This window comes from Streptomyces sp. SN-593 (assembly GCF_016756395.1).
Classification (GTDB): Bacteria; Actinomycetota; Actinomycetes; order Streptomycetales; family Streptomycetaceae; genus Actinacidiphila; species Actinacidiphila reveromycinica.
The window spans coordinates 4105489-4220831 of the sequence record NZ_AP018365.1; the positions used below are offsets into that span (position 1 = coordinate 4105489).

The window sequence follows — 115343 nt, forward strand, 5'->3', positions numbered from 1 at the left end:
GCAGACCTTCACCCGCGAACCCCTGCTGTCCCCGCACAACATGTACCTGCTCGCGCTGTCCGAGCAGGGGCTGGTCGGCTGCGGCCTGCTCGCCGGCTCCTGGGCGGCCCTCCTCGCCGTCGGCGCCGCACGGCTGCACCGCGCCCGCCGCGCCGCCCTCGGGCAGCGCGTACCGGCCCCGCGCGACGGCGCCGCCGCGGACATGAGCGGCAGCGCGGGACTGCCCGGCGGCGCGGGTGCCCGCACCGCCGGGGCGGGTGGAGACCTCGGCGGCCGATCCGCCGCCACCGGCGGCCCCCAGGCGCGCGCCACGGAACCTGCCGCCCGCGCCACGGAACCCGCCGCCCGCGCCACGAAGCCCGCCACCGGCTCCGCCGTCCTCGCCGCCCGCACCGCCGTCGCCCCCGGTCTCGCCGCCGTCGGGCTCCTGGTGTGGCAGGCCGTCGACTTCCTCTACGCCGACATCGGCGGCCCCTCGACCCCGCTCACCGCGGTCCTCCTCGGCCTGACCGGCTGGTGGGCCCTGAACTCCACCGACGAGCCCGCCCGATGACCGGGCAGCCCCCCGGCGCGGAGCCGACCGCCTCCTGGCGCGCGCGGCCGCGCGGGACGGCCGGGGGCCTGCCGCGGGAGGTCTGGACCCATCCGGCCGACGACCCCCGAACCGACGCGCGCCCGGCGCCGCCGCCGCCGGCCGCCCCCGAGCCCCCGGACGTGTGGGCGCCGCACCCCGACCCGATCGACCTGCCGCCGCCCCGCCCGCACACCCCGGCCCGGGGCCCGGCCCCCGCCTCGGCCCCGGTGTCCCGCGAGCCCTCCTCCCGGATGGCCCACGCCGCCGCGGCCACCGCCGGGCTCAGCATCGCGGGCTCCGTCCTCGGCCTCGTCCGCGACCAGGGCATCGCCCACTTCTTCGGCGCGGGCGCGGAGTCCGACGCCTTCCTCGTCGCGTGGACGATCCCCGAGATCGCGGCGACCGTGCTGATCGAGGACGCGATGGCGCTGCTGATGGTGCCGGCCTTCAGCGCGGCGCTGGCCCGGGGCGAGGGCCCGCGCGCCCTGGTCCGCGGCACCCTGCCGCGGCTGCTGGCCGCCCTGGCGCTGCTGACCGCGGCGCTGGCCGCGGGCGCCGGCGGGGTCGTCCGCGTCCTCGCCCCCGGCATCGCCGATCCGGCCACCGCGGCGGCCTGCACCCGGCTGACCGCGCTGACCGTCCTCACCTTCGGCGTCGCCGGCTACCTCAGCGCCGGACTGCGCGCGCACCGCCGCTTCGCCGCTCCCGCCGCGATCTACGCGGCGTACAACACCGGCATCGTGGCGGTGCTGTTCACCCTGCACGGCAGGTTCGGTGTCCGGGCGGCCGCCGCCGGCGTCGCGGTCGGCGGGGTGCTGATGATCACGACCCAACTCCCGTCCTTCCGGCGGGTTTTGAAATCCTCGCCGGCCCGGTCCGCCGGCCCGCGCCGGGGCAACCCGCTGCGCCTGGCGCTGCTCGCGCCGGTCGTCGTGTTCACCCTGGGCCGGCAGGCGCAGGTGCTGGTCGAGCGGTTCTTCGCCGCCCCGCTGCCCGCGGGCGCCATCTCGCACCTCAACTACGCGGAGAAGGTCGCCCAGTTGCCGATGGCGCTGTCGGTGATGATCGTGACGGTCACCTTCCCGGTGCTGTCGCGGGCGCTGGCCGACGGCGACCGCGAGCAGGCCAGGCGCCGGGTCGAGCGCGACCTCGCGCTCGCCTGCCTGGTGGTACTGCTCGGCACCTCCTACGTCATCGCGTGCGCCCCGCAGATCATCGAAGTCCTCTTCCAACGGGGCGAGTTCACCGCCGTGGACACCGCGGACACCGCGACCGTGATGCGGGTCTACGCACTCGGCCTGCTCGGCCAGAGCCTGGTCGGCGCCTTGGTCCGGCCCTACTTCTCGGCGGCGGGGCCGACCTGGTACCCGGCCGCCGCGATGGGGTGCGGCCTGGTGGTCACCGCCGTCGCGGACGCGGCCGCCGTCGGCCCGTGGGGCGCGTACGGCATCGCGGCGGGCAACGCGCTCGGCATCACCGTGACCGCCGCGCTGCTGCTGCGCGGCCTGGGCGCGCACACCGTCGCCGTCCGGGTCGCCGCGGTGGCACCCCGGATCGGGCGGATCGCGCTGGCCGCGCTGTGCGCCACCGCCGCCGGCTGGGTGCTCGCGCACCGCCTCGCGGACCCGGCGGTGGCCGCCGGTGCCTGCGCGGTCGCGGTGCCCGCGGTGTTCGCCGGGGCCGCGCTCGCCGTCCGGGTGCCCGAAGTCCCCTACCTGCTCGCCACCGTCACACGGAAGGGCCGCCCATGACCAGACCGATGACCACGGCAAGGACCTCCGACCTCCTTGCCCCCGCCGCGGACGTGGCCGCCGCGGACGTCCACGCCCGGGACCTCCACGCCCCGGACCTCCACGCCCCGGACGTCCACGCCGGCCGCCGGGCTCCCTGGACGCTGATGTACCACTCGGTGGGCGACCGCCGCGCCGGCGACCCGTACCAGGTCACGGTGACCCCCCAGCGACTGGCCGGGCAGTTGCGCTGGCTGCGTCGGCGCGGCCTGACCGGTGTCAGCATGCGGGAGTTGCTCGCCGCGCGCGCCCACGGCCGGGCCGCCCGGCTGGTCGGGCTGACCTTCGACGACGGGTACGCCGACTTCCTCACCGAGGCGGTGCCGCTGCTGCGCGCGCACGGCCACACCGCCACCGTGTTCGTACTGCCCGGCCGGCTCGGCGGTACCAACGCCTGGGACCCGGAGGGCCCGCGCCGGCCGCTGCTCACCGCCGACGGCATCCGCGCCGCACACGCCGCGGGCATGGAGATCGGCTCGCACGGCCTGCTGCACCGCGACCTGACCACCCTCGACGACGCCGCGCTGGACGCCGAACTGACCGGCAGCAGGGGCCTGCTGGCGGACATCACCGGCACCGTCCCGGCCGGCTTCTGCCACCCCTACGGCGCGGTCGACCCGCGCACCGCGCTCGCCGCCCGGCGGGCCGGATACGCCTACGCCTGCGCGGTCGACCCCGGGCCGGTCGCCTGCGGCCACGCCCTGCCGCGCACCTACGTCGGCCAGGCCGACAACTCCCCCCGGCTGCACGCCAAACGGCTGCGGCACCGGCTGCGGCGGACCGGACTCGCCGCCCTGCCCACCCTGTCCCAAGGAGGCGACGCATGAAGGTCCTGCACGTCATCACCGGCCTCAACGTGGGCGGTGCCGAGCAGCAACTCCACCTGCTGCTGCGGCATCTGGACGCCCGGTGCGAGGTGGCCACGCTCACCGACCCCGGCCCCGTGGCCGACGCGATCCGCTCCGACGGCGTCCGCGTGCACGACCTGCGGATGGCCGGCAACCGCGACGTCGGCGTGCTCCCCCGGCTGACGGGCCTCATCCGGGCCGGCCGCTACGACGTGGTGCACACCCACCTCTACCGGGCCTGCGTCTACGGGCGGATCGCCGCGCGGCTGGCCGGGGTGCGCACCGTCGTGGCCACCGAGCACTCGCTGGGCGCCACCCAGATCGAGGGCCGCCCGCTGCGCCTGGGCACGCGCGCCCTGTACCGGAGCACCGAGCGGCTCGGCCACGGCACCCTCGCGGTGTCCGCGACCGTCGCCGAACGGCTGGTGTACTGGGGGGTGCCGGAGGCGCGGGTGCACCTCGCGCCCAACGGCATCGAGCCCGAACGCTTCCGCTTCGACCCCGAGGTGCGCGCCGAGGTGCGGACCCGGCTGCGCATCCCCGCGGGCGCGTACGTGGTCGGCGGGGTGGGGCGGCAGGTGCCCGGCAAGCGGTTCGACGCGCTGATCCGGGCGATCGCCGAGATCCCCGACGTGCACCTGCTGCTCGCCGGCGACGGGCCCGAACGGGTGCCGCTGCTGCGGCTCGTGCACCACCTGAACCTCCAGCACCGGGTGCACGTCACCGACTCCGCCGGCGCGGACGTGCCCGGGCTGCTCGCCGCGATGGACCTGTTCGTCTCGGTCTCCGCCGAGGAGGCGTTCGGGCTCGCGGTGGTCGAGGCGCTGGCCGCCGGGCTGCCCGCGCTCTACACGGCCTGCCCCGCGGTGGAGGACGTGCCGGCCGAGGACGCGCCCGGCGCCTGCCGGATCGACCTGGGCGAGCTGCCCGCCGCGCTGGCCGCGGAGCACCGCGCGGGGCCGCGCCGGCTGCCCGCCCCCGCGGCCGTCGAGTACTACCACATCGCGCGGACCGCGCAGCGCGTCATGGCCCTGTACACCCAGGCGTCCGAGCGGGAGAGCCTGCGGGAGAACCTCCGGGAGGGCCTGCGGCGCCGCCGCCGGTCCGCGGCCACCGCGATCGTGCCCCGACCGGCGCGCGCCGCCGCGCCCCGCCCGGCGTCGGCGGCCCCGCCCGCGGCCCCGCCCGCGCAGGCGGCCGCGCCGTCGTCCCGGCAGGGGGCCGTCCAGCCGCCCGCGCCGCCGGCGTCCCGGCAGGAGTCCGGGACCGTCCCCGGCGCCGCCGCCGAACCCACCACCCCGACACCCGCCCAGAAGTGAGACGCACCGTGAAGCACCCCGACGACATCAGCGACCCGCAGGACCGCGGGCGCCGCGCCCCGCGACGGCCGCTGCCGCGCTGGCTGCCGCTGCCGCTCGGCATCGGCATCGGCCTGCTCGGCGGTGTCGGGTACGGCCTGACGGCCACCCCGCAGTACACCGCGACCAGTTACGTGATGGTCGTACCGCGGCAGGGCACCGACGCGCAGACCGCGCTCGGCTTCGCCCAGGCGTACGGCCGGATCGTCACCGGCTCTGCGGTGCTGGCCGGGGCGCAGGCCGCCACCCACTCCGCCGCCGCCGACCTGAAGGGCCACGTCCAAGCGGCGACGTCGCCCGACGCCCCGATGATCTCGGTCACCGGCAGTTCGTCGGAGGCCGGCACCGCCGCCGCCGTCGCCAACGGCGTGGCCCGCTCGCTCGCCGCCGTCGGCAACCGCGACGCGGACAGCACCGGCGTACGGCTGCTGGTCTTCGCTCCCGCGGCCGCCCCCGCCGCGCCGTCCTCCCCGTCGGCGGCGCTGTCCGGTGCGGTCGGCGCGAGCGCGGGCGGGCTGCTCGGCGCGCTCACCCTGCTGGTCCGCCCCCGCCGGCAGGACGGCGCCGGGCGGCCGGACCGCGCCCAGGTCCCCGCTCCCGCCGCCTCCCCGCCGGCGTCCGAGCCGGCCGCGCCGTCGCCGGAGTCCTCGCAGGCGTCCGAGCCGGCCGCGTCCCGGCCGGAGAGGACGGCGGTGTGACGGTGGAGGGCCCGAAGACCGCGGTCCCGGCCGCCGCCGGCAGCCCGCCGCGCCCCAGGACCGCACCGCGCCGCCCGTCCGGGGCCGCTTCCCCGGCCCCGGCGGGCGCGCCCGCGGCCGCGCTCGACGTGCGGATCTGCCGCGACCCCGAGGAGTTCGCCGCGCTCGCCCCCGAGTGGACCCGGCTGCACCGCAGTTGCCCGCAGGCCACGCCGTTCCAGAGCCACGCGTGGCTGCACTCGTGGTGGCTGTCGTACGGTCGCCCTGGGCGGCTGCGGGTGGTGCTGGTCAGGCGCGGCGGGGACGGCACGCAGGGCGGCGACGGGACCGGCACGCTGGTGGGCGCGGTCGCCCTGATGCGCGTCCACCGCCCGCTGCCCGCCCTCGTGCCGCTCGGCGGTGCCGTCACGGACTACTCGGACGTGCTCATCGACCCCGCGGCCGACGCGTACCCCGACGCCGACGCGCCCGCCCGGTCGCACAGCGCTTCCGACGGAAGGGACGAGTCGGGCGAGGGCCCTGCGGCCGACCCCGTGGGCCCGGGGAACGCGGGGAGCCGGAGGGACGCCGGGAACACGGGGAACGCGGGGAGCGCAGGGAGCGCGGGGAGCGCGTGCGGCGGACCGGTGGCGGCCGCCCTCGTCCGCGGGATGCGCCGCGCCGCCCGGGGCGGGGTCGTCGACCTGCGCGAGGTGCCCGCGGACGCCGCCGCCGAGCGGGTGTTCGCGCTGTGGCCCGGCCCCAGGCGGCGGCTGGCGGACTCGGAGTGCCTGGAACTGCCCGGCGGCCCCATGGCCGGGCTGATCGCCCGGGTCGGCAGCTCACGCGGCCAGCGCATCCGCGGCCACCTGCGCAAGATCGACGCCTCGGGCGTCGAGGAGCGTGACGTCCCCGCCGCCGAGGTACCCGACGCGATCCGCACGATACTGCGGCTGCACACCGCCCAGTGGGCGGGCCGGGGCGTCACCCCCGAGCACGTGCGCCCCCGGTTCGCCGAGCACCTCGGCCGTGCCGGGGCCGCGATGACCGCCTCCGGCGAGGCCCTGCTCACCGAGTTCCGGATCGGCGGCGAGGTGGTCGCCGCGAACCTCACCGTCCTGTCGCCGACCCTGGCCGGCGGCTACCTCTACGGCGCCGACTTCGCCGCGCTGCGCGCCGCGAAGGTGGACCTCAACACCCTCCTGATGCGGCACGGCGCCCGCCTCACCACGGCCGCCGACCGCCCGGTCCTGAGCATGCTGCGGGGCGCCGAGCCGCACAAAGCCCACTGGCGCCCGGTCCCCACGACCAACGCCCGCCTCCTGCTGGGCACCCGCCGCGCCCTGCCCTCCCTGCTGTGCCGCCAGGTCCTGGCCGCCGCCCGGTCCCGGCTGCGGGAGGTCCGCCGCCGCGCGCGGGCCGCGACCTGACCGCCCCCGCCGCGCGCCCGCCTCACAAGGCGCTGGTCGGCCCCGGGGTCGGCGTCACCGTGGGCGCGGCGGAGGGCCTGGCGGACGGCGTCGCGGAAGGCCCGGCGGAGGGCGTGGCGGAAGGCGTGGCCGGGGCCGCGGGTGTGGCCGGGGCGGCGGCCCGCGGTTCGAGCCGCATGCACACCTGCCCGCTGGTGTACGACTTCTTCAGCACCTCGCTGAGCGGCATCGGCACGCAGGTCTCGACCGGGGAGGACGTCGTCGACGTGCCGGTCCCGGGGCCGCCGGCGCCGTCGGTGCCGGTACCCGGGGCCGGTGCGGCGGGCGCGGTGCCGACGGGCCCGGCGGTCGCCGTCCGGCGGCCGAAGAGCAGCGCCCGGTACACCTTCGACGCCTCGGGGTTCTGCGCGCACTGCAGGACGCCGTGCGGGCAGTAGTCGGTGATCGTCTGGTACAGCGGGTGGTGGGTGATGATCCAGGTGAGCATCAGGCTCATGTAGTCGGCGTCGTCGCCGTTCCTGAACAGGCCCCACTCCGGGTAGGAGATCTCCTTGCCGTGCGCGGCGGCGAAGTCCACCTGGGCCTGGAGTCCGTACGGCTCGGTGACCTGCTGGTGGAAGGTCTCGCCGGACGGCTGGTCGTAGGAGTCCATGCCGATGACGTCGACGGTGGCGTCACCGGGGTAGCACTGCGTCCAGGCGACCGCGTCCCGCCCGCGGTCGGGGGCGAAGTCGAACCGGAAGTGCTGGCCGGGGACCGCGCGCATAGCGGTGACCACCCGGTTCCAGTACGCCTTCCAGCCTTCGGGGTCGGGGCCGCAGCGGTGGGTGTAGGTGGTGCCGTTCATCTCCCAGCCGAGCACGATCACCGTGTCGGGCACGCCGAGCCGGACCAACCGCTGGGCGAGCGCGGTGAAGTGCGCGTCGAAGGCGCCGCTCGCGCCCTGCGCGATGAGGTCGCGCACCTGGGAGTCGGGGAGTCCGCCCTCGTTGTCGGCCTGCATGGGCACGTTGAGCACGAAGAGCCGGCCCGGTTCGGCGCGGGTCCAGTCGGCCCACGGCTGGAGCAGGTCGCCGTCGCCCTCGATGCTGCCCCAGTCGTCGCCCGGCAGGTAGGTGTGGCCGACGCTCACCTGGGTGCCGCCGAGCCACGTCTGGAGCGCGGCGAGGTTCCGCACGCCTTCGGCGCCGGAATCGGTGAAGGCGCCCATCGGCGGCAGCCCGCCGTTCGCCTGCGTCACCGTGCCCGGCGTGGCGGAGGGCGCGGCCGACGCCGCGCCCCGGCCGGACCCGGTGGCGGTGTCCGTGCCCGCCGGGGAGGGCAGCGGGGCCGCGACGGGGCTCCCGTACGCCGGCAGGTCGAGCAGCCGGCCGGCGGAGTCGTCGCCGAGGCCGGTCGCGCTCGCCCCGGACAGCAGCGCCGCGGCCGTGGCCAGCGCGATGCCCGCCCTCACCCACCAGTGGTGTCGCTCGGCCATGGCCCCTCCTCGTTCGACGGCGAAGGCGCGCCGGAAGCGCCACCTGACCATCAGTCATAACGTACGAATAAACGGCGGCTGCGGATTCGGCGCGCCGGGCGCCACCGCGCCACATACGGATCGCATGGTCATACGATCGGGTTCTCCTCCGCGAAATTCCCTGCCGTCAAAGGGATTTCCCCTCCGCCACCACCGGCCGAAGTTTTCCGGTCACATCACCCGGTCGGATGAATTTCCAGACCGCTGTTGCCGATCGCCGCCGGTAATCCCGGGAATCCGGGCCCCGGCGGGCAAGATGAGCCGCGCCGAGAGCCGAGGAGAGGAGCCGGGCATGGCGTCACGCAGGAGGGTGCTCAGGACCGGGCTGATCAGCGCGGCCGCCGTCACGGGCACCGCGGCCGGGCTGGGCCCGATGCTCGCGGCGGACCGGTCGTCCCCGCGGGCCGCGACCGGGCCGGGCGCCGGCGGGCAGGACGCGAAGGCCGTGGCGGGCGCCGACCTGGAGGACGTGAGCCTCCCGCTGTTCGACGAGGTCTACCGGGGCCGGCACATCCAGGGCTTCACCTCGGACGACCCCAGCGGTCTGCTGCTCATGGTCGACGGGCGGCCGCTGGGCGCCATGCGGCGGTTCGACGGCAGCTACGTCAGCATGGCCAACCACTTCCAGCCGTACCCGACGCCGCTGTCCACCGCCCGGGGCGCGGTCGACGTCATCGGGAACGCCGAACTGGGCGACGCCGCCGCCGTGCACCACCACTGACCGACCGAGCGTCGAGGGGCCGCACCTGTGTACACCCGGAAGAACCAGCGGAATCTGACCAGCGACCAGCGCTCACGCTTCGTGCAGGCCGTACTCCAGCTCAAGCGCCGCGGCGGGTACGACAAGTACGTCAAGCTGCACACCCAGTACTTCTCCGCCGACGGCGAGACGGGACTGCGGGTGGCGCACATGGCGCCCACCTTCTTCCCCTGGCACCGCCAGTTCCTGCTGGTCTTCGAGCACGAACTGCGGATGATCGACCCCGACGTCAGCATCCCGTACTGGGACTGGACCGCCGACCGGTCAACGACGTCGGCGCTGTGGGACGACGACTTCATGGGCGGCAACGGCCGCTCCAGCGACGGCCAGGTGATGACCGGCCCCTTCGCCTACGGGTCGGGCGACTGGCCGATCACCTACGGCGTCACGCGCGAGAGGTACCTGACCCGCAACATGGGCCGCCCGGACCGGCCGATCGTGCTGCCCACCGCCGCGGAGCTGAACGACGCGCTCAAGATCCCGACCTACGACACCGCGCCGTGGAACTCCGCGCCCGGCACCCAGGGGCTGCGCAACAAGATGGAGGGGTGGGTGGTCAGCGACACCAAGGGCGGCTACCTCCACAACCGGGTGCACCAGTGGGTCGGCGGCCACATGATCGGCGGGTCCTCGCCGAACGACCCGGTCTTCTGGCTGCACCACGCCTTCATCGACCTGATCTGGACCCGCTGGCAGCGGCTGCACCCGAAGTCCGGCTTCCTGCCGGCCAAGCCGCTCAGCGCGAAGGACCCCGAGCACGGCCGTGTGATCAGCCTCGACGAGCCGATGCCGCCCTTCCACGTGAAGCCCTCGGCGGTGCTGGACGCCCGCGGGTACTACACGTACGAGGAGGGCTGACGCGGGCCGTCCCGCGACCGGCACGGCACGCGTACGGCCCCCGCCCGTAGTTCTTCTCGGGCGAGGGCCGTACGCGTGGTGCGGGGGACTCAGTACTGGGCGCCGGCGCCGTTGCCGTCCCAGCCGTGCGAGGAGCTGTTCTCGCACTGGTTGCCGAACACCGGGTTGAGCAGACCGACGACGTCGACGGTGTTGCCGCACACGTTCACCGGAACGTGCACGGGCACCTGGACGACGTTGCCGGACACGACACCCGGCGAACCGACCGCAGCGGCCCCGGCACCGGCGTCGGCCGAAGCCACACCCGCACCCGCGGCCAGCGCGGCACCTGCGGCGGCGGTGAGGGCCGCGGCCTTCGCGATACGCGACATCAAGATCTCCCTGAGACGTCATACGAGATGGGAATCGCCGCAATGCTGCGGCTTTTGACGCCTTGGGCAACGGCCGGGACCGGGAATGGTCACGCAGGTTGGGCCGAATCGGTGAGGAATTTCCACGGACGCGCGGAATCGGGGGCGGGCGGTTCGGAAACCGCGCCCGACGTCCGGGCGGACCCGCGGCCCGCGGCCCGTTCCGCACGGGGAGGAGGCCGCGGGCCGGGGCGCGGTCAGCCCGGCGGGAGGGCCGGGCTCGGGGTCACAGCCCCGGAGTGGTGGGCAGCGTGGGGGTGGACGGCAGCGAGGGGAGCGTCGGCAGGCCCGGCAGGTCGGGCTGGGGCAGCCCGCCACCGAGCACCGTGGCGACCGCGACATTGACCAGGCCGGTGACGACCGCGGTGCCGGCGGTGACGGCCCCCGCCGCGTCGCCCGCGGCGACGGCCTTGCTCAGCGAGTCGATGGCGGTCTGGAGCGCGGCCAGGGCGTCCGCCTGCACGTCGGCCGCGGCGCGCGGCCGCACCGCCCCGGTGGCGGCCGCCGAACCGCTCGGCGCGGCGGGGGCGTTGGACGCGGCCGAACCGTTCGGCGCGCTCGGCGCGGTCGGGGTCGCCGGGGTCGCGGGCAGGTCCTTCTTCGCCGCGGCGATGGCCGCCGTCGCGGCGGTCGCGTCCGAGGCCACCTTGTCCTTGGAGACGGGCGTGGCCAGCGCGTCGTGGACCAGCGTCGTGACCGGGGTGAGGACGCTCCCGAGGCCGCCGAGCGTCTTGGCCTGGGCGAGCACCGTGGCCGCGTCCGCCCGCGCCGCGGGCTGGGCGGCGGGAGTCGCGGGCTGGGCGGCGGCGGAGTGCTGGTGCGGGGCGTCGGCGGACGCGGTGCCGACGACGCCGCCGGCCAGGGCGGCGACGAGCGCGGCGGAGACGGCCACGCCGGTGGTGCGGTGGCTGAGCATGGAACGGTTTCCCTTCGTGGAAGCGGGACTGCTGCCTCGACCACGGTGGGAAGGGGTCCGCGGGCCCGCAACCGAGAGGGCCGGGCGGACCCGGCGGACCCTGCCCGCGTCCCCGGCAAGTCGGCTGTGCGCGGGCGGGGTTCGGCGGTCACCCGACCGCCGGGCCGGGATACTCCGTCGGGGTGCGAACGCCGTGCCGACAGCTCCACGAACGGGCGAATCCTGTGCCCGGGTGTCGCCCGCTGAGGTGACATCGGCGCGGTACCGGGCCGGTAGCCCGTTAGGGTCCGGCGCATGAGCCAGACCAACACCGCCTCCGCGTCGTCCCTCCAGAGCCGCCTGGGCACCCTCGTGGTGATCCCCTGGGCCGGCAGCCACGAGGACGGCGGGGACACCCCGTTCCTGCTCGCCTACTCCCTCGGTGACGGGGTGGACGGCCCCGAGGCCGGACAGGAGGCGGTGCTCCAGGCGGCCAAGGAGATCGGGCTGCCGGTGGGCGGCGCGATCCTGGACGTGGCGCAGTCCCCGAAGGCGGACGTGCGGGTGCTGGTCGAGGGCGGCAAGGCGGTGCTGACGATGCCTTACCTGAAGGTGACCTGCCCGGTGCCGGACCAGTGGACGGCCGCGGCCCGCGCCCGCGAGTCGGTCTACGTCATCCTGGCCAGCCGCCCCTGGCCCGAGGCGGCCCCGGGCACCGCGGTCACCGAGGAGTCGCTGCGCGCCTTCGCCGCCGACGCGGAGGTGCTCGGCACCGCGGCCCACTTCACGGTCCCGGTCGGCACCCTGCGGGTCTGAGCCGGACCGGACCGCGGACAGCACTGAGGGGCGCCCCCGGAAAGGGGCGCCCCTTGTGCGTGCGGACGGGAGGAGTCAGCCGTTGACGAGTTCGTTGCCCGCGGTCACCGCGTCGGACCCGGCCTTGACGGCCTTCTGGACGGCGTCGACCTTCGAGCCGACCCCGGACTGCTGGACCACGCCGGACGCGACGCTGCCGGCCTGCGCTCCGGTGTCGGCGGCGGTCACCGCGGTGCTCGCGAGGGTGGAGCTGAGGTCGGCGGCCTGCACGGCGGGCGCGGCGGCGGCGAGCACGAAGGAACCGGCCGCGGCGGTGGTGAGGATGCGGAATACGTTCATGGTCCGTACAACGCCCGAGCCCGCTCCCAGGGCACGCCCCCGGCGCCGGGCGTCAGCCCCGGTCCACGGCGTTCACCCGTGCAGGTGGAACGGCGCACCCGTCCGGCGCAGCCCCGCCGACGAGGTGACCGCACGTACCGCGGTGTTGCCCGGCTGTGACAACCACCGCACGCCGCGGGGACGTTGGCTTGCCAGGCTTCCCCCAGCGGCTCGTACCGCCACCGCCGCACCGTCTTCGTTCATGGGGGAACCGAGATGCACGCGACCACCTCCCGCCGTACCCGCGGCCGCAGACGCAGCACCGCCGCCGCCATCGCGCTGACCGCGGGGATCACCGCCAGCGCCGCGCTGCTGCTGACGGGGTGCGGCCCCGACGACCCGACCGCCGACGGCACCGCGCCGCCGTCGGCCTCCGGCGGCCCGACGGGCGGGTCCGGCGGCACGACCGTCCCCGCGGACCCCGGCGGCACCCGGCTCAACGGCACCGCGCACAACGGCCTCACCCTCAGCGACGGCAGCCGCTACGTCGTCATGAACGGCACCCGCGTGGACTTCGGCACCCTGGTGCGCGACCTCGCCTGGTCCCCGGACGGCGGCCGGGCCGCGTTCGTCGACGGCGACGGCGACCTCGCGGTGAGCGGCGCCGACGGCTCCGGCCGGGTGGTCGTGGCCAGGAACCCCGGCGGCCAGACCTGGTCGCACCCGACCTGGCAGACCCGCACGGCTGACCCGGCCAACGGCATGACCGCCCTGGACAACCTCGTCTTCGCCGTGCGCAGCGGCGGCACCACCACGCTGGAGAGCGTCCCCTCCGCCGGAGGAACCCCGCAGCCGATCACCCTCAACCCGATGGCGGTGGAGCACCCGGACCCGTTGCCGACCACCGGCAACACCTGGCCGAACGCCGGCCGGGAGGGCACCGCGGTCTACGCCAACACCGACAGCGGCCAGGTCTACTTGCGCGACGACAACCTGCGGCAGCAGGGCTCGGCGCTGACCGCGGGCTCCGAGCCGGCGATGTCCCCGGGCGACGACGAGGACGTCGTCTTCGTCCGCTCGGTCGACGGCCACGACCACCTGTTCCTGGAGGACTCCACGGACGGCGGCCCGACGTACAAGGACCTCACCCCGGACGCCACCACGGACTACACCGAGCCGGCGTTCTCGCCCGACGGCACGCTGATCGCCGCGCGCACCCGCAGCGGCACGGTGGAGCTCCGCGCCGACGGCTCCGGCACGCCGGTGAAGATCTCCGACTACACGGGGCTGCCGGCCTTCCGGTCGTCGTAGGGCGGCCGCGTCTCAGCGGCGGTCGCCGAGTTCGGCCCGCAGGGCGGCCAGGTGGGTGTCGGCGTTCTCGTGCGGCAGGAACTCCACCACGTCCAGGAAGCGGAAGAGGGTCCGGTCCGCGGTGACCGCGAACTCGTACTCCGCGAAGCCGACCACCGCCCCCAGCACCCCGCGCGCGGCGCCCCGTACGACATGGGCGGTCAGCGCGTCGGGGTGCTCGGCGTCGGTGCCGCGGCGGCCGCCCGGGCGGGCCAGGTACGGGCAGACCATCGACGCGTAGAGCATGCACGCCCGGTGCCCGGGTCCCTCGGTGGTCGGCGCGAGGTTGCGGTACGGGCGGCCCGCCGCGCGCGCGTCGGCGATCGCCCCGGCCTCGGTCGCGCCCACCACGCGCCAGACGGTGCCGCGCGGCATCCGGGTGCCGCACACCGAACACAGCCGCTGCCGGGCGCAGTCCGCGCTGCGCCCGTGGTCGGTGAGCGCGAACTGCGGGCGCTCCCCCTGCCACGGGGTGATCGCGGGCACGGGGTAGCCGCGCTCGTCACGGGGCCTGGCCTCGACGGGTGGCGGCTTGGGAACCGCGTCGAATCGCACGGGCCATGCCTACCAGGGCCGCACGGGCGGCCGGAACACCTCTGCCGGGCCGCCTCGGTCCGCGGGCCCCAGGGCGGCCGCCGGCCCGGGGGGAGCCGGTGCCGCCGCCGTCAGCTCCGCCGTCGACGCCGCCCCCGGCGCCGTCCGCGCGGCGCGCACGCCAGTCCGCGACGGCCTGCTCGACGTCGAACGGCCGCACGTTCAGCGGCGGGCCGGGCGGCGGGCGGCGGATCGCGGCCTCGATCTTCTCGTTGACCGCCGTGAGGATCCGCCGCACCTGCCGCTCGGAGCGCGCCTCGGCGACGGCCGCGGCGGCGTCCTCAGCCTCCTTGCGCAGCACCAGCGACGGCGGCAGGAAGGACAGCCCCTCGCGCCGCATCTTGCCCTTGACCCACCACAGCTCGTCGTAGGGGGCGTCGAGCGAGGCCAGCGGTCTGCCGCGGCCGGGCAGGTCGGCGAAGGCGCCGCGCTCCTCCGCCTCGCGGATCTGCCGGTCCGCCCACGTCTCGAAGGACACACCGGGCGGCTTGCGTTCGGTCATGGGTCACTCCTCGGTACGCCTCGACTCGGGGTCGCCGGGCAGCGGCGGCGCGCACCTTCGAGGCTAGGGCCTGTCCGGCGGATCGTGCCGGTCGAGCTCGCGGGGTCCGGTGCCGTGCATCGCAAGGCGGAGAATCATCCGCGTACCGGGTCGTACGTGGGTGATTCGACAACGCAGGGAGGTGCGGTGCCGGGCGCCGCGAGCCCGGCAGGATCCGCCGGACAGGCGGCCGGTAAGGGTCACGCCCCCAGGAGTTCGGGGCTTACCCCGTGCTCAGGTCCACCGCGGCAGCGCTTCAGGTCCATCACGGCACGGCGCGGGAGTTCGCCCCGGCACCGCGGGGGGAGTCGCCCGGCAGCCGCGCCGCCCGGCCCCGAATCGCGGCGCCCCCTGACCTCAGCGGCGGGGTCCGGGCTCGGGGACGGCCCGGGCGGCCAGCAGGGCCACGTCGTCCTCGGCCGCGTCCGGCGCGAGCCGGTGCACCACCCGGGCCAGCAGCGCGTCGAGCGACCCTCCTCCCGCGCGCGCCGGCACGGCCCCCTCCGCCGACGGGGCGCCCTCGGGCGGGAGCCGCAGCCCGGCCAGCCGTGCCAGCGACGTGTCGATGTCCTCGCCCCGCCGCTCCACCAGCCCGTCGGTGTACAGCAGCAGGGTGTGCCCGGGCGGCCAGGGCTGGTACACCGTCTCGTACCGTCCGCCGAGGTCCGCGCCCAGCGGCGGGCCGGGCGGCACGTCGAGCAGCGACACGCGGCCGTCGGGGGCGACCAGGGCGGGCGGCAGGTGGCCGGCGCTGGAGAACCAGGCGGCGCCGCGCAGCGGGTCGGCGATGCCCAGCAGGCAGGTCGCGGGCCGCTCCACGCCGCCGGCCGCGAGCAGCCGGTCGATCCGGCGCAGCACCCGGTCCGGCGCGTCGCCCTCACCGGCGCCGACCCGCAGCATGGAGCGGTAGTGGCTCATCTCGACCGCGGCGCCGACGCCGTGGCCCATCACGTCCCCCATCGCCAGCAGCGTCAGCCCGCCGGGCAGCGCGAGCGTGTCGAACCAGTCGCCGCCGACCAAATCGTCGGCGCCGGCCGGCAGGTAGCGGGTGGCGGTGTCGACCCGCGGGTTCGGGGCGCCGGGCACGGCCAGCAGCGCACGCTGCAACTCCACCGCGATGCCGTGCTCGCGGGTGTAGCGGCGGGCGTTGTCCAGGCTGATCGCGGCCCGCTCGGCCAGCGCGCGGGCGACGGCGACGTCCTCCTCGTCGAAGGCGGGCGACGCCCCCGCCCTGACCATCGAGACCGTGCCGATCTGCTCGCCGCGCGCGGCCAGCGGCACGATCAGGCCGGAGTGGATGCCGGCCGAGCGGTAGAACGGCACGTGTCCGGTGCTCGGCGCGGACCGGCTCATCTCGTCGTCGGACAGCAGGTTCAGCACGATCGGCCGGCCCGTGCGGAGGCAGCGCGGGATCGCCGAGCCGGGCTGGCAGTCGAGGTACTCGCCCGGCTCGCCCAGGCCCGCCGCGACCGCGCGCAGCGACGGGCCGGCGCTGAGGGCGGAGCGGCGCAGCCGGACGGTGCCGTCGGGCGGCGGGCGGTGGCCGTCCTGCTCGCCGCTGGAGAGCACCTCCACCATCGCGGCGTCCGCCAGCACCTCGACCAGCAGGTCCGCCAACTCCTGGCAGGTCGGCTCCATCTCCAGGGTGGAGCCGATCCGCATCGCCGCCGCGTCCAGGACGAGCAGCCGCTCCCTGGTCCGTTCCAGTTCCCGCCGCGTCTCCTGGTCCTCGCTCACCTCCAGCAGCACCAGGCCGACGCCCAGGACCCGGCCGCCGGTGTCCGTGACCCGGTGGCAGCAGCCGCGCCAGTGCCGCCGGGCGTGGGCGGAACCCGCCCGGGTCTGCCCGCTGGAGGTCAGCTCGCGCGGCCGGCCGTCGGCCAGCACCTGCCGGAACAGCTCCTCGTCGATGTCGACCCCGGGCACGATGTCCGCGATCCGCCGCCCGGCGTGCGCCTCGACCTCGACGCCGTTCATCCGGGCCAGCGCCGGGTTCACGTACAGGTACCGCAGGTCGGGGCCGAGCAGCGCGACCCCGGCCTGCGTGCCCTCCAGCAGCGCCTGCCACACGGGGCTGCCGGGCGCCGGACCGTCGGGCTGCATGGCTGGTCCCTCCTGCGGGTCGTACGTCCACCCTGCCCGCAGGTCGGCCGATCGGCGATTCGGGCGCGGGGCGGGGCGGACGGGGCCACGGATCAGGCGGGGAGTGGAAAGCGGGCCCGGTCGGGGGGCGGGGCGGCGGGGCGGGTCAGGCGCGGGGCAGCCCGAGCCGTCCTTCGAGCTGGACCAGCAGTTCGGCGAGGAGGGTCGCGACCTGCCGCCGGTCGCCGTCCGGCAGGCCGGAGAGCGCGGCGGTCTCGTACCGCAACTGCTCGGGCATGACCGTGTCGATCAGCTCCCGGCCGCCGCGGGTGAGCCGCACCCGGGCGACCCTGCGGTCCCGGGTGTCGCTGCGGCGGTCCACCCAGCCGCGCTCCACCAGCAGCTTCAGCCGCTTGGTCACGGCCGCGCCCGAGGAGAAGGTCTCCCGGGCCAGCTCGCCGGGGGTCAGCTCGTGACCGGTCCGCCGCAGGGCGCTGAGCAGGTCGAACTCGGCACGGGTCAGGCCGGCCCGGCGCAGCGGGGCGTCCTCCGCGTGCTGGAGCAGGGCCGCGCAGCGGTTGATCCGGCCGATGACCTCGATCGGGCCGGTGTCCAGGTCGGGCCGGACGGCCCGCCACTGGCGGACCACCCCGGCCACCGTGTCCCCCGCCACCGCGTCCCCGGCCGCTCCGCCGTCGCCCGCTGCCGTCATGCCGCCGCGCCCCCTCCGGTGTCCGCCGCGGTGCCGCCGTTCCCGAGCCCCTGGGCGCGCACCGTCTCGGCGAGCGTACGGTGTCCGCCGCGCTGGACGGCCAGCACGTCCTGCTCGGGCAGCGGGGCCTGCCACCACTCGCCGGCCGCGATGTCCCGTACCTCGCGCAGTTCGACCAGCGCGAAGGTCAGCCGCCGCCTGGCGGCCTCCAGCCTGGCCGGGTCGGGCTGCGGGTCGGCGAGCACGCGCCGCGCGTCCTGCTGGGCGGCGCGGGCACCGCTCAGCGCCACCGCCAGGATCCGGCCGGGGCGGCGGGTGACCACCGCCATCGCGGCCAGCATCCCGACGACGGCGCCGACCAGGGTGTCCACCACCCGGTCGGTGAGCAGCACACCGGCCGACTGGGGCCGGGCGAACTCCACGATCAGCAGGGCCATCGGGGTCACGCAGATGCTGCCCAGCCAGTAGTTGCGGGGCATGAACGCCTCGGCCGCGAAGTTGAACGCCAGGGCGACCAGCACCAGGGCGGTGCTGCCGGTGTCGGTCAGCGGGGTGACCGCCACGAAGACCAGCACGCCGACCACGTTGCCGACCACCCGCTGGATGCTGCGCCGCCAGGACTGGCTGACGTTGGCCTGGGAGACGGCGGCCGCGGTGACGATGGCCCAGTAGGGACGCCCGACGCCGAGGCCGAACGAGACGTAGCCGGCCAGCGCGCAGCCGGCGAAGGTGCGGACGGCGACCGGCAGGAGCAGGCCGCCCGGGCGCATCCGGCGCAGCAGGGACGGCCCGGGGAAGGCGTGCTCCACCTCGACGCCGAGCAGGTCGGTGTCGCCGCCCGGGTCGGCCGGCCGCGGGACCGGTCCGGTGCCGCGCAGCCGGTCGGCCCATCCGGCGAGCAGGCCGGCGTCGGGCGCGGTCGGGCTGGCGAGGACGATCTCGGCCCGGATCAGCAGGCGCTCCAGGGCCCGCCGGTCCTCGGTGCGCCGCCCGCTGAGCAGCAGGTTCTGCCAGCCGATCTGGATGGCGGCGGCCGCGGCGTCGCGGGCGGGCCCGGTCTCGGGGTCCCCGGCCGGCAGCCCGGCGTAGCGGGCGGTGGCCCGCAGCGCGCCGCGGACCGCGCGCCGCTCGGGGCCCTGCGGGCGGAACAGCCCGGGCGCCATGCTCACCAGGTAGGCGAGGGCCGCCGCGCCCAGGGTGAGGGCGAGGTGACCCGGCACCTGGCCGATCCGCTGGGGCACGAACAGGGCCGCCGAGCTGATGAACGTGAAGATCACGTGTGCGGGCGGGCCGATCCTGGTGGCGTCGCAGAGCAGTTTCTGCACCGCGGCGAGCAGCGCGCCGACGGTGATCAGCGCCATGGTGCCGTCCACGAGGGAGGACGTGACGAGGGCCGTGGCGAGCCCCGCGACCATGCCGATGATGACGCCGACCATGGTCCTGGCCCGGTTGGCGTACGGCCGGTTGTGCGCGTAGGTCGCGCAGAGCGAGCCGGCCATGGTGTACACCGCCAGGTCAAGCCGGTCCAGGCAGAGCAGGATCACGTTGGGGACGGCCGAGGCGACGACCGCGCTGACCGCCGGCTTGAACCAGATGTCCGACGTCCGACCCAGCCGCAGCACCCCGGCGGTGGGCAGCCGGCGCGGCCCGTGCGGAGGGAGGACGGTTTTGCTCATACGACAAACTTACCAAGTGTTTTACCTGGAAAACAAAAACTCATGCCGCGGCCGGACGCCATCCCTGCGTCGAGGCTGCGCCCGGACGAGCGGGGCCGGTAGGCTTTCCGTGTGATCTTCAAGCGCATCGGAAACGGGCGGCCGTACCCGGACCACGGCCGGGTCAGCACGCGTGAGTGGGCGGACGTCGCCCCCCGTCCCGTGCGGCTGGACCAGTTGGTGACCACCAAGGGACAGCTCGACCTGGAGACGCTCCTGGCGGAGGACTCCACCTTCTACGGCGACCTCTTCGCCCACGTCGTGAAGTGGCAGGGCGACCTCTACCTGGAGGACGGCCTGCACCGGGCGGTGCGCGCGGCGCTGCAACAGCGCCAAGTGCTCCACGCCCGGGTCCTGGAGATGGACTGACAATCCGCTTACGCTGCGCTCATGAGCATGCTGACCCCCTCCGGGATGGGCGGGAAGTACCGGGTCACGGGAAACGCCTATCCGCGAATGCGCCCGCCCAAGCGGCGCGGCCGGTTCGTGGCCGTCCTGGTCGCCGCGGTGGTCGTCCTCGGCCTCTTCGGCTGGGGGGCCGTGCAGCTCTTCCACGTCTTCGGCGGTGACGGCGGCAAGAGCACCGCACGGGCCGCGCCGAGCCGTCCGTCCTGCTCGCCCTCGGCCAGTCCGGTGGCCTCCAAGCCACTGGCCCTGCCGCAGCCGGCGCACGTCACGATGAACGTCCTCAACGCGACCACCCGCGGCGGGCTCGCGAAGACCACCGCCGACCAGCTCGCCGCGCGCGGCTTCAAGGTGGCGAAGTTCGGGAACGCGCCCGACCCGTACAACGCGAAGGTCGCGCAGTCCGCGCTGATCATCTCCGGGCCCGGCGGGGAGGCGGCCGCCCGCGAGGCGGGCACCCAGGTGGTCGGCTCCACCGTCACGATCGACCCCAAGCGCAAGGGCAGTACGGTCGACGTGCTCATCGGCAACGCCTTCGCGAAGCTGGCGACTCCGACCCAGGCGGCGGAGGCCCGGGTCACCGCGGCCAACCCCCCGGCTCCCAAGCAGAGCTGCGCGCCCCAGGACTGAGCCGCCCCTCCCGGCGGCTGGGGCCGGTCCGGCGGATCCTGCCGGACCGGCCCTAGCCGACCGTGCCGTAGAGGCGGTCGCCGGCGTCGCCGAGGCCGGGGACGATGAAGCCCTGCTCGTTCAGCCGCTCGTCGACCGCGGCGGTCACGACGGTGACGGGCTTGCCCGCGAGTTCACGCTCCATCACCTCGACGCCCTCGGGGGCGGCGAGCAGGCAGAGGGCGGTGACGTCGTCGGCCCCGCGGGCGATGAGCAGCCGTATCGCCGCGACCAGGGTGCCGCCGGTGGCCAGCATGGGGTCCACCACGTACACCTGGCGGCCGGAGAGGTCCTCGGGCATGCGGGTGGCGTACGTCCTGGCCTGGAGCGTGTCCTCGTCGCGGACCATGCCGAGGAAGCCGACCTCGGCGGTGGGCAGCAGCCGGACCATGCCGTCGAGCATGCCCAGCCCGGCGCGCAGGATCGGCACCACGAGCGGCCGGGGGTAGGACAGCCGCACGCCCGTGGTCCGCGCGACCGGTGTCACGATGTCGACCTGCTCGGTGCGCACGTCACGGGTCGCCTCGTAGGCGAGCAGCGTGACGAGTTCGTCGGCGAGCCGGCGGAAGGTGGGCGAGTCGGTGCGCTGGTCGCGCAGGGCGGTGAGCTTGTGCGCGACCAGCGGGTGGTCGACAACGTGGAGACGCATGGGAGGACTGTATCCGGCGGCCCCGCCGTGCACCCCGCCTCCGTCACCCGCGCCCTCTGCGGGCGGGGACGGGTAAACCGCACCTTCGGGGGAAGGTTCCGGAGGAATCGCGACACAGACGCGGGGACGGTGGCACATGCCGGACACGACGGGCCGCGGCAGCGGCGGCGGACGCGGCGAGCGGACTACGGCCTCGGCTACGGCTTCGGCCTCGGCCTCGGCCTCGACCCAGCGCGACCGGGAGCAGGAACGGCGGCACAAACGGGCCGCGTTCCTGCGCGAGCTGGACGAGGCGAGGGAACTGCGCGACCGGGTCCGGCCCCGGCGGGCGCGGGCCGCCCGGATGCGCCAGCAGATGCGGATGCGCACCTTCCGCTGGTGACCCGTTGGGCGCTCGCGGGCGCCGGCCGGGAGAGGCCCCCGCGATGTGCGCAACGTCACCACGGCGAGCGGTCGGGTGGCCGTGGGGCCGGTCGGGGGTCCGCCAACATCGCGGTTTTCCGGAGAAGTGACCAAGTCCTGGCACGTCGCGGTGGCGAAGACCTCTCGCAACGGCCGTGTTTCTGCCACGATGCCGAGTGGGTGGGACCGTCATGAAACCCTCATGAACCGCAAGGTGGGCCCACCCGTTCCGGACGGCCCGAGACCTGTGGGAGAGTCACGGTGTACTTCGCCGCACTGCTCGCGCGCACCGAGGACGGTTGGCAAGCGAGCGAACCCGATCTCGACGATGTGGAAACCCTCGCCGATCTGAGCGAACTGGCTCGTACGGCAGGCGAGGAGGAGGAGACGGTCCTGGTCTTCATCGAGCAGGAGGACGCCTGGTTCGGCGTCATCCGCGTCGACGGTGAGGACGACCCAAGGATCTACGTGTCGGACGCGGCCGCCGCCGCCCGCAGCTCGTACGGGGAGATCCTGCTCACCGACGAGGTGCTGGGCCGCGACCCGGGGAACGCGGACGACCTCGACGACCTCGTCGACCTCGACGGCACCGAGGACGGCGACACCGACGACACCGACGAGGAGGCCGTGGCCGGCCTCGCGGAGGACCATGTGCCGACCGGCCCGCTCGGCGAGACCGGCCTGCTGGCCGACCTGGGCATGAGCGCCGCCGACCTGCTCGCGCTGAGCGGCGACGGCGCCCTGACCGGTGAGGCACTGGGCGAGATCGCCGACGCCCTGGGCGCGGCCGACGTGCTGGAGGCCGTCCGCTGACCGACCCCGATCCCGGTGCCGGCGCCGGACCCGACGTCCTGCGCGACCCGTGGGTGCCCGCGATGCGGATCGCCCTGGCGGAGGCCGAGCACGCCCCGCTCACCGGTGACGTACCGGTGGGCGCGGTCGTGCTGGCCCCCGACGGGTCGGTGCTCTCCCGTGCCCGCAACGAGCGCGAGGCGACCGGCGATCCGACCGCCCACGCGGAGGTGCTGGCCATCCGGCGCGCCGCCGCCGCGCTGGGCGGCTGGCGGCTGACCGGCTGCACCCTGGCGGTGACGCTGGAGCCGTGCACCATGTGCGCCGGCGCCATCGTGCTGTCCCGGCTGGCGCGGGTGGTCTACGGCGCGGCCGATCCGAAGGCGGGCGCGGCCGGCTCCCTGTGGGACCTGGTCCGCGACCGCCGCCTCAACCACCGCCCCGAGGTGATCGCCGAGGTGCTGCCCGCACCGAGCGCGACCCTCCTCTCCCGCTTCTTCCGCCCCCGGGATTTCTGACCACGGCCCCCGGTGGGCTAAGCTCTCTCTCGGTAGCGTGTCCGAGCGGCCTAAGGAGCACGCCTCGAAAGCGTGTGAGGGGGCAACTCCTCCGTGGGTTCAAATCCCACCGCTACCGCCATGAGCTGCAAGGACGAGGGGCCCGACCGTTGTTCGGTCGGGCCCCTCGCCGTGCCCGTCCCGGTTCCCGTCCCCCGCGGCCGCCACCGGGCGCGCCGACCGCCCCGCCGCCCACCGCCGGGAAAGCCTCGCAATCATCATCGTTTTTACGGATGATGATGCTGTCCGATCGTCTGGTTACTCCGTTCGACGGATAGAATCCGGCGGTTGCACAGGTGCGACCGCCGGGCCGAGTCGCTGCCGGGGAGGCCAAAGAGCATGGCGCAGGCGAGGAGGATCGCCACCATCGTGCTGGTGATCTTCGTGCTCTACACGATCATCGACCAGCCGGCTCGGGCGGCCGATCTCGTACAGGTGGGGTTCGTCGGGATCTCGAACGCCGCCAAGAGCTTGGGGCAGTTCATGCACGACCTGGCCAACTGAGGCCGCGGGCAAGACGAGGAGTGGCGATGATCCGGCACCTGGTGCTGTTCAAGCTGAACGAGGGCGTCGAACGCGACGACGCGCGCGTGGTCGAGGGCGGCCGGGTGTTCGCCGAACTCGGCGCGCTCATCCCGGAGGTGGCGGACTGGGAGTGCGGCTGGAACGTGACGGACCGGCCGATCGCCTACGACTTCGCCATCAACTCCTCCGTCGCGGACGCCGACGCGCTGACGCGCTACCTCGAACACCCCGCGCACCAGGCCGCGGTCGCGCTGTGGTCGCAGTTCGCCACCTGGGTCATCGCCGACTACCCGGTCTGATCGCACGCCCGTTCGCCACGGCCCCCCGGCCGCCGGCCCGGAGCCCCTCGCCGTCCGCGGCGGGGGGCTTCGTCGTGCCGGCGCGCGCCCGGCCCGTTCGTACAACACGGCAATATGCGGTGCTTGCACAAAGCACACATGAATTGTGATGCTATGACCGCTTTGCCCGACGTTTCGACGGACGTTCGCCGGATGGTGCCGTCGCAAGCGAACCGGAGTGGACCGACAAGGGGTGTGGTGTGCCGGTATCGGCCCGTACGGCGTCAACGCCGGCGACGACGTATCCGCGTGCGAGGACGCGGACGCCGAACAGCAACGCGGCCGACGCACGCGCGCTGACCCAGGTGCTCTTCGAGGAGATCGCGCGGCTGGAGCCGGGCACACCCGAGCACGCCCGGGTGCGGGCCGCGCTGATCGAGGTGAACCTGCCGCTGGTGCGGTACGCCGCGGCGCGCTTCCGCAGCCGCAACGAGCCGATGGAGGACGTGGTCCAGGTCGGCACGATCGGCCTGATCAACGCGATCGACCGCTTCGACCCGGAGCGGGGGGTGCAGTTCCCGACCTTCGCGATGCCCACGGTGGTCGGCGAGATCAAGCGCTACTTCCGCGACAACGTGCGCACCGTGCACGTGCCGCGCCGGCTGCACGAGCTGTGGGTGCAGGTCAGCGGCGCCATCGAGGACCTGACGGTGCTGCACGGCCGCTCGCCGACGACCGCGGAGATCGCCGAGCGGCTGCGGCTGTCCGAGGACGAGGTGCTGGCCTGCCTGGAGGCCGGCCGCGCCTACCACGCCACCTCGCTGGAGGCCGCCCAGGAGGGCGACGGCGCCCCCGGGCTGCTGGACCGGCTCGGCTACGAGGACCCGGCGCTCAACGGCGTCGAGCACCGCGATCTGGTCCGCCACCTCCTGGTGCAACTGCCGGAGCGCGAGCGGCGCATCCTGCTGCTGCGCTACTTCGGCAACCTGACGCAGTCCCAGATCAGCGCCGAGCTGGGCGTTTCCCAGATGCACGTGTCCCGGTTGCTGTCGCGCAGCTTCGCCCGACTCAGATCCGCAAACCAGCTCGAAGCGTAACCCAACGGGATCAAGCCACCTGCACAGATAAGTCGACATGACGCTACAGCGTGTTGCCGACATGTGACATTCTGCGGATAGCGCGTTTGTGACGGCCGGTCCTCCGGTATTCCAGTGGAGGAACAACCGTCGCTCGCGACGCCCGTCCGCGACCTCAAGGGGGTGGCATGTCCGTACAGTTGGGCAGTCCCAAGGTGCTTCGTACCGACGCAACCGACGCTGACGCACCGCATGACGCTGTGCACAGCGATGCCATCGACACCCGCACGCTGTCCCGTTCGCTCTTCCTGCGGCTGGCGGAGCTTCCCGTCGACAGCCCGGACCGCACCTACGTCCGCGACACGCTCATCGAGCTGAACCTCCCGCTGGTGCGGTACGCCGCCGCCCGTTTCCGCAGCCGCAACGAGCCGATGGAGGACATCGTCCAGGTCGGCACGATCGGCCTGATCAAGGCGATCGACCGGTTCGACTGCGAGCGCGGCGTGGAGTTCCCGACCTTCGCGATGCCGACCATCGTCGGCGAGGTGAAGCGCTTCTTCCGCGACACCTCGTGGTCGGTGCGGGTGCCGCGGCGGCTCCAGGAGCTGCGGCTGGCGCTGACCAAGGCGAGCGACGAGCTGTCCCAGAAGCTGGACCGCTCTCCGACCGTCGCCGAACTGGCCGGCTGCCTCGGCGTCTCCGAGGAGGACGTGGTCGACGGCCTGGCGGTGGGCAACGCCTACACCGCCAGCTCGCTGGACTCCCCGCCGCCCGAGGACGACGGCGGCGAGGGCACCCTGGCCGACCGGCTGGGATACGAGGACAGCGCCCTCGAAGGCGTGGAGTACCGCGAGTCGCTGAAGCCCCTGCTGGCCCAACTGCCCCCGCGGGAGCGCCAGATCATCATGCTGCGGTTCTTCGCGAACATGACGCAGTCGCAGATCGGCGAGGAGGTCGGCATCTCCCAGATGCACGTCTCCCGGTTGCTCACCCGGACCCTGGCCCAGCTCCGCATCGGGCTGACCTCTGAGGCGTGACGAGCGAGCTCCCGGAGTGGCCGGCCGAGGAACGAGGCCGTCCGCGCAGGGAGCGAGGAGGAAGGCCGACCAGGGGGCCGGAGGCGGAGAAGGGGAGTGGTCGCCGTTACTTCATCGCGAGCGCGACCACTCCCACGATCACCACCAGCACCACGACGACACCGATGATCAGGCCCGCCCGGCTGCGGCTCTGGGCCTGCTGCACCTGCGCGGGCGGCGGCTGCTCGTCGACGAAGGCGCGGAACATCTGGGTGCTGCCGGCCGGGTCGTAGTTGTTCTCAGGGTTCGGCGAGGAGTTCGACATGCCGCCAGACCCTAGCGTGTCCGTGGAATAACCCGCACCCCCCGGTTGTTCTGGTGCCACATGGCACGCATCGGCAACTCAGCGCTCGACGTCTTCCCCCTCTCCCTCGGCGGCAATGTCTTCGGCTGGACGGCCGACGAGGCACAGTCCTTCGCCGTGCTCGACGCCTTCACCGGGCACGGGGGCGACTTCATCGACACCGCGGACGTGTACTCGGCCTGGGTGCCGGGCAACTCCGGCGGCGAGTCGGAGACCATCCTCGGCGCCTGGCTGGCCCGCCGCGGCCGCCGCGACGACGTGGTGATCGCCACGAAGGTCGGCATGCACCCCGACCACAAGGGGCTGCGGGCCGACACGATCAAGAAGGGCGCCGAGGCGTCGCTGCGCCGGCTCGGCGTGGACCACATCGACCTGTACTACACGCACCGCAACGACACCGACGTGCCCGTCGAGGAGATCATCACCGCGCTGGACGCCCTGGTGCAGGAGGGCAAGGTCCGGGCGATCGGCGCCTCCAACATCTCCACCGAGCGGCTGGCCGCCTCCCTGGACTTCTCCGAGCGCGAGGGCCTGGCGCGGTACGAGATCATCCAGCCCAAGTACAACCTGGTCGAGCGCGAGGAGTTCGAGGGGCCGCTCGCGGACCTCGTGGCGGCCCGCGGCGTGTCCACCGCGCCCTACTACGGCCTCGCCTCCGGCTTCCTCACCGGCAAGTACCGCCCCGGCACCCAGGTGGACAGCCCGCGGGCCGCGCGGGCCGCCGGCTTCCTCGACACGCCCTCCGGTCCGAAGGTCCTCGCGGCGCTCGACGAGGTGGCCGCCTCCCACGGCGCCGAGGTCGCCACGGTCGCGCTGGCCTGGCTGGCCGCGCAGCCGACGGTGGTGGCGCCGATCGCCAGCGCGCGGACGGTGGAGCAGGTGCCCTCGCTGACCGCGGTGGCCGAACTGGAGCTGACCGAGCAGGAGGTGGCGGCGCTGACCGCCGCCGCGTCCTGAGCCGACGGCAGGGGGCGGGCGGCGCCGCGCCGCGCGCCCCTGTGCTCCCCCTCACCGGCCCCAGCACTTGCGCAGTGCAACCATCTGTCCCTACGGTTGCTCCAGGCAATCACCTGCGCGGGCGCGAGGTCGCGTGGGAGCGTGCGACTCCCGGTCGGACGGCACGTACCCGCAGCGGAGAGGTCGGGTCGTCCGGCACGGGTCACGGGTCCTGGCGGCGGCCGGAGCAGGGGACGGCCGAGGCCGCCCGCCGGGACCCCCACACCGGCCGCGGGTCCGCCCCGCGGCCGAGGCGGCATCCGCGGCGGGCACGGCCCCGCGCGCGGTGCGCCCCGGCGCTCGTCAGTCCCCGGCGCTCGCAGGGCCCCTGGCACCCGTACGGCCTCCAGCTCGGGCCCGGCGCTCCGGCGTAGGGTGCGGGCATGGCTCCCAACATCGCCACCAACACCCATGTCGGCCTGGACGAACTGCTGGAGTTCATCCGGCCGCGCCACCACGCGATCCTGCTCACCACCCGCGCGGACGGCCGCCCGCAGGGCTCGCCGCTCACCTGCGGGGTGGACGACTCGGGGCGGATCGTGGTGTCGACCTACCCCGAGCGGGCGAAGACCCGCAACGCCAGGCGCGACCCCCGGGTCAGCGTGATCGTGCTGTCCGACTCCTTCAACGACGCGTGGGTGCAGGTCGACGGCCGCGCCGAGGTGCTGGACGCGCCGGAGTCCGTCGAACCCCTCGTGGAGTACTTCCGGAACATCTCCGGCGAGCACCCGGACTGGGCGGAGTACCGCGAGGCGATGCTCCGGCAGGGCAAGTCCCTGATCCGGATCACCCCGGAGCGCTGGGGCCCGATCGCCACCGGAGGCTTCCCCGCGCGCCTCGCCTGAGTACCGCCGCACCCTGGGCACCGCCTCACCCGTACCGCCTTTCCGGGTACCGCCACGCCTGGGCGCCGCCGCCTCCCGCCCCCTCGCCCCCGTGCGGCTCCCGGACATGCGGCGGCCCGCGGACCGGCAGGACCGGTCCGCGGGCCGCGGACGGCGGGCTCGCTCCCGCGGCCCGACCGGACGGGGGTTACGACGACTTCGGCGCCGTGAGGTCGTAGACGGTGGTGCCGCCCACGGTCTTCGCGGTGAAGTGCGACGTGACCCAGGAGCTGATCTCGGTGGGCGTGCTGCTGCCGCCCATCGAACCGCCGCCGAACCCGCCGCCGCCGATGAAGTAGTGGATCCGGCCCTCGGACACGTACTTCTCGAACTGCGCCAGCGTCGGTGACGGGTCGCTGCCGTTGAAGCCGCCGACCGACATCACCGGCTGCTGGGTCGCCAACTGGTAGCTCGCCTGGTTCTGCGAGCCGATCGCGGCCGCCACCCAGGTGTAGTCGCCGGCGTCCTTCAGCAGCAGGGCCTTCATCGCGGAGCTGACCTGGGCGCCGTCGAGCAGGCCGCCCATGCCACCCGCTCCGCCCTCGCCGCCGGCGCCGCCGGGGAAGCCGTTCCCGCCCTGGGCCTGGCCCTGTCCGCCCTGTCCGCCCTGTCCGGGCGTCTGCCCCTGCCCCTGGGCCTGGCCCTGTCCGGGCATCTGCCCGAACCCGCCGCCGAATCCGCCGGTGCCGGTGCCGTTCCCCGTACCGTTGCCGCCGCCGTTCCCGTTGCCGGGGAAGGTGCCGGTCGGCGGGGTGCCGCCGGTCCGGCCCTGGCCACCGCCCGGGAAGCCGCCCCGGCCGCCGCCACCGCCGCCGGGGAACCCGCCGCCGCCCTGCACCGCGGGCCCGGCGGTCACGATGGACCCCTCGTGCGGGGTGCTTACGGTGTCGAGGGTGTAGGCCACCGGTCCGCCCAGGACCGCGGCGAGGCCGACCACCGCGGTCACCACGGTCAGCCGGGCGCCGGCGCGAGCGGCCGCCATCCCCGGCAGCGCGCCCGCGAGCAGCGCCAGCGCGGCCACCGCTCCGGCGACGACGATCGCGACGCGCAGCCACGGATGCCAGTCGGGGCTGCGGTGCAGCAGGGTGTACGCCCACACGGCCGTGCCGGCGACGGTGAGCGCCATGACCGATGCGGCCGCGATGTGGGTGCGGCGCTGCCACAGCAGGGAGGCGCCCATGCCGACCAGCGCCGCGATGTAGGGCGCGAGGGCGATGTTGTAGTACTGGTGGAAGATGCCGGACATGTAGCTGAACGTCACGAACGTCATCAGCAGCGCGCCGCCCCAGAGCAGAAACGCCGCCCGGGTCGCCGAGGTGCGGCGGGCCCTGCGGGTGATCCACAGGCCCGCGACCAGCGCCACGAAGGCGGCCGGCAGCAGCCAGGCGATCTGCCCGCCCATCTCCGAGTTGAAGAGCCGGCCGATGCCGGTGGCGCCCCACATGCCGCCGCTGTTGCCGCCCGGTCCCCCGCCGCCGCCGACGCTGCCGGTCTCGTTGCCGGTGATCCGGCCGAAGCCGTTGTAGCCGAAGGTCAGCGACAGGAAGCTGTTGTCCTGGGAGCCGCCGATGTACGGGCGCGAGGACTTCGGCCACAGCTCGACGATCGTGACCCACCAGCCGCCCGCGACCACCATCGCGACGGCGGCGTACAGGATCTGGAGCAGCCGGCGGCGCAGCGGGGTCGGCGCGCAGACCGCGTAGACCACGGCGAGCGGCGGCAGGATCAGCCACGCCTGGAGGGTCTTGGTCAGGAACGCGAGGCCGAAGACCGCTCCGGCGATCAGCAGCCACTTGGTGCGGGCGTCCTCGACGGCGCGCAGCACGCAGTAGACCGCGGTGACCATGAGCAGCGCGAGCAGCGCGTCGGGGTTGTTGAAGCGGAACATCAGCGCCGCGACCGGGGTCACGGCGAGCACCGCGCCCGCGGTCAGACCCGCGCCGGGTCCGAAGCGGCGCCGTACGGCCGCGTACAGCACGCCGACGGTGCCGACGCCCATCAGCGCCTCGGGCACGAGGATCTGCCAGGAGCCGAGGCCGAACAGCCGCACCGACAGGGCCATCGGCCACAGCGCGGCCGGCGGCTTGTCGACGGTGATCGAGTTCGCGGCGTCGGAGGACCCGAAGAAGAACGCCTTCCAGCTCTGGCTGCCGGCCTGGACGGCGGCGGAGTAGAAGGAGTTGGCGTACCCGGAGGCGCCCAGGTCGTACAGGTAGAGCACCAGCGTGGCCACGAGCAGGCCGAGGAACGCGGGGCGGACCCACGTCGGGTCCTCCGGGCGGCCGCGCCAGACGCGGTGCGGCAGGCTCCGCCCGCCGCCGGCCGGCGGCTCGGTGGCGGGGCCCCCGGTGTCCGGCTGCCGGTCGCCGCGCGATACCGCGACGGCGGACGTCTGGGCGGCCGGTCCTTCGACGGCGCGGGTCGCGCCGCCGTCGGCGGCGACCGGGCCGGGTGCGGGACCGGGCGGGCCGGTCACGCCGTCCAGCGCGTGTGCGTCGCTCGGGGAGGTCATCGGGCACTCCTCAGATCGTGGTCGTCGCGGTCGTCATGGTCGTCGCGGCCCTGGAAGGCCGCGAGGGCGGGTCCGTCGGGGGCGGGGACGGTCCCGGCGTCGTCGGCGCGGAACCCTGCGCGGAGGCCGGCGCCGGCCTCCGCACGGGAGCCGGCCCGGGAATCGGCGCCGCAGTCGGCGCCGCAGTCGGCCCCGGAATCGGCGCGGTCGGGGAAGAGCCAGGCGCGGAAGAGCAGGAAGCGCAGCACCGTGGCGGCGAGGTTCGCCGCGACCAGGACCGCGAGTTCGGTCCGGTGGGCGGGGTGCGGCGCCGCGGTGTGCAGCGCCGCCAGCGAGCCGCTGGTCAGCGCGAGGCCGATGGCGAACACCACGAGCCCCTGGGCCTGGTGGCGGACCGCCCGGGCCGAGCCGCGCACCCCGAAGGTGAGCCGCCGGTTGGCGGCGGTGTTGCCGAGCGCGGACAGCAGCAGGGCCAGCGCGTTGGCGAGTTGGGAGTCCAGCCCGTGGCGGAAGAGGAAGTACAGCACCAGGTAGACGGCGGTGCTCAGCACGCCGACCGCGCAGAACCCGACCAGTTGGCGGGCCAGCCCGGCGGGTACGCCCGGCAGTTCGCGGTCGCGCGGGTCCTCCCCGAACGGCCGGCGCAGCCGGTCGAGCGCGAGCCGCCCGGTGGCCAGTGCCCGGCCGACCCGCCACACGCCGCGCAGGTCGGCGGTGGCGGTCCGCACGATGTCCACGCTGCTGTTCGGGTCGTCGACCCAGTCGACCGGCACCTCGTGGATGCGCAGGCCCGCGCGTTCGGCGAGCACCAGCATCTCCGTGTCGAAGAACCAGCTGCTGTCCTCGACCATCGGCAGCAGCCGCTGCGCGACGTCGGAGCGGATCGCCTTGAAGCCGCACTGCGCGTCGGAGAAGTGCGCGGCGAGCGAGCCGCGCAGGATCAGGTTGTAGGCGCGGGAGATGAACTCCCGCTTGGCGCCGCGCACCACCCGCGAGGACTGCGCGAGCCGCGAGCCGATCGCCAGGTCGGAGTGGCCGGAGATCAGCGGGGCGACCAGCGGCAGCAGGGCGTTGAGGTCGGTGGACAGGTCCACGTCCATGTACGCGAGCACCGGCGCGTCCGAGGCGGTCCACACGGTGCGCAGCGCCCGCCCCCGCCCCTTCTCCTCCAGCCGGACCGAGACGACGCCGGGCAGTTCCTCGGCGAGCCGCGCCGCGATCGCCGGGGTCCGGTCGGTGCTGGCGTTGTCCGCGACGGTGATCCGGAACGGGTACGGGAAGGTGTCGGTGAGGTGCGCGTGCAGCCGGCGCACGCCGGGCCCGAGGCCGTCCTCCTCGTTGTAGACGGGGACGACGACGTCGAGCACGGGGGCGACGGGCGCGGAGGGCCCTGGGGTACCGGGGGTCGGGCGGGTCGCGGCGTCGGAGGGGTGTACTGCGGCCGCGACCGGCAGGTGCCGACGGGCGGGCAGGTTGCCGAGGTTGGTTCGCATGCCATGAGCCTCGGCAACCGGCCTGTCACGGCGATGTGCTGAGGCTGAGGGAGACCTATGAGTCCGATGGTGCCGGTGGGACCGGGAGGGCGTGCACGGCCCCGGCCGCGGGCGCGGTCGGCAGCGTGACGGTGAAGACCGTACGGCCGGGCACCGAGGCCACGTCGACGGTGCCGCCGTGCGCCGCGACCACCGAGTGCACGATGGCCAGGCCCAGGCCGGTGCTGCCCGCCGCGCGGGAGCGGGAGGCGTCGCCGCGGGCGAACCGCTCGAAGACGTGCCGGCGCAGCTTCTCGGGGATGCCGGGGCCGTCGTCCTCGACCTGGAGCACCACGTCCGCGGGCCGGCGCAGCGGCACGTCGGCCGGCCGGCGCCGGACCCGGGCGGTGACGGTCGTGCCGGGCGGGGTGTGCGCGCGGGCGTTGGCGAGGAGGTTGGCGAGCACCTGCCGCAACCGCGGCTCGTCGCCGTACACGGTGGCGGGCTCGTCCGGCAGCTCCAGCCGCCAGTCGTGGTCGCGGCCGGCCGCGCGGGCGTCGCTGACCGCGTCCACCACCAGCGGGGACAGGTCGGTCTCGGTGCGGTCGACCGGGCGGCCCGCGTCGAGGCGGGCGAGCAGCAGCAGGTCCTCGACCAGCGTGGTCATCCGGGCCGCCTCGGACTCGATCCGGCCGAGCGCGTGCCGGGTGTCGGGGCCGACCGGCTCCTGGCCGCGGCGGGTCAGCTCGGCGTAGCCGCGGATGGAGGCGAGCGGGGTGCGCAGTTCGTGGCTGGCGTCGGCGACGAACCGCCGGACCCGGGTCTCGCTCTCCTGCCGGGCGTGCAGCGCCGAACCGACGTGCCCGAGCATCCGGTTGAGCGCGGCGCCGACCTGGCCGAACTCGGTGCGCGGGTCGGTGTCGGACTCCGGGACCCGGCTCAGCGGGGCCACCTCGCCGCGGTGCAGGGGCAGTTCGGCGACCCGGGTGGCGGTGGCCGCGACCCGGCGCAGCGGTTCCAGGGCGATCCGCATCAGCGCGGCGCCCGCGAGCCCGGCGGCGACCAGTCCGGCGGCGGCGACCGAGACCTCGACCCACAGCAGGGTGGACAAAGTGTCCTCGGTGCTCTCGCTGCTCAGGCCGACCAGCACGGTGCCGCCGTCCTGGACGGAGGCGGCCGACTCGACCCGGTAGTCCCCGAGGCCGGGGATGGTGACGCTGTGCGGTTTGCCGTCGCGGGGGACGCCGGAGAAGACCGCGGCCTGCTTGGCGGTGAGGTCGTCGGCGACGAGCTGGCCGGTGCTGGGGCTGTTGGCGCTGACCGCGGCCTCGGTGACGGTGCCGGCGGAGCTGACGGTCGCGGCGACCGTCTCGCCGGGCTGGCCGCCGCCGGAGAGGAAGACGAAGGACAGGCCGTGCGGCATGTCGGCGGCGCCGCCGGTGGGGCCGAGCCCGTTGCGGCCGCCGGGGACGTTCTGGCCGAGCCCGGACTGGTCGGGGCGCGGGCCTCCGGCGCGGACCGCCGTGTCGTGCACCTTGGAGTCGAGCTGTCCGTAGAGGAAGTCGTGCAGCGCGAAGATCGTCACCGCGCCGATCACCGCGCAGACGACGGCGACCAGGGCGACGCAGGAGGCGACCAGGCGGCGGCGCAGGGACCAGCGGCGCGGCGCCCAGCGGCGGGCGCGGCGCGAGGTGTGCGGGGTGCGCGGGGGCGAGGTGTGCGGGGGCGGGGAGGAGGGCGGCGGCGGGGGCGGGGCGCCACCGGGGGTGGCGTGGCCGGCAGCGGTGCGGCCGGGGGTGGCGTGGCCGCGGTGGCCGCCGTCGTACCGGCTGGAGCCGGAACCGGGGCTGTGGCCGGAGCCGTGGCCGGGGTCCGCGGCGGCCGCGCCGGGCCCCGGTCCGGCCTGCGGGGCCGGGCCGTGCGGGTGCGCCGCGGTCGGGGCGGGCCGGGTCACACCGGTTCGCCGGGCTTGATCAGGTAGCCGGCGCCGCGCCGGGTGTGGATCATCGGCGAGCGTCCGGCGTCGATCTTGCGGCGCAGGTAGGAGATGTACAGCTCGACCACGTTGGCCTGGCCCCCGAAGTCGTACGACCAGACCCGGTCCAGGATCTGGGCCTTGCTCAGCACCCGGCGCGGGTTGCGCATGAGGTAGCGCAGCAGCTCGAACTCGGTCGCGGTGAGGTGGATGTTGTCGCCGCCCCGGCTGACCTCGTGGCTGTCCTCGTTCAGGACGAGGTCGCCGACGGCGAGCACGGACTCGTTGCGTACGGCGGCGGCGCCGGAACGGCGCAGCAGCCCGCGCAGGCGGGCGACGACCTCCTCCAGGCTGAACGGCTTGGTCACGTAGTCGTCGCCACCGGCGGTGAGCCCGGCGATCCGGTCCTCGACCGCGTCCTTCGCGGTGAGGAAGAGCACCGGCACGTCGGGGGTCTGGCGGCGCAGCCGGGCGAGCACCTCCAGGCCGTCCATGTCGGGAAGCATCACGTCGAGCACCACCGCGTCGGGGCGGTTCTCGCGGGCCGAACGCAGCGCGCCGGCTCCGTCGCCCTCGGTGCACACCTGCCAGCCCTCGTAGCGCAGGGCCATGGAGAGCAGGTCGGCGAGCGGGGCCTCGTCGTCCACGACGAGGACGCGGACCGGGGAGCCGTCGGGGCGGGCGAGGTCGCCGGCGGGGGCCGGGGCGGCAGTGGTGTGGGCGGTGTGGGTCGGGGAGGCGGCGTGGGTGGACCGGGTGGTCGCCGAAGAGGTGGAAGGCATACGGGACACCCTGTGCACGGGCTATGAGAGGAGCCTTAATCCGTTTCTGTGAAAACTCTGAGAATCCGGGGGGCTGGATGAGGACGGATGAAGCCCGGATGAAAAGGGAGCGGGAGTCGGGGGCGGCTCAGGGGGAGGTCGACGGTGGCTCGGGGCGGCGGCGGATCGGGTGACGGCGGGGGACGATGGCGGGTCGGGGGACGATGGCGGGTCGGGGGACGGTGGCGGGCCGGGTGACGGTGGCGGGCGGCGGCGGGTCAGGGGGCGGCGGGCCGGCGCGTCGAACCGCGGGGTCGGGAGGCTGCTGGGGCTCCCGCACCGGCGCCCCGGGGCCGCTCGGAGCCGGTCGCTCAGTCGAAGCGGACGTGCCGCAGGCCGACGCCCGCCCGGCGCAGCCGGCCCCGCAGCGCCCCGTCCGTGTCGGGGGCGATGTCCAGCCCCGCGGAAGCGGCCAGCCGCTCGGCGACCTGGGGCACGGTGATCCGGTCGGTCCACACCTGCTCGGCGAAGTCCGGGCCGGCCAACCGCTCCAGGCACAGGTCCAGCCGGCGTACCGCGAAGGTCTCCCGGCGCGGCGGCGCGTCCTTGCCGGCCGCGCGCCGCAGCACCCGCCCGAGGCCGCGCTCGCGCAGCCGGCGCATGACGGTGGCGCGCTCGGCGAGCAGCGCGAAGTGGTGCACCTCGTGGCCGTCCGCCCGCAGCCGCCCGACCGTCTCGCGGAAGTACGCCGGCTCGACCACGGTCATCGGCACGATCACCGGGCCGGGCCGTTCGGCCAGTGTCCGCGCCAGCACCTGGTGGACGGCGGTGCGCCACACCGGCAGGTCCTGGAAGTCGCCACGCAGCTCGGGCGGCAGCATCCGGTGCAGCCCGAAGCCGACGTGCTCCGGGTCGCAGACCACGCTCCCCGGCACCCGCCGGAGCAACTCGTACGCGGTCTGCGTCTTGCCCCCGCCGAACGGGCCGTTGATCCAGATCAGCATGCCGCGAGCGTAGGACGGGCGGGGCGCCGCGGACCACAGGACGCGGCCCGCCGCTCTCCGCCGCGGACCGCGGACCGCGGCCGGCGGACGGCGGACCGAGGAGCGCGGCCGGCGGACCGAGGACCGAGGAGCGCGGCCGGCGGACCGAGGACCGAGGCCGGCCCGGGCGGAGCGGCCGCGGCGGACCCGGCGGCCGGCCGCGCCCTTGCGTCCGCCCCACCCGGCGGTGGTACGAAGGAGCGAAGTCGGCTGCTGGGCAAGCAGGATGACGCAGCGTCGAGCACGTCACGATCGGGGGCAGGTCACAGGATGCACGGTGGAGTCGGACTGACGGCGTATCTCGTCAACGAGTCGAGGGCCCGGCGTCCCGACCTCGCCGAGGACGGGCTGGCCACCGCGTGGATCCCGGAGGCGGAGCGGCCGGGCGTCAAGGCGCTGTGGCAGGAGTTCGCCGACGCCGTCTACCCGCACGACGACCTGGTGGTCTCGTTGCGCGGCCGGTTCATCGCCGACACCCTCGCGCGGGCGCTGCGCGCCGACCCGGCCACGGTGCTGGTGGTGTGCGGCGCGGGCTTCTCGTCGTACCCCTGGCTGCTGGACTTCCCCGTCGCCGTCGAGGTGGACCTGCCGCACATGGCCGAGGCGAAGCGGCTGCGGGCGGCGGAGCTGACCGCCGAGGGGACCGTGCCGGTGCGCGACGTGCGGCACGTCGGCGCCGACCTGGCCGTGGCCGCGGACCGCGACGCCGTGGTCGAGCAGGTGCGGGCGGTCGCGGCCGGACGGCCGGTGGCCTACGTCGTCGAGGGTGTCGTCTTCTACCTGCCGCCGGAGGACGCGCGCGCGGTGCTGACGCTGGGTGCCCGCTTCGGCACGACCGCCGTGACCGCGGTGAGCTACTGGCCCGCGGCGGCGGCGGGCAGCGTGGTGCTGGCCGAGCAGCGCGCGTGGTTCCGCAGCCGGTCCGTCCCGGAGGAGGCGAGCCACCACACGCACGCCGAACTGGCCGCGCTGCTGGGCGCCCCGCTGGACGACCAGGGTCCCGAGGACCTGCAACGCCGCTACCTGGAGGAGGTGGTGGTCCCCGAGGCCGCCCTCATCCCGGAGTACGTCGCCGTGTCCTGGGGCAATCCGGGTACGCAGGGTGCCCCGGGCACGCACGGCACCCCGGGAGCCCCGGGAACGCTCGGCGCCGCCGGCCCGGGCGGAGCGGCCGCGTGAGCACCGGGGTGCTGCACCTCCAGTGCCGCGCCTACCCGTTGCACCACCGCACCCCGGCCACCGCGCTCGCACCCTTCACGGTGCCCGGCCACGGCGAACTCCGGCCGGTGCTCGGCAGCCTGGACTCCCTCGCCTACAACCCCGACACCACCGTCGAGTTGGACCTGACCGACATCGTCCGCCCCGCCGTCGCGCTGCCCGGCGTGGAGGTCGTCGCCTGCCGCGCCCGCATCCTGACCGCCGGCACCGTCCTGGTGGTCTACGCGCTGCGCCACGAGCAGGACCTGCGGCTGCTGAGCCTGCTCGACCTCGACGCCCTGGACGCGGGCGTCAACCGCGTCCTCCGCGAGAGCGACGGCCCGATCCTCAGCGCCGTGCTGGCCGCCGCGGTCGGCAGCGGCCTGGTCCGGAGCATCGCGCTGCGCCCCGACCTGGCCGTGGCCGGCTCCCGCTCGCCGATCGACCGCCGCTCCGCCCGCTACAACGCGCACTTCGTGTGCCAGGACCCGCCCTGGCAGCAGGACTCCCGCGTGCCCGGGGTCTCCTCCGGCCCGGGCTGCCGCATCCTGCTGCCGTACACCTACGCCTGGGACCGCGACCCGACCGCGCCGTTCGCCGACCTGCTGACGATGACCGAGCCGACCGACATCGCGGTCGCGCAGCAGTCGCTGCTCGCCGGCGCGCTCATCGCCGGCCGCTGGGTGCTCGGCGACCTGGCGCACGCGCACCCCGCGAGCACCGACGTGCACGCCTTCCGCCGGTTCCTCGACGGGCTGTGGGCCGACTTCCACCACCTCGACAGCTACCGCGTGGAGTCCTCCCAGGCGCACCGCGCGAGCTACCTGGCCGCGCGCCGGACGATCGGCCTCGACGACACGCAGGAGCGCGCCGACAAGCTCCTCGGCTACGTGAGCAGTTCGCTGCTGGCCGCGGCCTCCGAGCGGGCCGAGGCCCTGGACGCGCGGCTCAACCGGGTCGCCGCCGCGCTCACCGTGGTCAGCGCGGCCTCCTTCGGCCTGGACATCGCGGTGTTCGTCCTGCCGCAGGTGTCGCTGGGGACGAAGATCGCCGTCGTGGTGGGGCTGCTGGGGATGGCGGCGTCGGGGCTGGTGGCGGCGATGCTGCCGGGGGCGCTGCGCAGGTCCCTCCAGCGGCGGGGGCCGGGGGTGGCCGGGGCCGAGCTCGTGGGACCGGTGCCGGTGCGGGTGCCGGCGGCGGCGGGTACGGCCGGGCCGGCCGGGGACACGGCAGGCGCGGCGGGCACGGCGGGCACGGCGGCTACGGCAAGCGCGGCGGGCACGGCCGAGGGGGCCGTCTCCGGTACGGCCGCCACCGTGTCGACCGCGGGGATGGCCGCGGCCGGGGCCACGGGGGTGATCGGCGCGGTCGAGGCGAACGGTGCGCTCGGCACGGTCGGGGAGGGCGGTGGCGCGACCGGCGCGGTCGAGGCGAACGGCCCGGCGGGTTCGGCAGGTTCGGCGGGTTCGACCGGGCGGCCCGGACCGGTCGGCGCCGCGGAAGGGGGCGCCCCGCGCGAGGCGGACGAGGCGGACGAGGCGGACGGGAGCGCGCCGCCGGACCCGCCGGGGGTGCCCCCGCAGCGGGGCCGGTCCCTCGGGTCGTAGGACCCGCCTTCGCGTGGAAGCAGGCCGTCCACGCGGCGAGTTCGCAACGTGCACGTGTCCGGCCCGGGCCGTGCACGGGGCGGGCCGGCCGACCCTCTACCGTGGGAACCGTAACGAGAGGACGGCCGCCCATGAAGACCCCGACCGTACGGATCGGCACCCGCAGCTCACCGATGGCCCTCGCGCAGGCCCACCTCGTGGCGGACCTGCTGCGCAAGGAACGCCCCGGCCTCCAGGTCGAGTTGGTGCCCGTCACCACCGAAGCGGACCGGTGGCACGGCGACCTGTCCGCGCTCGGCGGGAAGGGCCTGTTCGTCAAGCAGATCGACGTCATGCTCCAGCGCGGCGAGGTCGACCTGGCCGTCCACTGCGTCAAGGACGTTCCCGGCGACACCCCGCTGCCCGAGGGCCTGGCCGTCGCCGCCCACCTGCCGCGCGACGACGTCCGCGACGTCCTCCTGTTCCCCGAGGACTCGGCGCGGCGCACCCTCGACGACCTGCCGCACGGCGCCGTCGTGGCGACCTCGGCCGTGCGCCGCAGGGCCCAGCTCCAGCGGCTGCGCCCCGACCTGGAGATCGTCCGGGTCCGCGGTGCCGTCGGCAGCCGCATCGACAAGCTCGACGGCCGGAAGCCGGTCGACACCGCCCGCCCGGACGCCATGGTCCTGGCCTCCTCCGGGCTGGCCCGGCTGGAACTGACCGGCCGGGCGTGCCAGGTCTTCACGGTCGGGCAGATCCTGCCGGCCGTCGGCGCCGGTGCGCTCGCGCTGGAGTGCCGCGCCGACGACGCCGACACCGCGGGCCTGGTCGCCCGGCTCGACCACGCGCGGACCACGGCGGAGGTCACCGCCGAACGCGCGATGCTCCACGACCTGCGCGGCCACTGCAACAGCCCGATCGCGGGCCACTGCACCACGACCGCCGACGGCCGGCTCGCCCTGCGCGGCATGGTCTTCTCCGCCGACGGCTCCACCGTGCTGGACGCCGAGGCCACCGGGGGAACGGCCGACACCCCCGCCGCTCTCGGCTCCCGCGTGGCCGCGGCACTCCTCGGGCGGGGCGCCCGCGAGATCATCGAGGCGATCCCGCACTGAACCCGTTCCGGCCCGCACCGGTCGGCGCCGCCCCGCACGAAGGGGGCGGAGCCGCCCCGCGTGAAGGGGGTGGGACCGGCCCGCGTGAAGGGCGCGGGACCGGCCCCGCGTGAAGGAGGCCGGCGCCGGCCGGCACGAAGGGGGCCGGCACCGGCCCGCGCGACACGGTTCGGACCGTCGGACCATCTCAGGGCAGGAGGACGATCTTGCCGTGGGTGTGGCCCTCCTCCAGTTCGCGGAAGGCGTCCTGGACCCGGGCGAGGGGATAGGTGCGGGCGATCGGCACCTCCATCTCCCCGCGCGCGGCGAGCCGGGCGAGTTCGCCGAGGACGACCGCGGACGCGGCCGCGCCCTCGCCGTAGGTCCGCGCACCGATCTCGGTCGCGGCCTGCCAGTCGCGGATGGTGTTGATGCGCTCGGGGCGCACGCCCAACTCCACGGCCAGCCGCACGTACCCGTTGCCGATCGTGTCGACGAACGCGTCGATCCCGCCGCCCGCGGCCTGCCGGACCCGTTCGGCCACGCCGTCCCCGTACGCGACGGGGAGGACGCCGTGCTCCCGCAGCCAGGCGTGGTTCGGCTCGCTCGCCAGCCCGATCACCGCGGCCCCGCGCCGCCGTGCCAGTTGCACGGCCAGCGACCCGACGCCGCCGGCCGCGCCGGAGACCACGACCGTGTCGCCCGGCCCCGGGTCCACCGCGAAGACGGTGGCGTACGCGGTCGTGCCGGCGACGTAGAGCGCCCCGGCCACCTCCCAGGGCAGCCCGTCGGGGAGGGCGACCACGTTCACGTCGTCCACGACCACGAACTGCGCGTGGCTGGCCCGTCGATGGGTGAAGCCGAGGACCGCGTCGCCCACCCGGAAGCCGCGGGCGCTCGACCCGACCTCCACCACCACGCCCGCCAGGTCGCTGCCCTGCCCGGAGGGGAAGTCGGCCGGCCAGCGGTCGTGCAGGGCGCCCGACCGGATGTGCGCCTCCCCCGGCTGGATGCCGGCCGCCCGCACCTCCACGAGCACCTGCGCGGGCCCCGGCACCGGCCGCGGCACCTCCTCCACCCGCAGCACGTCGATCCCGCCGTACGCGTGGAACCGCACCGCCCGCATCATGTGACCACCCCGTTCTCCCGTGTGAACCGCCGCGGACGCCTCCCGACGAGGCGCCCGGTCCCGCCACCGCACCCTGCCGGCGCGCCTTCCCGCGCGGACCCGCGAGGCCGTCCGGACACGGTCAGCGACCGGCCCCGTACCCTGATGCCACGTCAGGCCCGGGGGCCGGCCGCACGGCCGAGGCAAGAGCTCCCCGAACGCACACCTCCAACGCCCCACGGCGCCGATCTCTTCCGCCCCCGCGCCGGCCCTACCGACGCGGATGCGGGTGCCGATGCCCTGCCGGGAACACCCGGACACGACCACGAACGGCACCCCGGCGAAGCCGCCCCGCCAGTCCCCTGAACGCCCCACCCCCCGACCGGTCCCCCCGGGGGGGAGCCGACCGGCACCCCCGGCCGCACCACGCCGAACGCACCGAGGGCCCCGGATCACTCCGGGGCCCTCGGCTCGCTGTGCACTCGGCAGGATTCGAACCTGCAACCTTCTGATCCGTAGTCAGATGCTCTATCCGTTGAGCTACGAGTGCGGGTGGCTTCCCGGCCTTGTGGGCCGGTCGGCGTTGCGAGAACAACATTACATGAGGGGGCGCGGGAGGTGAAATCGATAGGGGGGAGGGGCAGTGAGCTGGGGAAACGGGGGCGGTGAGGGGTGCGGTGGGGGCGGACCGGCGGGGCCGGGGGAAGGGTGCCCGGGGGAGGAGGACGTCCCGGGGGACGGGGGCCCGGGAAAAGGGGCGGAGCCCCGGCCGTGGGGACGGCGGGGCTCCGGAGAGGTGGCGGAGGCGGAGGGATTTGAACCCTCGATGGGCGGTAAGACCCAAACCGCATTAGCAGTGCGGCGCCATAGACCGGACTAGGCGACGCCTCCTGATCACGTTCCCGGGTGAGCGGGCGCGTGGGGAAATGATGGCACAGCCGGGAGGGCTGCGACCAATCCGAGAGTACGGTACAAGGCCGCGGAAGGGCAGGGCAAAGGGGTTGGCCGCCCCGAGGGTCCGCGGACGCGCCCACGATGGGGTGGTTGGCCGGGGGGAAGGGCGGCCCGGCGGTAGGAAACCGGGCATGCACTCTTCGCCGCCCGCCCCCACCCCCGCCGCCGGGTCCGCGTCCCCGCTCCGCCCCGCGTCCCCGCTCCGGCCCGATCGGCCGGCCCGGCTCACCCGCCCCGCCCGATCGGGCGCCGCCGCGCTGGCCGCCGCCGCGGCCCTGGCCACCGCCCTGACCGGCGTCGCGCACGGGGCCGAATCGGCGGGCGGGCAGCACCACTCGGCACCCGCCATCTGGACGTCCCCCCAGCCCGCCGGCCGGCTGGCCGTGGCGTACGACGACGGTGCGGGCCACACCCGCACCTACCGGCTGAGCTGCACCCCGCCGGCGCAGACCGCGCAGCAGGGCACGGCCCCGGCCACCGGCTCCGACCACACCACCGGCCCCGCGACGGGCCCAGCGACCGGTTCCGCGACCGGTTCCGCGACCGGTTCGGCGACCGGTTCCGGCCCGGCGGCCGACGCAACCCCCTCCACCGGCCCGGCCCCCGCCATCGGCTCCGACCACACCACCGGCGCCGACCCTGCAACCACGCCGGCAACCGCGCCGGCAACCGTCCCGGCCCCGAACACCCCCGCCCCCGCGCCCGCTCCTCCCACGGCGGCCCCCACCCCCGCCTCCGGCCCCGACCCCTCCCCCGTCTGCTCCCACCTGGACTCCATCGGCGGCCCCCTCGCCGCCGTCCCGTCCGGCCAGCTGTGCTCGATGATCTACGGCGGCCCGCAGACCGCCCGCGTGACCGGCACCTGGCGGGGCCGGCCGGTACGGGAGACCTACCGCCGGACCAACGGCTGCGAGGTCGCCCGCTGGAACCGGATGGTCCCGGCGCTGCCCAACCCGGTGGCCGACGCGTCGCGCCGCGGCGCCACCCCCGTACGGAGTTGACCGGCACGTACGGAGTCGGCCGGCAAAGCGCCGGGAACGCCAGCGAATCCCCGCGATCCCGTTTTCGTGACGCACACCACACCTTCACGGCACAACCTCCAACCCCCCACCCCGTGACGGCACATGACCGTCCCACCCCACAGGAGCAACCCCGACCCGTACACTCGGTCTAGTGACATGGCCCGGTGGGCGGCGGCAAGATGGGCCGCCCGTGACGTCAGCCGAGGGTGCCCGTACGGCTCAGGTGAGCCCGTCCGGACGCCGCGCCCGACACTGTGCTCCACACCGGGTACTGCGCCACGCGGAACAGCACATGCGGTAACAGGGAGGACGCGTCTCGTGAGCAGCAGGCCATCCAGAGGCGCTGCTCGCCTCGCCTCGATACTGGACGCCCTTCCGGACGCCTTGCTCCTGGTCAACGCCAACGGCACGGTGGTCAACGCGAACGCCATAGCGCTGGAGACCTTCGAGGCCCCGGGCACGGCGCTGGTCGGCCGCGGACTGCTGGACCTGCTGCCGTCGTTCGACCCGAAACGCATCCCCGGGTCCATGCGCAGCCCGCAGGAGGCGGCGGACGACACCCGGACCAAGCCCACCCGGATGCAGGCGCACCGCACCGACGGCTCCCCGTTCCCGGCCCAGGTGACGAGCGCCAACCTCGACGACAGCCGCACCCCGTACGCCGACTTCGGCAACGGCATGCCGCACTACACCGGCGACGAGCTGCTGATGCTGGTGGTGCGCGACCTGTCCGGCACCGTGGACACCGAGGCCGAACTCGCCCGCCAGCAGCGGCAGACCGAGATGATCCTGCGCGCGGCGGCCGAGGGCGTGGTCGGCGTGGACACCGAGGGCAAGGTCGTGCTGGTCAACCCGTCGGCCGCGCAGATCCTCGGCCACCGGGCGACCGACCTCGGGGGCAAGGAGCTGCACCCGCTGGTGCACCACTCCCGCCCGGACGGCTCGCCGCTGGCCTACGAGGAGACCCCGCTCGCCGACACGCTCCGCTCCGGCCGCAAGCACCGGGTGCGCGGCCAGGTGCTGTGGCGCAAGGACGGCCGGGCGGTACCGGTGGACCTGACCACGGCCCCGGTCCGGGACGGCGACCAACTGGTCGGCGCGGTCATGACGTTCACCGACCGGACCCAGTACGACGCGCTCGCCGCCCGCACCGGGCAGTTGCGGGCGCTGCTCGACATCTCGCTGCGCGCGCCGCTCGCCGAGCTGCGCGCCGAGCTGACCGGCCTCGCGGCCGACCCGGCCGGGCAGTTGTGGCCGGAGGCGAACCAGACGCTGCACCACCTCGCCGCCGGCTACGCCCGGATCACCACCCTGATCGACAACGTGCTGGACTTCCAGCGGCTGGACCGCGGCCAGGACAAGCTGCACCGCGCGCCGGTCGGCCTGGACGAGGTGGTGTCCGCGGCGATCGACGGCGCGGTCGAGCTGATCGGGCCCGGCCGGGCGCAGTTCGCCGTGCACGCGGCGCCGATCGAGGCGTCGGTGGACGGCGAGCGGATGGCCCAGGCGCTCGCCCACCTCGTCGCCGACGTGGCGGGGGTGGACTCGGCGGGCAACACCGTCGCGTACGCCGGGGACTCCACCATCGTGGTCGCGGTGGCCCAGCGCGGTGACGTCGTACGCATCGACGTGCGCGGCCCGAGCGCGGGCGGCGACCCGGTGCACCTGCCGCTGGCGCGCGGCATCGTCGAACGGCACGGCGGGGTGCTCCAGACCCACGAGGTGCCCGGCCAGGGCAGCGCGTACGTCCTCGAAGTGCCCCTGGGCCTCGACCCGGAGGCGGCACGTGCCGCCGGGGAGGCGCGCACCGGCGGCACGGACGGCGAGGCGGGCGACGGCGCCGACGCGGGCACGGGCACGGACGGCGGCGCGAACGGCGGTGCTTCCGGTGGTCCGAGCGGCCGCCGGGCCAAGGCCAAGGGCAAGGGCGCTCCGGGCGCGGAGGCGGAGCAGCGCGCCGGCGCCCCCGGCGGCGGGACGGGGCGCGCCGCCCGCCGCTCGCACGCCGCGCCCGGCGGGGCGGACCAGGGGCTGGAACGGGAGCAGGAGCGGGACGGCCGGGTCGCCGGCGAACCGCAGCCGCCGCATCACCCGGCCGACGACACCGGCACGGTGGTGGCCCCGTGGGCGGTCCCGCCGGTGGCGCCCACGCCGCCGGTTCCCGAGCAGGCCGCACGCCGGGCCGGGGAGCAGGGCCCGGAGCAGGCCGCCGGCCAGGCCGACGCGCCGACCGGGCGCCGCCGCGCGCTGCGGCGCCCCATCGGCCGCCCCGAGCACCCGCAGGGGCAGAACCCGCCGCACGCGCCGCACGCGCTGCCGCCGGCCGCGCCAGGGCCGCAGTCCGGTCCGCAGTCCGACCCGCGATCCGGTGCGCAGGCGGAGTCCCAGCCGCAGGACCCTCGGGCGCCCCAGCCCCCGCAGCCCTCCCAGCCCTCCCAGCCCCAGCCGATGCCACAACTCCCGCAACTCCCGCAGCACGGAGCCGGCGGACCGGGCGGGCCGGGCGGGTCCCTCGGACCTGTCGGGCCCGAGGGCGTCGTCCCCGAGGACGGCACGCGGCCGACCGGCCGCAGGGCCCGCCGCGGGCGCCCCGCCGTCGAGGAGCAGCCCCCCGAGGAGGGCGGCGAGCTGCGCCGGCTCCCGGCACCCCGCATCCCGAACGCGCTGCCCCCCGCCGACGGTGACGGCGCCCCCGCCCGGCACCCGGGCGCCCCGCAGGACCCGGCGAACTCCCCGGCGCCGCAGGGCGGGCAGCCCGCCCTCGGCACCGGCCGCAGGGGCCGCCGTGCCCTCGAAGCCGCGCCGCAGCAGCCGCCCGTACCCGGCATGCCGTACCGGGAGGACCCGCCCGGCCCCGCGCAGCCGCCCGCCCCGAGCTGGCCGCAGCCCGTCCCGGACCCCTCCGGCGGCGACCCGGCCGCGCGGGCCGAGCAGGGCCCCGCGGCCTCCCCCGAGCCCGGTGTGCCCGGGCAGCAGCGCTCCGCCAGGGCCTGGCCGGAGCCCGGTCCGCTCGCGCCGGGGCCCGGCGACCAGCCGGCGCCCACCGCCTGGCCGCAGGCGGGCGGGCAGGGCGCGCCGCGCCAGGACCCGCGGGGCTCCGACGGCGCGCACGGCACCCACGGTGCGCCCGACCACCACGGCGGGCCCGGCACCGGTGGCGACGCGCAGCAGGACCCGTCGCACCAGACCCACGGCCGGGCCATAAGCGTCCGCACCCTCGGCCAGGGTGTGCCGTTCAGCGCCGGCGGCGACCCGAACGAGCAGACGCCCACCCAGGCCGTGCAGGCGCAGCACCCGCAGGGGCTTCCCGCGCAGGTCGCGGCCGGCGGCTCCGGCCGCCGGCGCCGCCTCGCCCCGCCCCAGCAGCCCGAACCTCCCCAGCCGCAGGGGCCGCAGGGCCTCGCGGTCCCCGGCGCGCAGCCGGCGCTGCCCGGGCAGCAGTCCGGCCCGGGCGGCGAGCACCAGGCCCGCCAGCACCCGCAGGCCGACCCCGACAGCGGCCAGGTCCCGGTGCGCCGTCCGGACGGGCGCGGCCGCGGTCAGGCCGGCGGGGACACCGCCCTGCTGCGCCCGGTCCCGCCGCTGGAGGAGCAGCAGCCCGGCCGGTCGTACGCGATCGGGGCGCCCGCGGAGGGTGCGGCCGAGGGCCCTGAGCCGCTGGACGGGCCGAACGGCGCGGTGGACGTCACCGACGTGCCCGCGGGCGAGGCGGCCGACGACCGCCACGAGGAGCCGCTGGACGAGCCGCGCCGCCTGCTGGTGTGGCCCGAGCCGGACGTCTCGACCCGGCAGGCGCTGACCGACCGGGGCTACCGCCCGGTGATCGTACGGTCCCGCGAGGAGGTGGACGCGCAGGTCGCCGAGCCGCCGGCGGCCCTGTTCGTGGACCCGCTGACCGGGCCGATCACCCGGACCGCGCTCCAGGCGCTGCGCCAGGCGGCGGCCGCCGCCGAGGTGCCGGTCCTGGTCACGGCGGGCCTGGGCCAGGCGACCCGCGAGGCCGCGTACGGCGCCGATCCGGCGGTGCTGCTGAAGGCGCTCGCGCCGCGCGACAGCGAGCAGCACCCGCCGCGGGTGCTGCTGGTGGAGGGCCACGACCCGATCGCGATGGCGTTCGCGGCCACGCTGGAGCGGCGCGGCATGCAGGTCACGCACGCGGACTCCGAGGCCGACGCGATGACCAAGGCCGCCCAGATCCACCCGAACCTGGTGGTGATGGACCTGATGCTGATCAGGCGCCGCCGCCAGGGCATCGTGGACTGGCTGCGCGGCCACTCCCGGCTCAACAGCACCCCGCTGGTCGTCTACACCTCCGCGGACATCGACCCCGACGAGCTGCCGAGGCTGGCGTCCGGGGAGACCGTGCTGTTCCTCGCGGAGCGTTCGACGAGCGCGGACGTGCAGTCCAGGATCGTGGACCTGCTCGGGAAGATCGGCACCTGACGCGGGGCCGACGGTCGGCGTGGGCGCCTGACGGGACGCCGGCGGCGGGCGGCCGGGGCCCGGGCCGGGCCGGCAGGGGTGCGCGCCGGGCAATCCGCTCGGCACCGCCCGCACCCTTTGCTAGGGTCGGCCCATGACCGCACACGCCTTCGCGATGATGCCCCGCAGGGGCCGCTGACGCGCGTGTGTGTCGCATCCGAGGCCCCGAGTCGGGGCCTCGTTCGCGTGTCGCGGGTCGGAGCCCCGCCTCCCTGATCGCAGGAGGTTCCGATGTCGCGCTTCTACGTCACGACGACCATCCCCTACGTCAACGCCCGCCCGCACCTCGGCTTCGCGCTGGAGCTGGTGCAGGCCGACGTGCTGGCCAGGCGCGCCCGCCAGGCCGGCCGTGAGGTCCGCTTCCTGACCGGAACCGACGACAACTCGCTGAAGAACGTGCTGGCCGCCGAGGCCGAGGGCGTGCCCGTACAGGACCTGGTGGACCGCAACGCCGCCGCCTTCGCCGGTCTGCGCGCACCCCTCGCGCTCTCCTTCGACGACTTCATCCGCACCAGCAGCGACCCCCGGCACCGGATCGGCGTCGAGCGGCTGTGGGAGCGGGTCGCGGCGAGCGGCGACCTGTACCGCAAGCACTACGAGGGGCTGTACTGCGTCGGCTGCGAGCAGTTCTACACGTCCGACGAGCTGACCGGCGACGGCCTGTGCGCCGAGCACCTGACCCGGCCCCGGCGCGTCGCCGAGGAGAACTGGTTCTTCCGGCTGTCCCGCTACGGCGACCGGCTGCGCGAGCTGATCGCCGGCGGAACCCTGCGGATCGAGCTGGCCGCGCGCCGCAACGAGGTGCTGGCCCTGATCGACTCCGGGCTGCACGACTTCTCCGTCTCCCGCTCGCAGCGCCGTGCCCGCGGCTGGGGCATCCCGGTGCCCGGCGACCCCGACCAGGTCGTCTACGTCTGGTGGGACGCGCTCGGCAACTACGTCACCAGCCTCGGGTACGGCACCGCCGCACCGGACGTCGAACGGTGGTGGGGCCCCGAGCGGCCCCCCGGAACAGCCGACGGCGCCAGCACCAGCACGACCACCGGCACCAGCACCGGCACCGGCACCGGCACCGGCAGGGACACAGCGGCGGGCAGGCGGCGGGTACACCTCGCCGGGAAGGGCGTCCTGCGCTTCCACGCCGTGTACTGGCCCGCGATGCTGCTGTCGGCCGGACTCCCGCTGCCGACCGACGTCCTGGTGCACGACTACCTGACCGTCGACGGCCGCAAGATCAGCAAGTCCGCGGGCACCGCGGTGGACCCGGCCGAACTGGCGGCCGAGGTCGGTACCGACGCGGTGCGGTGGTGGCTGCTGCGGGACGTTCCCCGGGTCGGGGACGCGGACTACACCCGGGAGCGCCTGGTGGCCCGGGCGGACGGCGACCTCGCGGGCGGACTGGGCAACGTGGTGCACCGGATCGTCACCATGGTGCACTCCTACCGCGGCGGCCGGGTGCCCGAGCCGGCCGGCCACCAACCTTCCCCGCTACCGGAGTTGGCCGACGCGTGCGCGGCGGCGGGCGGGCGGATCGACGCGGCGCTGGAGGCGTTCGACTTCCGGCGGGCCACCGCGGCGGTCTGGTCGATCGTGGAGGAGGCGAACCGCGCGGTCGAGGCCACCCGGCCCTGGGAGTCGGCGAGGGCCGAGCGCGGCGGCGACACGGCGGCGGGCGCGCGGCTCGACGCGGTACTGGCCGCGCTGCACCGCGGATGTGCCGAACTGGCGGTGGCGGTCGAGCCGTTCCTGCCGGGCGCCGCGGCCCGGATCGCCGCGCAGGTCACCCCGGTCGGCGGCGAACTTCCCCCGGCCGGACCGCTGTTCCCGCGCATCGGCGCGTAATGCGCGGCGGCCGCGGTTCCGCCCGGCGCCGCGGCGCGCCACCGTCAGGTCCGGGCGGGGCCGTACCGTCCAGGGGTACGGCCCCGCGGGCGGGGCGGGGCGTCACAGGCGGGTGACGTCCAACTCCCCTTCCGCGTAGGACTTCCGGATCACCTTCTTGTCGAACTTGCCGACGCTCGTCTTCGGCACGGCCGGCACGACCGCCCACCGCTCGGGCACCTGCCAGCGGGCGACCCGCTCGGCGAGGAAGGCGCGCAGTTCGGGGTAGCCGGCGGTGGCGCCCTCGCGCAGGACGACGGTGGCGAGCGGGCGTTCGCCCCACCGCTCGTCGGGCACGGCGACCACGGCCGCCTCGGCGACGTCGGGGTGCGCCATCAGGTGGTTCTCCAGATCGACCGAGGAGATCCACTCGCCGCCGGACTTGATGACGTCCTTCGCGCGGTCGGTGAGGGTGAGGAAGCCGTCCTCGGAGATCACCCCGACGTCGCCGGTGCGCAGCCAGCCGTCCGGGCTGAACTTGTCCTCCGGCCGCAGCGGCTCCTGGCCGGCCCCGCCGTAGTACGCGGCCGCGATCCACGGCCCGCGCACCTCCAACTCGCCGGCGGACCGCCCGTCCCACGGCATCTGCGAACCGTCCGGCCCGATCAGCCGCGCCTCGACGGAGGCGGGGAAGCGGCCCTGCGTGACGCGGTACTGCCACTCCTCCTCGCCGGTGGCGCCGGCCGGCGGGTGGGCGATGGTGCCGAGCGGGGAGGTCTCGGTCATGCCCCAGGCGTGCACCAGCCGCACCCCCAACTGCTCGTCGAACGCCTTCATCAGCGCCGGCGGGCAGGCCGAACCGCCGATGGTGACCTGCTTCAGCGAGCTGACGTCGCGGGGCCTGGCGGTCAGCTCGCCGAGCAGGCCCTGCCAGATGGTCGGCACGGCCGCCGCGTGCGTGGGCCGCTCGCTCGCGATCATCTCGGCGAGCGGGGCGGGCTGGAGGAAACGATCCGGCAGCAGCAGGTTGATCCCGGCCATGAAGGCGGCGTGCGGCACGCCCCAGGCGTTGACGTGGAACATCGGGACCACGGGGAGGGAGGTGTCCCGGTTGGTCAGGCCCATCGACTCGGCGGAGACGACCTGGAGGGAGTGCAGGTAGACCGAGCGGTGGGAGAAGACCACGCCCTTGGGGTCACCGGTGGTGCCGGAGGTGTAGCACATGGCCGCGGCCTCGCGCTCGTCCAGCTCCGGCCAGTCGTACCCGGTCGGGCGGTCGGCGATCAGCTCCTCGTAGGCGTGCACGGCGGGGCGGGCGCCCTCAAGGAGCGACAGGTCGCCGGGCCCGACGACGACCAGGTGCTCGACGGTCCCCAGGCGCGGCAGCAGCGGGGCGAGCAGCGGCAGCAGGGTGCCGTTGACGAGGACCACCCGGTCCGCGGCGTGGTTGACGATCCAGCAGAGCTGGTCCTCGGGCAGCCGCAGGTTCAGGGTGTGCAGCACCGCGCCCATCGAGGGGATCGCGAGGTACGCCTCCATGTGCTCGACGTTGTTCCACATGAGGGTCGCGACCCGGTCTCCGCGCTCCACGCCGAGTTCGTCGCGCAGCGCGTTGGCCAGCCGCACCGCCCGGGTACCGGTCTCCCGGAAGGTCCTGCGCAGGGGCGGCTCCCCGCCGGTCCAGGTGGTGACGGTGGACCGGCCGTGCACCTGCGTGCCGTGCACGAGGATGCGGGTGACGGTCAGCGGAACGTCCTGCATGGTGCTGAGCACGCGGGCCTCCGGGCGGCTTCCGAGGGGTTTGCCCGCGATTCTGCTTCCATACCGCGGGGTATGTCACTACCCCGGGCCGGACCGTCCCGACCCCTGATCCCGCGGGCCGGGTCCCCTGCGGGACGGCCGCCCCCGGCTCCACCCGCGGAAGGTGGGGACAGCCCCCGGCCTACGACCTGAGGGTGATTCCGTGTCGGCACCTGCGGCCGATCCGCCGACCGCGTCCCGGCTCCTACCGTGGAGCCATGACCACGCCAGTGTGCACCAGCGCCGACACGACGCAGTTCACGGCCTACGTCCGGAGCAAGGGCCCGACGCTGCTGCGCACCGCCCGCTCCCTGACGCCCAACCCGGCCGACGCGGAAGACCTGCTGCAGACGGCCCTGACCAAGACCTACCTCGCCTGGGACCGGATCGACGACCACCGCGCGGTCGACGGCTACGTCCGCCGCACCCTGGTCAACACGCGCACGTCGCAGTGGCGCAAGCGCCGGGTGGACGAGTTCAGCACCGACGAGCTGCCGGAGCCGGCCACCGCCGGACCGGACCTCGTGGAGCAGCAGGTCCAGCGGGACGCGCTGCTGCGCGCGATAGCCCGGCTCCCCCCGCGGCAGCGCGCCATGGTGGTGCTGCGCTACTACGAGGACATGAGCGAGGTGCAGACCGCGGAGGCGCTCGGCGTGTCCGTCGGCACCGTCAAGAGCGCGGTCTCCCGCGCCCTCGGCAAGCTCCGGGACGACCCCGAGCTGGAGCTGAGCGTCGCCTGACCCCGGCCCGGCCGCCGGCCGCCCGGCGGTACGCGCGGGCCGCCCCGCCGTCAGGGGCGCCGCCCGCCGGAACTGCTCAGCCCACGACGGCGACCGGGGCGTCCACCAGGTCGCGGTCGACACTGAGCTTCTTCCCGCCGTGCGACTCGGTGACGGCGCCGTGGTACTGGTGGATGCGCGCGTGCGGGGTCCAGGCGTCGGGGCCGAGCGACGGCTCGTCGGACAGCGTCGGGGCCACCCCCCAGCGGGCGTACCAGAGCACCTTGGGCAGGTCGGACACCCCCGCCAGCCGTGACGTGGCCATGTGCTTGATGCCGGAGTCGGCGCTGCTGTAGAAGCCGGAGAGGTAGCCGGACGCCGCAACGCCCTTGTCCCATGCCTGGATGTACTTCAGGGTCGACGCCGCGCACGAGGCGTTCCCGATGTCGTACGCCTCCATGTCGAGGTAGAGCGCGCTGCCCGGGCCCACCCCGAGGGCGGCCGCCTGCCGTACCGCGTCCGCGGCCTCGCTCGCCCCCTGGGAGGCGGGCCGGCTGGTGTCGATCCGGTAGGGGTTCTTGTTGGAGCCGGTCACGCAGGGGCTCTGCGAACCGACGTAGATCGGCAGCAGGCTCCATCCGTCCTTGGTGGTCTGCCGCACCCAGTCCGGGGTCAGGTGGGTCTGCGACGTGCAGGCCCGGGCCCGGCCGCCGAAGTAGATGCCCGCCGCGCGGTAGTCGGAGTGGGCGATCCACGCCTTCATGGTGTCCAGGTCGGGGGCCTGGCAGGTGTCGAACGCCTGCCCGCTGAAGTTCCGGCCCGCGTCGGACCCGGTCGCGGCCGGGCCGGCGGCGTCCGCGGGGACGGCCGGGAGCAGCAGTCCGGCCAGCGCGAGCGCACCCGCGACGACATAACGGATAAACCCACTTTTTTCGGTCATTCAGTGAGTCAACGATGATCACACCGCCGGGCCGCGCAGACACGCCGGGGGCGGACGAAAGCCGGCACGGCGTTCACGCGGGACGGTGCGGGACGGTGCGGCCGCGGGAACCGGTCGGCGCGAGCGACGGGGCCGGCCCGGCGCGCGGCGGAGCGGCTCGACGCAGGACCACCGTTGTCCACAGGCTGTGGACAACGGTTCGCGCGCCCCCTCCCGGGCTAGCCCCCGCAGCTCCCCCGCAGCACACCCGCAGGCCGACCTGCGGGCGATCCCCCTCTCACCGCCCGCCGTCGCACCCCGCCCGCCGCCCCGCTCCCCCGCCCGTCCCGCACCGGCGGCGCCCCCGACCCCGACCCCGACCCCGGCCCGTTCCCGCCCCTCGTCCGGTCCCTCCTCCCGCTCCCCGAGGCCCCGGGACGCGCGACGGCCCTCGCACCGCCGCCGCGCATCCCGTGCGACCAGGCTCCCCTCAGCGGACCGGCGCGGCGGGCGCACCCGGTCCACCGCTCACCACAGCGGCGAGAAGTGGACGGCCACCGTGTTCTGGTGGATGGAGGTGAGGCCCGAACCGGCGACACTCGCCGTGTTGTCCTGGTTCGACGCGCCCGCCCCGGTCGCGGCCTGCTGGGTCGTCGTCACGTTGCCCAGGTTGCCGCCGAGCACGTTCCCACCGGAGTTGCTCACCACCGTCGCGTTCGAGTGGCCACCCGCGACGGAACCGTCGTCCGCCGCGGCGGCGCCGGCGAACAGCACTCCCGCGACGGGCAGTGCCGCGACGGCGGCCAGGACACGGGCGGTACGGATGCTTGCCATGGTGTTCCCTCCCAGGGGGACAGACGTTCTTCGGTTCGGAGAAGCGGCCGGCCGACCGCTCCGCCGGCTTGCTCGGCGTCGCCATCAGCAGACTTGCCCACCCCCTCACCCGTAATGCCCCACCATGATCCGTTTCCCTCGCACGCGTGACGATCTGTCGATAAACCTGCCGTCCGCCCCTTTCCGGGACACGGGGCGCACGGCGGCGGCCCCGCTCACCGCCCCGCCCCGAGGTGCCGGGTCCCGCCGATCTCGACCGGGCGCAGCCCGGCCCCGTCGCGCACCCACCGGCTCACCGAGGCGTTCGGCACCTGGGACGGCGCCGCCGCGGCCGGCGCCCCGCCGATTCCCGCGAGCACCCGGCCGACCGCGAGCACCACGGAGTCGTGCGCGACCAGCAGCACCCGCCGCCCGGCCGCCGCCGGGCCAAACTCCGCGAGGAAGTCCCGCACCCGCAGCGTCACGTCCGCCAGGGACTCACCGCCCGGCGGCCGGTAGAACCACTCGCCCACCCGCCCCCGCCGGTCCGCCTCGGCCGGAGCGGACGCGCGCACCGCCGGGGGCGTCATCAGCTCCAGCACGCCCATCTCCCGGTCCCGCAGCCGCTCGTCGAACGGCGCCGGGCCGTACGACGCCCCCGCCGCGCGTGCGACCGACGCCATCACCTCCCAGGTCCGCACCGCCCGGACGTAGGGCGAGCAGACCACCAGGTGCGGCCGCTCCCGCGCCCCCAGCCCAGCCAGCCAGCGCCCCAGCGCCTCCGCCTGGCCCACCCCGGCCGCCGACAGCGGCACCTGCCGGTCGGTCTCCTCGGCCACCGCGAGCCCCGGGTCGCCGGTCCGCTCCGCCCGCGCGAACACCTCGTTCGCCGTGCTCTCCCCGTGCCGCACCACCGTCAGCCGCGCCGGGGCACAGCCGTACGGCACCGATCCGTCCACCACCGGGACCCTCCTCCGCCACGTCACCGTCCGCCACCGCGTACGCCCCAAAACCTACGGTGTGTCCGGTGCGCCGCCCCGCCGCACCACGGCCGGTCCGCCACCTGGTGCAGCGAGCGGCCGGCCGGGCGGCGGTGCCCGGCCGGCCGAGCCGAGCTGTGATGACGTGCCGTCAGTCGGTGAGGGTGGCGGGATCGTTGGTGCTCGCGGCGCCGGTCTCCACGTGGCCGGCGAAGCGGCGGACGTACACGGAGTCGGAGGCGGAGGTGACCGTGACGTCGTACCAGTGGTTCCCGGCGGCGACTCCCCACCCCGGCACGCTGCGTGAGCCGCCCGCGGCGACGGTGTAGGTGTAGTGGTCGCCGGGCGCGTAGGCGTCGGTGGCGGTGAAGGTGACCGGTGTCTTCCCGGGGTTGCTGAACACCAAGGTGACCTGGCCCGTCGAGGCGTCGTGGCGCGCGGTCACCTCGGGACCGACCGAGCCCGCCGTACCGGCCATCCGGCGCAGGAACCCGTTCGGCCCGTACACGGAGAAGTCGTAAGGCGAGGAGGCGGCGGGCATCGCCCAGGTGTCCGTGAGCGTCCTGCCCGCCTCGACCGTGTACGGCCAGGGGCCGTCCGAGCGCACCGCCGAGGTCACGAGGAACGCGGCGCCGGCCGCGCCGGAGTTGCCGAAGGTGAACTGCATCCGCCCGTCCACCGGACGGGTGTCGACGGCCAGTTCGTACGGCAGCGCGCGGGCGTGGCGCAGGCCGGCCTCCTGCCGCGGCAGCGCGCCGGTGGCCGGCGGGGTCGGGACGTAGTCGCCGGGGTTGTCGTGGTTCGGCGGGGCGTACCCGGCGGTGCCGGGCAGCACGGGCGCGGACGCGTCGCCGCGGGTGAAGTCGAACGCGGCGGTGAGGTCGCCGCAGATCGCCCGGCGCCAGGGCGAGACGTTCGGGTTGTGCACGCCGAACCGCTTCTCGACAAACTGCACGATCGAGGTGTGGTCGAACGTCTGCGAGCAGACCCAACCTCCGGTGCTCCAGGGCGAGATGACAATCATCGGCACGCGCGGCCCGAGCCCGTACGGCCCCGCGGCGTATCCGGACACGCCGCCGGTGTACAGGTCCCGACCGACGTCGACGGTGGACAGCCCGCGCGCGGCGGAGGCGGGCGGGAACGGCGGCACCACGTGGTCGAAGAACCCGTCGTTCTCGTCGTAGGTGAGGAAGACGGCGGTACGGCTCCACACGTCCGGGTCGGCGGTGAGCGCGTCCAGCACCTGGGAGACGTACCAGGCACCGTAGTTGGCGGGCCAGTTCGGGTGCTCGCAGAACGCCTCGGGCGAGGCGATCCAGGAGACCTGGGGCAGCCTGCCGCTCAGCACGTCGGACCTGAGCTGGTCGAAGAAGCCGTCGCCCCCGGCCGCGTCCGTGCCGGTGCGGGCCTTGTCGTACAGCGGGTCGCCGGGCCGGGCGTTGCGGTATTGGTCGAAGTAGAGCAGCGAGTTGTCGCCGTAGTTGCCGATGAACGCGTCGCTCGTCCAGCCCCAACCGCCGGACGCGTCAAGGCCGGTGCCGACGTCCTGGTAGACCTTCCAGGAGATCCCCGCGGCCTCCAGGACCTCCGGGAAGGTGGTCCAGCCGTACCCGGCCTCCTCGTTGCCCAGCACCGGGCCGCCGCCCTGGCCGTCGTTCCCCGCGTAACCGGTGTACATGTAGTAGCGGTTGGGGTCCGTCGAGCTGAGCATCGAGCAGTGGTAGGCGTCGCAGATCGTGAACGCGTCCGCGAGCGCGTGGTGGAAGGGGATGTCCTGCCGCGTCAGGTACGCCATCGTCGTGGTGCTCTTCGCGGGGACCCAGTTGTCGTAGTTGCCGCCGTTCCACGCCGAGTGGGTGCCGGCCCAACTGTGGTCGAGGTCCTGGATGAACTGCAGCCCGAGGTTGTCCGCGCTCGGCCGGAACGGCAGCGTCTCGTGCCCGGCGTCGTCCGCCTGGTGGAACACCGTCCTGCCGCTCGGCAGCACGGCCGGGCGCGGATCGCCGAAGCCCCGTACGCCTCTCAGCGTGCCGAAGTAGTGGTCGAACGAACGGTTCTCCTGCATCAGGACGACGACGTGCTCGACGTCCTGGAGGGTCCCGCTGCCGGCGACGGCCGGAAGCGCGGCGGCTTTGGCGATGCCCCCCGAGAGCACGGACGCGGCGGCGGTACCGCCGGCGAGTTGGAGGAACCTGCGGCGGTCGATGTCGGGCACGAGCTGTTCTCCTGACGGTCCGGTGGGGTCGGCCCCAGGCGGCGAGCACGCCTGCCTGCGCACACGTGCGCGCTGAGGAGGTCTTCGCGACATGCCCGAGCAGGCATGCCGCGCACATGATCGGACGGGGCCCAGGCGGTGTCAATGCCGCGTGGGCCCCACGACTCACTCTGCTCTCACCGGAACCGCCGTCACCGGCGGGTGTACTGCGCCAGGGCTCCCCGCGCCGCCCGGGGGGAGGGGGCGCCCGGGGAAAGGGGGCGCCCGGGGATCAGGCCCGCCCGGGCGTCTGCGCGGGCGGGCGGGTGCCCCCTCGGGTTCGGGTCAGCGCGAACGGGCGGGTGGGTGCCTGCCGGGATTCGGGTCAGCGCGGGCGGGCCGCTCGCACCACGTGGACCAGCGCCGCACAGAAGAAGACGAAGCAGGCCGTCGACAGCACGGCGATCACGTTCTGCGTGTCACCCGTGTCCGTCTCCGCCGCGCCCCACGCGAGTAGCCCGGACAGGACGAGGAACACCACCGCCCAGGTGGCCGGCCACCGCATCCGCCGGCCACGGGCCGGGTCCACTCCCACCGGCTCCTTGCCGACCCGTACCGCTCCGTGGGTGCTCATCGAGTTCATGTCGGAACCTCCAGGCAGTGCCGGCGGCGCGCTCACGGCGCCCGCCCGCCCCCGGACCGGGGGCACCCCCGCAACGCCGCGCGCGCGTCCCTCCGGCACGCACGCGCTTCCTTCTCCCTGCCCCACCCATTGTCCCCCGGGGTCCCTCCCCCCGCAGTTCGATCACCCGGGGAGCCCGGTCCGCCCTCGTCCGGTACGAGGCACGGCCCCTGCCCGGACACCCGCGACCTGACGGCGAGGCCGTACCCGAGCGCATGGAGGGACAAGGGTCAGGCGCGCGGCAGCACGCCCAGGAGGGCCGAGGTGAAGGAGATCCGCAGGGCGTCACGCAGTTCCAGGTGGAGCACGCCGAGGGCGGGCTCGTCCTCGTAGGCGGCGAGGAGGCTGGGCGGCGGGGGGACGTAGGCCGACAGGGCCCCGGCCGAGACCAGGCTCATCAGGCAGAACATCTGTGCCTCGTCGCCGAGTTCGGGCACGTGGCGGCGTACGAGCGCGGTCATGGCGGCGAGCCGCGCGAGGGAGGACCGCTTGTGCCGTTTGACGACCTCGACCGAGACGTTGTGCTCAAGGACGCCGCCCTGGGCACCGAAGAGGTCGCACAGCACCGTCCGGTCGGCCAGCGACCGGCCGAGGATCTCGGCCAACCGGCGCGCCCGCGCTTCCGGTGCCGCGTCCGCGTCGACGCCCGCGGCCAGTTCGTCCGCCAACTCGGCGAGCCAGTCCCCCAGGAAGACGTCCAGCAGTTCGAGCAGCACCGCCTCGCGCGACTCGAAGTACCGCAGGACGTTCGACTTGGCCAGGCCCACCCGGCGGCTGAGCTCGTTGAGACTCACCGCGGCCACGGGCATCTCGTCGAGCATCGCCGCCGCCGTGTCCAGGATCGCCCGGCGGCGGACCTCCCGCTGCTCCTCGCTTCGCGCCCGCTGGAATGCCACGTCCTCAGCGTAGCTTAAAGACCGCCGGTCCCTTGACAGGAGACCGCCGGTCTTTTACGTTGGCGGTGATAACAGACCGCTGGTTCGTTAGGAGTCGGACATGGGCGTCAACTGGACCGAGCAGGACATCCCCGATCAGCACGGCCGGGTGGCGATCGTGACCGGCGCCAACACCGGCCTCGGTTTCGAGACCGCCCGGATGCTCGCCGCGCACGGGGCCAGGGTGGTGCTGGCCGTCCGCGACGTCGAGAAGGGGGAGAAGGCGGCAGCCCGCATCACCGCTGGCATCACCGCCGGCGGCAGCGGTCGTGACTCCGGTGCCGGCGGCGGCAGCGGGACCGGCAGCGGCACCGGCGGCGGCACCGGCGGCGGCGGCGGCGAGGTCACCGTCCAGGCCCTCGACCTGACCTCCCTGGACTCGATCCGGTCCGCCGCGGCAGACCTGCGCGCCGCCCACCCGCGCATCGACCTGCTGATCAACAACGCGGGCGTGATGTACACCCCGAAGCGGACCACCGCCGACGGTTTTGAACTGCACTTCGGCACCAACCACCTCGGCCACTTCGCCCTGACCGGCCTGCTGCTGGACCGGCTCCTGCCCGTCCCCGGCTCCCGCGTCGTCACGGTCAGCAGCACCGGCCACCGCATCCGCGCGGCCGTCCACTTCGACGACCTCCAGTGGGAACGCTCGTACAGCCGCGTGGGCGCCTACGGCCAGTCCAAGCTCGCCAACCTGATGTTCACCTACGCGCTCCAGCGCCGGCTCGCACCGCACGGCACCACCGTCGCGCTGGCCGCCCACCCCGGCGTGTCCAACACCGAACTCATCCGCAACGCGCCGGCCGCGATGCGCGTGCCCGTCACCTGGCTCGCGCCGCTGCTCACCCAGAACGCGGAGATGGGCGCTCTCCCCACCCTGCGCGCGGCCACCGATCCCGCAGCGGCCGGCGGGCAGTACTACGGCCCCGGCGGCCGCGGGGAACTCCGCGGCCACCCGAAGCCGGTCACTTCCAGCCCCGACTCCCACGACGAGGCCGCCCAGCAGCGCCTGTGGACCGTCTCCGAGGAGCTCACGGGGGTGACGTTCCCCGCGGTGGCCTCCCAGCGGGGGAGTTCCTGAGCCGCAACCGCCTCCGGCGGGGGCCTCCCGCCGACCAGGACAACGGCCCACAGCGGCCGGGCCACAAGTCCCCGCGCACGCGGGGCTGCTCCCCCCGCGAGCCTTGGGCCGCCGGGCACGCAGCAGGGGCGCCCCGGAAACTGGGGCGCCCCTGCTGGACTGCTCGAACCACTACCTCTGCGGAGGCTGTGGGATTTGAACCCACGGTGACATCGCTGCCACGACGGTTTTCAAGACCGTTCCCTTCGGCCGCTCGGGCAAGCCTCCACGGGTGCCCCCGTGGGGCGGGGGCGCCGTGGGGACAGCGTATCGGGTCGTCGGGAGCGGGGGGCGGGGGTCAGCTGTCGCTGTCCCCGGTGCGCTGGCCCAGCGTGAGGGTCGTGGTGTGGGAGGACCCGTCACGGGTGTACGTGAGGGTGACCTTGTCGCCCGGCTCGTGCTGCCAGATCTCGCCGATCAGGGTCTCCCCGCTGTCGATGAGGGTGTCGTCGAACTTGGTGATCACGTCCCCCGGCTTGAGACCGGCCTTCTGGCCGGGGCCGTTGGCGCTGATCGCGGAGCTGGAGTCCGTGGAGATCTGGGCACCGTCACCGTCGTACTGGGTGTTGAGGGTGACCCCGATGACCGGGTAGACCGGCTGGCCGGTCTTGATGAGCTGGCTCGCGACCCGCTTCGCCTGGTTGATCGGGATGGCGAAGCCGAGGCCGACGCTGCCGCCCTGGCTCCCGGGCGACGAGGTGCCGCCGGGCTGGATCGCGGAGTTGATGCCGATCACGGCGCCGCTGGCGTTGAGCAGGGGGCCGCCGGAGTTGCCCGGGTTGATGGAGGCGTCGGTCTGGATCGCGCTCATGTACGAGGCGCTGCTGCCCTCGCCGTCGCTGGACGCGACCGGGCGGTGGACGGCGGAGACGATGCCGGTGGTGACGGTGCCGGACAGGCCGTACGGGGCGCCGACCGCGATGGTCGCGTCGCCCACCGCCGCGTTGTCGGAGTTGCCGAGCGGCAGCGGGGTGAGCTTGATGCTGCCCGGGTTCTTCAGCTTGATGACGGCGACGTCGTACCCCTGGGCGCGGCCGACGATCGAGGCGTCGTACGTCTTGCCGTTGGAGAACGTGACGGTGAGCTTGCCGCTGTCGGCGCCCGGGGCGACCACGTGGTTGTTGGTGAGGATGTGGCCCTGCTTGTCGAAGACGAAGCCGGTGCCGGTGTCGCTCTCCTGGCTGTTCTGCGCCTTGATGGTGACGACGCTGGGCAGCGTCTTGCCGGCGATGCCGGCCACCGAGGTGGGCGCGCGGTTGAGCGCCTTGCTGCTGCTCGCCGCGCTGATGGTGGTGGAGCCGGAGTCGTCGTTGTTCTTGGCGGCGTAGTAGCCGATGCCGCCGCCGACACCGCCGGCCACCAGGGCGGCGACCAGGACCGCGGCGACCACGCCGCCGAAGCGACGCCGCCCGCGTCCCTCACCGGACGGCGAGCCGGGGGGCATCGGGGTGCCCCACACCGGGCCGCCGGGCGAGCCCGGGGTGCCGCCGCCGGGCTGTGGGGTGGCGTACGAGGGGGTGGACGGCACCGCGTACGGGTCGTGCACGCCGCCGGACTCCTGCGTGCCCTGGCCCTGCTGCTCGGAACCCTGCTGGCCCTGGTGCCCCGGCTGACTGGGCTGACCCTGCTGGCCCGGCTGCTGCCCGGGGTGCCCGCCCTGCGGCGCGCCGTACGCCGCCGCGGGAGCGCCGTACGCCGGCGCCGGAGCGGCCGCCTGCTGCGGGTACTGCGGCTGGTGCGGCTGGGCCTGCGGCGGCTGGGGCACCTGCGGAGGCTGCGGCTGCTGCGGGGCGTCGTACGACGGCGCGCCCGTCTTCGGAGCGTCGTACGGCGACGGGGCGCCGTGGCCGGCCAGCGGGCCCGGCGGCGGGCCGTACGGCGACGGGGGCCGACCGGCGGCGGCGCCTGGGTCGGTACGCCGTCCGTGCGCTGCCCGTCCGGGGAGGCGGAGGCCGCGGGAGAAGCGGAGGAGAAGCCCTCGGACCCCGCGGGCCGTCCGGCGTCGGCGCCCGCGTCCTGTGCCTGCGGCGGCACCTGGTCCGCGGGGGCCGGAGCGGACGGCGGCGTGGAGGGGGCCGGCGGAACGTGCGCAGCCGGGGCACCGTCGGGCGTGCCCGCCGACTCCGCAGCCGGTACGGACGACCCGGCCTCGTTCTCGGTGCTCACAGCGTTTCTCCTCAGGGTCATGACGAACGACAGAAGACAAGGGGACCAATCACGTCGTGCACACAGCATTTCCTACGGCGTGTCGGACCGCCGTAAGGGGTACCTGTGCGCCGCGCACGCGCCCGCCGCGGGCGGCCCGTGGTCGGCGGTCCGCCGTGAGGAAGCGCACAGCGCGCCAGGCCCCCGGGCTCCCGGGACCCCGGCACCCGGTATCCGGCACGCCCGGCGGCGCGGCCGGTCGTCGAACCGCCGGTGGCCGCCGGCCGCACGGTGGCACCATGGCCCGGTGACCTTTGCGCGCGTGGCCCCGGAGCCGTACCCGGAGGGACGGCCGGTCCAGGTCGTCGCCCACCGGGGCGCCTCCGAGGACGTACCAGAACATACGCTCGCCGCGTACCGGAAGGCTATCGAGGACGGTGCGGACGCGCTGGAGTGCGACGTACGGCTGACCGCGGACGGCGAGCTGGTGTGCGTCCACGACTGGCGGGTGAACCGCACGTCGAACGGCCGCGGCGCCGTGTCGTCCATGGAGCTGGCCGACCTCGCGGCGCTCGACTTCGGCTCCTGGAAGGGCCAGAGCACCGACCCCGAGGCGCCGGAACGGTTCGCCGGGGACCGGCCCGGCAGCGGCCCGGACGGCCGGGGCGAACCGAGTGGCTCGGGCGAACCGAGTGGCTCGGGCGGACCGAGCGGCGGACCGGGCGAGCACAGCCGGGTGCTGACCCTGCGGCGGCTGCTGCGGCTGGTCGCCGAGACCGACCGCCGGGTCGAACTGGCCGTCGAGACGAAGCACCCGACCCGCTGGGCCGGACAGGTGGAGGAACGGCTGCTGGAACTGCTGGCGGAGTTCGACCTGGACCGCCCGGCACCCGGCACCCCCTCCCAGGTGCGGGTGATGAGCTTCTCCGCCCGCTCGCTGCGCCGCGTCCACCAGGCCTCGCCCGGGCTGCCGACGGTCTACCTCATGCAGTACGTCTCCCCGCGCTACCGCGACGGTCGGCTGCCCGCGGGTGTGGGAACCGCCGCGCCGAGCATGCGGATCATCCGCTCCCATCCCGACTACGTGGCGCGGCTGCACCGCGCCGGGCACCAGGTGCACGTCTGGACCGTGGACCGCCCCGAGGACGTCGAGCTGTGCGTACGGCTGGGCGTCGACGCGATCATCACCAACCGCCCGCGCCGGGTGCTGGCCCAGCTCGGCCGCTGAACGGCCCGCGGTCCCGGAGCCGGGCACGGCCAGGCGCCCGGTTCCGACCGGTCGTACGGCACCGACCCCGGCCGCGGGCGCGTGCCCCGGCTCGGACGCGTCCCCGAGCGCGGCCCCGAACAGGTCCCCGGGCACGTTCCCGGCCCTGGAAACGCCGCCGGCCGCGGTCGGCACCTCCTGCGGACGTCCCCCCGTCCTCCGTGTCACCGCCACCGCCACCGTCACCGCCTCCGCCGCGTTGCCGGCGCGCTTCCGCCGCCGTCGCACGCGAGGCGCGCGCCTCACGGGCTGAATCGATGCACCACGCGCCGGATCGTGTCGCGGGCATGAGCGTGTTCCGTATCAGCCGTCAGTGTGCCGTAAAAGATCGCGCTTGGCCTGTTTCCGCTCGAGTGCGAAAGGGCATCCACCCTGTGGCGTGGGGTGAAACAGGGAGGTCTCGGGGGTGTCGTTGATGGTGGCGCAAGAGGTGCCGACGTCCACGACCATGGCCCTGCCCCATGGTCCGACGGGTGTCGCGGACGCCCGGCGCAGGCTGCGCACCGACCTGTGTACGCGCGGGGTCCCGGACCCGGTCGTGGACGACGCGGTCCTGATCCTCTCGGAACTCATCAGCAACTCCTGCCGGCACGCCCGCCCGCTCGGCGACGGCGCGCCGGAGGAACTCGGCGGATACGGCGAATACGACGGATACGGCGGCGGGACGCGGGCACCGGAGGGCCGGGCGGGCGTGCAGACGCCCGCCCGCCGTCCGGGCCTCGCAGGCCGCACGGACCGGACCGCTCGAACGGACCGGACGGACCGGTCCGACCGGACGGACCGCGCGGACACCGCCGACCGCACCTCGGCCGCGGACCCCGTCGAGCAGCGCGCCGGCATACTCGCGGCCTGGTCGGTGGACGGCGGCGGGATGCTCGTCCTGGAGGTCACCGACGGCGGCGGCCCGACCCGGCCGCGCCCGTCGAGCCCCTCGCTGACCGCGCACGGCGGCCGCGGCCTGGGCATCGTCGGAAGCCTCGCCCTGCGCTGGGGCGTGCGCGACGCGCCCGGCGAGGTGACGGTCTGGGCGCTGCTTCCGGTACGCGGCCGCCACGCCCGCCGGGACGACACGATGGGCACGGGCATCGGCCTCCCGCTGGGAGTCCCCCTCGGCCTGCCGCTCGATCTGGCGGAGTCCCTGGACGACCTGGGGTAGACGCCGCCCGGCCCAGCGCGGACGACCCGGCACCCGAGTGGGGAGGATCCGGCGCCCGGAGCGGGGACGACTTGGCGCCCGGGGCGGGGACGGCCCCGCACCCGAGTGCCGGCGGCCCGGCGGTCGTACGGAAGCACCCGGACGGCGGGGCACGCGGGAGTGCGCCCGCGCGCGGCGCGCCACCGGTTGCGGCGAGGACGGGGTCCGGCGACCGCTAGGCTCGCTGGCCGGAAGAACGCCGTACCGGGAGAGACCGGGAGACATCCAGCATGGCCAAGAAGCGCGCGACCGCCACCAAGTCCACGAACCAGCAGGCGGCGGCAGGCGGTGCCGTCCCCGTCGTCGGCGCGCGCGAACCGTGCCCGTGCGGTTCGGGGCGGCGGTACAAGGCGTGCCACGGCCGGGAGGCGGCGCACGCCGTCACCGAGCTGGTGCGCCGCCCGTTCGAGGGGCTGCCGGGGGAGTGCGACTGGGTGGCGCTGCGCGAGCTGGTGCCCGCGGCCACGGTGCCGCTCACGCTCAAGGGCGAGCTGCCCGCGGGCGTGCCGTCCGTCACCCTCGGCACCGTACTGCCCATGGCCTGGCCGGCGCTGCGCCGCGACACCGGCGCCGTGCTGCTCGGCCTGCAGAACGACGCGTCGAGCGGCGACATCAGCCGCGACCTGGCGGACACCCTGTCCCGCGCCCTGGAGGCCGACCCGGGCAACCCGGTGGAGAGCCGGCGTCCCGCGCCGGACGGGCCCCGGCTCCAGGACCTGCTCGACCTGTCCGTGCCGTTCGCGCCGCAAGTGCACAGCGGGTTCGAGTTCTGGCTCGAGGACGCCAGTGCGGCCGGCGGCGAGGTGGCCGCGTCGCTGGAGCGGGCGAACCAGGCGGCGATCCCCACCGTCCGGCTCACCGGTGTGGACGCCGCGTACTGGTGCGAGACGCCGGAGAAGAACCACCTGCGCTGGGTGATGCCGCAGCCGGAGGACGACCTGCTCGACGCGCTCGCGCGGCTGCACGCCGCCGGCGCCTCGGGGCTCGGCGAGGGCACCCGGCTGGTCGGGTCCTTCCGGGCGCACGGCCTGATGGTGCCGGTGTGGGACCTGCCGGTGGGCATGTCCGCGGAGGAGGTGGAGAAGCCCGCCGCCGCCTTCGGGGAGCGGCTGGCCGAGACGCTGGCCCGTACCGGCCCGCTGACCGCGGAGGAGCGCAGGGCGCGCAGCGGCTTCACCAACCGCCAGATCACGCTGAGTTGACCGGCGCCGACCGCCGGACCGTGCCGAAGGGACGGGGCGTCCGCGCCCCGTACCGCAGCCGACCAAGCGGTCGTTCAGTGATTCCGATCACAACTCGCCTGGAAACACCGGGTCATGGCGCCGCTCCCCCGATCGGGGAATTTGCTAACCGCCGAAGTCTTGTTACCGTTTGAACAGCCCGGTCGCTGGTGCATCCCCCGTCGCCAGCGACCGGGCGTTTCCATGTCCCGGCCCGGCCGCACCGACGCGATCCGTCGCACCGCCGCCGCGCGGGTACCGATCCCGTCGCGGCGACGCGTCAGTCGTCGCTCGCGGACGCACCGGCGGAGCCGCCGGCCGCGGTGCCGACGGAGCCGACGGAGCCGTTCGCGGCACCGGCCGAGGAGCCGTTCCCGGAGTCGTCCGAGGAGGGACTGGCGTGGGCGGTGGTGTGGCCCGCCTTCCCCTGGTGGTCGACGCCGTGCTCGGAGCCGGCGGTGGCCACCGCGAGGGCGAGTACGGCGGCGAGCGCGGCGGCGCTCGCCATCGCGACCTTGCGCAGGCCGTCCGCCCGGGGCGGGTCCTGGTCGGGCTCCCCGCCCCGGGTGCGCCCCCGCTGGTCGGAGGCGTCCGACGGCTGTTGCGACTTCATGGGCTCACCTGCACTCGACATCCGGGGTCCGGGCGAACATAACGCTCACAGTCGGCCGGGGGTTCCGGCGACACCCGTCTTGTACCCCGTCAGAGGCCGTTCAGTAGCGCAGCCGGTCCCCGTCGGGGGCGGTGCGCCCGGCCAGGACCAGCGCGTCGACGAGCGCGTCGATCCGCGGCAGCCACGGGGTCCGCTCGGCGGTCCGCGTCGCCCGGACGGCGTCGGCCACCCGGCCGGTCCTGACGGCCTCCACCGGAACGGTCGGCACGACCGCTTCCACCGGTTGGCGCACCCACTTCAGCGGGCCCGGCAGACCGCCGGCCGGCGGCAGACCGACGTAGCCGCCCTCGCCGTGGTAGCGCAGCGAGGTGGGTACCCAGTCCTGGCTGTCGAGGAGTTCGCCCAGTTCGGCGAGCGAGTAGGGCGCGACCAGGAACACGTAGCGGGTCGGGGTGGCCACGACCGGGCCGAGCCGGCAGCCCAGCGCGTCCATCGCCTCCAGGGCGCGCGCCCCCGCGACCGCGGGCAGGCTCGCCGCCGAGACCCGGTCACCGGTGGCCAGCACCACGGGCGCGTCCGGCCGGCGGGTCCACCACCAGCGGACCATCCGCGGGTCGCGGGTCGCGGCGAGCAGGCCGGGTTCGACCGGATGGACGCCGGGCACCGGGCACTTGGGGCGCCCGCAGGCACAGGCGGAGCGCCGCGTGTCCTGCCCGCCGCGCCCGTCACGCCCCTCACGCCCGCGTCCGCCGCGACCGCGCGCGTCCTGCCCGTCGCGTCCTTCGAAGCCCGCACCGGGTACCACGCGCCACTGCCACCGCTCGGCGTAGGTCAGCGCCGCGTCGAGGAACGCGGTCCGCTCCTTCCGCCGAAGAGAGATCTTGCGTCGCCTTCCGAGGATCTCGCGCATCAGCGCTCGTTCCTTTCCGTTAACGCCCAGGGATCTGCCCACTGCACACGTAACTGTCGAGCACACCGCATATGAGGCAGCACACCGCACTGCCAGCCGAGCGTGGAACGTGGCGGAGGGTGGCACACAATCGGCGCTCTTGACTCGCGCTGAACTCACTGCGCCCTGGTCGCGGGCCATGGCGCACGGTCCGCACCGGACGCCGCACCCTTCACCACTCGGGCTTGGGTCGGCCGTCAACTGTATACGTACTACGACGCTTGAGCCGGACTTCGGGTTCCTACCCAGCGGTCGCGAAATGACGCGCTGCTGGCTGGGGCCAGTCGATCGTGCGCATACACCGGGGGTGGCTGTTTTCAGCCATCCTCCGGTCAACGGAGCCGTCCGGGGCACGCTTCCGACACCACTCCGTGTACCGGGACAATCCTGGACATGCCCACGATCGTGCGTGTAGAAGTGGGGTCTTGACAGCAGCGCAGCACACCATGGGGGTTTGCGATGCTATTCATGCAGATGCGCCGCGCATTGCGGACGAAAAGTTCTGATCGCCCCGTTCGCCGGCAACCGGCCGGAAGTCTCGGGACATGAGCCCGGGGCGCGTCGGAAAAGTGGCCGGAAGCGAGCCGTCCACTCCTGTCCGGGCGGACACTGGCGCACCTGTGCCCGGTCCGACCGCAGCGGGCGGGACGGCCGTCCCGCCAGGCGCCGCGGCCGGCTCCGCGCCCCCGGTCGCCCCTGTTCCGGTGCCCCCCGCGCAGAGCGGCGCGGGCCGGACGATGCCGCCGCGCGGCACCCCCGACCACTCCCTCGCCGTCCAGGACCGGCTCGCCGCCTGGGTGTGCGACCTGTCGCTGCTGCACGAACTGACCGAGCGGCTGTCCCGCACCGCCGCGCTGGACGACGTCCTGCACGAGGTGCTGCGGGCGGGCGCCACGCTGGTGGGCGCGCGGCGCGGCCTGATCGCCCTGGACCCCGCGGACGGCCTCGGCCCGGCGACGAGTGCGGGCCTCGGACTCGGCCGCGCCGACCTCGGCACCCTGGAGACGGTCCCGCTCGGCTCCGGGTACGCCGAGTCGGTCCTGCCCGACCTGCTGCACGGCCCGGGCCCGACCACCCGCCACCGCGAGGTGGCCGCCCAACTCGGTCTGGCCGCGAGCTACGCGGTGCCGCTGATCGCGGAGGGCGCGGCCGAGGACGCGCCGCAGCGCCCCGCCGGTCCCGCGTCCGTGCTCGCATCCGGGCCCGCGTCCGTATCCGGGCCCGTGCCGGGGCCCGCGTCCGTGTCCGTGCCGGGGTCCGCATCCGTGTCCGGGCCGGGCGCAGCCGCCGGGGGCGGCCTGCCCGATGCCTCCGCCGGACGGCCCGCCGGTCTCCTCGGCACCGCGGTCTGGTTCTACGACGAGCCCGCCTCCCCCGCCGACCGCCAGCGCCGCCTGGTCAGCCTCTACCTGGGGTTCGCGGTCGAGCACCTCTCCCGCTGCCTGGCGCTGGACCGGGCCCGTGCCGCGGCCCGCGCGCTGTCCGACGAACTGCTGCCGGCCCGGCTGCCGCGCGTGCCCGGCCTGCGGATGGCCGTACGCCACACCACCGGGCCGCGGGGCGGCGGCGACTGGTTCGACGCGCTGCCGCTGCCCGAGGGCGCGCTCGGTCTCGCCGTCGGCGGGGTGACGGGCGCGGGGCCCGGCGCGGTCGCCGCGATGGGGCGGCTGCGGGCGTCCCTGCGGGCGTACGCGGTGATGGAGGGGGAGGACCCGGTCGCGGTCCTCTCCGACCTGGAACTGCTGATGCGGCTGACCGAACCGGCCCGCTGCGCGACCGCGCTGTTCGCCTACGCCACCGCGCTGCCGGACGGCGGCCGCCGGCTGACCATGGCCGGCGCGGGCCACTGCCCGCCGCTGGTGGTCGGCGAACGCCGCTGCGAGTACGTGGAGACCTCGCTGTCGGCTCCGCTGAACATGCTGAGCTGCTGGGAGGCGCCCAGCGCGGAACTGGTCGTCCGCCCGGGCGAGAGCCTGCTGCTCTACACCGACGGCCTGCTGCACCGTACCGGGGAGCCCGCCGACCGGGCGCTGTCCCGGCTGCACTCGGCCGCACAGTTCGCGCCCAGGAGCGTACGGTCCGACCCGGAGGCGCTGGCCGACCACGTGCTGCGCACGCTGTTCCCGGACGGACGGGACCGGGCGGACCACCCGGAGGACCTGGTGCTGCTGGCCGTGCGCTTCGAGGACTGACCGTCGCTCCGCCTCCCGGCGGTCGGCGGTCGGCTCCCGGCGGTCGGCGGCCGGCCCCTGCCCCGGCCGCACCCGCCCTGCCGTCCCCCGCCCCGCTTCCCGGACCCCGCCCCGCCCTCCGGCCCGGGCGTTGTCCACAGGCCCTCCGACCGGCCGCGGGCGGCGCCCATACGATGGACGAAAGGGTTCATTCTGAGGAGGCAGGACGTGGCGAAGGCCGAGGACAGGCAGGACACGGCGGAGGGCCAGGGCGGGGAGGCCGTCGCGGCGCAGGAGCCCGCGCAGGAGACCGCGCAAGCGCTCACGGCGGACGACGCGGCCTCCGGCGAGCAGGACGGCGCGATCAAGCAGCGCAAGAACGGGCTGTATCCCGGCGTCTCCGACGAACTGGCCGCGGCCATGAAGACCGGTTGGGCCGACACCGAGCGGCGCGGCCTGGAGCCGGTGGACCAGGCGCCGTACGCGGCCGCCCGACGGGCCGCGCTGTCCGCGCGCTTCCCGGGCGAGCGGCTGGTGGTGCCCGCGGGCAACCTGCGCACTCGCGCCAATGACACGGACTACCCTTTCCGCGCCTCGACGGAGTACGTCCACCTCACCGGCGACCAGACCCAGGACGCCGTCCTGGTCCTCGAACCGCTGGCCGGCGGCGGCCACACCGCCACCGCCTACCTGCTGCCGCGCTCGGACCGGGAGAACGGCGAGTTCTGGCTGGACGGCCAGGGCGAACTGTGGGTCGGCCGGCGCAACAGCCTGGCCGAGGCCGAGCAGTTGCTCGGCCTGCCCTGCGAGGACGTCCGCACCGTCACCGACGTGCTGCGGGAGGCCACCGGCCCGGTGCGCGTCGTGCGGGGGTACGACGCGGGGGTCGAGGGCGCCCTCACCGACAAGGTCACCGCCGAGCGGGACGCCGAACTGAAGGCTTTCCTGTCGGAACTGCGACTGGTCAAGGACGAGTTCGAGATCGCCGAGCTCCAGAAGGCGTGCGACTCCACCGCCCGCGGCTTCGAGGACGTGGTGAAGGTCCTCGACCGCGCGCAGGCCACCTCCGAGCGGTACATCGAGGGCACCTTCTTCCTGCGCGCCCGCGTCGAGGGGAACGACATCGGCTACGGCTCGATCTGCGCCGCGGGCCCGCACGCCACCACCCTGCACTGGGTGCGCAACGACGGCCCGGTCCGCGCCGGCGAACTGCTGCTGCTGGACGCCGGCGTGGAGACCCACACCCTCTACACCGCCGACGTCACTCGCACCCTGCCGATCGACGGCCGCTACTCGCCGTTGCAGAAGAAGATCTACGACGCGGTGTACGACGCGCAGCAGGCCGGCATCGCGGCGGTCAAGCCCGGCGCCGCCTACCGCGACTTCCACGACGCGGCACAGCGCGTGCTCGCCGAGCGGCTGGTGGAGTGGGGCCTGGTCGAGGGACCGGTGGAGCGGGTGCTCGAACTCGCGCTCCAGCGGCGCTGGACGCTGCACGGCACCGGCCACATGCTCGGCCTCGACGTGCACGACTGCGCCCACGCCCGCACGGAGACGTACGTGGACGCCACACTGGAGCCGGGCATGGTGCTCACCGTGGAGCCCGGGCTGTACTTCCAGGCGGACGACCTGACGGTGCCGGCGGAGTACCGCGGCATAGGGGTGCGGATCGAGGACGACATCCTCGTCACCGAGAGCGGCAACCGGAACCTGTCGGCGGGGCTGCCGCGCCGCTCGGACGAGGTCGAGGAGTGGATGGCCGGGCTGAAGGGCTGAGCGCCGGGGCGAGTCGGGGCTGGCGGCCGGCGCGGCGCGGGCCGGGAGCGCGGGTCAGGACGCCTTGAGAAGGGTGTCCTCCCGCCACTTCAGCACCTTGTCGAAGGCCACGACCGTGCCGTGCCCCGGCCGGTCGTGGAACTGAACGTGGTCGACGAGGGTCTCGATCAGGAACAGTCCGCGGCCGTGCTCGGCGTACTGGCCCCGCCGGGTCAGCGGCCGGGCCGTCCGGCGGACGCGGTCGCGGGGCAGTCCCGGCCCCGAGTCGGCGACCTCGATACGGCACCGGTCGCCCTCGATCTCGGCGGTGACGACGTACCCCGTGGCCGAAGCGGCGTGTTCCACGGCGTTCGCACACGCCTCGGAGAGAGCCACCGACAGGTCGAAGGCGGTGTCGGGGTCGACCCCGGCCGTCTCCATGGTCCCCAGCAGCAGTCTCCTGGCCAGCGGGACGCTCGCAGCCTCGCGCCGCAAATGGAGTGACCACCAGATGCTCATGCTCCAGCCTCCTGGCTGCGGCTCGACATACGGTTACGTATTGCCGCGAAGGACCGCGCGTAAGCGTGATGTTGACGTGATGCCGCTCATTCGGCGGATGCGTTCGTCACACACCGCGGGGTAGGAGTCACGCCCCGGCCGGTGGGACCGTGCAAGGGCGCCGTAGGAGGGCGAAACCGGCAGTGAGATGATGACGGCCGTCATGGCTGCGCCTTCCTCCGCCTCCTGCCCTCCCGCGCCCACCGTGCGCGCGGGCGCCGGGATGCGACTGCTGCGGACCGCGGTGTTCACCGCGGTCTGCGTGCTGCTCGCGGCGGCCGGGCACGCCATGGCGTCGGGCCGTGCGGTGCCGGCCGGTTCGCTGGCGCTGGGATGGCTGGCGGTCTTCGCGGTCGTCGCCCCGCTCGCGGGCCGGGAGCGCGGACTGCCCGGCATCACCGGGCTGCTCGCCGTCGGCCAGCTCGCCCTGCACCTGGTGTTCAGCACCGGCCAGATGTGCGCCGCCGTCGCGGGCTCCTCCCGGGCCGGCGCCACCGACCCCCTGGTCGCCGTGGCCGCCCGGTTGGTGTGCAACAGCGGCGGAGCGGCCCCGCTCACCCCCGGGGCCGCGCGGCAGGTCGTGCTGCGGGCCGGGATCGACCCGGCCGCGGTGGCCGGTGGCGGGGTGCAGCCGCGGGACGTCGGAATGCCCGGCATGTCGGCGCTCGCCGACCCGACGGGTGCGGCCGCCTCGGGCGGCGCCCACGGCGCCCACACGTCGGTGGCCGCCATGCTGCTGTCGATGTGCTCCGGTCCCATGCTGCTCGGCCACCTGCTGGCCGCCGTCGTCGCCGGGCTGCTGCTGCGCCGCGGCGAGGCCGCGCTGTGGCGGCTGGTGCGGCTGTCGGTGCGCGGCATCGCGGAGCTGACCGCGCTGCCGCCGTCCGCGCTGCGCCGGGCCCGCGCGCTGCTGGCGGCGCTCGCCGCCGCGGTGCCCTGCGCCCGCCGGCCGATACGGGGCGCCACGTGGTCGGCGACGGCCCGGCACCGTACCGTCTGGCTGCGGCACTGCCTGGCCAGGCGCGGTCCCCCGGCGCTCGCACTGGCGGCCTGACGCGGCGTCGGCTCCCCCGCGGGGAGCGCCGGCGCGGGCGCGGGTCGCCCGGCCGTCCTCCCACGAGCGCCCCTCGCCCCCGAGGGTCCGCACCGCGTGGCCCCGCCCGTCCCCGTACCGGTGTCCGTACGGCGCCGGCCGGAGCCCGGGTACGGGTGCGCGTCGTGTGCGGGGCGGCTGCCCGTGTCCTGCCGCGCACCCGGGTGTGCGCGGTCCACCGTCAGCGCACCACTTCCCCGTGGAGATACTCCTGCCATGAGCAGTTCCCGTATGCGCGGCCGTGCCGCGACCGTCGCCGCGCTCGCCGGCTCGGCCGTCCTGCTGGCCGCCGTACCCGCCTTCGCCCATGTCACCGTGCAGCCGGGCTCGGCCGCCAAGGGCAGCTACAGCACGGTCTCCTTCAAGGTTCCGTGCGAGGAGGACAACGCCTCCACCGTCAAGCTGGAGGTGAACCTCCCGACCGACCACCCCATCGCCTCGGTGTCGATCCAGCCGGTGCCGGGCTGGACCGCGAAGGTCACCACCACCAAGCTGACCACCCCGCTGAAGACGGACGACGGCACGGTCACCTCGGCCGTCACCAAGATCACCTGGACCGGGGGGAAGATCGAGCCCGGGCAGTTCCAGCAGTTCCCGGTCTCCTTCGGGCCGCTGCCGGACAACACCGACACGCTGACGTTCAAGGCGCTCCAGACCTACAGCGACGGCAACGTCGTGCGGTGGATCGAGATCCCGCAGGCCGGGCAGCCCGAGCCGCAGAACCCGGCGCCGACCCTCCAGCTCACCGCGGCCGCGGGTGACTCGGGCGCGACGCCCGCCGCGACCGGCAGCCCCGCCGCCGCCCCGCCGGCCGCGGGTACGGCCGCGACCACCACCGCGTCGGGGAGCAACAGCGACGGCACCGCACGGGCGCTCGGCGTGGCCGGCATCGTGGTCGGCGTGATCGGCGTCGGCTTCGGCGTGTACGGCGGGCGGCGGCGTACGGCCGCGGTCGCGCCCGGTGCCGGCTCGTCCGCGGGTGCCGCCGGTGGCTCCCCGGGCGAGGGCCCCTCCGCGCCCTCGGCCTGACCGGTCCCCCGCCGGGCGGCCGTGGTGCGCGCACCACCCCACCGCGGCCGCCCGGCCCCTTCGAGCACTCGCGAACAGGAACACGATCTCTCATGCGCACCACCGTCAAACTCGGCGCCGCCGCCGTGACCGCCTCGGCCGCCCTCCTGCTGTCCGCCTGCGGGGGGTCGTCCTCCGGCGGCGACTCGAACGCCGCCGCCGTCGTGTCGGCGCCGGCCTCGCAGGGCCCGGGCGTCTCCCTGGACACGCCGTTCGCCAAGCCCGCACTGGTCCTGACCGACAACCACGGCAAGTCGTTCGACCTGGTCAAGCAGACCGCCGGGCACCCCGTGCTGCTCTACTTCGGCTACACCCACTGCCCCGACGTGTGCCCGACCACCATGAGCGACATCGCGCTGGCCAAGTCCAAGCTGTCCGCGGCCGACCAGGCGAAGCTCCAGGTGGTCTTCGTCAGCTCCGACCCCACCCGTGACACCCCCACCCGGCTGAACTCCTGGCTCGGCGCGATGGACAAGAGCTTCATCGGCCTCACCGGGAAGTTCAGCACCATCCAGGCCGCCGCCCGCTCGCTCGGCGTCGGCATCGACCCGCCGGTCAAGGAGAAGGACGGCAGCATCACCGTCACCCACGGCGCCGAGGTGCTGGCCTTCTGGCCGAAGGACAACAAGGCCCACGTGCTGTATATGTCCGGCACCACCGCGGACCAGTACGCGCAGGCGCTGCCGAAGATCATCAGGAGTGAGCGGTCGTGACCCCGACCCCGACCAGGTCCGGCGGGCGGCGCACCCGGGTCGGCGCGGCAGCGCTGGTGGTGCTGGCCGCGCTGGCGACCGGCGGCACCATCGCGCTCACCGGCTGCTCGTCCTCTTCCGGGTCGACGGGCACGTCCGGCTCCCCGGGGTCCACGGCCGCCGCGGCGGGCGCCGGGTCCGGCAGCCCCGCGCACCTCGCGGTGACCGGCGGCTACGTACCGCAGCCGCTGCTGACCGACATGGCCGCGGCGTACTTCACCGTCACCAACACCGGCGGGACCGCGGCCCAGCTCACCTCCGTGACCAGCGACCTGTCCGCGCACGCCACGCTGCACACCACCACCGACGACACCATGCAGCAGGTGATGTCGCTGGCCGTGCCGGCCGGCGGCCGTCTCACGCTGAAGACCGGCGGCGACCACGTGATGCTGGAGACCCTCACCCACAAGCCGGCGGTCGGCGACAAGGTGACGCTCACCCTGCACTTCGCGCACGCCACGCCGGCCGCGGTGACCGTCACCGTGCCGGTGCGTCCGACGACGTACCAACCGGGAGACTGACCAGCCGATGGACACACGGTCGTACGTAGGACAACCGGGCGCCCGGCGGACCTGGCCGCGACGGGTGGCGGCGCTGCTGGTCGGGCTGGGCGCGCTGGTCGGGCTGCTGCTCGGCACGGCGGTGCCCGCCTCGGCGCACGCGGCGCTGATCCACACCGACCCGGCCGACGGGTCGGTGGTCGCGACCGCGCCGCAGCGGGTGGTGCTGACCTTCTCCGAGGGCGTGCTGCTGTCCGACGACTCGCTGCGGGTGCTCGACCCGCACGGCACCGACGTGGCCGTCGGCACGCCGGGCCACGCGCAGGGCAAGGACTCGGGCGCCACCTCGACCGTCGCCCTCCGGTCGGGGCTGGGCGACGGCACCTACACCGTCGCCTGGCGGGCGATCTCGCAGGACAGCCACCCCGTCGCTGGCGCCTTCACCTTCTCGGTCGGCAGCCCCTCCAGGACCGAGGTCGACCTGTCCGGCGTGGCCGCGCGCGGCGGCGGCGCGGCCAGCACGCTCTACGGCGTCGGCCGCTACGTCGCGTACGCGGGCTTCGCGCTGCTGGTCGGCTCCGCGGTGTTCCTGTCGGTGTGCTGGCCGCGCGGCGCGCTGCTGCGCCCGCTTCAGCGGATCGCGGCGACCGGCTGGGTGGCGATGGCCGCCTCCACGATCGCCCTGCTGCTCCTGCGCGGGCCGTACGTCAACGGCAAGGGGCTCGGGCAGGCGATCGACCTCGACGTGATGCGCGACCAGCTCCAGACCAGGCCGGGGGCGGCGCTGCTGTCGCGGCTGCTGCTGCTCGCGGCGGCCGCGGTCTTCCTCGCGGTGCTCTTCGGGTCCTACGCCCGGCGGGAGGACCCGGAGGAACGCGCCGACCTCGCCTGGGGGCTGGGGATCGGCGGCACCGTGATCGCCGTCGGCATCGCGGCGACGTGGGCGATGGCCGAGCACGCCTCGGTGGGCATCCAGCGCCAGGTCGCGATGCCGGTCGACGTGGTCCATCTGCTGTCGATGGCGGTCTGGCTGGGTGGCCTGATCACCCTGCTCACCGCGTTGTGGGCGCCCACGCTCGCGAACCGCCCGATCGAGCCGCACGCGGTACGCCGCTTCTCGCTGATCGGGCTCACCGCGATCACCCTGCTGGTCGGCACCGGCGTCTACCAGGCATGGCGGCAGATGGGCAGTTGGCGGGCCTTCACGGACACCTCCTACGGCCGGACGCTGCTGGTCAAGATCGGGCTGGTGTGCGCGCTGGTGGTCATCGCCTGGTTCTCCCGGCGGTGGACCGCGCGGCTGGGCCAGGCACCGGGTGCGGGTGCGGTGCCGACCTCGGCGGCGGCGTCTGCGGCTTCTGCGGCGGCCTCGGCTTCGGTCCCGCCTCCGGCTTCGGCTTCGGCTGCGGCGCGGGTTCGGTTCCAGGGCCGGGCCAAGGCGAAGGGCGCGCGGGAGCCGGTGGCGGCGATGGCCGACCGTACGGACTCGGCCCCGGCGGGCCCGGCGTCAGGGGGCCGCGGCGCAGGCGGGGCCGACGGCGCCCGGGCCGAGCAGTTGCGGCGCCAGCAGGCCGCCCGCAGCGCCGCCCGGGCCAGGAAGGTCCTGGAGGCGGACCCCTTCCGGGGCGCGCTGCGCCGCTCGGTGCTGGCGGAGGCGGCGGTCGCCGTGGTGCTGCTCGGGGTGACCACGGTCCTGTCCGGCTCGCAGCCGGGGCGGGCCGCGGAGGAGCAGAAGGCCCTGGCTCCGGCGCCGTCCGCGTCCTCGGGCGCGGGCACCTCCACGTCGGGCCAGGGGCCGATCTCGGTCACGGTGCCCTATGACACCGGCGGCCCCAAGGGGAAGGGCACCGCGGCGGTCACGGTGACGCCCGGGCGGGCCGCGACCCCGAACCAGGTGGAACTGGTGGTCAAGGACGCGGCCGGGTCCCCGGTCGACGTGCCGGAGGTGCGGTTGGCGTTCACGCTGCCCGCGCAGAACCTCGGCCCGATCCCGATCACCCTCCGGCACACCGGCACCGGCCGGTGGACGGCGAGTGCGGCGCAGTTGCCGCTGCCCGGCACCTGGCAGATGTCGGTCACGGTCCGCACCTCGGACATCGACGAGGTGACGGAGACGAAGAAGGTGAAGGTCACTTCGTGAGTGCCACGGACAAGACGGCGGGTCGCACCGCCGGGCAGGCAGGCGGGAAAGCCGCCGACCGGGCAGGCACCGGTCAGGCTGGCACCGGTCAGGGTGCCGCGCGGGACGCGGCCCCGCCCGGCGTCAGCCGGCGGCGGCTGCTGGGCACCGCCGGCGCGGTCGGCGCCGCGGGACTGGTGGTCGGCGGCGGCGCGGGCGCCGCCGTGGCGGTCGGCACCCGCGACGAGCCGACCGCCCTGACGACCGTCGGTTCGGCGCACGTCCCCTTCGAGGGCGCGCACCAGGCCGGGATCGTCGAACCGGCGCAGGCGTGCGGGCACCTCGCCGCCTTCGACCTGAAGGCCGGCGCGGACCGCAAGGCGGCCGCCGCCCTGCTGCGCCGCTGGTCCGACGCGGTCCGGGGGATGACCGCGGCCGGACGCCCCACCACCCCGGCGGCCTACGACGACCAGGTCGCCGACGACGCGGGCCCCTCCTCCCTGACCGTCACCTTCGGCTTCGGGCGCAGCTTCTTCACCCGGACCGGGCTGACCGCGAAGCTGCCGACCGCTCTGGCTCCGCTGCCGGACTTCCCAGCGGACCAGCTCGACGCCAAGCGCAGCAACGGTGACCTGTGGGTGCAGGTCGGCGCCGACGACGCGCTCGTCGCCTTCCACGCTCTGCGCGTGCTCCAGAAGGCGGCCGCCGGCAGCGCGACCGTGCGCTGGCAGATGAACGGGTTCAACCGCACCCCCGGCGCCACCGACCGGCCCCGCACCGCGCGCAACCTCATGGGTCAGATCGACGGCACCAACAATCCGAAGCCGTCCGACGCGGACTTCGACAAACGGATCTTCGTGCCGGCGTCCGGCTCTCCCGACTGGATGGCGGGCGGCTCCTACGCCGTCGTCCGCCGGATCAGGATGCTGCTGGACACCTGGGACCACCTGTCGGTGGCCGAGCAGGAACGGGTGGTGGGGCGCCGCAAGTCCGACGGCGCACCGCTTTCCGGCGGTGTGGAGACCACTCCCGTCCAGCTCGACAAGATCAACCCCGACCGGTCACTGGCGATCGCCGGCGACGCCCACATCCGGCTGGCCGCACCCGCCTCCAACAGCGGCGCGGCCATGCTGCGCCGTGCCTTCTCCTACCACGACGGCATCGGCACCGACGGCACCCCGGACGCGGGGCTGCTCTTCGTCGCCTGGCAGGCCGACCCGATGACGGGCTTCGTGCCGGTCCAGCGCAAGCTCGACGGCGCCGACGGGCTGTCGCGGTTCCTGCGTCACGAGGCGAGCGGGCTGTTCGCGGTGCCGGGTGGCGCGGGGAAGGGGGAGTACGTCGGACAGCGCCTGCTGGAGGGCTGAACTCCGGGCCCGCACGGCGGGAGGGCTGGCGTGTGGCTGCCCGGCGCTGGGCGGGCCACGCGTCTCGTACGGCCGTGCGGTGCGTCGGGAACAACAGTACGACGCGAGCGGGTGCGGCCGCGTGGGCCATTAGGCTGAACTCATGTCGTCGGCGAGCCGTTACACGTACCTGGGGCCTGAGGGCACCTTCACCGAGGCCGCGCTGCGCACGCTGCCCGAGTCCGCCACCCGCGAGCTGGTCCCGATGGTGTCCGTGGCCGCGGCGCTGGACGCGGTGCGTACCGGCGAGGCGGGCGGCGCGCTGGTGCCGATCGAGAACTCGGTGGAGGGCGGGATCACCACCACCCTCGACGAGCTGGCCTTCGGTGCCCCGCTGATGATCTACCGCGAGGTGCTCCTGCCGATCGCGTTCGCGCTGCTGGTCCGGCCCGGCACGAAACTGTCGGACGTGAAGACGGTGACCGGCCACCCGGCCGCCCAGGTCCAGGTCCGGCAGTGGCTGACCAAGCACCTGCCGGACGCGGCCTGGGAGTCGGCCGCCTCGAACGCGGACGGCGCCCGGCTGGTCCAGGAGTCCCGCTACGACGGCGCGTTCGCGGGCGAGTTCGCCGCCCCGACCTACGGGCTCGAGCCGCTGGCCACCGAGATCCACGACGCCTCGAACGCGACCACCCGCTTCGTGCTGGTGGGCCGGCCCGGCCGGCTGGCGGCGCCGACCGGGGCGGACAAGACGTCCGCGGTGTTCTGGCTGCGGGACGACCACCCCGGTGCGCTGCTCGACCTGCTCCAGGAGTTCGCGATCCGCGGGGTGAACCTGATGCGGATCGAGTCCCGGCCGACCGGCGAGGGCCTGGGGCAGTACTGCTTCTCGGTGGACGCCGAGGGTCACCTGACCGACCGGCGGGTCGGTGAGACGCTGCTCGGGCTGCACCGGCGGTGCCTGAAGGTGCGGCTGCTCGGGTCGTACCCGCGTGCCGACGAGATCGCACCGGTGGTGCGCCGCGGCGCGAGCGACGAGGAGTTCAGCGCGGCCGCGGACTGGCTCAACCGGGCGCTCGACGGCCGCGTCTGAAGCCGGCCGGGCCCCCGCCCGGGCCACCTGGCGTTCGCCTCCGCTCTGCCCACCAGCCTTCTTGCACGTTGTCCACAGAGTTATCCACAGGCACGGACGGCGGCCTGTGGGTAACTGGGGACAAGTCGACAGAGAAAGCCGACCAAGTCGACAAATGGGTACACAGGCGCCAGGCGCTCCCGGAGCGCGACACCTCACCCCGCGTCATCCCAAATCACCCTCGCCATCCTCCCGGGGGAACACATCTCACTCGAAAGGGAGTGTGGAACGGGTTTGCGCGGGGAATCCATGGCCGCGCACCGGCCCCGGGAAATGACCCCGCCACTTCTCCACAGATCTTCCCCACACCCTGTGGACAACTCACGGAGATTTCCCCACTCCCTGTGGATAACCCGGCCCGGAAAGAGCCTCGGAACCACCCCCGTCGCCGACCGGCGCGAGGGATCAACTCCGTTTCTCCACAGGCCCGATGACCCCGTCGGGCGTCCATCGGAATTGCGTTGACGACCGTCTTTATCGCCATCTTCTCCACGTTATCCCGCTTTTCCCTCGAATCGGACATTGCACACATTGCCGCCTTTAAGTTGTCGCCGGGCCCGACCACCGCCCGGTAGCCTGTGGACCGTGATTGACCTTCGTCTGCTTCGTGAGGACCCCGACCGTGTGCGCGCCTCGCAGCGCGCCCGTGGAGAGGACGTCGAAATCGTCGACGCGCTGCTCTCCGCCGACGAGCGGCGCAGGTCCTCCAGTACCCGCTTCGATGAGCTGCGCGCCGAGCAGAAGCAGCTGGGCCGCCTCGTCTCCAAGGCGCAGGGCGACGAGCGCGCCGAGTTGCTCAAGCGCACCAAGGAGCTGGCCGAATCGGTCAAGGCCGCGGACGCCGAGCAGCAGGATGCCGCCGAGCAGGCCCAGCAACTCCTGCTCCGACTGGGAAACGTGGTCCACCCGGACGCCCCGATCGGCGGCGAGGAGGACTTCGTCGTCCTCGAGACCGTGGGCACCCCCCGGGACTTCGCGGCCGAGGGCTTCACCCCCAAGGACCACCTGGAACTCGGCGAGCTGCTCGGCGCGATCGACACCGACCGCGGAGCCAAGGTGTCGGGCTCGCGCTTCTACTACCTCACCGGCGTCGGCGCCCTGCTGGAGCTGGCCCTGGTCAACGCGGCCATCGCGCAGGCCACCACGGCGGGCTTCACCCCGGTGCTCACCCCGAACCTGGTGCGACCGGCGGCCATGGCCGGCACCGGCTACCTCGGCCAGGTCGAGGACGACGTCTACTACCTGGAGAAGGACGACCTCTACCTGGTCGGCACCTCCGAGGTCCCGCTCGCCGCCTACCACATGGACGAGATCATCGAGGCGTCCAGGCTGCCGCTGCGGTACGCGGGCTTCTCGGCCTGCTACCGGCGCGAGGCCGGGTCGTACGGCAAGGACACCCGCGGCATCTTCCGGGTGCACCAGTTCGACAAGGTCGAGATGTTCGTCTACACCACGCCGGAGGAGGCCGAGGCCGAGCACCAGCGGCTGCTGGCGTGGGAGAAGCAGTGGCTGTCGTCGCTGGAGCTGCCGTTCCAGGTGATCGAGCTGGCCTCGGGCGACCTGGGCTCTTCCGCGTCGCGCAAGTTCGACTGCGAGGCGTGGGTCCCCACCCAGGGCAAGTACCGCGAGCTGACCTCCACCTCCAACACCACGCAGTTCCAGGCCCGGCGCCTCGGCATCCGGATGCGCGACAGCGACGGCACCAGGCCGCTCGCCACCCTCAACGGCACGCTGTGCGCGGTGACCCGCACCATCGTCGCCCTGCTGGAGAACCACCAGCAGGCCGACGGCTCGGTCCGGGTGCCCGAGATCCTGCGGCCGTACCTGGGCGGGCGGGACGTCCTGGAGCCCGCCGCCGCCTCGCGCCCCGCCGCCAAGTGACGGCGACCAGGCCGGCCGAGGCCGACGGCCCCGCCACCGGCCCGCTGCCGTACCGGCTGGTCGCCACCGACCTGGACGGCACCCTGCTGCGCGAGGACGGCACCGTCTCGCAGCGGTCCCGCGACGCGCTCGCCGCGGTGACCGCCGCGGGCGCGGCGCACATCATCGTCACCGGCCGCTCGGTGCCCTGGACCCGGCACGTCCTGGACAACCTGGGCTACCAGGGGCTCGCCGTCTGCGGCCAGGGCGCGCAGGTGTACGACGCGGGCACCGGCCGGCTGCTGACCTCCGTGACGCTGGACCGCAGGCTCGCCGCACTGGCACTCGCCAAGATCGAGGCCGAGGTCGGCCCCCTCGCCGTGGCGGCGAGCCGGGACGGCCTCGAAGGCGAGGTGCTGATCGGCGAGGGGTACGTGTACAACCCCGAGCTGCCGGTCGTCCACATGACCGGCAGCGAGGAGCTGTGGGCGGAGCCCATCAACAAGCTCTACATCCAGCACCCCGCCCTCGACGACGACGCGCTCGCCGAGGCGGCCAGGACGGTCGCCGGGGACATGGTGGGCGTCGTCATGGCCGGCGAGCACATCGTGGAGCTGCTGCCGCTCGGCCTCACCAAGGCGACCGGGCTGTCCCTGGCCGCCAGGCGGCTGGGGGTCGGCGCGGCGGAGACCGTCGCCTTCGGCGACATGCCGAACGACGTCCCGATGTTCCGCTGGGCCGGGCACGGCGTGGCGATGGCCAACGCCCACCCCGACCTCAAGGCGGTCGCCGACGAGATCACGCTGTCCAACGACGAGGACGGCATCGCGGTGGTGCTGGAACGGCTCATCGGCGCCGCTTCCTGACCCACCGGTGCCGGACCGCTTCGGCGCCCTCGGTCACGTCCGGGGCCGGGTCCGGCTCCAGGTCCGGGGGCCGGGGCGGGCAGGGAGCCGTCTCCCGGCTCGGTGTCAGGGGCGGCAGGGGCGTCAGGGCGTAGCAGCACAGCCCGATCAGCACCGCGGTGAAGTGGCCGAGGTCGGTGAACGTGTCGTCGGCGACCAGCCGGTAGCCGAAGACGCCGACCAGCGCTGCCGCGTAGGGCCCGCGCAGGCGGCGCGGCAGCCGGTAGGCGAGGACCCCGGCGACGCCGGCGAGGCCGTAGCTGACGCCGATGTCCACGGTGTGGGCCAGGGAGCGCGGCAGGTGGTTGTCCCGGATGTCCAGGAGGACCGCCTTCTGGCTGAGCAGCGTCGCGCCGATGTGCGCGAAGGCGGCGGTCGCCAGCCAGCGGGCGGTGCCCAGCCAGCGTTCCGCGGTGGCGTGCACCACCTCGAAGAGCACCACGTACAGGGCGAGGGCGGAGGGGCCCTGGGTCCACAGCGCGCTGGCGACCAGCACCCGGATCGGGTGCGCCCGCAGCTCCACCAGGTTCGTGCTGACCTCGTGCAGCAGGTGCGACCGCACGTCCGCGGGCAGCAGTGCGGCGACCGCGGACGTGAGCAGGATGATCAGCAGCCAGACATGGGTGCCGGGGCTGGAGCGGACCCACGCGACAACGGCGCGCCGCGGGTCGCCGGTGGTGAGCCGGTGACGCGCGGCGGCCGTTCCGGTGGCCGTTGCGGTGGCGCGGCCTGGAGGCGGCGGCGTGCGGGGCGAGGGGTCCTGGACCATCCTTTCCAGTCTCGGACGCTTCGCTGTGCGGCGCAGGCGAAGACGAAGGCCCTGGCCGCCCCGGGTGGGGCGGCGGCCCCCTACTCCTCGCCCACCGGCTTCAGGGTGCTCAGCCGGCGGCCCGCGTACCAGGTGCCCACGACCGTGACGGCGGCCAGCATGACGACGCCTGTCGGCAGCGACACCGCCGAGGTGACGACGTGGCCGTGCGCGGCCTTCGCGCCGACGGCGAGCGCCCACTGCTGGACGCTGAGCGTCTGCGCGCCGGGCACGAGGTTGCCGATCACCGTCTCCCAGACGAGCGCGTAGACCAGCCCCACGATGACCGCGTGCCGGGTGACCACCCCGAGCAGCAGGAAGATCGCCGAGTAGGCGACGGACGCGACCGCCGTGGCGACGCCGTACGCGACCGCGATGTCCTGGCCGTTGGCGTTGAGCACGTAGCCGGCGAGCAGCGTGGGGACCGCGGAGAAGGCGAGGGTGACGCCGATGGCGACGAGCAGCTTGGTGCAGATGATCGTGGAGCGCCTGATCGGCTTGGCGAGCAGGTACACGATGGCGCCGTCGTCGATCTCGGGTCCGATCGCGCCGGTGCCGGCGATGACGCCCAGCAGCGGCAGCATGGAGCTGAGCGCGAAGCCCTGGAGCATGTCGTCGGCGGTGCCGTCGTCCGCCCCGGTCAGGAGGCGGACGAAGACGGAGATCACCAGCAGCAGGACGGGCAGTCCGAAGAGCATCAGGGCGCGGCGCCGGCCGAGCAGCGCGCGGTAGGTGAGCCTGGCGACGGTCGGGTGGTAGAACGCGTTGCCGCCGCTGCGGGGCGCCGCCGGACCGGCGGCGGTCGGATCGGGGAGCGCGGAGGTGGTGGACATGTCGGTCGTTCCTTACGCCGTGACCAGGTAGGAGAACACGCTTTCCAGCGACTCGTCGGACGGCGAGACCGCGTACAGCCGGATGCCGTGGTCGCGGGCGATCCGCGGCAGGTACGCGGTGAAGCCGGCGAAGTCGACGGCCTGGATGCGCAGGGCCCGCTCGGTGCCGTCCAGTTCGATGGCCGCGGTGGAGCCGTGCGCGATGAGCGCGGAGGCGAGTGCGCGGTCGTCGCTGGAGCGCACGAGGTAGCGGTGCGGGCGGTCGGTCATCAGGCGGCGGATCTTGCGGAAGTCCCCGGACGCGGCGTGCCGCCCGGCGACCACGACCTCGATGTGGTGGGCGAGCTGTTCGACCTCCTCCAGGATGTGCGAGGAGAACAGCACCGTCCGGCCGTCCGCCCCCATGGCGCGCAGCAGGTCCATCAGGTGCAGCCGCTGGCGCGGGTCCATCCCGTTGAACGGCTCGTCGAGCAGCAGCACCGACGGGTCGTGCACCAGCGCCGACGCCATTTTGGCGCGCTGCCGCATGCCCTTGCTGTAGGTCTCGATCCGCCGGTCCTGGGCGTACTCCATCTCGACCGTGGCCAGGGCGCGCTGCGCCGCGGCGCCCGGGTCGGCGAGGCCGTGCAGTTCGGCGTTGGCGACGACGAACTCGCGTGCGGTCAGGAAGTCGTACATCGACTCGCGTTCGGGCACGATGCCGATCTCGCGGTACGCCTGCTCGTTGCGCCAGATGGGAGTGCCGTCGAGGGTGACGCTGCCGCCGGACGGCGCGAGGAAGCCGGCCATCATGTTGATGAGCGTGGACTTGCCGGCGCCGTTGGGGCCCAGCAGCCCGGTGACGCCTGGGCCGATGCTCATGGTGACGTCGTTGACGGCGACCACGTTGCCGAACCAGCGGGAGACCGCGTTGATGCCAATGGTGGTCATGACAGGCCCGCCTTCCGGTAGCGGCGGATCAACAGCCCGAAGCTGCCCGCCAGGATCGCCAGGACGACCAGCAGGTACGCCATGCCGGCCACCGCGTCCGGCGGCCCCGACGCGTTCGGGAAGGCCGAGGTCGCGCCCAGGAACCAGGTCTGGAACCCGTCGACCAGGGTGATCGGCGAGAAGAGGCCGAGCCAGCCGATGACGTGCCAGTCCTCCTGGCTGTCCGCGACGCCCTGCACCGCGGACACGGCGCCGTAGCTGATCACGAACAGGGTGATCACCGCGGCGACGCCGAAGCCCCGGCGCGGGGTGACGGCCGCGATCACCAGCCCGATGCCGGCGAACAGGAGGGACAGGAGGGCTATGGACACCAGGCCCTTCGCAAACCCGGCGGTCTGGTGGCCGAAGCTCAGCTTCGCCAGCAGCGCACCGATGTAGAGGATCAGCAGGGGGAGCGCGGTCAGCAGGAACAGCGCGGAGGCCAGCGCGGCGAACTTCGCGGCCACGTAGTCGACGGCCTCGATCGGCCGCGAGAAGTACAGCGGAGTGGTCTTGAAGCGCAGGTCGCGCGAGACGGCCTGCGGCGCCTGGGAGGCGACGAAGAGCGTGACGACCGCCTGGAGCACGATCGCGTAGCGGGTGTACTGCAGCGGCAGGTCGTTGCGATCGGTCACGATCGTCAGCGCCACCATGATCAGTGCCGGCAGGCACATCACGGCGAGCAGGAGGATCGGCAGCACCTTGGACTTGGCGCTGCGGCCGAGTCCGTAGGCGCCGCGCAGGCTCTGCACGTAGAGCGACTTGCGCGCGTAGGCGCGGCCGAGGCGGGGTCCGCCGTACGGCCGGTAGCCGATGTCGTGGATGACGTCCGTGGGCGTCAGGTCGGGCTGGGTCACCGGGCGGTCCTTCCTGTGCCCGCGGGGACGGTGGCGTGGGGATCGGTGTCCGTGTCCTCTTCCGAGTGCGCGCCCTCGTCCGAATGCGCGTCCTCGTCCGAATGCGCGTCCTCGTCCGCGTCCGCGAAGAGTTCGGCGATCCGGTGGCGGCGCTGTTCCATCCGGACCAGGCCGACGCCGAGCCCGGCCACCGCGTCGCGGACGGTGTCGTAGGTCTCGTCGCCGGCGATGTCGACCATCAGCAGGTGGCCGGCGCCCTGGGCGCGCAGCCCCGCGGCGGTCAGCGCGGCGAGCAGGTCGGCCTCGCGGTCGGTGACCTCGACGGCGAGGGAGCCGGTGGTCTGGGTGAAGTCGCTGGTGGACGACGCCCGCAGCAGCTTGCCGCCGTCGATGACGACGATGTGGTCGCTGGTGCGCTCCAGTTCACCGAGCAGGTGCGAGGTGACCAGGACCGAGATGCCGAAGTCGCTGTGCACGCGGCGGATCAGGCCGAGCATGTCGTCGCGACCGGCCGGGTCGAGACCGTTGGTCGGCTCGTCGAGCAGCACCAGTTCCGGGTCGTGGACCAGTGCCTGGGCGAGCTTGACCCGCTGCTTCATGCCCGTGGAGTAGCCGCCCATCGGACGGTAGCGCTCCTCGTAGAGGCCGACGTGGCGCAGCGTGTCGGCGGTGCGCTCGCGGGCGGCGGTGGGCGGCAGGCCGGACATGCGGGCCATGTGCACCACGAACTCGGTCGCCGAGACGTCCGGCGGGAGGCAGTCGTGCTCGGGCATGTACCCGACCAGGGCCCGGATCCCGGGGCCGTCCGAGGCCACGTCGCGACCGAGCACCGTGGCGCGGCCCTCGGTGGCCGGGGCGAGTCCGAGCAGGATCTTGATCAGGGTCGACTTGCCGGCTCCGTTGGCCCCCACCAGCCCGGTCACACCGGGCGTGATGTCCACGGTCAGCCGGTCGAGCGCGGTCACCCTCGGGTACCGCTTGCTCAGGCTCTCGGTAGCGATCACATTCACGGCTCGACCGTAGTGGCTGGCGCGAGCCCCCCGCGTCGCCCGCGGGGCGGTGCTTCTCGTACGACTCGCGGCGGACACCCCGTAGGGGTCGGCATCCGATCGGGTGAAAGTGCCTCCGGGCGGGGTCGGACGTCTTGACGCTGCCATCGGTCGATGTCACATTGATCACTGACAGCGTTTCTCGGTGCTGGGGGCGGTGACGGCATGGACGGCGTGGAAGGCAAGGACGGGACGGACGGCGGGAGCGACGCGGAGGCCACGGGCCGGGCGGCGGAGGCGGACGGGGCCTCGGTTGCGGGCACGGGCACCGGCGCGGTGAGGGGCGGTGCCGAGCGTGCGCCGGTGCGGGAGCGGTTCGTCACCGGTGCCGGAGGGGTGCGCCTGTGCGTGGCCGAGCGCGGCGCCGCGGCCCCGCCCGGCGGTCCGCCGACGATCGTGCTGGTCCACGGCTACCCGGACAGCAAGGAGGTCTGGTCCTCGGTCGCCGACCGGCTCTCCGACCGCTTCCACGTGGTGAGTTACGACGTACGGGGCCACGGCCGCTCCACCGCGCCGGACCCGCTCAGGGGCGGCTTCACCCTGGAGAAGCTCACCGAGGACTTCCTCGCGGTCGTGGACGCGGTCAGCCCGGACCGCCCGGTGCACCTGGTCGGCCACGACTGGGGCTCCGTGCAGGGCTGGGAGTTCGCCACCGTCACCGCCGCCGAGGGCCGGATCGCCTCGTTCACCTCGATCTCCGGCCCGAGCCTGGACCACTTCGGCCACTGGATCGCCCGCCGCCTGCGCCGCCCCACCCCCCGCCGGGCCGGCCAACTCCTGGGCCAGCTCACCAAGTCGTGGTACGTCTACGCCCTGCACACCCCGGTGCTTCCCGAGGCGGCCTGGCGCGGACCGCTCGGCAGACAGTGGCCGAAGCTGCTCGCCCGGGCCGAGAAGGTCCCGTCCGACGGCTATCCGACCACGTCCCTGCCGCAGGACGCGGCACACGGCGCCTGGCTCTACCGCGACAACGTCCGGCGCCGGCTCAGCCGTCCGCGTCCCGACCCCGTCGCCCACGTGCCGGTCCTGCTGGTCACCCCCACCCGGGACGCCTTCCTCTCCGAGGGCCTCTACGACGACCTGGAGCGCTGGGCGCCCCGGCTGACCCGGCGCACCCTTCCGGCCAAGCACTGGGTGCCGCGTTCCCGGCCGGACCAGTTGGCCCGCTGGATCACGGACTTCGTGGCCGGCACCGAAGGCGCGCCCGCCCCCGGCGACGGGGACCCGGACCCCGCCCGGAAGACCGTGCTCGGCCGGGGCCTGCCCGCCGCGCGCGAGCGGTTCGCCGGGCAGCTCGTGGTGGTCACCGGTGCCGCCAGCGGGATCGGCAGGGCGACCGCGCTCGCCTTCGCCGAGGCCGGCGCGCGGGTGGTCGCGGTGGACCGGGACGCGGAGGGCGCCGCCTCGACTGCGGCGGCCGCCCTGCGGGCCGGTGCAGCCGACGCGTGGCCGGAGGCGGTCGACGTCGCGGACGCCGAGGCGATGGAGAAGTTCGCGGCCCGTTCCGCCGACCTGCGCGGCGTGCCCGACGTGGTGGTCAACAACGCGGGGATCGGCCTGGCCGGCCCGTTCCTCGACACCACGGTGGAGGACTGGAAGCAAGTGCTGGACGTCAACTTGTGGGGGGTGATCCACGGGTGCCGGCTCTTCGGCCGCCAGATGGCCGAGCGCGGCCAGGGCGGGCACATCGTCAACACCGCGTCGGCCGCCGCCTTCCAGCCGTCCCGGGCGCTGCCCGCCTACAGCACCTCCAAGGCCGCGGTTCTGATGCTCAGCGAGTGCCTGCGGGCCGAACTGGCGCCGCACGGCATCGGGGTGAGTGCGATATGCCCCGGCCTGGTCAACACCGCGATCACCGGCAGCGCGCGGCACGCGGGTGTCAGCGAGGAGGAGCAGGAGCGGCGGCGGGCCATGAGCGCCAAGCTGTACTCCCTGCGCAACTACCCGCCGGAGAAGGTGGCCCGGGCCGTCGTACGCGCGGTGCGCAGGGACACCGCGGTCGTGCCGGTCACGCCCGAAGCACGCGGTGCGCGGCTGCTGTCGCGGATGTCCCCCGGAGCGCTGCGGGCGCTCGCACGGGTCGATCCGCCGATGTAGCCGACCGCGCAGCGGCCCAGTCCGCTCCCCCTCCTGCCTGCTCCCTCTGCCCGTTTCTCCCACCCCGTCCCCCGCCCCGTCCTCCCGTCCCGTCCTCACCCGCCGCCCACCCGCAGAACCCCGTCAGGAGGCACCACCCGTGAGCCACGCGATCAAGCCCCGCCGGGTCACGTTCGACTGGAAGCAGACGCCGCTGCACTGGATTCCGGGCGAGCCGACCGCGACCCACGTGATCAACGTGCTGCACCTGCTGCTGCCCGCGGGTGAGCGGTGGTTCGTCAAGGTGTTCAAGGAAGCGCTGCCGCTGGTCACGGACGAGCGCCTGCTCAAGGACGTGAAGGGCTTCATGGGCCAGGAGGCCACCCACAGCGTCCAGCACGCCTACGTCCTGGAGCACCTGGCCGAGCAGCGGCTCGACACCACCGCCTACACCCGCCACGTGGAGTGGATGTTCGACGTGCTGCTGGGCGAGCGACCGCCGTGGGGGCTGCCGGTGACGCGCCGCGAGTGGCTGCGCTTCCGGCTGTCGCTGATCGCGGCGATCGAGCACTTCACCGCGGTCCTCGGCGACTGGATACTGGAGGCGGACGCGCTGGACGGCGCGCAGAGCGACGAGGTGATGCTCGACCTGCTGCGCTGGCACGGCGCCGAGGAGGTCGAACACCGGTCGGTCGCCTTCGACATGTACCAACACGCGGGCGGCAAGGGCGCAGGGCGCTACCTGCGCCGCGCCGAGGGCATGGCGATGGCCTGGCCCACGCTGTTCTACCTGTGGGTGGTCGGCGCCCGCTACCTGATGCGCCATGATCCACAACTGGAGCGGGGGCGTTACCGCTTCAAGGACCACCGCGCCGCCGCCCGGCGCGGCCTGCTCCCCTCGTGGTCCTCGCTGCACGCCGCCATGCCCCGCTACCTGCGGCGGTCGTACCATCCCTCGCAGGAAGGGTCGTTGAGCAGGGCGGTGGACTACCTGGCGATATCCCCCGCCGCGCAGGCCGCCTCCGGGACGACCACCCGCGGCCGGGCGGGGACGGTGGAGGGTCCGGCCGCCGCCTCCTGACCTCCCCCGAACCGCAGAACAGCGAGGAGCATGTCCGTGACCACCGCGGAAAAGCAGCGCGCCTACCGGATCGAGGACCTGTCGCGCCTCAGCGGCACCACGGTCCGCACCATCAGGGCGTACACCGACCGCGGCCTGCTGCCCAGACCCGGGCGGCAGGGCCGGGCCAACGTCTATGACGACTCCCACCTGGTCCGGCTGCGGCAGATCGCCGGCCTGCTGGAACGCGGATACACGCTGGCGAGTATCAAGGAGTTGCTCGCCGCCTGGGACGCGGGCACCGGGCTCGGCGGCGTGCTCGGGCTGGTCGGCGAAGTGGACCGGCCGTGGTCCGACGAGGCACCGGCGCGGATAGGGCTGGCCGAGCTGACCGAGTCGTTCGGCGGGGTGATGGACCTGACGGCGATCGAGGAGGCGCTGCGCCTGGGCGTCCTGGAGGCGGTGCCCGGGCAGGACGACGAGTTCCTGGCGCCGAGCCCCAGCGAACTGGCGGTGGCGGCCGAACTGCATCGCGCCGGGGTGCCGTTGGCCGCGATCACCGGGCATCTGCGCGAGGTACGCGGCCAGGTCGAGCACATCTCCGAGCGGTTCCTGGAGTTCACCACGGAACACGTCTTCCATCGCTTCCTCCAGCACCCGCCGACAGAGGAGGAGGCCACCGAGGCCACCGACCTCATCCGGCGACTGCGCCCGCTGGCCCAGCAGACCGTGGACGCCGAGTTGGCGCGCGCGATGCGGCTGCGCGCCACCGAGCACATCCGGCGCCACCTCGGCGATGCGGCGGCGCTGACCCCGCGGCCGGACCAGGAGGACGAGCAGGGGCTGGGGCCGGAATCCCGGGGCCAGGTCACCCCCGTTCCCTCGGCGACCCCCGCTTCCTCGGCGGCCCCCGAGCCCTCGCCCTCGCCCCAACCCGCGGCGGCCCCCGCAGCCACAGCCGAGGACACGGCCGGGGGCCCGGCCGAGACCTCACCCGTACCGCTGCCCGCGTCCACCGTCGCCGCCGTACGGGAACTGGTGGGCGCGGACCACGTCGCGGAGTTCGTTGCGGCGGCCGCCGACCGGGAGGTGGCCGCCCGCCGGATGAACGCGCTGGCCGCACGACCCGCGGCCGCGCCCTGACCCACGGCCCTGCCGGGTTTCCCGTGGTGAGCAGCCGTGTCCAATGCCGCGTGAAGGAGGCGGGAACGGATGCGGGAGACGGCGGATACACGGAAAGGTCGGACCGAGGGCACGGCGTCCCGGTCCGCTTCATGGCCCGTCATGGCCCGGAAAGTGCCTCAGGCAGAACGCGTTTTCTGCGGAACGCTGTTGTCATCCGCTGCTCTGAGGGCGCCATACCTCCAGCCGCCGGCCGCCCGGCCCAGTGGGCCCCACCCCCGCGGCACCGGCCTGCGAGCAGCGCCGATCCGAGGCATCCATGCCCGCACCCGAAGTCCGACCCCCGCCTGCCCGCAGCCGACCCACCACCACGGATGGCGACGCAGAGGCGGTGATGCCCGGGAGGCCGCGCTGGAGCGCGTCTGCGCCGGTTTCGTCACGACGATCGGTCCGCGGGAGTTGCCGTCTCCGCCGGACAAGTGCCGTCGCCTGAGGGCATCCGATCGCTCGAACGGGCCCTGGCCTGCGGCTTTCGACAGCCCGCAAGGTGATCAATTGCTCTCGCGGACCGATCGATTGGGCCCGCTTTGCGTGGTACGTTCTGTCACCGACGATCTCAATAGGGTGACCCCGGCAGCGCGCCAACGCTCCGGGGTCCGGCACAAGGAGACACAACTCCTCATGCAGATTCATCGTAGCGGCCATGCGCGCGGCTTCACGGTCCTGCCTAACACGTTGCTTCAGGACCGGCGGCTGTCGTACACCGCCCGCGGCCTACTGGCCGACCTCCTCTCCCGGCCCGACGGCTGGTCGGAGGACGGCCGACGGATGGCCGACACCAGCCCGCAGGGCCGCCTGACCGTCGCCAAGGCCCTGCGCGAGCTGGCCGCCGCCGGGTACTACCGCGTGGACAAGGTCCGGCGGCCGGACGGCACCTTCGTCAGTGAGAGCCACGTGTACGACTCCCCACAGGCGGGACCGAGTGCCGTACGTCCGGGCTCCGGTCGACGGGCCCCCGACGACCATGACGCCCACCCCGTAAAGGACCGTGGGAAAGAACCCACCCTCCCCGCACAGCGGTCGCATTCCGCCGAGGCGTTGGGTGCTCGCTGCGACGCCCGGGAGGCGGGGCAGGCGGGGCAGGCGGGGCAGGCGGGGCAGGCGAAGCTTCCCGCAAGCGATGGCGTCGCGGACGGCCCGGTCGGGGAGGCGGCGGCCGTTCTGTTCAGGGTGCTGAGGCCCGAACCGCGCCTGCGCCTCGGCACGGCCGAGGCCATCGCCCTCGCGCCCCTGGTCGGCATCTGGCTGGAGCGCGGTTACGGCCAGCGCGACCTGGCCGAAGCCCTCCTGCCGGGGCTGCCCGCCCGCCTCCACTCGGCCGCCGCCCTCGTGCGCGACCGCCTGACCCGCAAGCTCCCACCAGCGCCCGAACCAAGCGCCCCGGCGAAGCCGAGCTGGTGCGAGTGCGGCTCGTGCTCTCGGCCTATCCCGCACGAAGGGATCTGCCGTAGCTGCGCGGGCCTGGCAGACAGAAACGACGACACGGCGGCCCGCGCGGATGTCGCCGCGCGCGGACGAGCCAAGGTGCGCGCCGCCCTCCAGGCCGACGCCGGTCGGCTCCTTCCCGCCAGAGCCTGACCTCCCACCGCCGCGCCTCCTGGTGGGACCCGCTCGCCCTGATCGTGCTCGGCTCGGCCGGCGGCGCGCTGTCGTACGCGACGCGCCGTGGGTCGCCCGTGCCTACGCGTATGCCCCGTTCGGCACGGCCACGGCAGCCAGCCGGTGGGCCAAGGCCGTGCACGCCGTCCGCCTCAACCAACCGGGCGTCCACACCTTGACCCTCGGCGACCACACCGTGGCGGTCCTGTCGGCGACAGCGCCACCGGCCCTGGGGGGCGCCACCCACGTGCACACCCCCATCAGCCGCCACGGCGACCAAGGGCAAAGCCGTCCTGACCAGCCTCACCCAAGCTCCCGCACAGGCGTCTACGCCTGAGCACCGTGATCCTGCCGATCCACCGCTGGGCCGAAGGGCGGAAGGCGTCGTAGGGAGCGGAGGAGCTCGGCTTCCACGCGGCCTCCAGCTACGACCACCTGTCGTGGCGCGTGCCGTTCCGGGACCGGACGTGGTCCGGCGCGATCCCGACGCTGACCGCGGCCGCCGGCGTGACCGACAGCATCCGCCTTGGCACCCTCGTCACGTCGGTCAAGCCGCGTTCACGCATCACGGACTGACCTGCGGAAAAGCGAATGGGACCAAGGGAGAACACCTGGACCACGCCGGGCCTCGGTCTGCGGGTCGACAGTCGGAACCTTCTCCGTGTGTTCAGCGTGGGCGGATGCGGAGCAGTTCACTGAGCCGGTTTCCGATGACGGAGACGCCGGGGCGTAGTTCGGTCTCGTCGTACCAGGGCTTGCGTCGGCGCAGGAGTGCGTCGCCGTGCTCGCTCCAGGTGAAGCCGGGCTGCCGCAGGAGCTTTTGGAACACCGTGTCGACAGTCAGCGGGTGTGCGGCGGCCAGGCGGCGGATCGGCAGTGGTGTGATCGACTCCTCGCGCAGATAGGTACGGAGCAGGTCCTGGTGGTGTTTGCGCCCCGGAAGGTCGGGGTTCGCGAACAGGTCTCGCAACGATCCGTAGTCCGCGTAGAAGTTGAGTCCGTCGACCTGGTCGTAGATGACGCCGACGGTCTCCGCGTCCGCCAGTTCGGCAGGCAGCGTGAAGAGGGGCAACTCCGGGGCGGTGTCTCTGCCCCGGTCGCGGCCGAGCGGTCGGCCGGCGGTGGCTGCTTGTTGCCGGTGGCGGTAGTAGGCATTGATGCGGTCCTCGGCTACGCCGGAGGCGAGGACCAACTCGTCACTGCCGAAGAACTCGGCGAAGGCGGCCCGGTCCTCCCGCATCGAGCGCCATCCCTGCTCGACCTTCTCGGGATTGCGGAAGACGAGGTCGGGCCGGCTGGTGGCCAGTTCGAGGGCCGCGGCGGCGATCTCCGGCGCGGCGGCCCGGGGGTAGGAGGACATGACGCCGGAGACGAGCCACGCGCCGGGCATCGGTGCCAGGGCTACCAGCCGGGCGCCGAGGAAGCCTCCTTTCGTGACCCCGCGGAAGGCCGCACGCCCGGCGTTGGTGTAGGTCCGGTACTCCAGGTCGTCCAGCAGGTTGAGCAGGAGCAGGCGGTCGCCGTCCTTGCCTCGTACCTCGAAGAGCCCCTCCACCGGGTCGCGCCAGGCCAGGACCATCTGCCGGTCCGTGTCGGTCAAGCCCGTCCGACGGGTGACGAAGCGGTCGGCGACGGTGGTGCCGTCCGGAAGGCGGTACTGAAGAAGGAAGTGGTCGATGACGTTGATCGCGGTCGCCTCGTCCAACGCGCCTTCGGGGCCGGCGGCTTCCGTCAGGAGCGGGACGAGGAACCGCTCGAAGGAGCGGCCCTCCCCGAACGCCACGAGGTCTTCCTTCAGTTCGGCGCTGCGTCGTAGGACCGGTGCGGGATCGGCGACGGTGTTCATGTCGTCCTCCGCCGCGCCTCGCCGCCTGTCCGGGTCACTCCGTCAACTCCGGACCAGCGCCGGTACGCCTCGACCCGGCGCGCCCCGTCCGGAGGTGGTTCGGGCAGGGGCAGTTCAGCCAAGCCGATGTCCTGGTGGAACCCCTCCCGGACACAACGGGCAACCAGGCGGGAGTCGCTGGTGAGGTCGACCTTGACCACGGTCACCTCTACACCCAGGACGGTCGTGGCGAACGGAACGGCCAGGTGTTCGTCGATGACCGCCAGGAATCCGTTGACTGCCTCGACCTCGTCGTACGTGTCAACGGTCGCTTCCTCGATCAGCGCGTCCAGTTCGGCGGTGCCGCGTGTGCTCATCTCAGCCACGGTAGCGAGCCGGTGCGCGCGTCGTCGTCCGCTTCCACGAGAATGCCGCCGTGGTACGACCATGTGTTGTCGCCACTGGTGTGGGGTTCGTTGCTCGTAAGGTCATGCCTATGCGACTGAGTACTGTGATTCTGCCGATCTACCGCTGGGCCGAGGGGCGGAAGGTGTGGCAGGGAGCCGAGGAACTCGGCTTCCACACCGCCTACACCTACGACCACCTGTCGTGGCGCGTGCCGTTCCGGGACCGGACGTGGTTCGGCGCGATCCCGACGCTGACCGCGGCCGCCGGCGTGACCGACAACATCCGCCTGGGCACCCTCGTCACCTCACCCAACTTCCGTCATCCCGTGCCGCTGGCGAAGGAGTTGATGACGCTCGACGACGTCAGCGGCGGGCGGGTGACGCTCGGGATCGGAGCCGGCGGGACCGGGTTCGACGCGACCGTCCTCGGACAGCAGCCCTGGACGCCGAGGGAGCGGGCCGACCGCTTCGCCGAGTTCGTCGAACTCCTCGACCGCCTCCTGGTCCAGGGCGACATCACCTTCAACGGCCGCTTCTACTCCGCCGTCGAGGCCCGCAACGTCCCCGGCTGCGTGCAGATCCCCCGCCTGCCCTTCGCCGTCGCGGCCACCGGCCCGCGCGGCATGAAGCTCGCCGCGAAGTACGGGCAAGCGTGGGTGACCACCGGCGACCCCGCCCTGTACGAGACCGGCACCCCCAAGGAGTCCCTGGACGCGATCCGCGGCCAGGTCGACCGCCTCTCGACCGCCCTGCGCGACGCCGCACGGGACCCCGAGAGCGTGCCCAAGATCCTCCTCACCGGCTTCACCCCCGACCGCGCCACCCCCTTCGAATCCCTGGACGCCTTCGTCGACTTCGCCGGCCGCCACGCGGAGGCCGGCATCACCGAGATCGTCATCCACTGGCCCATCCCCGACTCCGACTTCGCCTACGACCACCCGACCTTCGAACGCATCGCCATCGAAGCGCCGGGCCAACTGGGCATCTGAGCCGAGTCGCCGAGGCTACGAGGCCACGGCTTGGACGCCGCTCCTCTGGGTGGACTGCGTCGATGGGGCCAAGCGGTCAGCGGACCCGGTTGCTCCGGTCAGCGAGCCGTGCACTGCACGTCGCGCCGTGTCGGCAGTCCCGTGAAAGCGGACGACCAGGCACCCGCCCGCTCGCCGGCCTGGCAAAGGTGAGCGGAAGGAGCACCGCGGAACTGAAACACGCTGGGTGCCCGACGCCTGGCCCGCCGCACACCCGACGCTCCGGCGATCGGCAACACCACGGTTCGGCGGCACCCGACACCCCGCCGCAAGGAGGACAGCGTGCCCACCGCACAGCAGTGGATCGACAGCCTCGGCCTGGAGCCGCACGTGGAGGGCGGGTACTTCAGGCGTACCTACCAGGCCGATCACCGGCCGATGGTCAGCACCCCGCACGGGGAACGCCACCTGCTCACCTCCATCCACTACCTGCTCACCGAGTCCTCGCCGATCGGCCACTGGCATCTCAACCGGTCCGACATCCTGCACTTCCACCACTCCGGCGCCCCCCTGACCTATCACCTGATTCACCCGGACGGGCGGCTGCGGACCGCCGTGCTCGGCCAGGACCCCGGCCAGGGCCACGTGCTGATGCTCGCCGTGCCCGGCGACGTGTGGAAGGCGACCCATCTGACCGGTGGCGGGCACGCCCTGATCAGCGAGGCCGTCGCGCCCGGCTTCGACTACGCCGACATGACGCTCGGCCGCCCCGACGTGCTGACGGCACGCTTCCCGCAGCACGCCGAGCTGATCCGCCGCTACGTCCGCCAGGCCCCGCCGCCCGGTGGCGCATGAGGCCGTTTCGGCCAATATCCCCCTACGTCTGTCGCAAGGGGGCCTTGAGGAGGACATTGTGCGGTCACACCACTCCGTACGGTCAACCTCTCGCCTCAAGGAGGACCCGCCCCATGCGAAGAATCGGCGCGCTCGTCACCGTTCTGCTGGCGGCGCTCGTCGCGGCCGCCGTCCCCGCCACCGCGGCATCCCCGTCCGCCGCCGCCGGCCCCGTCCTGAGCCAGACGGTGCCCGGCGGCCCGCCCGTCAACCCGGGGGACATCCTGAAGTCCTCGCTCACCCCCGGCACGACGCTGAACTTCACCACCGTTCCCGGCGGCCCGGTGGGCCTGTTCTGCAAGCAGTCGACCTGGGCGGCGCAGGTGCTGTCCAACCCGTCCGCGCCGGGAACCGCGGTGGCCAACCTGCTCAACCCGTTCTCGATCGCCTCGTGCTTCGACAACTCGCCGACGGTCACCGGCGTGGTCGGTGTCACGGTCGGCAGCCTCCCGGCGACCGTGACGGTCAGTGACGCCTCGGGCTACCCGATCCAGATCCTGCCGTCGACGGCTCCGCTGGTGATCTCGTACACCGTGACCACCACCGGTGCGCCGACCGTCACCTGCACCTTCCAGGCGGGCGGCCCCGTGGCCGGCTCCACCGCACCCGGCGGTGCGCCGTGGCAGTTCACGAACCAGCCGTTCAAGCTGGTCAGCGGGTCGCTGCCGGCCTGCGGGACCGCGCCCACCGCCTTCCTGACCGCCGGGTACAGCCCCGTCCTGGACGCGACCGCGGGCGGCACCACGGTCTACGTGAACTGATCCTCCCGACCGGCCTGACGCGGCCCGGCCCACCTGACGCGGCCCGGCCGACCGGACCGCGTCAGGCGTCGAGGCGGTCCCAACCGCGCGGCTGGGGCCGCTCGGTGAGCGGCCCCCGGCTGCGGTAGACGAGGTACGGGCGGAAGAGGTACTGCACGGGAGCGCTGAACATGTGCACCAGGCGGGTGTACGGCACCACCGCGATGAGCACCATGCCGACGACCGCGTGGATGCGGTAGGTCAGCGGGGCCCCGGACATCAGGTCGGTCCTGGGGTCGAGCGTGAACAGGCTGCGGGACCAGGGCGCGATGGTGGTGCGGTAGTCGTAGCCGTGGCCGAGGGACGAGTTGGTCAGCTTGGCGTACAGGCCCATCGCGATCTCGCCGAGCAGCAGAACGTACATGAACTTGTCGTTGCGGGTGGTCGCCAGGAGCACGGGCGCGTTGGTGCGGCGCCGGTACACCAGCAGCGCGATGCCGCCGATCGCCAGCAGGCCCGCGAGGGTACCGCCGACCAGGGAGAACAGGTGGTAGACGTGCTCGTCCACGCCGATCGCGTCGGTCCAGGACTCCGGGACGAACAGCCCCATGAGGTGGCCGACGAGCACGAAGAGGATGCCGTAGTGGAAGACCGGTGAGGCCACGGACAGCAGCCGGGACTCGTAGATCTGCGACGAGCGCGTGGTCCAGCCGAAGGTGTCGTAACGGTGCCGCCAGATCAGACCGGTGACGAGGAGCGCGAAAGCGACGTACGGCAGGGCGCCCCACAGCAGGATGTTCATCAGCGGCTCTCCGGTCAGACGGTCGGGCGGTCGGTCAGTCGGGCGCTCGGTCAGTCGGTCAGTCGGTCAGTCGGATGTTCGGGTGAATCCGGCGGGCGGGCGGGGCGCCAGGACGGGCGGGTGCAAGCGGTCCTCGGCGTCCTGACCCGGGCCCCTCGGGGCAGGGCGGCAGGGCCCGTGCCGGCTCTACTCCGTCAGCACCGGCAGCAACCCGAGGTGGCCGTACGGCACCAACCCCACGTCCTCGCTCGGCGGCCCCCCGCGGGCCATCGCCATCGCCTGCGCCCGGTCCGCCGGGGACGCGCCGGGCAGCGTGCCGCACACGGCCTCCAGCACCCGGGCGTAGGGCGTGCCGTTCTCGGTGAGGGCCAGCCGCAGGAGCTCCAGGGCGGGCCGGTGCTCCCGCAGCAGCGTGTCGGTACGGGTCTCCGCGCAGAACTCCAGGACCACCGGCAGGAAGTCGGGGAGGTCGTCGCCCCGCGGCTCCAGCCCGTACCGGCGGTAGTGCTCCTTGAAGCGGACCAGGGCGGCCCCGCGGCGCCGGGTGTCGCCCTCGGTCCACCAGGTCAGGTGCAGGCAGTGGCGGCTGGTGAAGTCGAAGGTGCCGACGTACGCCTCGGCCGCGGCCGCCGGCTCCGCCGCCGCCAGGTGCTCGACCAGCGGCAGCAGCACCCCCGCGCCCTGGGTGCCCAGGGACCGCAGCGCGTCCCCGACCAGCGGAAGCCCGCCGGCCAGCTCGGCGTCGGGATAGGCCAGCAGCCGGGCCGCGGCCTGGTACAGCACGGCCGCCGCGTACGGGACCGGCTCGCGCGACGGCCGCCCGGCCGCCCCCACCGCCCCCGCCGCCCTCACCGCTCCTGGCGCCCTCACCGCTGCCCCTCGTCGTCGCTGGTCTGCCGCCTGCGCAGCCCGTGGAGGTTCTCCAGGCTGACCAGCGGGAGCCGCCGCCGGCCGGAGTCCTCGCCGAAGGGCCCCGCGCCGCCGCCCGCGCCCGTGGGTCCGCCGCCCGCGCCGCCCGTCCCTCCCATGCCCGGGCCGCCCTCGTGGTCCAGGGAGCACTCCTGCGGCAGCGCCGACTCCTCCAGCCGCCGCGCCTCGCCCATCGCGGCGGTCGGGATGACGTACCGCTCCTCGTACTTGGCGATGGCCAGCAGCCGGTACATCTCCTCGATCTCCCGGCCGCTCATGCCGACCGCGCCGGCCGCCTCCGACGGCGCACCGGCCTCGGCCTCGCCGAGGTTGACCGCCCGCATGTGCGCGCGCATCGCGGCCAGCTTCTCCAGCGACGCCCGGACCGGTGCCGGATCACCGGCCGTGAACAGCCCGGCCAGGTACTCCACCGGGATGTGCAGGGCGTCGATCGCGCCGAACAGGTTGCCGGCGTCCTCCCCGTCGTGACCGGTCCCGGTCAGCGCCTCCACCACCGGCGACAGCGGCGGGATGTACCAGACCATCGGCATCGTCCGGTACTCCGGGTGCAGCGGCAGGGCGACGCGGTAACGGCTGACCAGCGCGTGCACCGGCGAGCGGCGGGCGGCCTCGATCCAGTCGTCCGCGACGCCGTCGCGCTCCGCCGCACGCCGCACCCGCGGGTCCTCCGGGTCGAGGAAGACGCCGAGCTGCGCCCCGTACAGGTCCTGCTCGTCGGGCACCGAGGCGGCGGCCGTCACCGCGTCCGCGTCGTAGAGGACGACACCGAGGTAGCGCAGCCGGCCCACGCACGTCTCCGAGCACACCGTGGGGAGCCCGACCTCGATCCGCGGGTAGCAGAAGGTGCACTTCTCGGCCTTGCCGGTGCGGTGGTTGAAGTACATCTTCTTGTACGGGCAGGCGGTCACGCACTGGCGCCACCCGCGGCAGTGGTCCTGGTCGACCAGGACGATGCCGTCCTCCTCGCGCTTGTAGAGGGCGCCGGAGGGGCAGGAGGCGACGCACGCCGGGTTCAGGCAGTGCTCGCAGATCCTCGGCAGGTAGAACATGAAGGTCTGCTCGAAGGCGGTACGCACCTTCTCCGCGACATCCGCGACCGGTCCGGCCTGCTCCCGGATCTCCGCCTCCCGGGTCGCAGCTTTCCGGGTCACCGCTTCCCGGGTCGCCGCCTCCACCGGGTCCGCCCCCGCGTGCTCGACCGACCCCCCGAGGTCGTCGTCCCAGTTGGCGCTCCACTCGATCTTCATCGGTTTGCCGGTGAGCAGCGAGCGTGCCTCGGCCACCGGATAGTCCTCGCCCAGCGGCGCGTTGACGAGGTTCTGGTAGTCGTACGTCCACGGCTCGTAGTAGTCCTTGATGCCGGGCAGCACCGGGCTGGCGAAGATGTTCGCCAGCCGCGCCACCCGGCTGCCGGCTCGCAGGGTGAGCCCGCCGCGGCGGTTGAGCCGCCAGCCGCCCCGCCACCGGTCCTGGTCCTGCCAGCGGCGCGGGTAGCCCTGGCCCGGCCGGGTCTCCACGTTGTTGAACCAGGCGTACTCCATGCCGCGCCGGTTGGTCCACGTCTGCTTGCAGGTGACCGAACACGTGTGGCAGCCGATGCACTTGTCGAGGTTCATCACCATCGCGACCTGCGCCATGACCCGCATCAGTACGCCACCTCCTGCGTGCGGCGGCGGATCACGGTGACCTCGTCCCGCTGGTTCCCGGTCGGACCGAGGTAGTTGAAGGCCCAGCTCAACTGGGCGTAGCCGCCGATGAGGTGGCTCGGTTTGAGGAGCAGCCGGGTGAGCGAGTTGTGGGTGCCGCCGCGGCGGCCGGTAGCCTGCGCCTTGGGTACGGCGACGGTGCGCTCCTGGGCGTGGTGCATGTACACGGTGCCGGCCGGCATCCGGTGCGAGACGATCGCGCGGGCGACGACGACGCCGTTGCGGTTGACCGCCTCGATCCAGTCGTTGTCGCGGACCCCGATGGCGTCGGCGTCCTGCGGAGACATCCAGATCACCTGCCCGCCGCGCGAGAGCGACAGCATGAACAGGTTGTCCTGGTACTCCGAGTGGATGGACCACTTGTTGTGCGGGGTGAGGTAGCGCACCGTCACCTCCCGCTGCCCGTCGGGGCCGAGGGCGGGTTCGCCGAAGAGCCGGTGCATGTCCAGCGGCGGCCGGTAGACCGGCAGCGCCTCGCCGACCTCGTGCATCCAGTCGTGGTCGAGGAAGAACTGCTGGCGGCCGGTGAGGGTGTGCCACGGCTTGAGCTGCTCGACGTTCTGGGTGAACGGGCTGTAGCGCCGCCCGCCCGCCTCGCTGCCGGACCACTCGGGAGAGGCGATGACGGGCACCGGCGCGGCCTGCGTGTCGGCGTAGGTGACGCGGCGCGCCTCGCTGTCCGCCGCGAGGTGCGCCATGGCCTGGCCGGTCCTGCGCTCCAGGGTGCGGAAGCCCTGCACGGCGAGGCGGCCGTTGGTCGTGCCGGACAGGGCGAGGACGGCGTTGGCCGCCTTGGCCGCGGTGTCCAGCAGCGGCCGCCCGTCCGCCGGGCCGCCCCCGGTGGCCGCCCCGTTGAGCGCGCGCAGCACCTCGATCTCGGTGTCCGGGTGCAGCGTCAGCCCCTTGGCGGGCAGCCCGAGTTCCTCCGCGAGCGGTCCGAGCGAGGCCATCTTGGCGGCGATCGCCGTGTAGTCGCGCTCCACCACGGTCAGCCCCGGCATGGTGACGCCGGGCACCGGTGCACACTCCCCGCGCCGCCAGTCGAGGGCGAGCCCCCCGGGCTGGGCGGTCTCCGCGGGCGTGTCGTGCTGCAACGCGGTCGCCACCAGGTCCCGCCGGGTGCCGAGGTGGTCCGCGGCCAGCTCGCTGAACCGCCGCGCGATCGCGTGGAAGGCGTCGAAGTCGGTACGGGCCTGCCACGGCGGGTCGATGGCCGGCGAGAAGGCGTGCACGTAGGGGTGCATGTCGGTGCTGGACAGGTCGTGCTTCTCGTACCAGGTCGCGGCGGGCAGGGTGATGTCGGACAGCAGTGTGGAGGACGTCATCCGGAAGTCCAGGGACAGCAGCAGGTCGAGCTTCCCCTCGGGCGCCCGGTCGTGCCAGACGACGTCGCGCGGCCGGACCTCGGGCCCCGCCTCCTGCGCCCGCAGCGAGGAGTGCGTGCCGAGCAGGTGCTTGGTGAAGTACTCGGCGCCCTTGGCGGAGGAGCCCAGCAGGTTGGCGCGCCAAAGGGTGAGTACCCGCGGCCAGTTCCGCGGGGCGTCGGGGTCCTCGCCGGCGAACTTCAGCGTGCCCGCGCGCAGCTCGTCGACGGCCGCGCGGACCGGGTCGTCGGCGTCACCGAGGTCGAGGGGGTTGCGGTCGAAGGTCGGGTAGGACGGCATCCAGCCGGCCCGGGTGGCCTGCGCGAGGCAGTCGGCCGCGGTCATGCCGGCGAACCGGCCCTGCCCGAGCGGCGAGGCGAGCACGTCGGCGGGGAAGCGGTCGTAGCGCCACTGGTCGGTGTGCAGGAACCAGTAGGCGGTGCCGATCGCCTGCCGGGGCGGCCGGGACCAGTCGGCGGCGCCGGCCAGCGTCGCCCAGCCGGTCGACGGGCGGGTCTTCTCCTGGCCGACGTAGTGCGCCCAGCCCCCGCCGTTGCGGCCCTGGCAGCCGGTGAGCTGGAGCAGCGCGAGGAAGGCGCGGTAGATGGTCTCGGAGTGGAACCAGTGGTTGGTGCCGGCGCCCATCAGGATCATGCAGCGGCCCTTCGACCGCTCGGCGGTGGCCGCGAACTCCCGCGCGATCCGGACGCAGGCGGCCGCCGGCACCGAGGTGTGGACCTGCTGCCAGCCGGGGGTGCCGGGCGTGTCCGGGTCCTCGTACGAGGCGGGCCAGTCGCCGGGCAGGCCGGCGCGGCCGACACCGTACTGCGCGAGCAGCAGGTCGTGGACGGTGGTCACCAGCCGGCCGCCGGGCAGCCGGACCGCCGGCACCCCGCGGCGTACGACGCCGCCGCGCCCCTGGCCGTGCGGCCCGCCGTCGGTGTCGAACCGGGGCAGCAGCACCTCGACCGGCACGGCGCCCTCGACGTCGAGCATCGTGAGCGCCGGACTGATCCGGCCGAGGTCGAGGTTCCAGCGGCCTTGGCCGGACTCGGTCCACCGGAAGCCGACGGAGCCGCCGGGGACCGCGGGGCGCGCGGTGGCCTCGTCCCAGACGACGGTCTTCCACCGCGCGGCGTCCGTGTCCGTGTCCGCATCCGTGTCCGCGGCACCGGCACCGGCCGGGTCCGTAGCGGAACCGGCGCCGCCGGCCGTGGCACCCTCGTCCAGGTCGGCCGCCCGGAGGAACTTGTCCGGCACGTGCCCGCCCTCGCGCTCGGCGAGCGTGACGAGGAACGGCAGGTCGGTGTAGCGGCGCACGTAGTCGGTGAAGAACGGCACCTGCCGGTCGACGAAGAACTCCTTCAGCACCACGTGGCCCATGCCGATCGCCAACGCGCCGTCCGTCCCCGGGTGCGGGTGGAGCCACTCGTCGGCGAACTTGGCGTTGTCGGCGTAGTCCGGCGCGACCACGACGACCTTCTGGCCCCGGTAGCGGGCCTCGGCCATCCAGTGCGCGTCGGGGGTGCGGGTGACGGGGACGTTGGAGCCCCACATCACCAGGTAGGCGGCGTCCCACCAGTCGCCGGACTCCGGCACGTCCGTCTGGTCGCCGAACACCTGCGGCGACGCCACCGGCAGGTCCGCGTACCAGTCGTAGAAGGACAGCATCGGGGCGCCGATCAGCGCCATGAAGCGCGCGCCGGCCGCGTGCGAGACCATCGACATCGCCGGGATGGGTGAGAAGCCCGCCACCCGGTCGGGGCCGTACTCCTTGACGGTGTGCACATGCGCGGCGGCGATGATCTCGACCGCCTCGTCCCACCGCGCCCGCACCAGGCCGCCCTTGCCGCGTGCCCGCTGGTAGCGGCGGCGGCGCTCGGGGTCGGCCTGGAGGTCGGCCCAGGCCAGTACGGGGTCGCCGAGCCGTGCGCGCGCCTCCCGGTACATCTCCAGCAGCACGCCGCGGACGTAGGGGTGGCGGACCCGGGTCGGCGAATAGGTGTACCAGGAGAAGGCCGCGCCGCGCGGGCAGCCGCGGGGCTCGTACTCGGGACGGTCGGGGCCGACCGTCGGGTAGTCGGTGCCCTGGGTCTCCCAGGTGATGATGCCGTCCTTGACGTACACCTTCCAACGGCACGAGCCGGTGCAGTTCACTCCGTGGGTGGAGTTGACGACCTTGTCGTGGCTCCAGCGGTCGCGGTAGAAGCGGTCGCCCTCGCGGCCGCCTTCGAGGTGCTCGCTGTGCAGGTCCGGCGCGGTCCGCCCGCGGCGGAAGTGGCGGCCGGCCCGCAGCAGGAGGGCGCCGGGCTCGCGGGGACCGCCGGGCTCGCCGTCACCGGGATCGCCGTCACCAGGCGGGCCGTCGCCGCGGGTGCCGTGCGCGTCCCCGTGCAGGGCTCCGTCACGGCGGCCCGGGCCGTCCGTACTCTCCCGCATACCGTCGTCCTTCCGGATCGGAGGGCCGACGCCGCGCGCCGGATCCTTTCGGCCGGGCGGCCCGGGGCCGTCGGCCCGCTCGGCCCGGTTGCCCCTCTTGGCTCCCTTGGCTCCCTTGGCCGTCTTGGCCCTCTTGACCTCCCAACTTGGCCGATGACCGGCCGCGCTCCCGGCGCCACGCGCCGCGGTTCCTCCCTTCGGCCCCCCAAGGTGGCGCCGCGCCACCCCGTGCGATCCGATGAAACGGTGAGCACACCTGCGGATCGACCCGGCCACGGGTCACCCGCCGCGCGGGCGCTGGACGCCCTGCGGACGGTGCCGCCCAGCGCGGGCGCCGCGGTGATGGCGACCGGCATCCTCTCCATGGGGCTGCGCCTGACCGGGCACGGCGTGCTGTCCGCGATCGCGCTGACCGTCGCCACCGTGCTCTGGCTGGTGCTCGCCCTCGCCTTCGCCCTCCAGCTCGCCTGCGACCGGGCCCGGTGGCAGGCGAGCGCCGCGAACCCGCCCGCGCTGACCGCCGTGGCGGCGACCTGCGTGCTCGGCACCCGCTACTCGCTGGCCGGCCGGCAGCCCCTCGCGCTGGTCCTGCTCGCCGTCGCGGCCGCCGCCTGGCCATGGCTGCTGGTGTCGGTCCTACGGCACTGGAAACGACCGGTGCCCGGCGTGGCCTTCCTGGTGTGCGTCGCCACCCAGGGGCTGGCGGTGCTCGGCGGCACCCTCGCGCTGGCCGGACGCGGCGACTGGCTGGCGCGCGCGGCGCTGGCCGCCGGCCTGCTGGGGCTGGTGCTCTACGTCGAGGCACTGGCACGCTTCGAGTTCCGCCAGGTCTTCACCGGCCAGGGCGACCAGTGGGTGGCCGCTGGCGCGCTGGCCATCTCCGCGCTCGCCGCGTCCAAACTCGTCGCCTCGCCGCTGTGGTCGGGCGGCGCCCACCAGGCCCTGCGCGACGCCGCCTTCGTGCTGCTCGCGCTCGACTTCGCCTGGTACGCGGTGCTGGCCGTCGCGGAGTTCGTCCGGCCGCGGCCGGGGTACGACCTGCGCCGCTGGTCCACGGTCTTCCCGCTGGGCATGACCGCCGTCGCCGCGCTCTCCACCGGCCAGGTCGCCCACGTCCGCTGGCTGCACGGCGTCGGCAGCGTGCTGCTGTGGATCGCCGTGGCCGCCTGGCTGCTCACAGCGGTCGGCTGGGGGTCCCGGGCCGTCCGCCGCGTGCGCGCGACCGCCTGATCCACGTCCCTGGAATGCCGCGATTGCACCATCTGAGTGGCGTTGATGTGAATATCGCCGACTCCGAGGTGCGGCTCCACGGTTTGTGTGCTCGTTTCCGCATCATCGGATTAGTCAGTTCACCGGATACGAGCCAGGAAGCGAGAGGTCGATGGCTGCCGACATCAAGACGTTCTGGGGCGCGCTGCTCAGCGTGCTGCTCAAGTGCATCGCCGCGCTGGGATTCACCGCCGCGGACCGCGCCGCCGCCCGCCGGCAGGCCGCCGCGCAGGCCCCGGCCACCAGCGCCACCTCCACCGTCACCCCCACCCCCACCGCCGTCGCCACCGCGCGGGTCGCGGCCGGGACCGGCGAGGCCAGGGAGGCCAGGGAGGCGGTGAGCGCCGGCGCACCCGCGACCGGTACGCCGGCTCCGGCCCGATCGGCCGCGCCGCCGCGCCGCGGGCAGGCGAAGGCCCACGTCCCCGCACCGCGCACGGCCGAGTCGCGCCTGGTGCGCAGGAGCCGCGGCCGGACGCTGCCGCCCACGATGAAGCAGCGCATCGGCGCCGAGGCCCACGGCGCCTCGCCCTCCGCCCGCAGCCTGCGTACCGCGGAGCCGCTCGACGAGTTCGGCGACCTCGGCGCGCTGGCCACCGCTGCCGGCGCACCGGCCGCCGCCACAACGTCCGCAGCCGCTTCCACCGCGGCTTCCACCGACCGCGGCGCCCGCGCCCACCGCGCCCACGTCCCGGGGCGGGCCGTCGCGAAGGCCACCCGCGAACTGTTCACCCGCGCCGCCTGAACACCCGGCCGGTCTCCACGTCTTCCCGCACCCCTCGCTCCGTGCGGCAGGCACACGACACCGACCCGCCCGCAGGACGTCTGCGCGGCACCGCGGTCGGCCCGTCGGTCCACCCGGCGCACGGCCGGAAACAGCGGCTCCGCTGAGCGGATCTGCGCACCACCGAGCGGGACAAGGTTGCGGTGCGGAAGGATGGGGCAGTGACCCCAGCCACCGAGCCAGCCGAGTCCTCCGAAGCCCGCCACCGGCCCGAGGCCCGTACGGACCCCAGGACGGGGCCCGAGCAGAGCCGGCCGGACCGGCCCGACGGCCAGGGCGAGCAGCACCACCGGCAAGACCCGCAGGACCCGCGAAGCCCGCAGGACCCGCAGGAACAACAGGACCCGCGGGAAGAGCAGACCCCGCGGGAAGAGCAGGACGAGCAGGACCGTCACGACGAGCAGGACCCGTACGAGTACCAGCACCGACAGACTTTTCAGAAGACCTTCGCCGACCCCGGACCGCGGCTGATCGCCACCGATCTGGACGGCACGCTGCTGCGGGACGACAAGACGATCTCGCAGCGGACGACCGCCGCCCTGGCCGCCGCCGAGGACGCAGGCGTCGAGGTCTTCTTCGTCACCGGCCGCCCCCTGCGCTGGATGGGCGTGGTCGCACAGCACCTCGCCGGGCACGGCATGGCCATCGCAGCGAATGGTGCCGCGGTCTACGACCTGCGGGCCGGCACGCTGATCGAGGCGTTCCCGCTGCCCGAGGACGACGCGCTGGCGATCGCGCACGCGCTGCGTGCGGCGATTCCCGGGACGACCTTCGCGATCGAGCGCACCTTCTGCTTCCGGCGCGAGCCGGGCTACCCGCCGATCGAGGCCGACGATTCCCTGCCCCGCGCGGGCATCGAGGAACTCCTCGCCGCCGACCGCGGGCAGCCGCTGCTGAAACTGCTGGCCAAGCACCCCTCCCTCGACCCGGACGAGTTCCTCGCCACCGCGCTCACGCTGGCCGGCGGGCACGGCGAGATCACCCGCTCCAGCGAGTCCGCGCTGCTGGAGATCAGCGGCGCCGGCGTCAGCAAGGCCACCACCCTGGCCAAGTGCTGCGCCGAGCGCGGGGTGACCGCCGCGGAGGTGGTGGCCTTCGGGGACATGCCGAACGACCTGGCCATGCTCGGCTGGGCGGGCTTCCCGTACGCCGTGGCCAACGCGCACCCGCGGGTGCTGGCCGCGACCAGGTACCGCACCGGCTCCAACAACGACGACGGCGTGGCCCGGGTCATCGAACGCCTCCTCGCGGCCCGAGCCGAGCGAGCCGAACGCACTGACCGCACTGACCGAGCCGACCGAGCCGACCGCACCGACCGCCTTCCGTAAGCGGACAGGCCCTGGCTAGACGGCCACCGGCTCCGCGACGGTACGGGCGGCGTCCTCGGCGGCCCGCTCCCGTTCCAGGGTCTGGCGGAAGGGTCCCTCGACGGCGGCCAGCTCGTCGTAATTGCCGCGCTGCACGACCCGGCCGCCCGACAGCACCACGACCTCGTCCACGGCGCCGCCGGCGAGCCCGGCCAGGCGGTGGGTGATCAGCACGGTCGTCCGGCCGCGGGTGGCCGCAAGGAGGTCGGCGGTCAGGGCGTCGGCGGTGGGCAGGTCCAGGTGCTCCGCGGGCTCGTCGAGCACGAGCACGGGGAAGTCGGCCAGCAGCGCGCGGGCCAGCGCCAGCCGCTGCCGCATGCCGCCGGACAGCCGGGCGCCGTGCTCGCCGACCTCGGTGTCCAGGTCGAGGGCGAGCCGCGCCGCGGCCAGTGCCTCGCGCAGTTCGCCGTCCTGGGCGCCGGGCCTGGCCAGCCGCAGGTTCTCCCGCACGGTGCTGGCGAACACGTGCGCGTCCTGCGCGCACAGCCCGACCAGCCGCCGGACGTCGTCGCCGTCCAGCGCCGAGGCGTCCCGCCCGGCCAGGGTGTACGTCCCCTGCTCGGCGTCGAGGAACCTCAGCAGCACGTGCGCCAGGGTCGTCTTCCCCGCGCCCGACGGTCCGACGACGGCGACCCGGCGCCCGGGCGTCAGCGTCAGGTCCACGCCGGCGAGGGCGGGCCGCTTCTGGCCGGGGTGACGCGCGGTCAGCCCGCGCAGCACCAGCGGAAAGGGCGCCTCGGGTGCCTGCCCCGGCTGCTCCGGCTCCCGCACGGGCAGGGGCGCGTCCAGCACGTCCCGCACCCGTTGCGCGGCCCTGCGGCTGCGCTGCCGCTGCTGGGCGGCGAGCGGCAGGCCCGCGACGGCCTCGAAGGCGGCGAGCGGGAGCAGCACCAGTACCGCCAGCAGGACGCCGTGCAGCCGGCCGGCCGCGACCGCCCGCACGCCGACCCAGGCGCACCCGGTGACCGTCAGGCCCGTGACCAGCGCGGTCAGTCCGGCGCCGAGGGCGGTCACGGCGGCCGAGCGGGCGGTGATCCGGCGCAGCGCCCGGTCGGCCTCCGCGGCCCGCGCGCGCCGCCCGGACAGGGCACCGGCCACGGTCAGCTCGGCGGTGCCCGTGAACAGCCCGAGTACCCGGGCGGACAGCACGCCCCGGGCGGGTGCCAGCCGGTCCTCGGTCCGGCGGGCCGCCGCGACCGACAGCGCCGGCACGGCCGCACCCGCGACCAGCAGGCCGGCGCCGAGCACGGCACCGGCCGCGGGCAGCAGCCATCCGGTGAAGGCCGCCGCGCACAGCCCGGTGGCCGCCGCGGTCGTCGCCGGCAGCAGCCAGCGCAGGTAGTGGTCCTGGACACCGTCCACGTCCGCGACCAGCCGCGAGAGCAGGTCGCCGCGGCCGGTCCGGCCGAGCCCGGCGGGCGCCAGCCGCTCCAGCCGGCGGAAGACGGCCACGCGTACGCCGCCGAGCGCCCGGAAGACCGCGTCGTGGCCGACCAGCCGCTCCCCGTACCGGAAGGCGGCGCGGCCGATGCCGAAGGTGCGGGTCGCGGTGACGGCGACCATCAGGTAGAGCACGGGCGGCTGCTGGGCGGCCCGGCTGATCAGCCAGCCCGAGGTGCCCATCAGGCCCACCGCGCAGCCGAGCGCGAGGACGCCGAGCGCGCAGGCGCCCGCGAACCGGACCCTGAACCCGCGGATGTCGCGGCCCTCGACGAAGCCGCCGGCGCCCCGCCGCCGCTTGCGGGTGCCCCGGTCCCGGGCGAACGGCACGGAGGCCGGGTCGTCCACGGCGGGACCGCCGGGGGTCGGTGCGCCCGCGGTCGACCCGTCGAAGGGCTGCTGCTCGAAGGGCTGCAGGTCGAGGAGATGCTTGTCGAGGAGCTGCTGCTCGACGGTCGGTGTGCCCGCCGCCGACGCCGTGTGCGCCTCGCGGTGGCCCCGGACCTCGGCGGGCTCCCGCGCGGCCGCCCGCGCCGGGTCCGCGGCGGCGCCGTCCGAGGCGATCGCCTCGACCCGGTCCGCCAGGGGCAGCAGCGCGGGGCGGTGCGCGACGAGCAGCACCGTTCGGGTGGCGGACAGCTCGCGCAGGGCCCGGACGACCTCGGCCTCCGTGTCGCCGTCCAGGTTCGCGGTGGGCTCGTCGAGCAGCAGCAGGGGCCGGTCGGCGAGGAAGGCGCGGGCCAGGGCGAGCCGCTGCCGCTGACCGGCCGACAGGCCCGCGCCGTCCTCGCCGAGGAGGTCGTCGGGGTCGGCGAACCCGGCCGCTCCGGCCGCGGCCAGCGCGGACCGTACCTCCGCGTCGCTCGCGTCGGGCCGGGCCAGCCGCACGTTCTCCGCGACGGTCCCGGCGAACAGGTGCGGCCGCTGCGGCACCCAGGCGATCTGCCGGTGCCAGGAGGCGCGGTCGATGTCGGCGAGGTCGGTCCCGTCCACGACGATGCGCCCGGCGGACGGCTCGACGAAGCAGAGCAGGGTCCTCAGCAGCGTGGACTTGCCCGCGCCGCTCGGTCCGGTGACGGCGACCGTCCGGCCGGGTGCGAGTTCCAGCGTGGTCCGGCCCAGCCGCCCGTCCCGAACCACCTCGACGTCCTCGACGCGGATCGTGGCCGTGCGCAGGTCGGGGGCGGGCTGCCGACCTGCGTCCGCGGCCGCCGGCAGCGCGGTCTCCAGCACCTCGAAGACCTCCTCGGCCGCCGCCAGCCCCTCGGCGGCCGCGTGGTACTGCGCGCCCACCTGGCGCAGCGGCAGGTACGCCTCGGGCGCGAGCACCAGCACCAGCAGCCCCGTCCGCAGGTCGAGTTCGCCGTGCACCAGCCGCATGCCGATGCCGACGGCGACCAGGGCGACCGAGATGGTGGCGAGCAGTTCCAGCACGAAGGAGGAGAGGAAGGCGATCCGCAGGGTGCGCAGGGTGGCTCGGCGGTAGTCGTCGGTGATCTTCCGGATGTTCTCGGCCTGCGCCTTCGCCCGGCCGAAGACCTTCAGTGTGGGCAGGCCGCCGACCACGTCGAGGAAGTGCCCGGACAGTCGCGCCAGCAGCCGCCACTGGCGGTCCATCCGGTCCCGGGTCGCCCACCCGACCAGCACCATGAACAGCGGCACCAGCGGCAGCGTCACCACGATGGTCAGCGCGGAGATCCAGTCCGCGGTGGCGATCCGGGCCAGCACCACCACGGGCACCACCGCGGCCAGGCCGAGTTGGGGCAGGTAGCGGGCGAAGTAGTCGTCGAGCGCGTCGACGCCGCGGGTGGCGAGCACGGTCAGCTCGCCGCCGCGCCGTCCCGTCAGCCAGTTCGGGCCGAGCGCGGTGGCGTGCGCGAGCAGCCGTTGCCGTAGCTGCGACTTGACCGCCGCGCCCGCCCGGTGCGCGCACAGTTCGGTGAGCCAGGCCACCAGCGCCCGTCCGACCGCCACCGCGGCCAGCGCGATCAGGTCACCGCGCAGCGCGCCGGCGCCCCGGCCCTGCTGGAACCCGCCGACCACCACGTCGGCGATCAGCACCGCCTGGGCCACGACCAGTCCGGCCCCCGCCGCCCCCAGCAGCACCGAGCCGGCGAGGAAGACACGGGTGGTCCGCGCATACGTCAACAGCCGGGGATCGACAGGTTTCACGTGGAACATCCCCTTTCGTGTTTCACGTGGAACAAGAGCGAGCAGGGCCTGGCCGGAGCGGACATCGTCAGTGCGCCGCTTCGGCTATGTGCTGGGTGCCGATCCGCTTGCGGAAGATCCAGTACGTCCAGCCCTGGTAGAGCACGACCAGCGGTGTGGCGACGGCCGCGCACCAGGTCATGATCCGCAGCGTGTACGGGGTGGCCGACGCGTTATCGACGGTCAGGCTCCACGCGCTGTTCAGCGACGAGGGCATGACGTCCGGGAAGAGGGTGAGGAAGAACATCGCGACGGTCGCGGCGATCGTCACCCCGGACAGGGCGAACGACCAGCCCTCCCGTCCGGCCCGGTTGGCGCCGAGCGCGGCGAGGAGTGCCGCGAGCGCGACCACCAGGGCCGGCAGGCTGCGGCCACCACCGCTGTGCACCTGCGTCCAGACCAGGAACACCGCCGCGAGTGCAGCCGTGACCAGGCCGACCCGGGTCGCCAGCGCCCGCGCCCGCTCGCGGATCGGGCCCACCGTCTTGAGCGCGGCGAACACCGCGCCGTGGAAGGTGAACAGCGCCAGCATGACCAGCCCGCCGAGCAGCGCGTAGCCGCCGAGCAGGTCCCCGAGACCGCCGACGTACTCCTGGTCCGCGTCGATCCTGACGCCCCGGACGATGTTCGCGAAGGCGACGCCCCACAGCACCGCGGGCAGCAGCGAGGTCCAGAAGATGGCGTGCTCCCAGTTCCGCTGCCACCGCTCCTCGGGCCGCTTCGCCCGGTACTCGAAGGCGACCCCGCGCACGATCAGGCAGACCAGGATCAGCAGCAGCGGCAGGTAGAAGCCGGAGAAGAGGGTCGCGTACCAGTCCGGGAAGGCGGCGAAGGTGGCGCCGCCCGCGCTGAGCAGCCACACCTCGTTGCCGTCCCAGACCGGCCCGATCGTGTTGATCAGGACCCGCCGCTCGGCGCGGTCGCGGGCGAGCAGCTTGGTCAGGACGCCGACCCCGAAGTCGAAGCCCTCCAGGAAGAAGTAGCCCGTCCACAGGACGGCGATGATGACGAACCACGCGTCGTGCAGGTGCATGTCCCCAGTCCCTTCCCTTCCGTCGTCGATCCGTCAGTACGAGAAGGCCATCGGCCGGTCGGCGTCCGCGGCCTCGTCGGAGCTTTTGCCGCCGGGTCCGCCGCCGATCCTGGTCGGGGGGTTCAGGTCCGCCTCGGTGAGTTCCGGCGGGCCCTGTTTGGCGTACTTCGCCAGCAGCCGGATCTCGACCACGGCGAGCAGCCCGTAGAGCACGGTGAAGACGATGAGCGAGGTCAGCACGTAGCCGACGGAGACGCCGGGGGAGACCGCGTCCTTGGTGCGCAGCACGCCGTAGACCACCCAGGGCTGACGGCCGGTCTCGGTGAAGATCCAGCCCCAGGAGTTGGCGATCAACGGGAAGGCCATGGTCAGCAGGGCGATCCGCCAGTACCAGCGGGACAGCCGCGCGCCGAGCCCGACGGTGCGGGTGAGCATCAGGTGCGGCACCTCGTCCTCGCCGGTGCGGCGGTCCGGTGCGAGCCAGAAGCGGCGCCGGGTCAGCCACAGCCCGGCCGCACCGACCCCGATGGAGACCACGCCGAAGCCGATCATCCAGCGGAAGCCCCAGTACTCGACGGGGATGTTCGGCCGGTAGTCGCCGGGGCCGTACTTCTGCTGCTCGGCCTTGTTCACGTCGTTGATGCCGCCGACGTAGCTGGTGAAGTCGTCGGTGGCGAGGAAGGAGAGCAGGTTGGGGATGTCGATGGCGACCTCGTTGTGCCCCTTGTTCACGTCGCCGACCGCGAAGACCGAGAAGGGCGCGCCCTTCTGGCCGTCCCACAGCGCCTCGGCCGCGGCCATCTTCATGGGCTGCTGCCTGAACATCACCTTGCCGAGGGTGTCGCCGCTGATCGCGGTGAGCGCGCCGGCGACCACCGCGACGACCAGCGCCATCCGCAGCGAGGAGCGCATCACCGCGATGTGCTGCCTGCGCGCCAGGTGGTAGGCGGCGATGCCGATCATGAACGCGGCACCGGTGAGGAAGGCCGCCGACATGATGTGGAAGAACTGGGCGAGCGCGGTGTCCTGGGTGAGCACCTTCCAGAAGTCGGTGAGCTCCGCCCGCTTGGTCTTCGGGTTGTAGCGGTAGCCGACCGGGTGCTGCATCCAGGAGTTGGCGGCCAGGATGAAGTACGCGGACAGGATGGTGCCGATCGACACCATCCAGATGCAGGCGAGGTGGATGCGCTGGGGCAGCTTGTCCCATCCGAAGATCCACAGGCCGACGAAGGTCGACTCGAAGAAGAACGCGATCAGCGCCTCGAAGGCCAGCGGCGCGCCGAAGACGTCGCCCACGAAGCGCGAGTAGTCCGACCAGTTCATCCCGAACTGGAACTCCTGGACGATCCCGGTCACCACGCCCATGGCGATGTTGATCAGGAAGAGCTTGCCCCAGAACTTCGTGGCCCCGAGGTACTTCTCCTTGCCGGTGCGCACCCAGGCGGTCTGCAGTCCGGCGGTGAGCGCGGAGAGCGAGATCGTCAGGGGGACGAAGAGGAAGTGGTAGACGGTCGTCACGCCGAACTGCCACCTGGCGACGTTCAGTGGCTCCAGTGCGAGCTGCACGATACGTCTCCTTTACTGCCGATACGCGTCCTGCTTGTGAACGTGAACTCATTCACAAGGAGTATCGCGCACATGCGTTCGCCCCCTTCCACCGGGGGGTGGCAGGGGGCGAATCAGCAGGTCAGCGTATTGTCGGGCCGAAGGGCGGCCGGCTACAGCTCCTTGCGGAACGCCTCGGCGGTCCGCAGCACGATGTCGTTCGCCTCGGCCTCGCCGATGGTGATCCGCACGCCCTCACCCGCGAAGGGACGCACCGTCGCGCCCGCCCGCTCGCATGCCGCCGCGAAGTCCCCGGTGCGCTCCCCCAGCCGCAGCCACACGAAGTTCGCCTGCGTCTCGGGCACCGTCCACCCCTGGGCGGCCAGCGCCCCGGCGACCCGGGCGCGCTCCACCACCAGGCCCTCGACCCGCTCCAGCAGCGCCGCCTCGGCCCGCAGGCTGGCGATCGCCGCGTCCTGGGCGAGCTGGCTCACACCGAACGGCACCGCCGTCTTCCGCAGCGCCTCGGCCACCGGCTCGTGCGCGATCGCGAAGCCGATCCGCAGGCCGGCCAGGCCGTACGCCTTGGAGAAGGTGCGCAGCACCGCGACGTTGGGGCGGTCGCGGTACAGGTCGACGCCGTCGGGCACCTCGGGGTCGGTGTTGAACTCCCGGTACGCCTCGTCCAGGACGACCAGCACGTCGGACGGCACCCGGTCCAGGAACCGTTCCAGTTCCGCCCGCCGCACCACGGTGCCGGTCGGGTTGTTCGGGTTGCAGACGAAGATCAGCCGGGTCCGCTCGGTGACCGCCGCCGCCATCGCGTCCAGGTCGTGCGTCTCGGCCGCGTCCAGCGGCACCTGCACCGCCCGGGCGCCGCTGATCTGGGTGACGATCGGGTACGCCTCGAAGGAGCGCCAGGCGTAGATCACCTCGTCGCCCGGCCCGGAGGTCACCTGGAGCAGTTGCTGGGCCACGCCGACCGAGCCGGTGCCGGTGGCGATGTGTCCGACCGGTACGTCGAACCTCGTCGCCAGTTCCGCGGTCAGCGCGGCGCAGGACAGGTCGGGATAGCGGTTGAAGGAGGCCGCGGCGGTGGCCGCCGCCTCCAGGACGCCGGGCAGCGGGGGATACGGGTTCTCGTTCGAGGACAGCTTGAAGGCGGGCCGCGGGGCGCCGCCCTCCTCCGCCGCCGGGGGTCGCCCGGGCTTGTACGTCGGGATGCCGTCCAGTTCCGCGCGCAGCTTGGGGGTGGTCATGGGCACACCCTACGAGGGTCGCCGCACGGCCGGGGAGGTGTGCGGCGCCACCGAGTGCGCTGGTAGCGCGCGCCCTGGCGCGCGTCCCCCGTAGGAGTGAGTTGCCGACGCGCATCCCGGTAAGCCAATGGCCGGGCGAGCACGGCCACTGAGCCGCCATCCGCGCCGACTGCTCGGCCTGCCGCCTGCATATTCCACCTTGCATAGGGCTTTCGATCTTGCAGAAACCGTTC

Annotated in this window: 94 protein-coding genes, 4 tRNA genes and 3 pseudogenes (1 of these 101 running past the window's edge); 55 read left to right on the top strand and 46 right to left on the bottom strand. The window is 74.4% G+C overall.

Going from position 1 to position 115343, the window contains the following annotated elements; all coding sequences use genetic code 11:
- The 6 genes and pseudogenes from RVR_RS17160 to RVR_RS37650 all read left to right on the top strand — a co-directional run.
- Positions 1 to 553, top strand: partial view of an O-antigen ligase family protein gene (locus tag RVR_RS17160; protein WP_202234695.1) — the 3' end only. It extends 1037 nt beyond the left edge of the window; the window shows 553 of its 1590 coding nt (coding positions 1038–1590); its start codon lies off the left edge, out of view; it ends in the stop codon at positions 551 to 553.
- Positions 550 to 2325 (top strand): lipid II flippase MurJ, encoded by a 1776-nt coding sequence (locus RVR_RS17165; RefSeq protein WP_202234696.1) that lies wholly within the window; start codon positions 550 to 552, stop codon positions 2323 to 2325. Before RVR_RS17160 ends, RVR_RS17165 begins: the two co-directional genes overlap by 4 nt.
- Positions 2326 to 2471: 146 nt before the next feature.
- Positions 2472 to 3191 (top strand): polysaccharide deacetylase family protein, encoded by a 720-nt coding sequence (locus RVR_RS17170; RefSeq protein ID WP_202238724.1) that lies wholly within the window; start codon positions 2472 to 2474, stop codon positions 3189 to 3191.
- A pseudogene (locus RVR_RS17175) lies at positions 3188 to 4258 on the top strand (glycosyltransferase); the annotation flags it as partial. The gene RVR_RS17170 and the pseudogene RVR_RS17175, both read left to right, overlap by 4 nt.
- 269 nt (positions 4259 to 4527) lie before the next feature.
- Positions 4528 to 5268, top strand: a complete 741-nt coding sequence (locus RVR_RS17180) for a YveK family protein (protein WP_202234698.1) — start codon at positions 4528 to 4530, stop codon at positions 5266 to 5268.
- A complete protein-coding gene (locus RVR_RS37650) occupies positions 5265 to 6677 on the top strand; it encodes a GNAT family N-acetyltransferase (RefSeq protein ID WP_430393143.1) in 1413 nt (470 codons plus the stop codon). Before RVR_RS17180 ends, RVR_RS37650 begins: the two co-directional genes overlap by 4 nt.
- A 22-nt stretch (positions 6678 to 6699) precedes the next feature.
- Here the strand turns inward: RVR_RS37650 and RVR_RS17195 are convergent, their stop codons facing one another.
- Positions 6700 to 8154 carry a glycoside hydrolase family 26 protein gene (locus RVR_RS17195; protein WP_202234699.1) on the bottom strand — a complete coding sequence of 485 codons (1455 nt, stop codon included), beginning with the start codon at positions 8152 to 8154 and terminating at the stop codon, positions 6700 to 6702.
- A 331-nt stretch (positions 8155 to 8485) separates the two neighbouring features.
- On the opposite strand from RVR_RS17195, the gene RVR_RS17200 reads away from it, so the two are divergent.
- Entirely contained in the window at positions 8486 to 8914 is a 429-nt protein-coding gene (locus RVR_RS17200) for a tyrosinase cofactor (RefSeq protein ID WP_237404800.1), read from the top strand.
- 27 nt (positions 8915 to 8941) lie between these two features.
- Positions 8942 to 9811 (top strand): tyrosinase family protein, encoded by an 870-nt coding sequence (locus tag RVR_RS17205; RefSeq protein ID WP_202234701.1) that lies wholly within the window; start codon positions 8942 to 8944, stop codon positions 9809 to 9811.
- 89 nt (positions 9812 to 9900) lie between these two features.
- Here RVR_RS17205 and RVR_RS17210 read toward each other — a convergent pair whose 3' ends face one another.
- Together RVR_RS17210 and RVR_RS17215 are read right to left on the bottom strand one after the other, a co-directional pair.
- On the bottom strand, positions 9901 to 10182 hold the full coding sequence (locus tag RVR_RS17210) for a chaplin (RefSeq protein WP_202234702.1): 282 nt from the start codon (positions 10180 to 10182) through the stop codon (positions 9901 to 9903).
- 265 nt (positions 10183 to 10447) lie between these two features.
- Positions 10448 to 11137, bottom strand: coding sequence for a hypothetical protein (locus RVR_RS17215; RefSeq protein ID WP_202234703.1), 690 nt, complete (start codon positions 11135 to 11137; stop codon positions 10448 to 10450).
- Between the two features lie 294 nt (positions 11138 to 11431).
- Between RVR_RS17215 and RVR_RS17220 the strand changes: the two genes are divergently transcribed.
- Positions 11432 to 11932, top strand: coding sequence for a DUF5949 family protein (locus RVR_RS17220; RefSeq protein WP_202234704.1), 501 nt, complete (start codon positions 11432 to 11434; stop codon positions 11930 to 11932).
- Between the two features lie 75 nt (positions 11933 to 12007).
- Here the strand turns inward: RVR_RS17220 and RVR_RS17225 are convergent, their stop codons facing one another.
- Entirely contained in the window at positions 12008 to 12271 is a 264-nt protein-coding gene (locus tag RVR_RS17225; RefSeq protein WP_202234705.1) for a hypothetical protein, read from the bottom strand.
- 255 nt (positions 12272 to 12526) lie between these two features.
- On the opposite strand from RVR_RS17225, the gene RVR_RS17230 reads away from it, so the two are divergent.
- Positions 12527 to 13561, top strand: coding sequence for a TolB-like translocation protein (locus RVR_RS17230; protein ID WP_202234706.1), 1035 nt, complete (start codon positions 12527 to 12529; stop codon positions 13559 to 13561).
- A 12-nt stretch (positions 13562 to 13573) separates the two neighbouring features.
- Here the strand turns inward: RVR_RS17230 and RVR_RS17235 are convergent, their stop codons facing one another.
- From RVR_RS17235 to RVR_RS37660, 5 genes and pseudogenes are all read right to left on the bottom strand, one after another.
- Entirely contained in the window at positions 13574 to 14155 is a 582-nt protein-coding gene (locus RVR_RS17235; RefSeq protein WP_202234707.1) for a hypothetical protein, read from the bottom strand.
- A 148-nt stretch (positions 14156 to 14303) separates the two neighbouring features.
- Positions 14304 to 14696: pseudogene (locus RVR_RS17240) on the bottom strand (DnaJ family domain-containing protein); the annotation flags it as partial.
- 396 nt (positions 14697 to 15092) lie between these two features.
- The gene (locus tag RVR_RS17245; protein ID WP_202234709.1) at positions 15093 to 16838 is read right to left on the bottom strand and encodes a SpoIIE family protein phosphatase; all 1746 of its coding nucleotides are present in this window, start codon (positions 16836 to 16838) and stop codon (positions 15093 to 15095) included.
- A 145-nt stretch (positions 16839 to 16983) separates the two neighbouring features.
- Complete coding sequence (locus RVR_RS37655) at positions 16984 to 17529, bottom strand: MarR family winged helix-turn-helix transcriptional regulator (protein ID WP_237404801.1); 546 nt, start codon at positions 17527 to 17529, stop codon at positions 16984 to 16986.
- Positions 17526 to 19205, bottom strand: a complete 1680-nt coding sequence (locus RVR_RS37660) for an FUSC family protein (RefSeq protein ID WP_237404802.1) — start codon at positions 19203 to 19205, stop codon at positions 17526 to 17528. Before RVR_RS37660 ends, RVR_RS37655 begins: the two co-directional genes overlap by 4 nt.
- A gap of 111 nt (positions 19206 to 19316) precedes the next feature.
- Between RVR_RS37660 and RVR_RS17255 the strand changes: the two genes are divergently transcribed.
- Together RVR_RS17255 and RVR_RS17260 are read left to right on the top strand one after the other, a co-directional pair.
- Positions 19317 to 19613 (top strand): type II toxin-antitoxin system VapB family antitoxin, encoded by a 297-nt coding sequence (locus tag RVR_RS17255; protein WP_093712089.1) that lies wholly within the window; start codon positions 19317 to 19319, stop codon positions 19611 to 19613.
- Between the two features lie 21 nt (positions 19614 to 19634).
- Positions 19635 to 20279 carry a LytR C-terminal domain-containing protein gene (locus tag RVR_RS17260; protein WP_202234710.1) on the top strand — a complete coding sequence of 215 codons (645 nt, stop codon included), beginning with the start codon at positions 19635 to 19637 and terminating at the stop codon, positions 20277 to 20279.
- Positions 20280 to 20331: 52 nt separating this feature from the next.
- Here the strand turns inward: RVR_RS17260 and upp are convergent, their stop codons facing one another.
- The gene (gene upp, locus RVR_RS17265; protein ID WP_202234711.1) at positions 20332 to 20967 is read right to left on the bottom strand and encodes a uracil phosphoribosyltransferase; all 636 of its coding nucleotides are present in this window, start codon (positions 20965 to 20967) and stop codon (positions 20332 to 20334) included.
- A gap of 136 nt (positions 20968 to 21103) precedes the next feature.
- Here upp and RVR_RS17270 point away from each other — a divergent pair, with 136 nt between their 5' ends.
- The 8 genes from RVR_RS17270 to RVR_RS17305 all read left to right on the top strand — a co-directional run bounded on the left by RVR_RS17270 (position 21104) and on the right by RVR_RS17305 (position 25634).
- Positions 21104 to 21349, top strand: coding sequence for a hypothetical protein (locus RVR_RS17270; protein ID WP_202234712.1), 246 nt, complete (start codon positions 21104 to 21106; stop codon positions 21347 to 21349).
- Between the two features lie 281 nt (positions 21350 to 21630).
- Positions 21631 to 22182: a tRNA adenosine deaminase-associated protein gene (locus RVR_RS17275; RefSeq protein WP_202234713.1), complete on the top strand. Its 552-nt coding sequence runs from the start codon at positions 21631 to 21633 to the stop codon at positions 22180 to 22182.
- 62 nt (positions 22183 to 22244) lie between these two features.
- The gene (locus RVR_RS17280) at positions 22245 to 22679 is read left to right on the top strand and encodes a nucleoside deaminase (protein ID WP_202234714.1); all 435 of its coding nucleotides are present in this window, start codon (positions 22245 to 22247) and stop codon (positions 22677 to 22679) included.
- Between the two features lie 31 nt (positions 22680 to 22710).
- A tRNA-Ser gene (locus RVR_RS17285) sits at positions 22711 to 22800 on the top strand.
- A 257-nt stretch (positions 22801 to 23057) separates the two neighbouring features.
- The gene (locus RVR_RS17290) at positions 23058 to 23222 is read left to right on the top strand and encodes a hypothetical protein (RefSeq protein ID WP_202234715.1); all 165 of its coding nucleotides are present in this window, start codon (positions 23058 to 23060) and stop codon (positions 23220 to 23222) included.
- A gap of 26 nt (positions 23223 to 23248) precedes the next feature.
- Positions 23249 to 23542 (top strand): Dabb family protein, encoded by a 294-nt coding sequence (locus tag RVR_RS17295; protein ID WP_202234716.1) that lies wholly within the window; start codon positions 23249 to 23251, stop codon positions 23540 to 23542.
- 239 nt (positions 23543 to 23781) lie between these two features.
- Complete coding sequence (locus RVR_RS17300; protein ID WP_202234717.1) at positions 23782 to 24618, top strand: RNA polymerase sigma factor SigF; 837 nt, start codon at positions 23782 to 23784, stop codon at positions 24616 to 24618.
- 167 nt (positions 24619 to 24785) lie between these two features.
- A complete protein-coding gene (locus RVR_RS17305; protein WP_202234718.1) occupies positions 24786 to 25634 on the top strand; it encodes an RNA polymerase sigma factor SigF in 849 nt (282 codons plus the stop codon).
- A 106-nt stretch (positions 25635 to 25740) separates the two neighbouring features.
- Here the strand turns inward: RVR_RS17305 and RVR_RS17310 are convergent, their stop codons facing one another.
- Complete coding sequence (locus RVR_RS17310) at positions 25741 to 25938, bottom strand: hypothetical protein (protein WP_202234719.1); 198 nt, start codon at positions 25936 to 25938, stop codon at positions 25741 to 25743.
- A 60-nt stretch (positions 25939 to 25998) separates the two neighbouring features.
- Between RVR_RS17310 and RVR_RS17315 the strand changes: the two genes are divergently transcribed.
- Positions 25999 to 26934, top strand: a complete 936-nt coding sequence (locus tag RVR_RS17315; protein WP_202234720.1) for an aldo/keto reductase — start codon at positions 25999 to 26001, stop codon at positions 26932 to 26934.
- Between the two features lie 422 nt (positions 26935 to 27356).
- Positions 27357 to 27818, top strand: a complete 462-nt coding sequence (locus RVR_RS17320; RefSeq protein WP_202234721.1) for a PPOX class F420-dependent oxidoreductase — start codon at positions 27357 to 27359, stop codon at positions 27816 to 27818.
- 187 nt (positions 27819 to 28005) lie between these two features.
- Here the strand turns inward: RVR_RS17320 and RVR_RS17325 are convergent, their stop codons facing one another.
- The 5 genes from RVR_RS17325 to RVR_RS17345 form a co-directional block, all read right to left on the bottom strand.
- Positions 28006 to 30369, bottom strand: coding sequence for an ArnT family glycosyltransferase (locus RVR_RS17325; protein ID WP_202234722.1), 2364 nt, complete (start codon positions 30367 to 30369; stop codon positions 28006 to 28008).
- Positions 30366 to 31862, bottom strand: a complete 1497-nt coding sequence (locus RVR_RS17330) for a bifunctional glycosyltransferase family 2/GtrA family protein (protein WP_202234723.1) — start codon at positions 31860 to 31862, stop codon at positions 30366 to 30368. Before RVR_RS17330 ends, RVR_RS17325 begins: the two co-directional genes overlap by 4 nt.
- A 55-nt stretch (positions 31863 to 31917) precedes the next feature.
- On the bottom strand, positions 31918 to 33492 hold the full coding sequence (locus tag RVR_RS17335) for a HAMP domain-containing sensor histidine kinase (RefSeq protein WP_202238727.1): 1575 nt from the start codon (positions 33490 to 33492) through the stop codon (positions 31918 to 31920).
- A gap of 299 nt (positions 33493 to 33791) precedes the next feature.
- Positions 33792 to 34598: a response regulator transcription factor gene (locus tag RVR_RS17340; protein WP_202234724.1), complete on the bottom strand. Its 807-nt coding sequence runs from the start codon at positions 34596 to 34598 to the stop codon at positions 33792 to 33794.
- A gap of 350 nt (positions 34599 to 34948) precedes the next feature.
- Positions 34949 to 35581, bottom strand: coding sequence for an AAA family ATPase (locus tag RVR_RS17345; protein ID WP_202234725.1), 633 nt, complete (start codon positions 35579 to 35581; stop codon positions 34949 to 34951).
- A gap of 309 nt (positions 35582 to 35890) precedes the next feature.
- Between RVR_RS17345 and RVR_RS17350 the strand changes: the two genes are divergently transcribed.
- The 3 genes from RVR_RS17350 (at position 35891) to hemC (ending at position 39518) form a co-directional block, all read left to right on the top strand.
- Positions 35891 to 36799: a class I SAM-dependent methyltransferase gene (locus RVR_RS17350; protein WP_202234726.1), complete on the top strand. Its 909-nt coding sequence runs from the start codon at positions 35891 to 35893 to the stop codon at positions 36797 to 36799.
- Positions 36796 to 38424 carry a hypothetical protein gene (locus tag RVR_RS17355; RefSeq protein WP_202234727.1) on the top strand — a complete coding sequence of 543 codons (1629 nt, stop codon included), beginning with the start codon at positions 36796 to 36798 and terminating at the stop codon, positions 38422 to 38424. The genes RVR_RS17350 and RVR_RS17355 overlap by 4 nt, the downstream gene beginning before the upstream one ends.
- A gap of 131 nt (positions 38425 to 38555) precedes the next feature.
- Positions 38556 to 39518, top strand: a complete 963-nt coding sequence (hemC, locus tag RVR_RS17360; protein WP_202234728.1) for a hydroxymethylbilane synthase — start codon at positions 38556 to 38558, stop codon at positions 39516 to 39518.
- 187 nt (positions 39519 to 39705) lie between these two features.
- Here hemC and RVR_RS17365 read toward each other — a convergent pair whose 3' ends face one another.
- The 3 genes from RVR_RS17365 to RVR_RS17375 form a co-directional block, all read right to left on the bottom strand.
- Positions 39706 to 40623 carry an NADP-dependent oxidoreductase gene (locus RVR_RS17365; protein WP_202238728.1) on the bottom strand — a complete coding sequence of 306 codons (918 nt, stop codon included), beginning with the start codon at positions 40621 to 40623 and terminating at the stop codon, positions 39706 to 39708.
- A 459-nt stretch (positions 40624 to 41082) separates the two neighbouring features.
- Positions 41083 to 41155 (bottom strand) — tRNA-Arg (locus tag RVR_RS17370).
- A 247-nt stretch (positions 41156 to 41402) separates the two neighbouring features.
- Positions 41403 to 41496, bottom strand: a tRNA-Ser gene (locus tag RVR_RS17375).
- A 194-nt stretch (positions 41497 to 41690) separates the two neighbouring features.
- Between RVR_RS17375 and RVR_RS37670 the strand changes: the two genes are divergently transcribed.
- From RVR_RS37670 to RVR_RS17390, 3 genes are all read left to right on the top strand, one after another.
- Positions 41691 to 42560 carry an SSI family serine proteinase inhibitor gene (locus tag RVR_RS37670; protein ID WP_237404803.1) on the top strand — a complete coding sequence of 290 codons (870 nt, stop codon included), beginning with the start codon at positions 41691 to 41693 and terminating at the stop codon, positions 42558 to 42560.
- 339 nt (positions 42561 to 42899) lie between these two features.
- Entirely contained in the window at positions 42900 to 47024 is a 4125-nt protein-coding gene (locus RVR_RS17385) for a PAS domain-containing protein (RefSeq protein WP_202234729.1), read from the top strand.
- Positions 47025 to 47294: 270 nt separating this feature from the next.
- Positions 47295 to 48905, top strand: a complete 1611-nt coding sequence (locus RVR_RS17390) for a methionine--tRNA ligase (RefSeq protein WP_202234730.1) — start codon at positions 47295 to 47297, stop codon at positions 48903 to 48905.
- Positions 48906 to 49007: 102 nt separating this feature from the next.
- On the opposite strand, the gene RVR_RS17395 is transcribed toward RVR_RS17390, so the two are convergent.
- Positions 49008 to 50657, bottom strand: a complete 1650-nt coding sequence (locus tag RVR_RS17395; RefSeq protein WP_202234731.1) for a long-chain fatty acid--CoA ligase — start codon at positions 50655 to 50657, stop codon at positions 49008 to 49010.
- Positions 50658 to 50902: 245 nt separating this feature from the next.
- Between RVR_RS17395 and RVR_RS17400 the strand changes: the two genes are divergently transcribed.
- Positions 50903 to 51424 carry a SigE family RNA polymerase sigma factor gene (locus RVR_RS17400; protein WP_202234732.1) on the top strand — a complete coding sequence of 174 codons (522 nt, stop codon included), beginning with the start codon at positions 50903 to 50905 and terminating at the stop codon, positions 51422 to 51424.
- Positions 51425 to 51500: 76 nt separating this feature from the next.
- On the opposite strand, the gene RVR_RS17405 is transcribed toward RVR_RS17400, so the two are convergent.
- From RVR_RS17405 to RVR_RS17430, 6 genes are all read right to left on the bottom strand, one after another.
- A complete protein-coding gene (locus RVR_RS17405; RefSeq protein ID WP_202234733.1) occupies positions 51501 to 52343 on the bottom strand; it encodes a glycoside hydrolase domain-containing protein in 843 nt (280 codons plus the stop codon).
- A 507-nt stretch (positions 52344 to 52850) separates the two neighbouring features.
- Positions 52851 to 53156: a hypothetical protein gene (locus RVR_RS17410; RefSeq protein ID WP_202234734.1), complete on the bottom strand. Its 306-nt coding sequence runs from the start codon at positions 53154 to 53156 to the stop codon at positions 52851 to 52853.
- A gap of 215 nt (positions 53157 to 53371) precedes the next feature.
- Entirely contained in the window at positions 53372 to 54097 is a 726-nt protein-coding gene (locus RVR_RS17415; RefSeq protein ID WP_237404804.1) for a histidine phosphatase family protein, read from the bottom strand.
- 169 nt (positions 54098 to 54266) lie between these two features.
- Positions 54267 to 56330, bottom strand: a complete 2064-nt coding sequence (locus RVR_RS17420) for a phosphocholine-specific phospholipase C (RefSeq protein WP_202234735.1) — start codon at positions 56328 to 56330, stop codon at positions 54267 to 54269.
- 364 nt (positions 56331 to 56694) lie between these two features.
- A complete protein-coding gene (locus tag RVR_RS17425) occupies positions 56695 to 56952 on the bottom strand; it encodes a hypothetical protein (protein ID WP_202234736.1) in 258 nt (85 codons plus the stop codon).
- A 269-nt stretch (positions 56953 to 57221) separates the two neighbouring features.
- The gene (locus RVR_RS17430; RefSeq protein ID WP_202234737.1) at positions 57222 to 57887 is read right to left on the bottom strand and encodes a TetR/AcrR family transcriptional regulator; all 666 of its coding nucleotides are present in this window, start codon (positions 57885 to 57887) and stop codon (positions 57222 to 57224) included.
- Between the two features lie 100 nt (positions 57888 to 57987).
- On the opposite strand from RVR_RS17430, the gene RVR_RS17435 reads away from it, so the two are divergent.
- Entirely contained in the window at positions 57988 to 59007 is a 1020-nt protein-coding gene (locus RVR_RS17435; RefSeq protein WP_202234738.1) for an SDR family NAD(P)-dependent oxidoreductase, read from the top strand.
- 180 nt (positions 59008 to 59187) lie between these two features.
- On the opposite strand, the gene RVR_RS17440 is transcribed toward RVR_RS17435, so the two are convergent.
- Both RVR_RS17440 and RVR_RS17445 read right to left on the bottom strand, forming a co-directional pair.
- Positions 59188 to 59274 (bottom strand) — tRNA-Ser (locus RVR_RS17440).
- A gap of 70 nt (positions 59275 to 59344) precedes the next feature.
- Positions 59345 to 60811, bottom strand: a complete 1467-nt coding sequence (locus tag RVR_RS17445; RefSeq protein WP_237404805.1) for a S1C family serine protease — start codon at positions 60809 to 60811, stop codon at positions 59345 to 59347.
- A 687-nt stretch (positions 60812 to 61498) separates the two neighbouring features.
- On the opposite strand from RVR_RS17445, the gene RVR_RS17450 reads away from it, so the two are divergent.
- The 3 genes from RVR_RS17450 (at position 61499) to RVR_RS17460 (ending at position 64855) form a co-directional block, all read left to right on the top strand.
- Positions 61499 to 62419, top strand: coding sequence for a glycerophosphodiester phosphodiesterase family protein (locus RVR_RS17450; protein ID WP_202234739.1), 921 nt, complete (start codon positions 61499 to 61501; stop codon positions 62417 to 62419).
- A 454-nt stretch (positions 62420 to 62873) separates the two neighbouring features.
- On the top strand, positions 62874 to 63614 hold the full coding sequence (locus RVR_RS17455) for an ATP-binding protein (RefSeq protein ID WP_202234740.1): 741 nt from the start codon (positions 62874 to 62876) through the stop codon (positions 63612 to 63614).
- Positions 63615 to 63883: 269 nt separating this feature from the next.
- A complete protein-coding gene (locus RVR_RS17460; protein ID WP_202234741.1) occupies positions 63884 to 64855 on the top strand; it encodes a DUF5926 family protein in 972 nt (323 codons plus the stop codon).
- Between the two features lie 298 nt (positions 64856 to 65153).
- Here RVR_RS17460 and RVR_RS17465 read toward each other — a convergent pair whose 3' ends face one another.
- Both RVR_RS17465 and RVR_RS17470 read right to left on the bottom strand, forming a co-directional pair.
- Positions 65154 to 65486: a hypothetical protein gene (locus RVR_RS17465; RefSeq protein ID WP_202234742.1), complete on the bottom strand. Its 333-nt coding sequence runs from the start codon at positions 65484 to 65486 to the stop codon at positions 65154 to 65156.
- 100 nt (positions 65487 to 65586) lie between these two features.
- Positions 65587 to 66396, bottom strand: coding sequence for a bifunctional DNA primase/polymerase (locus RVR_RS17470; RefSeq protein WP_202234743.1), 810 nt, complete (start codon positions 66394 to 66396; stop codon positions 65587 to 65589).
- 584 nt (positions 66397 to 66980) lie between these two features.
- Between RVR_RS17470 and RVR_RS17475 the strand changes: the two genes are divergently transcribed.
- The gene (locus RVR_RS17475; protein WP_202234744.1) at positions 66981 to 68627 is read left to right on the top strand and encodes a PP2C family protein-serine/threonine phosphatase; all 1647 of its coding nucleotides are present in this window, start codon (positions 66981 to 66983) and stop codon (positions 68625 to 68627) included.
- A gap of 342 nt (positions 68628 to 68969) precedes the next feature.
- The gene (locus tag RVR_RS17480) at positions 68970 to 70382 is read left to right on the top strand and encodes an aminopeptidase P family protein (RefSeq protein WP_237405331.1); all 1413 of its coding nucleotides are present in this window, start codon (positions 68970 to 68972) and stop codon (positions 70380 to 70382) included.
- 54 nt (positions 70383 to 70436) lie between these two features.
- Here the strand turns inward: RVR_RS17480 and RVR_RS17485 are convergent, their stop codons facing one another.
- The gene (locus tag RVR_RS17485; RefSeq protein WP_202234745.1) at positions 70437 to 70880 is read right to left on the bottom strand and encodes an ATP-binding protein; all 444 of its coding nucleotides are present in this window, start codon (positions 70878 to 70880) and stop codon (positions 70437 to 70439) included.
- Between the two features lie 202 nt (positions 70881 to 71082).
- On the opposite strand from RVR_RS17485, the gene RVR_RS17490 reads away from it, so the two are divergent.
- The 9 genes from RVR_RS17490 to RVR_RS17530 all read left to right on the top strand — a co-directional run bounded on the left by RVR_RS17490 (position 71083) and on the right by RVR_RS17530 (position 81655).
- Positions 71083 to 71973, top strand: a complete 891-nt coding sequence (locus RVR_RS17490; RefSeq protein ID WP_237404806.1) for a hypothetical protein — start codon at positions 71083 to 71085, stop codon at positions 71971 to 71973.
- A 255-nt stretch (positions 71974 to 72228) separates the two neighbouring features.
- Complete coding sequence (locus RVR_RS17495; RefSeq protein WP_202234747.1) at positions 72229 to 73041, top strand: YcnI family copper-binding membrane protein; 813 nt, start codon at positions 72229 to 72231, stop codon at positions 73039 to 73041.
- A gap of 92 nt (positions 73042 to 73133) precedes the next feature.
- The gene (locus RVR_RS17500; RefSeq protein WP_202234748.1) at positions 73134 to 73793 is read left to right on the top strand and encodes an SCO family protein; all 660 of its coding nucleotides are present in this window, start codon (positions 73134 to 73136) and stop codon (positions 73791 to 73793) included.
- Positions 73790 to 74353, top strand: a complete 564-nt coding sequence (locus RVR_RS37675) for a copper chaperone PCu(A)C (RefSeq protein ID WP_237404807.1) — start codon at positions 73790 to 73792, stop codon at positions 74351 to 74353. Before RVR_RS17500 ends, RVR_RS37675 begins: the two co-directional genes overlap by 4 nt.
- A gap of 7 nt (positions 74354 to 74360) precedes the next feature.
- Positions 74361 to 76472, top strand: a complete 2112-nt coding sequence (locus RVR_RS17510; RefSeq protein WP_202234749.1) for a copper resistance CopC/CopD family protein — start codon at positions 74361 to 74363, stop codon at positions 76470 to 76472.
- Positions 76473 to 76609: 137 nt separating this feature from the next.
- Positions 76610 to 77818 carry an iron uptake transporter deferrochelatase/peroxidase subunit gene (gene efeB, locus RVR_RS17515; RefSeq protein ID WP_237405332.1) on the top strand — a complete coding sequence of 403 codons (1209 nt, stop codon included), beginning with the start codon at positions 76610 to 76612 and terminating at the stop codon, positions 77816 to 77818.
- 142 nt (positions 77819 to 77960) lie between these two features.
- The gene (gene pheA / locus RVR_RS17520) at positions 77961 to 78890 is read left to right on the top strand and encodes a prephenate dehydratase (RefSeq protein WP_202234751.1); all 930 of its coding nucleotides are present in this window, start codon (positions 77961 to 77963) and stop codon (positions 78888 to 78890) included.
- 624 nt (positions 78891 to 79514) lie between these two features.
- Positions 79515 to 80810, top strand: coding sequence for a serine--tRNA ligase (gene serS / locus RVR_RS17525; protein ID WP_202234752.1), 1296 nt, complete (start codon positions 79515 to 79517; stop codon positions 80808 to 80810).
- Positions 80807 to 81655, top strand: coding sequence for an HAD family hydrolase (locus tag RVR_RS17530; protein WP_202234753.1), 849 nt, complete (start codon positions 80807 to 80809; stop codon positions 81653 to 81655). The genes serS and RVR_RS17530 overlap by 4 nt, the downstream gene beginning before the upstream one ends.
- Here the strand turns inward: RVR_RS17530 and RVR_RS17535 are convergent.
- The 5 genes from RVR_RS17535 to RVR_RS17555 form a co-directional block, all read right to left on the bottom strand.
- On the bottom strand, positions 81636 to 82463 hold the full coding sequence (locus RVR_RS17535) for a rhomboid-like protein (protein WP_202234754.1): 828 nt from the start codon (positions 82461 to 82463) through the stop codon (positions 81636 to 81638). The genes RVR_RS17530 and RVR_RS17535 overlap by 20 nt on opposite strands.
- Before the next feature lie 80 nt (positions 82464 to 82543).
- Complete coding sequence (locus tag RVR_RS17540) at positions 82544 to 83335, bottom strand: ABC transporter permease (protein WP_202234755.1); 792 nt, start codon at positions 83333 to 83335, stop codon at positions 82544 to 82546.
- A 12-nt stretch (positions 83336 to 83347) separates the two neighbouring features.
- On the bottom strand, positions 83348 to 84265 hold the full coding sequence (locus RVR_RS17545) for an ABC transporter ATP-binding protein (protein WP_202234756.1): 918 nt from the start codon (positions 84263 to 84265) through the stop codon (positions 83348 to 83350).
- Positions 84262 to 85161 (bottom strand): ABC transporter permease, encoded by a 900-nt coding sequence (locus RVR_RS17550; RefSeq protein ID WP_202234757.1) that lies wholly within the window; start codon positions 85159 to 85161, stop codon positions 84262 to 84264. The genes RVR_RS17545 and RVR_RS17550 overlap by 4 nt, the downstream gene beginning before the upstream one ends.
- Complete coding sequence (locus RVR_RS17555; protein ID WP_430393144.1) at positions 85158 to 86171, bottom strand: ABC transporter ATP-binding protein; 1014 nt, start codon at positions 86169 to 86171, stop codon at positions 85158 to 85160. Before RVR_RS17555 ends, RVR_RS17550 begins: the two co-directional genes overlap by 4 nt.
- 204 nt (positions 86172 to 86375) lie before the next feature.
- Between RVR_RS17555 and RVR_RS17560 the strand changes: the two genes are divergently transcribed.
- The 5 genes and pseudogenes from RVR_RS17560 to RVR_RS17580 all read left to right on the top strand — a co-directional run.
- Entirely contained in the window at positions 86376 to 88307 is a 1932-nt protein-coding gene (locus RVR_RS17560; protein WP_202234759.1) for an SDR family oxidoreductase, read from the top strand.
- Positions 88308 to 88446: 139 nt separating this feature from the next.
- The gene (locus RVR_RS17565) at positions 88447 to 89367 is read left to right on the top strand and encodes a metal-dependent hydrolase (RefSeq protein WP_202234760.1); all 921 of its coding nucleotides are present in this window, start codon (positions 88447 to 88449) and stop codon (positions 89365 to 89367) included.
- A gap of 30 nt (positions 89368 to 89397) precedes the next feature.
- Positions 89398 to 90489: a MerR family transcriptional regulator gene (locus RVR_RS17570; protein ID WP_202234761.1), complete on the top strand. Its 1092-nt coding sequence runs from the start codon at positions 89398 to 89400 to the stop codon at positions 90487 to 90489.
- A 660-nt stretch (positions 90490 to 91149) separates the two neighbouring features.
- Positions 91150 to 92106, top strand: a complete 957-nt coding sequence (locus RVR_RS17575; RefSeq protein ID WP_202234762.1) for a hypothetical protein — start codon at positions 91150 to 91152, stop codon at positions 92104 to 92106.
- Between the two features lie 363 nt (positions 92107 to 92469).
- Positions 92470 to 92697 (top strand): annotated as a pseudogene (locus RVR_RS17580) (LLM class flavin-dependent oxidoreductase); the annotation flags it as partial.
- A gap of 97 nt (positions 92698 to 92794) precedes the next feature.
- Here the strand turns inward: RVR_RS17580 and RVR_RS17585 are convergent.
- Positions 92795 to 93973, bottom strand: coding sequence for a hypothetical protein (locus tag RVR_RS17585; protein WP_202234763.1), 1179 nt, complete (start codon positions 93971 to 93973; stop codon positions 92795 to 92797).
- Positions 93970 to 94329 carry a hypothetical protein gene (locus RVR_RS17590; protein WP_202234764.1) on the bottom strand — a complete coding sequence of 120 codons (360 nt, stop codon included), beginning with the start codon at positions 94327 to 94329 and terminating at the stop codon, positions 93970 to 93972. The genes RVR_RS17585 and RVR_RS17590 overlap by 4 nt, the downstream gene beginning before the upstream one ends.
- A gap of 113 nt (positions 94330 to 94442) precedes the next feature.
- Here RVR_RS17590 and RVR_RS17595 point away from each other — a divergent pair, with 113 nt between their 5' ends.
- From RVR_RS17595 to RVR_RS17605, 3 genes are all read left to right on the top strand, one after another.
- Positions 94443 to 95348, top strand: coding sequence for an LLM class flavin-dependent oxidoreductase (locus tag RVR_RS17595; RefSeq protein ID WP_202234765.1), 906 nt, complete (start codon positions 94443 to 94445; stop codon positions 95346 to 95348).
- 321 nt (positions 95349 to 95669) lie between these two features.
- A complete protein-coding gene (locus RVR_RS17600) occupies positions 95670 to 96182 on the top strand; it encodes a cupin domain-containing protein (RefSeq protein ID WP_202234766.1) in 513 nt (170 codons plus the stop codon).
- Positions 96183 to 96295: 113 nt separating this feature from the next.
- Positions 96296 to 96982 (top strand): hypothetical protein, encoded by a 687-nt coding sequence (locus tag RVR_RS17605; protein WP_202234767.1) that lies wholly within the window; start codon positions 96296 to 96298, stop codon positions 96980 to 96982.
- 61 nt (positions 96983 to 97043) lie between these two features.
- Here RVR_RS17605 and narI read toward each other — a convergent pair whose 3' ends face one another.
- The 4 genes from narI to RVR_RS17625 form a co-directional block, all read right to left on the bottom strand.
- Positions 97044 to 97763, bottom strand: coding sequence for a respiratory nitrate reductase subunit gamma (gene narI / locus RVR_RS17610; RefSeq protein WP_202234768.1), 720 nt, complete (start codon positions 97761 to 97763; stop codon positions 97044 to 97046).
- A gap of 186 nt (positions 97764 to 97949) precedes the next feature.
- Positions 97950 to 98597: a nitrate reductase molybdenum cofactor assembly chaperone gene (gene narJ, locus RVR_RS17615; protein WP_202238734.1), complete on the bottom strand. Its 648-nt coding sequence runs from the start codon at positions 98595 to 98597 to the stop codon at positions 97950 to 97952.
- Positions 98598 to 98629: 32 nt separating this feature from the next.
- Positions 98630 to 100339, bottom strand: a complete 1710-nt coding sequence (gene narH / locus RVR_RS17620; RefSeq protein ID WP_202234769.1) for a nitrate reductase subunit beta — start codon at positions 100337 to 100339, stop codon at positions 98630 to 98632.
- Positions 100339 to 104202 (bottom strand): nitrate reductase subunit alpha, encoded by a 3864-nt coding sequence (locus tag RVR_RS17625; RefSeq protein ID WP_202234770.1) that lies wholly within the window; start codon positions 104200 to 104202, stop codon positions 100339 to 100341. Before RVR_RS17625 ends, narH begins: the two co-directional genes overlap by 1 nt.
- A 246-nt stretch (positions 104203 to 104448) precedes the next feature.
- Between RVR_RS17625 and RVR_RS17630 the strand changes: the two genes are divergently transcribed.
- The 3 genes from RVR_RS17630 to RVR_RS17640 all read left to right on the top strand — a co-directional run bounded on the left by RVR_RS17630 (position 104449) and on the right by RVR_RS17640 (position 107583).
- The gene (locus RVR_RS17630) at positions 104449 to 105432 is read left to right on the top strand and encodes an SLAC1 family transporter (RefSeq protein ID WP_237404808.1); all 984 of its coding nucleotides are present in this window, start codon (positions 104449 to 104451) and stop codon (positions 105430 to 105432) included.
- Positions 105433 to 105583: 151 nt separating this feature from the next.
- On the top strand, positions 105584 to 106216 hold the full coding sequence (locus RVR_RS38620; protein WP_202234772.1) for a DUF6344 domain-containing protein: 633 nt from the start codon (positions 105584 to 105586) through the stop codon (positions 106214 to 106216).
- Positions 106217 to 106722: 506 nt separating this feature from the next.
- Positions 106723 to 107583, top strand: coding sequence for an HAD-IIB family hydrolase (locus RVR_RS17640; RefSeq protein ID WP_202238735.1), 861 nt, complete (start codon positions 106723 to 106725; stop codon positions 107581 to 107583).
- A 15-nt stretch (positions 107584 to 107598) separates the two neighbouring features.
- Here the strand turns inward: RVR_RS17640 and cydD are convergent, their stop codons facing one another.
- The 4 genes from cydD to hisC all read right to left on the bottom strand — a co-directional run bounded on the left by cydD (position 107599) and on the right by hisC (position 115116).
- On the bottom strand, positions 107599 to 111243 hold the full coding sequence (gene cydD / locus RVR_RS17645) for a thiol reductant ABC exporter subunit CydD (protein WP_202234773.1): 3645 nt from the start codon (positions 111241 to 111243) through the stop codon (positions 107599 to 107601).
- A gap of 58 nt (positions 111244 to 111301) precedes the next feature.
- The gene (cydB, locus tag RVR_RS17650) at positions 111302 to 112306 is read right to left on the bottom strand and encodes a cytochrome d ubiquinol oxidase subunit II (RefSeq protein WP_202234774.1); all 1005 of its coding nucleotides are present in this window, start codon (positions 112304 to 112306) and stop codon (positions 111302 to 111304) included.
- A 33-nt stretch (positions 112307 to 112339) separates the two neighbouring features.
- Positions 112340 to 113872 carry a cytochrome ubiquinol oxidase subunit I gene (locus tag RVR_RS17655; RefSeq protein WP_202234775.1) on the bottom strand — a complete coding sequence of 511 codons (1533 nt, stop codon included), beginning with the start codon at positions 113870 to 113872 and terminating at the stop codon, positions 112340 to 112342.
- A gap of 152 nt (positions 113873 to 114024) precedes the next feature.
- Positions 114025 to 115116, bottom strand: coding sequence for a histidinol-phosphate transaminase (gene hisC, locus RVR_RS17660; RefSeq protein WP_202234776.1), 1092 nt, complete (start codon positions 115114 to 115116; stop codon positions 114025 to 114027).
- Positions 115117 to 115343: the final 227 nt, after the last annotated feature.

Bases quoted from the DNA above. Each gene is read 5' to 3' on its own strand.
- RVR_RS17165 (WP_202234696.1), top strand. From the start codon at position 550: ATGACCGGGCAGCCCCCCGGCGCGGAGCCGACCGCCTCCTGGCGCGCG.
- RVR_RS17170 (WP_202238724.1), top strand. From the start codon at position 2,472: ATGTACCACTCGGTGGGCGACCGCCGCGCCGGCGACCCGTACCAGGTC.
- RVR_RS17195 (WP_202234699.1), bottom strand. From the start codon at position 8,154: ATGGCCGAGCGACACCACTGGTGGGTGAGGGCGGGCATCGCGCTGGCC.
- RVR_RS17200 (WP_237404800.1), top strand. From the start codon at position 8,486: ATGGCGTCACGCAGGAGGGTGCTCAGGACCGGGCTGATCAGCGCGGCC.
- RVR_RS17210 (WP_202234702.1), bottom strand. From the start codon at position 10,182: ATGTCGCGTATCGCGAAGGCCGCGGCCCTCACCGCCGCCGCAGGTGCC.
- RVR_RS17215 (WP_202234703.1), bottom strand. From the start codon at position 11,137: ATGCTCAGCCACCGCACCACCGGCGTGGCCGTCTCCGCCGCGCTCGTC.
- RVR_RS17220 (WP_202234704.1), top strand. From the start codon at position 11,432: ATGAGCCAGACCAACACCGCCTCCGCGTCGTCCCTCCAGAGCCGCCTG.
- RVR_RS17225 (WP_202234705.1), bottom strand. From the start codon at position 12,271: ATGAACGTATTCCGCATCCTCACCACCGCCGCGGCCGGTTCCTTCGTG.
- RVR_RS17230 (WP_202234706.1), top strand. From the start codon at position 12,527: ATGCACGCGACCACCTCCCGCCGTACCCGCGGCCGCAGACGCAGCACC.
- RVR_RS17245 (WP_202234709.1), bottom strand. From the start codon at position 16,838: ATGCAGCCCGACGGTCCGGCGCCCGGCAGCCCCGTGTGGCAGGCGCTG.
- RVR_RS37655 (WP_237404801.1), bottom strand. From the start codon at position 17,529: ATGACGGCAGCGGGCGACGGCGGAGCGGCCGGGGACGCGGTGGCGGGG.
- RVR_RS37660 (WP_237404802.1), bottom strand. From the start codon at position 19,205: ATGAGCAAAACCGTCCTCCCTCCGCACGGGCCGCGCCGGCTGCCCACC.
- RVR_RS17260 (WP_202234710.1), top strand. From the start codon at position 19,635: ATGAGCATGCTGACCCCCTCCGGGATGGGCGGGAAGTACCGGGTCACG.
- upp (WP_202234711.1), bottom strand. From the start codon at position 20,967: ATGCGTCTCCACGTTGTCGACCACCCGCTGGTCGCGCACAAGCTCACC.
- RVR_RS17270 (WP_202234712.1), top strand. From the start codon at position 21,104: ATGCCGGACACGACGGGCCGCGGCAGCGGCGGCGGACGCGGCGAGCGG.
- RVR_RS17280 (WP_202234714.1), top strand. From the start codon at position 22,245: ATGCGGATCGCCCTGGCGGAGGCCGAGCACGCCCCGCTCACCGGTGAC.
- RVR_RS17290 (WP_202234715.1), top strand. From the start codon at position 23,058: ATGGCGCAGGCGAGGAGGATCGCCACCATCGTGCTGGTGATCTTCGTG.
- RVR_RS17295 (WP_202234716.1), top strand. From the start codon at position 23,249: ATGATCCGGCACCTGGTGCTGTTCAAGCTGAACGAGGGCGTCGAACGC.
- RVR_RS17305 (WP_202234718.1), top strand. From the start codon at position 24,786: ATGTCCGTACAGTTGGGCAGTCCCAAGGTGCTTCGTACCGACGCAACC.
- RVR_RS17310 (WP_202234719.1), bottom strand. From the start codon at position 25,938: ATGTCGAACTCCTCGCCGAACCCTGAGAACAACTACGACCCGGCCGGC.
- RVR_RS17315 (WP_202234720.1), top strand. From the start codon at position 25,999: ATGGCACGCATCGGCAACTCAGCGCTCGACGTCTTCCCCCTCTCCCTC.
- RVR_RS17320 (WP_202234721.1), top strand. From the start codon at position 27,357: ATGGCTCCCAACATCGCCACCAACACCCATGTCGGCCTGGACGAACTG.
- RVR_RS17325 (WP_202234722.1), bottom strand. From the start codon at position 30,369: ATGACCTCCCCGAGCGACGCACACGCGCTGGACGGCGTGACCGGCCCG.
- RVR_RS17330 (WP_202234723.1), bottom strand. From the start codon at position 31,862: ATGCGAACCAACCTCGGCAACCTGCCCGCCCGTCGGCACCTGCCGGTC.
- RVR_RS17340 (WP_202234724.1), bottom strand. From the start codon at position 34,598: ATGCCTTCCACCTCTTCGGCGACCACCCGGTCCACCCACGCCGCCTCC.
- RVR_RS17345 (WP_202234725.1), bottom strand. From the start codon at position 35,581: ATGCTGATCTGGATCAACGGCCCGTTCGGCGGGGGCAAGACGCAGACC.
- RVR_RS17350 (WP_202234726.1), top strand. From the start codon at position 35,891: ATGCACGGTGGAGTCGGACTGACGGCGTATCTCGTCAACGAGTCGAGG.
- hemC (WP_202234728.1), top strand. From the start codon at position 38,556: ATGAAGACCCCGACCGTACGGATCGGCACCCGCAGCTCACCGATGGCC.
- RVR_RS17365 (WP_202238728.1), bottom strand. From the start codon at position 40,623: ATGCGGGCGGTGCGGTTCCACGCGTACGGCGGGATCGACGTGCTGCGG.
- RVR_RS37670 (WP_237404803.1), top strand. From the start codon at position 41,691: ATGCACTCTTCGCCGCCCGCCCCCACCCCCGCCGCCGGGTCCGCGTCC.
- RVR_RS17390 (WP_202234730.1), top strand. From the start codon at position 47,295: ATGTCGCGCTTCTACGTCACGACGACCATCCCCTACGTCAACGCCCGC.
- RVR_RS17400 (WP_202234732.1), top strand. From the start codon at position 50,903: ATGACCACGCCAGTGTGCACCAGCGCCGACACGACGCAGTTCACGGCC.
- RVR_RS17405 (WP_202234733.1), bottom strand. From the start codon at position 52,343: ATGACCGAAAAAAGTGGGTTTATCCGTTATGTCGTCGCGGGTGCGCTC.
- RVR_RS17410 (WP_202234734.1), bottom strand. From the start codon at position 53,156: ATGGCAAGCATCCGTACCGCCCGTGTCCTGGCCGCCGTCGCGGCACTG.
- RVR_RS17425 (WP_202234736.1), bottom strand. From the start codon at position 56,952: ATGAACTCGATGAGCACCCACGGAGCGGTACGGGTCGGCAAGGAGCCG.
- RVR_RS17435 (WP_202234738.1), top strand. From the start codon at position 57,988: ATGGGCGTCAACTGGACCGAGCAGGACATCCCCGATCAGCACGGCCGG.
- RVR_RS17455 (WP_202234740.1), top strand. From the start codon at position 62,874: ATGGTGGCGCAAGAGGTGCCGACGTCCACGACCATGGCCCTGCCCCAT.
- RVR_RS17460 (WP_202234741.1), top strand. From the start codon at position 63,884: ATGGCCAAGAAGCGCGCGACCGCCACCAAGTCCACGAACCAGCAGGCG.
- RVR_RS17465 (WP_202234742.1), bottom strand. From the start codon at position 65,486: ATGAAGTCGCAACAGCCGTCGGACGCCTCCGACCAGCGGGGGCGCACC.
- RVR_RS17470 (WP_202234743.1), bottom strand. From the start codon at position 66,396: ATGCGCGAGATCCTCGGAAGGCGACGCAAGATCTCTCTTCGGCGGAAG.
- RVR_RS17475 (WP_202234744.1), top strand. From the start codon at position 66,981: ATGAGCCCGGGGCGCGTCGGAAAAGTGGCCGGAAGCGAGCCGTCCACT.
- RVR_RS17485 (WP_202234745.1), bottom strand. From the start codon at position 70,880: ATGAGCATCTGGTGGTCACTCCATTTGCGGCGCGAGGCTGCGAGCGTC.
- RVR_RS17490 (WP_237404806.1), top strand. From the start codon at position 71,083: ATGGCTGCGCCTTCCTCCGCCTCCTGCCCTCCCGCGCCCACCGTGCGC.
- RVR_RS17495 (WP_202234747.1), top strand. From the start codon at position 72,229: ATGAGCAGTTCCCGTATGCGCGGCCGTGCCGCGACCGTCGCCGCGCTC.
- RVR_RS17500 (WP_202234748.1), top strand. From the start codon at position 73,134: ATGCGCACCACCGTCAAACTCGGCGCCGCCGCCGTGACCGCCTCGGCC.
- RVR_RS17510 (WP_202234749.1), top strand. From the start codon at position 74,361: ATGGACACACGGTCGTACGTAGGACAACCGGGCGCCCGGCGGACCTGG.
- pheA (WP_202234751.1), top strand. From the start codon at position 77,961: ATGTCGTCGGCGAGCCGTTACACGTACCTGGGGCCTGAGGGCACCTTC.
- RVR_RS17535 (WP_202234754.1), bottom strand. From the start codon at position 82,463: ATGGTCCAGGACCCCTCGCCCCGCACGCCGCCGCCTCCAGGCCGCGCC.
- RVR_RS17540 (WP_202234755.1), bottom strand. From the start codon at position 83,335: ATGTCCACCACCTCCGCGCTCCCCGATCCGACCGCCGCCGGTCCGGCG.
- RVR_RS17545 (WP_202234756.1), bottom strand. From the start codon at position 84,265: ATGACCACCATTGGCATCAACGCGGTCTCCCGCTGGTTCGGCAACGTG.
- RVR_RS17560 (WP_202234759.1), top strand. From the start codon at position 86,376: ATGGACGGCGTGGAAGGCAAGGACGGGACGGACGGCGGGAGCGACGCG.
- RVR_RS17570 (WP_202234761.1), top strand. From the start codon at position 89,398: ATGTCCGTGACCACCGCGGAAAAGCAGCGCGCCTACCGGATCGAGGAC.
- RVR_RS17575 (WP_202234762.1), top strand. From the start codon at position 91,150: ATGCAGATTCATCGTAGCGGCCATGCGCGCGGCTTCACGGTCCTGCCT.
- RVR_RS17585 (WP_202234763.1), bottom strand. From the start codon at position 93,973: ATGAACACCGTCGCCGATCCCGCACCGGTCCTACGACGCAGCGCCGAA.
- RVR_RS17590 (WP_202234764.1), bottom strand. From the start codon at position 94,329: ATGAGCACACGCGGCACCGCCGAACTGGACGCGCTGATCGAGGAAGCG.
- RVR_RS17595 (WP_202234765.1), top strand. From the start codon at position 94,443: ATGCCTATGCGACTGAGTACTGTGATTCTGCCGATCTACCGCTGGGCC.
- RVR_RS17605 (WP_202234767.1), top strand. From the start codon at position 96,296: ATGCGAAGAATCGGCGCGCTCGTCACCGTTCTGCTGGCGGCGCTCGTC.
- narI (WP_202234768.1), bottom strand. From the start codon at position 97,763: ATGAACATCCTGCTGTGGGGCGCCCTGCCGTACGTCGCTTTCGCGCTC.
- narH (WP_202234769.1), bottom strand. From the start codon at position 100,339: ATGCGGGTCATGGCGCAGGTCGCGATGGTGATGAACCTCGACAAGTGC.
- RVR_RS17625 (WP_202234770.1), bottom strand. From the start codon at position 104,202: ATGCGGGAGAGTACGGACGGCCCGGGCCGCCGTGACGGAGCCCTGCAC.
- RVR_RS38620 (WP_202234772.1), top strand. From the start codon at position 105,584: ATGGCTGCCGACATCAAGACGTTCTGGGGCGCGCTGCTCAGCGTGCTG.
- cydD (WP_202234773.1), bottom strand. From the start codon at position 111,243: ATGTTCCACGTGAAACCTGTCGATCCCCGGCTGTTGACGTATGCGCGG.
- cydB (WP_202234774.1), bottom strand. From the start codon at position 112,306: ATGCACCTGCACGACGCGTGGTTCGTCATCATCGCCGTCCTGTGGACG.